Annotated in this window: 98 protein-coding genes, 2 tRNA genes and 3 riboswitches (2 of these 103 cut by a window edge); of the genes, 67 read left to right on the top strand and 33 right to left on the bottom strand. The window is 60.4% G+C overall.

Annotated elements, in window-relative coordinates:
• Both F6V30_RS10010 and F6V30_RS10005 read left to right on the top strand, forming a co-directional pair.
• A protein-coding gene (locus F6V30_RS10010) for a diguanylate cyclase (RefSeq protein WP_151156829.1) crosses the window boundary here: on the top strand, positions 1-1133 show its 3' portion. The gene continues 541 nt to the left of window position 1, outside the view; only the last 1133 of its 1674 coding nucleotides appear in the window; its start codon lies off the left edge, out of view; its stop codon occupies positions 1131-1133.
• A 162-nt stretch (positions 1134-1295) separates the two neighbouring features.
• Positions 1296-1393 (top strand) — tRNA-Sec (locus tag F6V30_RS10005).
• A gap of 226 nt (positions 1394-1619) precedes the next feature.
• Here the strand turns inward: F6V30_RS10005 and F6V30_RS10000 are convergent.
• Complete coding sequence (locus F6V30_RS10000; RefSeq protein ID WP_151156828.1) at positions 1620-2006, bottom strand: RidA family protein; 387 nt, start codon at positions 2004-2006, stop codon at positions 1620-1622.
• A 105-nt stretch (positions 2007-2111) separates the two neighbouring features.
• On the opposite strand from F6V30_RS10000, the gene F6V30_RS09995 reads away from it, so the two are divergent.
• Positions 2112-2495, top strand: coding sequence for a winged helix-turn-helix transcriptional regulator (locus F6V30_RS09995; RefSeq protein WP_151156827.1), 384 nt, complete (start codon positions 2112-2114; stop codon positions 2493-2495).
• A 158-nt stretch (positions 2496-2653) separates the two neighbouring features.
• On the opposite strand, the gene F6V30_RS09990 is transcribed toward F6V30_RS09995, so the two are convergent.
• Positions 2654-3538: an SDR family oxidoreductase gene (locus F6V30_RS09990; RefSeq protein ID WP_151156826.1), complete on the bottom strand. Its 885-nt coding sequence runs from the start codon at positions 3536-3538 to the stop codon at positions 2654-2656.
• 103 nt (positions 3539-3641) lie between these two features.
• On the opposite strand from F6V30_RS09990, the gene F6V30_RS09985 reads away from it, so the two are divergent.
• Positions 3642-4493, top strand: a complete 852-nt coding sequence (locus F6V30_RS09985; protein WP_151156825.1) for a helix-turn-helix transcriptional regulator — start codon at positions 3642-3644, stop codon at positions 4491-4493.
• A 97-nt stretch (positions 4494-4590) separates the two neighbouring features.
• Here F6V30_RS09985 and F6V30_RS09980 read toward each other — a convergent pair whose 3' ends face one another.
• Complete coding sequence (locus F6V30_RS09980; RefSeq protein ID WP_151156824.1) at positions 4591-5292, bottom strand: XDD4 family exosortase-dependent surface protein; 702 nt, start codon at positions 5290-5292, stop codon at positions 4591-4593.
• A gap of 491 nt (positions 5293-5783) precedes the next feature.
• On the opposite strand from F6V30_RS09980, the gene wrbA reads away from it, so the two are divergent.
• Positions 5784-6395: an NAD(P)H:quinone oxidoreductase gene (wrbA, locus tag F6V30_RS09975; RefSeq protein ID WP_151156823.1), complete on the top strand. Its 612-nt coding sequence runs from the start codon at positions 5784-5786 to the stop codon at positions 6393-6395.
• A gap of 88 nt (positions 6396-6483) precedes the next feature.
• On the opposite strand, the gene F6V30_RS09970 is transcribed toward wrbA, so the two are convergent.
• Positions 6484-7038 carry a Slp family lipoprotein gene (locus F6V30_RS09970; protein ID WP_151156822.1) on the bottom strand — a complete coding sequence of 185 codons (555 nt, stop codon included), beginning with the start codon at positions 7036-7038 and terminating at the stop codon, positions 6484-6486.
• A gap of 227 nt (positions 7039-7265) precedes the next feature.
• Between F6V30_RS09970 and F6V30_RS09965 the strand changes: the two genes are divergently transcribed.
• The 14 genes from F6V30_RS09965 (at position 7266) to F6V30_RS09905 (ending at position 20418) form a co-directional block, all read left to right on the top strand.
• A complete protein-coding gene (locus tag F6V30_RS09965) occupies positions 7266-7538 on the top strand; it encodes a cytochrome c3 family protein (protein WP_151156821.1) in 273 nt (90 codons plus the stop codon).
• A gap of 78 nt (positions 7539-7616) precedes the next feature.
• On the top strand, positions 7617-7856 hold the full coding sequence (locus F6V30_RS09960; RefSeq protein ID WP_151156820.1) for a hypothetical protein: 240 nt from the start codon (positions 7617-7619) through the stop codon (positions 7854-7856).
• 267 nt (positions 7857-8123) lie between these two features.
• On the top strand, positions 8124-8801 hold the full coding sequence (locus F6V30_RS09955; RefSeq protein WP_151156819.1) for an outer membrane protein: 678 nt from the start codon (positions 8124-8126) through the stop codon (positions 8799-8801).
• Between the two features lie 210 nt (positions 8802-9011).
• Positions 9012-11624, top strand: a complete 2613-nt coding sequence (gene mutS, locus F6V30_RS09950; RefSeq protein ID WP_151156818.1) for a DNA mismatch repair protein MutS — start codon at positions 9012-9014, stop codon at positions 11622-11624.
• 293 nt (positions 11625-11917) lie between these two features.
• Entirely contained in the window at positions 11918-12499 is a 582-nt protein-coding gene (locus F6V30_RS09945) for an LOG family protein (RefSeq protein ID WP_151156817.1), read from the top strand.
• 129 nt (positions 12500-12628) lie between these two features.
• A complete protein-coding gene (locus F6V30_RS09940; RefSeq protein ID WP_151156816.1) occupies positions 12629-13900 on the top strand; it encodes an N-acetylmuramoyl-L-alanine amidase in 1272 nt (423 codons plus the stop codon).
• The gene (gene rsmI, locus F6V30_RS09935) at positions 13901-14743 is read left to right on the top strand and encodes a 16S rRNA (cytidine(1402)-2'-O)-methyltransferase (RefSeq protein WP_151156815.1); all 843 of its coding nucleotides are present in this window, start codon (positions 13901-13903) and stop codon (positions 14741-14743) included.
• Positions 14744-14810: 67 nt separating this feature from the next.
• Positions 14811-16169 (top strand): UDP-glucose dehydrogenase family protein, encoded by a 1359-nt coding sequence (locus F6V30_RS09930; RefSeq protein WP_151156814.1) that lies wholly within the window; start codon positions 14811-14813, stop codon positions 16167-16169.
• On the top strand, positions 16169-17116 hold the full coding sequence (locus F6V30_RS09925; protein ID WP_151156813.1) for a UDP-glucuronic acid decarboxylase family protein: 948 nt from the start codon (positions 16169-16171) through the stop codon (positions 17114-17116). The genes F6V30_RS09930 and F6V30_RS09925 overlap by 1 nt, the downstream gene beginning before the upstream one ends.
• A gap of 175 nt (positions 17117-17291) precedes the next feature.
• Positions 17292-17585, top strand: coding sequence for an FtsB family cell division protein (locus F6V30_RS09920; RefSeq protein WP_151156812.1), 294 nt, complete (start codon positions 17292-17294; stop codon positions 17583-17585).
• A gap of 30 nt (positions 17586-17615) precedes the next feature.
• Positions 17616-17744 (top strand): hypothetical protein, encoded by a 129-nt coding sequence (locus F6V30_RS17450; protein ID WP_275938138.1) that lies wholly within the window; start codon positions 17616-17618, stop codon positions 17742-17744.
• 40 nt (positions 17745-17784) lie between these two features.
• Positions 17785-19473, top strand: a complete 1689-nt coding sequence (gene argS / locus F6V30_RS09915; protein WP_191965660.1) for an arginine--tRNA ligase — start codon at positions 17785-17787, stop codon at positions 19471-19473.
• Positions 19474-19484: 11 nt separating this feature from the next.
• Complete coding sequence (locus F6V30_RS09910; protein WP_151156810.1) at positions 19485-20258, top strand: SPOR domain-containing protein; 774 nt, start codon at positions 19485-19487, stop codon at positions 20256-20258.
• Positions 20259-20341: 83 nt separating this feature from the next.
• Positions 20342-20418, top strand: a tRNA-Met gene (locus F6V30_RS09905).
• A 259-nt stretch (positions 20419-20677) separates the two neighbouring features.
• Here the strand turns inward: F6V30_RS09905 and F6V30_RS09900 are convergent.
• Genes F6V30_RS09900 through F6V30_RS09890 form a run of 3 tightly spaced genes read right to left on the bottom strand, consistent with a single transcriptional unit; the run spans position 20678 to position 25110 of the window.
• Positions 20678-21073, bottom strand: coding sequence for a response regulator transcription factor (locus F6V30_RS09900; protein WP_151156809.1), 396 nt, complete (start codon positions 21071-21073; stop codon positions 20678-20680).
• 1 nt (position 21074) lies between these two features.
• Positions 21075-22457 (bottom strand): PAS domain-containing sensor histidine kinase, encoded by a 1383-nt coding sequence (locus F6V30_RS09895; protein ID WP_151156808.1) that lies wholly within the window; start codon positions 22455-22457, stop codon positions 21075-21077.
• Entirely contained in the window at positions 22450-25110 is a 2661-nt protein-coding gene (locus tag F6V30_RS09890) for a chemotaxis protein CheB (protein ID WP_151156807.1), read from the bottom strand. Before F6V30_RS09890 ends, F6V30_RS09895 begins: the two co-directional genes overlap by 8 nt.
• A gap of 499 nt (positions 25111-25609) precedes the next feature.
• On the opposite strand from F6V30_RS09890, the gene F6V30_RS09885 reads away from it, so the two are divergent.
• The 3 genes from F6V30_RS09885 (at position 25610) to F6V30_RS09875 (ending at position 29685) form a co-directional block, all read left to right on the top strand.
• Positions 25610-27850, top strand: a complete 2241-nt coding sequence (locus F6V30_RS09885) for a TolC family protein (RefSeq protein ID WP_151156806.1) — start codon at positions 25610-25612, stop codon at positions 27848-27850.
• A gap of 83 nt (positions 27851-27933) precedes the next feature.
• A complete protein-coding gene (locus F6V30_RS09880) occupies positions 27934-28329 on the top strand; it encodes a GtrA family protein (protein WP_151156805.1) in 396 nt (131 codons plus the stop codon).
• A gap of 12 nt (positions 28330-28341) precedes the next feature.
• The gene (locus F6V30_RS09875) at positions 28342-29685 is read left to right on the top strand and encodes a hypothetical protein (RefSeq protein WP_151156804.1); all 1344 of its coding nucleotides are present in this window, start codon (positions 28342-28344) and stop codon (positions 29683-29685) included.
• Here F6V30_RS09875 and F6V30_RS09870 read toward each other — a convergent pair.
• From F6V30_RS09870 to F6V30_RS09850, 4 genes are all read right to left on the bottom strand, one after another.
• The gene (locus tag F6V30_RS09870; RefSeq protein ID WP_191965650.1) at positions 29667-30671 is read right to left on the bottom strand and encodes a glycosyltransferase family 2 protein; all 1005 of its coding nucleotides are present in this window, start codon (positions 30669-30671) and stop codon (positions 29667-29669) included. The genes F6V30_RS09875 and F6V30_RS09870 overlap by 19 nt on opposite strands.
• Positions 30672-30752: 81 nt before the next feature.
• A complete protein-coding gene (locus F6V30_RS09865; RefSeq protein ID WP_191965649.1) occupies positions 30753-33188 on the bottom strand; it encodes a phospholipid carrier-dependent glycosyltransferase in 2436 nt (811 codons plus the stop codon).
• Positions 33189-33255: 67 nt separating this feature from the next.
• Positions 33256-33332, bottom strand: a riboswitch (cyclic di-GMP riboswitch).
• 1056 nt (positions 33333-34388) lie between these two features.
• A riboswitch (cyclic di-GMP riboswitch) is annotated at positions 34389-34465 on the bottom strand.
• 68 nt (positions 34466-34533) lie between these two features.
• Positions 34534-34610: riboswitch (cyclic di-GMP riboswitch) on the bottom strand.
• 217 nt (positions 34611-34827) lie between these two features.
• Positions 34828-35460 carry a response regulator gene (locus F6V30_RS09855; protein ID WP_151156802.1) on the bottom strand — a complete coding sequence of 211 codons (633 nt, stop codon included), beginning with the start codon at positions 35458-35460 and terminating at the stop codon, positions 34828-34830.
• Complete coding sequence (locus tag F6V30_RS09850) at positions 35432-36691, bottom strand: sensor histidine kinase (RefSeq protein ID WP_151156801.1); 1260 nt, start codon at positions 36689-36691, stop codon at positions 35432-35434. Before F6V30_RS09850 ends, F6V30_RS09855 begins: the two co-directional genes overlap by 29 nt.
• Before the next feature lie 604 nt (positions 36692-37295).
• Between F6V30_RS09850 and F6V30_RS09845 the strand changes: the two genes are divergently transcribed.
• The 26 genes from F6V30_RS09845 to F6V30_RS09725 all read left to right on the top strand — a co-directional run bounded on the left by F6V30_RS09845 (position 37296) and on the right by F6V30_RS09725 (position 71094).
• Positions 37296-39716 (top strand): DUF5011 domain-containing protein, encoded by a 2421-nt coding sequence (locus F6V30_RS09845; protein WP_151156800.1) that lies wholly within the window; start codon positions 37296-37298, stop codon positions 39714-39716.
• Between the two features lie 508 nt (positions 39717-40224).
• The gene (locus F6V30_RS09840; RefSeq protein WP_151156799.1) at positions 40225-42243 is read left to right on the top strand and encodes an FKBP-type peptidyl-prolyl cis-trans isomerase; all 2019 of its coding nucleotides are present in this window, start codon (positions 40225-40227) and stop codon (positions 42241-42243) included.
• A gap of 17 nt (positions 42244-42260) precedes the next feature.
• Positions 42261-42560, top strand: coding sequence for a hypothetical protein (locus F6V30_RS09835; protein WP_151156798.1), 300 nt, complete (start codon positions 42261-42263; stop codon positions 42558-42560).
• A gap of 113 nt (positions 42561-42673) precedes the next feature.
• Entirely contained in the window at positions 42674-42997 is a 324-nt protein-coding gene (locus F6V30_RS09830; protein WP_151156797.1) for a hypothetical protein, read from the top strand.
• On the top strand, positions 42994-47787 hold the full coding sequence (locus tag F6V30_RS09825) for an Ig-like domain-containing protein (RefSeq protein ID WP_151156796.1): 4794 nt from the start codon (positions 42994-42996) through the stop codon (positions 47785-47787). The genes F6V30_RS09830 and F6V30_RS09825 overlap by 4 nt, the downstream gene beginning before the upstream one ends.
• A gap of 306 nt (positions 47788-48093) precedes the next feature.
• Complete coding sequence (locus F6V30_RS09820; protein WP_151156795.1) at positions 48094-49659, top strand: hypothetical protein; 1566 nt, start codon at positions 48094-48096, stop codon at positions 49657-49659.
• A 28-nt stretch (positions 49660-49687) separates the two neighbouring features.
• Positions 49688-50659, top strand: a complete 972-nt coding sequence (locus F6V30_RS17090; protein WP_191965648.1) for a transporter family protein — start codon at positions 49688-49690, stop codon at positions 50657-50659.
• Positions 50646-51182 carry a peroxiredoxin family protein gene (locus F6V30_RS09815; RefSeq protein WP_191965647.1) on the top strand — a complete coding sequence of 179 codons (537 nt, stop codon included), beginning with the start codon at positions 50646-50648 and terminating at the stop codon, positions 51180-51182. Before F6V30_RS17090 ends, F6V30_RS09815 begins: the two co-directional genes overlap by 14 nt.
• Before the next feature lie 30 nt (positions 51183-51212).
• The gene (locus F6V30_RS09810) at positions 51213-51680 is read left to right on the top strand and encodes a nitrous oxide reductase accessory protein NosL (protein WP_151156793.1); all 468 of its coding nucleotides are present in this window, start codon (positions 51213-51215) and stop codon (positions 51678-51680) included.
• A gap of 17 nt (positions 51681-51697) precedes the next feature.
• A complete protein-coding gene (locus tag F6V30_RS09805; protein ID WP_151156792.1) occupies positions 51698-52138 on the top strand; it encodes a hypothetical protein in 441 nt (146 codons plus the stop codon).
• An 84-nt stretch (positions 52139-52222) separates the two neighbouring features.
• On the top strand, positions 52223-53998 hold the full coding sequence (locus F6V30_RS09800) for an ABC transporter substrate-binding protein (RefSeq protein WP_191965646.1): 1776 nt from the start codon (positions 52223-52225) through the stop codon (positions 53996-53998).
• A 109-nt stretch (positions 53999-54107) separates the two neighbouring features.
• A complete protein-coding gene (locus F6V30_RS09795) occupies positions 54108-54698 on the top strand; it encodes a hypothetical protein (RefSeq protein ID WP_151156790.1) in 591 nt (196 codons plus the stop codon).
• A 4-nt stretch (positions 54699-54702) separates the two neighbouring features.
• Entirely contained in the window at positions 54703-55887 is a 1185-nt protein-coding gene (locus tag F6V30_RS09790; protein ID WP_151156789.1) for an ABC transporter permease, read from the top strand.
• On the top strand, positions 55884-56579 hold the full coding sequence (locus F6V30_RS09785; protein ID WP_246163411.1) for an ABC transporter ATP-binding protein: 696 nt from the start codon (positions 55884-55886) through the stop codon (positions 56577-56579). Before F6V30_RS09790 ends, F6V30_RS09785 begins: the two co-directional genes overlap by 4 nt.
• A gap of 64 nt (positions 56580-56643) precedes the next feature.
• On the top strand, positions 56644-57144 hold the full coding sequence (locus F6V30_RS09780) for a nitrous oxide reductase accessory protein NosL (RefSeq protein WP_151156788.1): 501 nt from the start codon (positions 56644-56646) through the stop codon (positions 57142-57144).
• A gap of 157 nt (positions 57145-57301) precedes the next feature.
• Positions 57302-59455: an SLBB domain-containing protein gene (locus tag F6V30_RS09775; protein ID WP_191965645.1), complete on the top strand. Its 2154-nt coding sequence runs from the start codon at positions 57302-57304 to the stop codon at positions 59453-59455.
• Positions 59456-59466: 11 nt separating this feature from the next.
• Positions 59467-60717, top strand: a complete 1251-nt coding sequence (locus F6V30_RS09770) for a GumC family protein (protein WP_151156786.1) — start codon at positions 59467-59469, stop codon at positions 60715-60717.
• Positions 60710-62236 carry a flippase gene (locus F6V30_RS09765; protein ID WP_151156785.1) on the top strand — a complete coding sequence of 509 codons (1527 nt, stop codon included), beginning with the start codon at positions 60710-60712 and terminating at the stop codon, positions 62234-62236. The genes F6V30_RS09770 and F6V30_RS09765 overlap by 8 nt, the downstream gene beginning before the upstream one ends.
• Positions 62237-62263: 27 nt before the next feature.
• On the top strand, positions 62264-63265 hold the full coding sequence (locus F6V30_RS09760) for a class I SAM-dependent methyltransferase (RefSeq protein ID WP_151156784.1): 1002 nt from the start codon (positions 62264-62266) through the stop codon (positions 63263-63265).
• Positions 63266-63297: 32 nt separating this feature from the next.
• Positions 63298-64473: a hypothetical protein gene (locus F6V30_RS09755; RefSeq protein WP_191965644.1), complete on the top strand. Its 1176-nt coding sequence runs from the start codon at positions 63298-63300 to the stop codon at positions 64471-64473.
• Between the two features lie 4 nt (positions 64474-64477).
• Positions 64478-65371: a glycosyltransferase family 2 protein gene (locus tag F6V30_RS09750; RefSeq protein WP_151156782.1), complete on the top strand. Its 894-nt coding sequence runs from the start codon at positions 64478-64480 to the stop codon at positions 65369-65371.
• A 109-nt stretch (positions 65372-65480) separates the two neighbouring features.
• Positions 65481-66626 (top strand): glycosyltransferase family protein, encoded by a 1146-nt coding sequence (locus F6V30_RS09745; RefSeq protein WP_151156781.1) that lies wholly within the window; start codon positions 65481-65483, stop codon positions 66624-66626.
• Positions 66523-67752, top strand: a complete 1230-nt coding sequence (locus tag F6V30_RS09740; RefSeq protein ID WP_218043322.1) for a glycosyltransferase family 4 protein — start codon at positions 66523-66525, stop codon at positions 67750-67752. Before F6V30_RS09745 ends, F6V30_RS09740 begins: the two co-directional genes overlap by 104 nt.
• Positions 67749-68636, top strand: a complete 888-nt coding sequence (locus tag F6V30_RS09735) for an FkbM family methyltransferase (protein WP_151156780.1) — start codon at positions 67749-67751, stop codon at positions 68634-68636. Before F6V30_RS09740 ends, F6V30_RS09735 begins: the two co-directional genes overlap by 4 nt.
• A 24-nt stretch (positions 68637-68660) precedes the next feature.
• Positions 68661-69746: a glycoside hydrolase family 99-like domain-containing protein gene (locus F6V30_RS09730; protein ID WP_151156779.1), complete on the top strand. Its 1086-nt coding sequence runs from the start codon at positions 68661-68663 to the stop codon at positions 69744-69746.
• A 364-nt stretch (positions 69747-70110) separates the two neighbouring features.
• Positions 70111-71094 (top strand): WD40/YVTN/BNR-like repeat-containing protein, encoded by a 984-nt coding sequence (locus F6V30_RS09725; protein ID WP_191965643.1) that lies wholly within the window; start codon positions 70111-70113, stop codon positions 71092-71094.
• 196 nt (positions 71095-71290) lie between these two features.
• Here the strand turns inward: F6V30_RS09725 and F6V30_RS09720 are convergent, their stop codons facing one another.
• The 5 genes from F6V30_RS09720 to F6V30_RS09700 all read right to left on the bottom strand — a co-directional run bounded on the left by F6V30_RS09720 (position 71291) and on the right by F6V30_RS09700 (position 79310).
• Positions 71291-71644 (bottom strand): PilZ domain-containing protein, encoded by a 354-nt coding sequence (locus F6V30_RS09720; RefSeq protein ID WP_191965642.1) that lies wholly within the window; start codon positions 71642-71644, stop codon positions 71291-71293.
• A gap of 75 nt (positions 71645-71719) precedes the next feature.
• On the bottom strand, positions 71720-72865 hold the full coding sequence (locus tag F6V30_RS09715; protein ID WP_151156776.1) for a DUF1972 domain-containing protein: 1146 nt from the start codon (positions 72863-72865) through the stop codon (positions 71720-71722).
• 220 nt (positions 72866-73085) lie between these two features.
• Positions 73086-74231, bottom strand: coding sequence for a response regulator (locus F6V30_RS09710; protein WP_191965641.1), 1146 nt, complete (start codon positions 74229-74231; stop codon positions 73086-73088).
• Positions 74232-74895: 664 nt separating this feature from the next.
• Positions 74896-77139, bottom strand: coding sequence for a two-component system response regulator (locus tag F6V30_RS09705; RefSeq protein WP_151156774.1), 2244 nt, complete (start codon positions 77137-77139; stop codon positions 74896-74898).
• Positions 77136-79310: an HDOD domain-containing protein gene (locus F6V30_RS09700; RefSeq protein ID WP_151156773.1), complete on the bottom strand. Its 2175-nt coding sequence runs from the start codon at positions 79308-79310 to the stop codon at positions 77136-77138. Before F6V30_RS09700 ends, F6V30_RS09705 begins: the two co-directional genes overlap by 4 nt.
• A gap of 351 nt (positions 79311-79661) precedes the next feature.
• On the opposite strand from F6V30_RS09700, the gene F6V30_RS09695 reads away from it, so the two are divergent.
• On the top strand, positions 79662-81053 hold the full coding sequence (locus F6V30_RS09695; protein WP_151156772.1) for an MptA/MptB family glycosyltransferase: 1392 nt from the start codon (positions 79662-79664) through the stop codon (positions 81051-81053).
• Between the two features lie 13 nt (positions 81054-81066).
• On the opposite strand, the gene F6V30_RS09690 is transcribed toward F6V30_RS09695, so the two are convergent.
• From F6V30_RS09690 to F6V30_RS09625, 14 genes are all read right to left on the bottom strand, one after another.
• On the bottom strand, positions 81067-82542 hold the full coding sequence (locus F6V30_RS09690; protein ID WP_246163408.1) for a glycosyltransferase: 1476 nt from the start codon (positions 82540-82542) through the stop codon (positions 81067-81069).
• A 45-nt stretch (positions 82543-82587) separates the two neighbouring features.
• Positions 82588-83118, bottom strand: a complete 531-nt coding sequence (locus F6V30_RS09685) for a hypothetical protein (protein WP_151156771.1) — start codon at positions 83116-83118, stop codon at positions 82588-82590.
• Between the two features lie 16 nt (positions 83119-83134).
• On the bottom strand, positions 83135-83950 hold the full coding sequence (locus F6V30_RS09680; protein ID WP_246163406.1) for a sulfurtransferase: 816 nt from the start codon (positions 83948-83950) through the stop codon (positions 83135-83137).
• A 97-nt stretch (positions 83951-84047) separates the two neighbouring features.
• A complete protein-coding gene (locus F6V30_RS09675) occupies positions 84048-84800 on the bottom strand; it encodes a glycosyltransferase family 2 protein (protein ID WP_151156769.1) in 753 nt (250 codons plus the stop codon).
• A 13-nt stretch (positions 84801-84813) separates the two neighbouring features.
• Positions 84814-85383, bottom strand: a complete 570-nt coding sequence (locus tag F6V30_RS09670) for a class I SAM-dependent methyltransferase (RefSeq protein WP_151156768.1) — start codon at positions 85381-85383, stop codon at positions 84814-84816.
• A 25-nt stretch (positions 85384-85408) separates the two neighbouring features.
• Positions 85409-86128, bottom strand: a complete 720-nt coding sequence (locus F6V30_RS09665) for a TVP38/TMEM64 family protein (RefSeq protein ID WP_246163405.1) — start codon at positions 86126-86128, stop codon at positions 85409-85411.
• Positions 86129-86178: 50 nt separating this feature from the next.
• The gene (locus F6V30_RS09660; protein ID WP_151156767.1) at positions 86179-87012 is read right to left on the bottom strand and encodes a hypothetical protein; all 834 of its coding nucleotides are present in this window, start codon (positions 87010-87012) and stop codon (positions 86179-86181) included.
• A gap of 65 nt (positions 87013-87077) precedes the next feature.
• Positions 87078-88070, bottom strand: a complete 993-nt coding sequence (locus F6V30_RS09655) for a sulfurtransferase (protein ID WP_191965640.1) — start codon at positions 88068-88070, stop codon at positions 87078-87080.
• 363 nt (positions 88071-88433) lie between these two features.
• The gene (locus F6V30_RS09650) at positions 88434-88853 is read right to left on the bottom strand and encodes a c-type cytochrome (RefSeq protein ID WP_191965639.1); all 420 of its coding nucleotides are present in this window, start codon (positions 88851-88853) and stop codon (positions 88434-88436) included.
• A 238-nt stretch (positions 88854-89091) separates the two neighbouring features.
• On the bottom strand, positions 89092-90795 hold the full coding sequence (locus F6V30_RS09645; RefSeq protein ID WP_151156764.1) for a beta-propeller fold lactonase family protein: 1704 nt from the start codon (positions 90793-90795) through the stop codon (positions 89092-89094).
• Positions 90796-91012: 217 nt separating this feature from the next.
• Complete coding sequence (locus tag F6V30_RS09640; RefSeq protein ID WP_151156763.1) at positions 91013-91591, bottom strand: fibronectin type III domain-containing protein; 579 nt, start codon at positions 91589-91591, stop codon at positions 91013-91015.
• A gap of 358 nt (positions 91592-91949) precedes the next feature.
• Positions 91950-92420 (bottom strand): hypothetical protein, encoded by a 471-nt coding sequence (locus tag F6V30_RS09635; RefSeq protein ID WP_151156762.1) that lies wholly within the window; start codon positions 92418-92420, stop codon positions 91950-91952.
• Positions 92410-93381 carry a DUF2950 domain-containing protein gene (locus tag F6V30_RS09630; RefSeq protein ID WP_246163403.1) on the bottom strand — a complete coding sequence of 324 codons (972 nt, stop codon included), beginning with the start codon at positions 93379-93381 and terminating at the stop codon, positions 92410-92412. The genes F6V30_RS09635 and F6V30_RS09630 overlap by 11 nt, the downstream gene beginning before the upstream one ends.
• Before the next feature lie 69 nt (positions 93382-93450).
• Positions 93451-94629 carry a DUF3300 domain-containing protein gene (locus F6V30_RS09625; RefSeq protein ID WP_151156761.1) on the bottom strand — a complete coding sequence of 393 codons (1179 nt, stop codon included), beginning with the start codon at positions 94627-94629 and terminating at the stop codon, positions 93451-93453.
• A 358-nt stretch (positions 94630-94987) separates the two neighbouring features.
• On the opposite strand from F6V30_RS09625, the gene F6V30_RS09620 reads away from it, so the two are divergent.
• The 9 genes from F6V30_RS09620 to F6V30_RS09580 all read left to right on the top strand — a co-directional run bounded on the left by F6V30_RS09620 (position 94988) and on the right by F6V30_RS09580 (position 105316).
• Positions 94988-95362, top strand: a complete 375-nt coding sequence (locus tag F6V30_RS09620; protein WP_151156760.1) for a hypothetical protein — start codon at positions 94988-94990, stop codon at positions 95360-95362.
• Between the two features lie 628 nt (positions 95363-95990).
• Positions 95991-97688 (top strand): methyl-accepting chemotaxis protein, encoded by a 1698-nt coding sequence (locus tag F6V30_RS09615; protein ID WP_151156759.1) that lies wholly within the window; start codon positions 95991-95993, stop codon positions 97686-97688.
• Positions 97689-98039: 351 nt separating this feature from the next.
• A complete protein-coding gene (locus F6V30_RS09610; protein WP_246163402.1) occupies positions 98040-98468 on the top strand; it encodes a DUF1499 domain-containing protein in 429 nt (142 codons plus the stop codon).
• Between the two features lie 14 nt (positions 98469-98482).
• Positions 98483-98959, top strand: coding sequence for a hypothetical protein (locus F6V30_RS09605; RefSeq protein WP_191965638.1), 477 nt, complete (start codon positions 98483-98485; stop codon positions 98957-98959).
• A 281-nt stretch (positions 98960-99240) separates the two neighbouring features.
• A complete protein-coding gene (locus tag F6V30_RS09600) occupies positions 99241-99891 on the top strand; it encodes a hydrolase (protein WP_151156756.1) in 651 nt (216 codons plus the stop codon).
• Positions 99892-99935: 44 nt separating this feature from the next.
• Positions 99936-101762 carry an amidohydrolase gene (locus F6V30_RS09595; protein ID WP_151156755.1) on the top strand — a complete coding sequence of 609 codons (1827 nt, stop codon included), beginning with the start codon at positions 99936-99938 and terminating at the stop codon, positions 101760-101762.
• A gap of 78 nt (positions 101763-101840) precedes the next feature.
• Positions 101841-102749 (top strand): pirin family protein, encoded by a 909-nt coding sequence (locus tag F6V30_RS09590; RefSeq protein WP_151156754.1) that lies wholly within the window; start codon positions 101841-101843, stop codon positions 102747-102749.
• A gap of 1 nt (position 102750) precedes the next feature.
• Positions 102751-103887 (top strand): potassium channel family protein, encoded by a 1137-nt coding sequence (locus F6V30_RS09585; protein ID WP_151156753.1) that lies wholly within the window; start codon positions 102751-102753, stop codon positions 103885-103887.
• 13 nt (positions 103888-103900) lie between these two features.
• Positions 103901-105316, top strand: a complete 1416-nt coding sequence (locus F6V30_RS09580) for an alginate export family protein (protein ID WP_151156752.1) — start codon at positions 103901-103903, stop codon at positions 105314-105316.
• 65 nt (positions 105317-105381) lie between these two features.
• Here the strand turns inward: F6V30_RS09580 and F6V30_RS09575 are convergent, their stop codons facing one another.
• A complete protein-coding gene (locus F6V30_RS09575; protein WP_151156751.1) occupies positions 105382-105702 on the bottom strand; it encodes a hypothetical protein in 321 nt (106 codons plus the stop codon).
• Between the two features lie 10 nt (positions 105703-105712).
• Positions 105713-105904: a GSU3473 family protein gene (locus F6V30_RS09570; RefSeq protein ID WP_151156750.1), complete on the bottom strand. Its 192-nt coding sequence runs from the start codon at positions 105902-105904 to the stop codon at positions 105713-105715.
• 280 nt (positions 105905-106184) lie between these two features.
• Here F6V30_RS09570 and F6V30_RS09565 point away from each other — a divergent pair, with 280 nt between their 5' ends.
• The 3 genes from F6V30_RS09565 (at position 106185) to F6V30_RS09555 (ending at position 109194) form a co-directional block, all read left to right on the top strand.
• Positions 106185-106934, top strand: coding sequence for a DNA-binding protein (locus F6V30_RS09565; protein ID WP_151156749.1), 750 nt, complete (start codon positions 106185-106187; stop codon positions 106932-106934).
• A complete protein-coding gene (locus F6V30_RS09560; RefSeq protein WP_151156748.1) occupies positions 106915-107481 on the top strand; it encodes a 2-thiouracil desulfurase family protein in 567 nt (188 codons plus the stop codon). The genes F6V30_RS09565 and F6V30_RS09560 overlap by 20 nt, the downstream gene beginning before the upstream one ends.
• Before the next feature lie 123 nt (positions 107482-107604).
• The gene (locus F6V30_RS09555; RefSeq protein WP_151156747.1) at positions 107605-109194 is read left to right on the top strand and encodes a sensor histidine kinase; all 1590 of its coding nucleotides are present in this window, start codon (positions 107605-107607) and stop codon (positions 109192-109194) included.
• Between the two features lie 39 nt (positions 109195-109233).
• On the opposite strand, the gene F6V30_RS09550 is transcribed toward F6V30_RS09555, so the two are convergent.
• Complete coding sequence (locus tag F6V30_RS09550) at positions 109234-110661, bottom strand: sigma-54-dependent transcriptional regulator (RefSeq protein ID WP_151156746.1); 1428 nt, start codon at positions 110659-110661, stop codon at positions 109234-109236.
• Positions 110662-111085: 424 nt separating this feature from the next.
• On the opposite strand from F6V30_RS09550, the gene F6V30_RS09545 reads away from it, so the two are divergent.
• The 6 genes from F6V30_RS09545 to F6V30_RS09520 all read left to right on the top strand — a co-directional run.
• Complete coding sequence (locus F6V30_RS09545; protein WP_151156745.1) at positions 111086-111322, top strand: hypothetical protein; 237 nt, start codon at positions 111086-111088, stop codon at positions 111320-111322.
• A 74-nt stretch (positions 111323-111396) separates the two neighbouring features.
• Positions 111397-111633 (top strand): hypothetical protein, encoded by a 237-nt coding sequence (locus tag F6V30_RS09540; RefSeq protein ID WP_151156744.1) that lies wholly within the window; start codon positions 111397-111399, stop codon positions 111631-111633.
• Between the two features lie 139 nt (positions 111634-111772).
• Entirely contained in the window at positions 111773-112828 is a 1056-nt protein-coding gene (locus tag F6V30_RS09535; RefSeq protein ID WP_246163401.1) for a cytochrome c3 family protein, read from the top strand.
• 3 nt (positions 112829-112831) lie between these two features.
• Positions 112832-113557 carry a cytochrome b/b6 domain-containing protein gene (locus F6V30_RS09530; protein WP_151156743.1) on the top strand — a complete coding sequence of 242 codons (726 nt, stop codon included), beginning with the start codon at positions 112832-112834 and terminating at the stop codon, positions 113555-113557.
• Between the two features lie 105 nt (positions 113558-113662).
• Entirely contained in the window at positions 113663-114667 is a 1005-nt protein-coding gene (locus tag F6V30_RS09525; protein ID WP_151156742.1) for a cytochrome c3 family protein, read from the top strand.
• 87 nt (positions 114668-114754) lie between these two features.
• Positions 114755-115343 carry the 5' portion of a HAMP domain-containing protein gene (locus tag F6V30_RS09520; protein ID WP_151156741.1) on the top strand. It continues 254 nt past the right edge of the window, so only the first 589 of its 843 coding nucleotides appear in the window; the start codon lies at positions 114755-114757; its stop codon lies off the right edge, out of view.

The following is a 115343-nucleotide window of genomic DNA, read 5'->3' as shown; positions in this document are numbered from 1 at the left end:
ACCCGGACGTCATCGTCATGGACCTGGTCTACCCCGGCCAGCCGACCGGCGGGGCGGATGTGATGAAGGAGATTCGCCCCGAGCTGGAACGGACTATCCCCACGGTCTTCATCTCCTCCCTGGGCGACCTCTCTTCCCGTCTCGCGGCGCTCCGGGCCGGGTCCGACGCCTATTTCGTCAAGCCGGTCAACATCACCGGCCTCTGCACGACCCTTCACGCCCTTACCACCCGGGAGGCCCCCGAACCGTACCGCATCATGATCGTGGACGACGACCCGCTCCTGACGGAGATGACCGCCCTCATTCTCCAGGACGCGGGCATGGAGACCCGGAGCCTGAACGACCCCTTGCAGGCGCTGCCGCTGCTCTTGGAATTCAAGCCGGACCTGATCCTCATGGATATGTACATGCCCGGCTGCAACGGCACGGAGTTGGCCAGGACGATCCGGCAGATCGAGGCCTACTTCAGCATCCCGATCATCTTCCTCTCCAGCGAAACCAATGCGGACGCCCAGTTCGAGGCGCGGCGCATGGGTGGGGACGAATTTCTGCTCAAGCCGATCACGCCGGATCACCTGATCTCCACCGTGACCGTTCTGGCCGAGCGGATGAAGGTCATACGCTCCTCCATGACCACGGACGCCATGACCGGGCTATTCAACCACACCGCCACCAGGAAGCATCTCGACCTGGCCATCGAAGACGCCCTCAGGGGGGAGGAGGCGCTCTGCTTCGCCATGATCGACCTGGACCGTTTCAAGGAGATCAACGACCAGTACGGCCATGACGCGGGGGACCGGGTCCTCATGGCCCTGGCCCGGCTGCTTCGGCAGCGGCTCCGCACGTGCGACGTGGTCGGCCGCACCGGGGGCGAGGAGTTTGCCGTCATCCTTCCCGCCTGCGACATCATGGAGGCCGGGCACCTGTTGGAGCAGATCCTGGAGAGCTTCGCCGCCATCGGCTTTCCCGCCGGCGAGGAGTATTTCAACTCCACCTTCAGTTGCGGCGTCGCCTCCCTCGACAAGTTCGGCACGGCGGAAAAGCTCTACAAGGCCGCCGACGAGGCGCTCTACATCTCCAAGGAAGAGGGTCGCAACCGGGTCATAGCCGTCGGCTGCGAGGATGTGGCGTAAACCATCCCCCCTCCCGTCAAGGCCGGGAATAAGTTCCCTGCCCTCCTACGCACCACCGGGTCCGTTTGCAACACCGCTTGCAAAAGTGCCGCGACTGAGTGTATAAGAGAGCCCTTCCCAAATCCTGCGGGCCGGTTGCAGCCGGCTCGTCACAACCTCTTCGGAAGCACGTCGGTCGCTGGTGGGCCGCCCGGTCTTCAAAACCGGTGGGGGGGATGAGAAATCTCCCCGGTGGGTTCGATTCCCATGTGCTTCCGCCAATTATCTCTTCAAATAGTTTCGATTGTTTTGTAACGATGGCCGGTTGCGGGGGCGTGGATGGCTCGGCAGAGTGGCTTGAGGCGAGTTATGGGAGGGGTGCAATATACGTGATGTCAATGTGCTGGCTTGACACCCAAATTATTCCTAAAAAAGCCGCCCCATTGATCTTAGTGGGGTCGGCTTTTTTTGTATCTTGTTCGACGGTTGCTGTGAGCTGAATAGTTATTAATAGTCGGTATATGCGACAGCACTTATTTCAATTAATTGTGCCGGAAAAGCAAAAGACGGCACTCCTACAAGAGTTCCCGCTGGCCGGTGCTTCCCTAAGTATCCCTTGAACAGCTTAATAACGGAATCCGAATACTCCCCAGCATCTGCCAGATAAATTTCCACATACGCGAGGTTGGATTTCGTGACACCAAACTCCGCTAATACATGGTCAAGATTTTCAAGTGTCTGACGAGTTTGCGTTTCAATGTCACCTTCGCCAATAAATGCGCCCTCTGAATCATGGGAAAATTGCCCGGAAACATAAATTGTGCCATTCACTCCGTATGCTTGGGAAATGCCGTGATCCCAAAGATTGTGATTATAAGTCTTAATGTTAATCATTTTATCTCTCCTTTACTTTAAAGTAAATTTAGTATAACAAGACAGCAAATGAAAAAGTAGTACGCACTTTATTGATAGCTACTATTAGAAAGGATAGTGTCAATTATGGGAATGGCTGCATATAAGGGTCAAGTAAAAAATATCCAAGATACACCTTTTGGATATACCTTGTCGGTGATTGGCGGTAAATGGAAGATGGTTATCATTTACCTTTTGGCAGAAAATCAACCTATCCGCTTTAATGACCTAAAAAGACAAATTGGCTCGATTACCTTTAAGATATTGAGTTCGCAATTGAAAGAACTGGAATCAGATGGTTTGATAGAACGAAAAGAGTATCCTCAAATTCCGCCTAAAGTTGAGTACCGTTTGACAGCTAAAGCAGAAACGCTCTTACCTGTCTTGGAAGGATTATGCGAATGGGGAGCAAGGAATCAAAATAAACAAGCTGCCCTGTCAGGCGGATTTATCTACTCCGAGCCAAGTTGACCCGCAGTACCGCTATCCGCGTAAAAACGCCACCCATAGTCCTACTAAGGCGGCGTTTTTACGCGGATAGCCCTATTTTCGATTTTATTTATGTTGTATGCAACTCCAAATTAAGTTTTTACGCCGTAAAAAACGACCTGTTTAAAGTCAACGCCACCTTATTGCGCATTTATTCGCTCAATATCAGCAATCAGCCCCGGCCCAGTCGGAATCCATCCCAGTTTTTCCCTTGTAATGGCGCTCGAAGCCGGTAGATCTCGCTCTACGAACATACCCAGCCATCCAAAATGCTCCCTGACTTCTTCCGGAGAGATGGATACCGCCGACATTCCCAAGCTTCGCCCAATGGCTTCGGCAATATCACGCATTCGTATACCTTCTTCGGCTACTGCATGATAAATGGCACCTGATTTATGTTTTTCTATTGCAAGCCTGTAAAGACGCGCGACATCAGTAACATGTGCCGCCGCCCACCGGGATTGTCCGTCACCCACGTATGCAGATATTCTTTTCTCTCGCGCTATCTCTATGGCATAGGTGACCAAACCTTGTTTGATGGTATTGTGGACCTGGGGCAATCGTACAACCGCTGAGCTAACCTTTTTAGCCTGAAGCGCAAGAGCAGTCTGTTCCGAAACCCGGGGGGTAGGAAAGTCCGGCGGTACAATGTTGGCTTCGGTAGAAAGTTGCCCGGGTGCTTCCGCTGGCACCAACCCAGAGGTAATGATCAGTGGGCGGCCGGTTCCAGCTAACACAGATCCAAGAGCCTCAATGGCTTGTCTGTCGATTTCACAGTTCTCTTGAAACTTTGAGAAGTCATGAACAAAGCCCAAGTGAATGACTGCGTCCGCATCGGCTGCTCCGCTTCGCAGACAATCAAGATCTTCAAGAGAGCCACGATGGACATTTACGCCGATATCAGTCAGTCGCCGAGCCCCCGCATCTGAACGAGCAAGACCGATAACTTTATGTCCGGCATTAAACATTTCTTTGGCAACGTGAGTTCCGATAAATCCAGTTGCACCTGTTACGAAAATATTCACTCAGATTGTCCTCCCTAGAAATGATTTGAAACAATCGTAGCTTCGTGCAATATAATGGTAAAGTAGTGACCTTATACTAGTATAATTAGTAACAGGATGGCTTATGGACGGAAGAGAAAATCCTCTAGGCGAATATTTAAAGGATCGTCGTACAAAACTTGACCCTGTAGCTCTGGGCTTTTCCATGGTACGCCGTCGCACTCCTGGTCTGCGGCGTGAGGAGGTCGCTCAACGTGCAAATGTCAGTGCAACATGGTACACGTGGCTGGAACAAGGCCGAGGTGGTGCGCCTTCTGCCGATGTGCTGGACCGGCTAGCTCGTGCGTTGCTGCTAACCGATGCTGAGCGTGAACATATGTTTCTTCTAGCTTTGGGAAGACTTCCTGAGGTCAGTTATAAGCCTGTCGATGGCATCACACCACGCTTGCAGCGCATACTTGATTCACTCTGTTACAGTCCGGCATTCGTTAGAACGTCAACATGGGACATAGTTGGTTGGAACAAAGCCGCATCTGTCGTTTTTGGCGACTTTGGTGAGTTAGATAGTTCTCAACGCAATATTTTGAGAAGGTTCTTTATGAACCCTCAAATCCAGTCTATCCAAGCCGATTGGGAGCACGTTGCACATTCAATAGTCGCAGCGTTCCGAGCCGACATTGCTCGAACTGGAGCAACGAATGAGGTTAAACAACTGATCAACGAGCTATGTCGCTCTAGCTCAGAATTCAACTCTCTGTGGCAGAAACATGACATTTTGGCAAATGGCGACTGTATTAAACGACTACACCATCCGGTTGTTGGATCGTTAACTCTTGATTATTCATCCTTTTCAGTGGATGGCCGCCCCGACCTTGCTCTCGTCATTTACAATCCGGCAACTCGGGAAGATGAGGGACTTATTCACTCACTCTTTGAGAAAAAATCAAAGGGTCGCGGCTCCAAATCCAAAATTTGAAGAGTGGAGACCTACCCCTCATTTTTTTCCCAAACGAGCCCCACAAAAAAGGGCTCCCATGTGGAAGCCCTTTTGAGTTGCATCGGTGTCGGCCAATCTAAACTCCCCTGCCCGCTCGGCGCCGAGCCAGGGCGGCCACACCGAAACCGCCGCCCAGGAGAAGAAGGGTGCACGGTTCCGGCACCGGATTCGCGGGATACCCCCCCAGACTCGTACCATACTGGAATTCGACATTTGAGATGTCCGCCAGGGTGAAATCGTTGCCGGTTGTGAAGGTGAACTGCACCGCATTCCGAATCAACTGGGCATTGCCCAGGTCGCCGTTGTTGAAGTTGATGGCGCCGGTTCCGACGATGCCGTAGGGAAGGCCGGCCGGCGGCTTGCCGGGAGCGGAGATCAGACCAGGACCGCCAATTATGTCGTGTGGGCCGAAGATACCGAGGCCGGCGCTTGAAACGCCGTTGGCGTTATAAGCCCATTGGCTGCCCACGTTCGTGCCGGCAGGGTACAAGGTCCCGTTTTTAGTAATGACGGTGCTGCCGCTCGGCACTATCGCGGACAGCGCCGTCAAGGGACTGCTGGTGCCGAACAGCAGCGCGGTCAGGATAGAGGTCGGATCGGGAACGGCCGAGGTCGAAGCGTTGGTGAGCAGCAATGTGAGGCTTGTCCCGTCCAGGGTAAAGTCTGCGGTTGCCGCACGGCCGGACGCATCGGAATACGTATAATCGCTGTACGTCGTTGCCCACCCGCTTGTTGCCATGCCCAAGACGATCATCATGCCGATTAGCAATTTTCCCATTTGATATTCACCACCTTTTATATGAGTGTACAAATATGTCCTTAATGGCAATTTTTATTAGCACATATCGTACCAAAGCAAAAAAATCAGCAATAACAGTCACCTTACAAGAACGGTCCAGATATATGTAAAATATTCCGACAACCATGTTTTGCTAACGCTTGACCGGTTATTTCAACAATATCAATCGGTTAAATTATACCGATGCACGAACTGCACAACAGGTGTAAAGTCCTGAATATTTGTCGCGTATTCAGATGAGAGCATATCAGGCTCGGCTGCATTCGCGCGGAGCGGCGCGCCCGGGCGGTTGCGCAGCCCCGATTATCTGCTATCCTTTCATCATACGATGCCAGTCAGGCCGTAGGGCCACGAAGGCGCAGAGAACATCACCGTCGTTGGGGCGGGACACCCGCCCTCGACATGATGCGCCATGTGTCACCCCGGCGGCTCCGTGGCAAATATTCTTGATTTGAAAGGAGATTAAAGGGATGTGCAAGGTACTCATCGTCTATTACAGCATGTATGGGCATATCTACAAGATGGCCGAAGCGGTTGCCGAGGGGGTTCGCGAGGTGGCTGGCTGCGAGGCGATCATCAAGCGCGTGCCGGAGACCCTCTCCGATGAGGTGTTGGGGATGATGGGGGCGCTGGAGGCCCAGAAAGGCATGGCCCATATTCCGGTGGCTACGGTGGACGACCTGGCAGGTGCCGATGCCATCATCTTCGGCACCCCGACCCGTTTCGGCAACATGTGCGGCCAGATGCGCCAGTTTCTGGACGCCACGGGCCAGCTCTGGGTGAAGGGAACGCTGGTAGGCAAGCCGGGCAGCGTCTTCGCCAGCTCCGCCACCCAGCACGGCGGGCAGGAATCCACCATCTTGAGCTTCCACACGACCCTGCTCCATCAGGGGATGGTGGTGGTCGGCCTCCCCTACGCCTTTGCCGGGCAGATGGGCATCTCCGAGATCACCGGGGGGAGCCCCTACGGCGCGTCGACCATCGCCGGGGGCAAGGGCGAACGTCTGCCCAGCGCCAACGAACTGGCCGGCGCCCGCTACCAGGGCGCCCACGTGGCGCGCATCGCCCTCAAACTGAAGTAGGGCCGTCCCGCGCAAACAACAGCCGGAGACGTTCACCCCACGGTGCGCCTCCGGCGTCCGTTTCTCCCTGCTTCATCCCCGGGAAAAACTATCGCCAGTGACGCGGACCGTACCAGTAGGGGCCGCCCCACCCGTAGGGATAGGCGGGGCCGTAACCGTAATAAAAGTACGGGGAGTCGTAGTACCCCGGCGGGTACGGATACAGGTCGGAGCGGTTCCAGACATGAATCTCCACAATCGAGACGACCGGGTAGGTATAACTGATCTCGCCCAGGGGCAGGACCTTTTCGCCCTTCACCTCTCCGATGACCGCAACCGGCCGCCCCGCCTTGAAGACCAGGGCATCCAGATAGCCGGGGCTGGTGGCCAGGAAACGCCCGCCCGAGACATGCTCCTCATAGGGCATGTCGTCGCTTCCCAGGTTAAATTGCACCACCTCGATCCGGGCCCCTTCCTTGGTATTCTTGGTGGACGCTATGATTCCGCCGAACTTCACAAACTTGCCCACATAGGCCTTGGGATTCAACTTGAACTGTTCGTAGTCGATGGTGCGGTCCACCATCAGGTCGGCCCGTTCGCTGAAGACATGGGCGCATCCGGTCAGGAGCACCAGGGAACACACCGATACCAGTAATGCTTTCATGGGGTATTCGCCTCCTCTGTTTTAGTATACCCCCTTTTGCGCAGGCGGGACAAGGGGGGCGCCGCCCGCTCCGGGCGGCAAAAATAGTGCGCAACCAGGGATATGCCCTTGCAGACGGATAAAAAATAGTATATGTGGAAAAGGCGGGGGAGCACACCGAACTTCCCGCCGACGCCGACAGCCGCGTCCGCAGAGCACCCCAAACACAGCCAGGAGGAGATTCGCCCATGAAACAGACCGCTGCTGTCCTGCTTGCCCTGCTTGCCTTCTCGGGATCGGCCCTTGCCGCGCCCGAGGTGATCAATTTCAAGAACAAGGTGACCTTTCCCCACAAAGACCACATGGCCATCACCGGCACGTGCATCACATGCCACGCGGAGGGTGTCGGCAAGATCAAAGGGTTCGGCAAGGAATGGGCGCACAAGAACTGCAAGGGGTGCCACGCGGAGATGGCGAAAGGCCCCGTCAGATGCTCCGGATGCCATAAATGGAAGGATTAGCGCTCTATTTTTAAAATTATATTATTATAATTTCTAACCGCTTGACGCTGCGATTTAATTAATGGCAAAATTCAGTTCATGCCGACGATACGGACACATTGCAGCCATTGCGGAGCAGCCTTCGATGCCGGCAGCACCGCCGGTATTTATTCCGTCCGCGTGGACCGCAACGGTTATCTGCTGGAGGTCACGGACGGGGTGATCATCCCCGGCGCCCTTCACTACTGTTCGCCGAATTGCATGTTCAAGCGCGAGCAGGGCGTGGCCCCGGAAAACAATATCTTCGATTTCATGGGTCTCGCATGTGACATGCTGTAACCCACTCCCCCCTGTTTCGCTCCCCGGCAAGCCCCTGCTTTCCCCCATCGCCCCCCTCCTGCCGCAGTTTCGCAACACGCCGCAACCATTAAACAAAATCTTCGAACCGGGAGATTGACGACGCGGATTGTCTGTCAACCCATGACAATGCCGCGTATATGTAGTATAGTATCATCTACTGTTTTGGCCTTGCACCGCCACATCGGCCAGCCAGGCTGTCGAGATCGATGCCTGTCGAATCCAGAATGCACAAAGGAGAGACAAACCATGAAAAAAACATTGACCACCCTTGCACTCCTCATAGCCGTTGCCATCCCCGCCGCAAGCCAGGCGACCCCCATGCGGCCGGGTCCCTATGTCACCGGCTTCCTCGGCATAACTGTGCCCCGGAGTACGGACTCGTCAACGACTGACTTCGTCAGCAACACAACCTCCGACGAACGGATAGAATTCGACCCGGGCATCTATGTCGGCGGCGCGGGCGGATACGATTTCGGTTTCATGCGCCTGGAGGGCGAACTTTCGTACAAACAGTCCGACATCAAGTCGATTACCGACAATGCCGGCGGCGGTCAGTTCCGGAATATCGACGGCAGCCTGGGGGCGCTCGCCTTCATGGCCAACGCCTTTTTCGACATCCACAACGACACCCCCGTCACCCCGTACCTGGGTGGCGGCATCGGCTTTGCGTCGCTGTACATGACCGATACCTTTGCCACCAGCGGCACGACCCGGTTTCACATGTACCCCCAAGATAACGACACCGTCTTTGCCTATCAGGTGGGCGCCGGCCTCGGCATCGCCCTCAACCGCAGATACTCGCTGGATCTGGGCTACCGCTACTTCAACACCGACCGGGCCAGCTTCAACGGGGACCTGCTGACAACCAGCGGCATCCGCTTCGAAAGCCACAACGCCATGGTCGGCTTCAGGGCAAAGTTTTAACCCCGGCCTTTCCCCGGTAACGGCACCAGCCGAACGCACAAAGCCCCGGATCAGTGGTCCGGGGTTTTTTCGTCAGCGCAATTCAGCACCCACGTTCTACCGGCCGCAGTTCCGCAGCAGCGCCCGCCCTCCCCCCTTGGCCTTGAAAAGCCGCAGGCCGTGTGCTACAACCACCAACACCCATTCTACGAAACGGAAGGTTCACAACGCATGGCAGACCAGACCCCCATGATGCGGCAATATCTGGAGATCAAGTCGGGATACCCGGACGCGATCCTCTTCTTCCGCATGGGGGACTTTTACGAGATGTTCCTGGACGACGCCTTGACCGCCTCCCGCATCCTGGACATCGCGCTGACCTCCCGCAACAAGGGGAGCGGCGACGAGATCCCCTTCTGCGGCGTCCCCTTCCACTCCGCCTCCCCCTACATCGCCAAGCTGATCGAATCGGGCCGCAAGGTGGCCATCTGCGAGCAGGTGGAAGACCCCAAGCAGGCCAAGGGGATCGTGCGGCGCGAGGTGGTCAAGGTGGTCACGCCGGGGCTTCTCATCGAGACCGAGAGCCTGTCGCCGGACGAGAACAACTACCTGCTCGCCCTCTCCCAGGGCGCGGGCACCACCTGGGGGTGCGCCTGGCTGGACCTGTCCACGGGCGAATTCCGGGTGACCGAGTTGGCGGGCGCCGCGGCGGCGGCCGGCGAGGCGGCCTGCATCGCCCCCCGGGAGGTGCTTTTGGCCGACACCCTGGAACTGGACGACCTGCCCGCCGACCTGCGGGCCTTTCTGGGAGAGCGGATCGTCTCCCGCGCTCCGGGCTGGGTCTTTGAACGGGACTATGCCACGTCGCTTCTCTGCGGCCAGTTCGGCGCCGCATCGGCCGAGGCCCTGGGCCTTGGCGCCATGCCGGCGGGCCTCGTGGCTGCCGGGGCGGCCCTGTACTACCTGCGGGAGAACCGCAAGTCCGCCATCCCCCATATCCGGGATATCAAGGTCTACGAACGCACCGAGCACCTGGCCCTGGACCCGGCCACCCGCCGCAACCTGGAAATCACCGCCACCATGGCCGAAGGAAAGAAGGCCGGATCGCTCCTGGGCTGCCTGGACCGGACCGCCACCGCCATGGGCGCCCGGCGGCTCAAGCAGTGGCTCAGCTACCCCCTGGTGGGGCTGGAGCCGATCCGCCGGCGCCTGGAGGCGGTGGAGGAGCTGCTGGAAGCCGCCGACCTGCGGGAGGAGTTGACGGCCCATCTGCGGGAGATCGCCGACCTGGAACGCCTCAACGGCCGCATCGGCATGGCCTCGGCATCGGGGCGCGACCTGCGGGCCCTGCACGATTCCCTGCGCCGCCTCCCGCAGCTCCTGGAGCGCCTCGCCCCGTTGCAGGCCGGGCTCCTCCACTCCCTGGCCGGCACCATCGACCCGCTGGACGACATCCGCGCCCTGGTGGAACGGGGCATCGTGGAGAGCCCCCCCTTCTCCCTGCGGGAGGGCGGCATCATCGCTACCGGCCACAACGCCGAACTGGACGAACTGCGGGCCATAAGCCACGAGGGCAAGGGGTTCATCGCCCGCCTGGAGGCCCAGGAGAAGGCGCGCACCGGCATCTCCACCCTCAAGATCCGCTACAACCGGGTCTTCGGCTATTCCATCGAGGTGACCAAAAGCAACCTGGGCTCCGTGCCGGCCGACTACATCCGCCGCCAGACCCTGGCCAACGCCGAGCGTTTCATCACCGAGGAGCTGAAAAACTACGAGGAAAAGGTGCTGGGGGCCGAGGAGCGCATCTGCGACCTGGAATACGCCCTGTTCCAGGAAATCCGCGAACAGGTGGCGGCCCAGGCCGAACGCATCTGCCGCACCGCCGACGGCCTGGCGGTGCTGGACGTGCTCATCTCCCTGGCCATCGTGGCGGGGGAACGGAACTACTGCAAGCCCCAGATGGACGATACGGACGTCATCGACATCAGGGACGGCCGCCATCCGGTCATCGAGGCCATGAAGCTGGGGGAGCGTTTCGTCCCCAACGACACCCGCCTGGACGCCGACGAGAACCAGATCCTCATGATCACCGGCCCCAACATGGCCGGCAAGTCCACCTACATGCGCCAGGTGGCCCTGATCTGCCTCATGGCCCAAGCCGGCAGCTTCGTCCCGGCCGCCGAGGCCCGCATCGGCATCGCCGACCGCATCTTCACCCGGGTCGGCGCCGGGGACAACTTGGCCCGCGGCCAGTCCACCTTCATGCTGGAGATGATGGAGGCGGCCACCATCCTGCGCAACGCCGGTCCCAGGAGCCTGATCGTCATGGACGAGATCGGCCGGGGCACCTCCACCTTCGACGGGGTCTCCATCGCTTGGGCCGTGGCCGAGTATATCCACGACACCCCCGGCTGCCGGGCCCGCACCCTCTTCGCCACCCATTACCACGAGCTGACCGAGCTGGCCGCCACCAGGGAGCGGATCAAGAATTTCACCGTGGCGGTGCGGGAGTGGAACGACCAGGTCATCTTCCTGCGCACCATCATCCCCGGCGGCGCCTCCCACTCCTACGGCATCCAGGTGGCCCGGCTGGCCGGCATGCCGGCGGACGTGATCGAGCGGGCCAAGGAGATCCTGCGCAACCTGGAGCACGGCGAGTTCGAGGAAGGCGCCCCGCGCCTGGCCAAGAGCAAGAAGAGCCAGCCCCAAGCGCCATCCCCCCAGTTTTCCCTGTTCGAGAGCACGGAGGACCAGTTGCGCCTGCGCCTGAAGAAGCTCAGCATCGCCACCCTCACCCCCCTGGAGGCGCTCAACCTGCTGGATGAGTTGAAGCGGATGGTGTAGCAAGGTCGAGGTTGGGGCTGAAATTAGTTTTGCAAGCAACATCAAAATCCCCCTCATCCGCCCCTTCGGGGCACCTTCTCCCCTAGGGAGAAGGGATGCTCATTATCCCCTCTCCCTAAGGGAGAGGGTGGCCGAAGGCCGGGTGAGGGGATAAAGCAGAGGCTTGTCACTAATTAATCAACCACCCCCTGCCCCCCTCCTTATCAAGGAGGGAGAAGAACGAGGCGTTTTCCTCCCCTCCTAGTTTAGGAGGGGCCGGGGGTGGTAGCCATCTTTACAGTTGGAGTTTCGTCATGAAAAGCATCTGCGTCTATTGCGGTTCCAATCCCGGCCGCCAGGAAGACTACGCCGGCGCCGCCCGTGACCTTGCAAAATCCCTGGTCGATCGTAACCTGCGGCTCGTCTACGGCGGCGCCAGTGTCGGCATCATGGGGATGGTGGCGGATACGGTGCTGGAACTGGGCGGGAAGGCGGTGGGGGTCATCCCCGATGCGCTCATGCGCAAGGAGATCGCCCACCCGAACCTGACCGAACTCCACGTCACCCGCTCCATGCACGAGCGCAAAACCATGATGGCCGAGCTTTCCGACGGGTTCATCGCCCTGCCGGGAGGGATCGGCACCCTGGAGGAGATCTTCGAGATCTGGACCTGGGCCCAACTGGGCTTTCACAGCAAACCGTGCGGTCTGCTCAACATCGCGGGGTACTACGACGCGCTGATTGCGTTCCTGGATCACACCGTGGCGGAACAGTTCGTGAGAGCACCGCACCGCTCCATGCTGCTCGTGGAGCAAAGCCCCAATGCGCTGCTGGACCGGTTCGCCGGTTACGCACCGCCGACCGTGCAAAAGTGGGTGGAGAAAGCCGATACCTGAGGGGGGCGGCTCTCACCAATTCATCCCATCGGAACAGATCTGCCCCAATAAGTTGAAACATTCAATTATTTCTGTTAAAAGAATACGTTACTTTTTCAATCCGATTCCGTTGCGGCACAAAGCGACCCAATGACCCGACTTCTTCACATAGTTGCAAACCTTCTCATCCTCGCGTTACTCCTCCCCTACCCCGCCCTGGCGGCCAAGAAAAAGACCAACAGCGACCAGACCGCCGGCAGCCGCCCCCTGGCCGTACTGAGCGAGATGAAGCACTGGTCGAACCCTGACTACACCCGCATCTCCCTGGAGTTCGACCGGGACGTCACCTGGGAGGCCCATGAACTGGGCAAGGGGAGCCGCGGCAAGCCGGGCCGGGTCTACATCGACATCAACCGGGCCAAGCTGGGGCCGGGGGCGAAGGACATCACCATCGGCGACGGCCTCCTGAAGGGGGTCCGGTTGGGCCAGCACAAGCCGGACGTGGTGCGGGTGGTGTTGGATACGGAGAATATCAAGGACTACAAGATCTTCCCGCTCTCCGAGCCTGCCCGGCTGGTCATCGACGTACGCGGGGAGCGGCGCGCCGAGATCTCCCGCCTGGAGAACACCATCGCCGCCAAACCGGCTCCGGCTCAATCTCCGGTTGCGCTGCCGGCCCCGGAGCCGAAGCCCGCAACCCCGCCGGTCGTGGAAAAGAAGGTCAAGCCCCATAAAAAACCGCTCATCGCCAAGATCCGCCGGATCGTCGTCGATCCGGGGCACGGCGGGCATGATTCCGGGGCCCTCGGCCCCAACGGGGTGAAGGAAAAGGACGTGGTCCTGGCCATCGGCCTGAAGCTGCGCGACCTGTTGCGGGATGAGCTGGGGCTGGACGTGGTCATGACCCGCGCCACCGACGTCTTCATTCCCTTGGAGGAGCGCACTGCCATCGCCAACAAGGTGAACGCCGACCTGTTCGTGTCGGTGCACGCCAATGCCGCCTTGAACCGCGGGGCCTCGGGCATCGAGACCTACTACCTCAACCTGGCCAAGACCGAAAAGGCCGCCCAACTGGCCGCCAAGGAGAACGGCACCACCCTGGAGAAGGTCAGCGTCCTGCAGGCGATCCTCTTCGACCTCATGGCCAATTACAAACTCAACGACTCGGCCCATCTGGCGGACGAAGTGCAGCGCTCCCTGCACGGCAAGATCAAAAGCCGCCACCCCGACGTGAGGAACCTGGGGGTCAAGCAGGGCCCCTTCTACGTCCTGGTGGGCGCCACCATGCCGAGCATCCTGGTGGAGACCGCCTTTGTCAGCAACGCGCAGGAAGAGTCCCGCCTCACGGACCCCGCCTACCAGGAACAGACCGCGGAAGGCATCATGGAAGGCATCCGCGGTTATATCACCAGCCTCAAATAGATGGCGGGCACCCTCTACATCATGGCCACGCCCATCGGCAACCTGGAGGACATGACCTACCGGGCGGTCCGCATCCTGGGCGAGGTGGACCTGATCGCCGCCGAGGACACCCGCCACTCCCTCAAGCTGCTCAACCACTTCGGCATCTCCAAGCCGCTCACCTCCTATTTCGACCACAACCAGCAGTTCAAGGGGGAACGGATCCTCCAGGCCCTGCGCCAGGAAAAGTCGGTGGCCCTGATCTCCGACGCCGGCACCCCCTGCATCTCCGACCCCGGCTTCAACCTGGTGCGCGCCGCCGTGGCCGAGGGCATCCGGGTCATCCCCGTCCCCGGCTCCTGCGCCGCCATCACCGCCCTCTCCGCCTCCGGGCTCCCCAGCGACACCTTCACCTTCGCCGGTTTCCCGCCGAACCGCCAGGGCAAGCGCCGGGCGTTCCTGAGCGCCCTGGCCTCCCAGCCGGGGACCCTGATCTTCTACGAGGCGCCCCACCGGCTGGAGGAAACCCTGCGGGATATGGGGGAGATGCTGGGCGAGCGCCAGATCGTGGTGGCCCGGGAACTGACCAAGATCTACGAGGAGTTCATCCGGGGCACGGTGGGCGAGGTGCTGGCAACGGTCGGCCAGGCCAAGGTGCGGGGCGAGGTGGTCATACTGGTGGCGCCGGGCGAAGCGGTGGAGCGGGAGGCCGAACCGTTGCCCGAACTGCTGCGCCGCCTGCTGCACGACGAGGGGCTGACGGTCAAGGACGCCGCCCGGAAAGCCGCTGAAATGACCGGCGTTTCCAAAAACACGGCCTATTCCGAGGCCCTGCGGGTGCAAAATGGCATGAATGAGCATTAGTTATGCTGGAATTACAAGTGGATATGTGTTATAGAAAACCAATTACCCTAACTTCCGGAGCGACTGCATGAAAATCTGTATCTTTGGTGCCGGCTATGTGGGCCTTGTGGCGGCGGCCTGTTTTGCCGAAAGCGGCAACAGCGTCATCGCCGTTGATGTTGACAAATCCAGGATTGACGGCCTCAAAGAAGGCATCGTCCCGATCTACGAACCGGGCCTGAAAGAAATGATACTGCGCAACCAGGCCGAGGGTCGCCTTTCCTTTACCACCGAGATGGCCGAGGCGGTCCAGGCGTCCCTGGTCTGCTTCATCGCCGTGGGGACCCCTCCCGGCGAGGACGGCTCCGCCGACCTGAAATACGTTCTGGGCGTTGCCCGCAATATTGGCCAAGCCATGAACGGCTACAAGATCATCGTGGACAAATCCACCGTCCCGGTCGGCACGGCCGACAAGGTCCGCGCGGCCGTCAAGGAAGAGCTGGCCGCCCGCAACGTCGCCTTTGAGTTCGACGTGGTCTCCAACCCCGAATTCCTCAAGGAGGGAGCGGCCATCGACGACTTCATGAAACCGGACCGGGTGGTGATCGGCACCGACAACGTGCGCACCGCCGAGATCATGAAGGAGCTGTACGACCCCTTCATGCGCAAGCAGAACCGCCTGATCGTCATGGACATCCGCAGCGCCGAGATGACCAAGTACGCCGCCAACGCCATGCTGGCCACCCGCATCTCCTTCATGAACCAGATCGCCAACCTGTGCGATTGCATGGGGGCCGACGTGAGCGCCGTGCGCGAGGGGATCGGCTCCGACTCGCGCATCGGCTACGACTTTCTCTTCCCCGGCCCCGGCTACGGCGGCTCCTGTTTCCCCAAGGACGTCAAGGCCCTGATCAAGACCGCCGAGGAGTGCAATTACGACTTCCTGCTGCTCAAGGCCGTGGAGGACGTGAACGAGCGCCAGAAAGAGGTCCTGGCGGACAAGCTCATCACGGCCTTGGGCTCCCCGGACGAGGAGCAGCCGCTCACCGGCCGCACCGTGGCCTGCTGGGGCCTTTCCTTCAAGCCGCGCACCGACGACATGCGGGAAGCACCCGCCATCACCATCATCGAGCGTCTGCTGGCGGCCGGCGCCACGGTCCGCGCCCATGACCCGGAAGCGCTCAAGGAGGCCAAGAAGCACTTCGGCGACCGCATCGAATACAGCACGAACCAGTATGCGATCCTGGAAAACGCCGATGCCCTGGCCATCATCACCGACTGGAGCGAGTACCGCAACCCGGACTTCGACCGCATCAAGAGCACGCTGAAGAGTCCGCTCGTCATCGACGGCCGCAACCTCTACAAGCCTGACCGCATGGCGGCCGCCGGATTCCGCTACCTCCCCCTGGGGCGCTGCGGCGTCGGGATCTGCGGAGAGGTGAAATAATGCGTATCCTGGTCACCGGCGGCGCCGGATTCCTCGGTTCGCACCTGTGCGAACGGCTCCTTAGCGAAGGACACGACGTCATCTGCCTGGACAACTTCTTCACCGGCAGCAAGGACAACATCATCCACCTGATGGACAACCATCGCTTCGAACTGGTCCGCCACGATATCGTGGAGCCGATCCTTCTCGAGGTGGACCGCATCTACAACCTGGCCTGCCCCGCCTCGCCGGTGCATTACCAGTACAACCCGGTCAAGACCTTGAAGACCAGCGTCATGGGCGCCATCAACATGCTGGGGATGGCCAAACGGGTCAAGGCCCGCATCCTCCAGGCATCCACCTCCGAGGTCTACGGCGACCCCCAGGTGCATCCCCAGACCGAGGCCTACTGGGGCAACGTCAACCCCATCGGCATCCGCAGTTGCTACGACGAGGGGAAACGGGTGGCGGAAACCCTGATGATGGACTACCATCGCCAGAACAAGGTGGATATCCGCCTCATCCGCATCTTCAACACCTACGGCCCCCGCATGGCCGAACACGACGGCCGCGTGGTGTCCAACTTCATCCTCCAGGCGCTGCGCAACGAAGACATCACGGTCTATGGCGACGGTTCCCAGACCCGCTCTTTCTGCTACGTTTCCGACCTGGTGGAGGGGATGTGCCGCATGATGGAGTGCGACGACTTCACCGGACCGGTCAACCTGGGCAACCCGGTTGAAAATACAATCCTTGAGTTTGCCGAAAAAATCATTACAATTACAGGATCAAAGTCCAAGGTGATCTTCAGCCCCCTCCCCCAGGACGATCCCAAACAGCGCCGGCCGGATATTTCGTTGGCCGGGGAGCGGCTGGGGTGGAAACCCCAGGTGGAACTGGACGCGGGGCTGGCCAGGACGGCCGAGTATTTTGCCGCGCGGATCGGCAAAGGAGCTGTTCAAAAATGACATGGACGAAATTGCGCTCGGATTCAGGCCGGATTCGGTTGAACCGCTTGAGGAAAACCGCAGGCGTAGCCTGAGCTACGCAGAGGATTTTACGATTGAGGTTCGGCCAAAGACGGCCGGAAGATGAGATGCAGGATAGTCATGTTATATGTGAACGGCGCCAAAGGATGACCACGTGAACCTGCCTTTCCAGAAAAGGATATACCTCTTTCCCGCCGGATGCCTCGCATTCATCCTTTTCTTTACCGTTTTCGGCGACAAGGGGCTCCTGCGCATCTACGAGATTCGCCAGGACATCGTCGGCGTCGAGGAACGGCTGAACGGCACCAGGCTCGAAAACGAAAAGCTGAAACGGGAGATCGTCGCCCTCAAGTCCGACCGCCGTTACCTGGAAAGCATCGCCCGCAAGGATTTCGGGTTTGTGCGTTCGAACGAAGTGATCTACCAGTTCCCCCAGGAAAAGAAATAACCGAAATCCACCGTTTTCAGGATAGGTGCCATGTCACGACAAAGCTGCGCCGTCTGTGCCTGGCGCGAAACATGCGCCAAAAGATTCAGCGTCTCCGACGGAGGAGCGCACTGCCCCGACTTCTCCCGCGACGTCAGTATCCGTGACAGCGGCGAATAAACATCAAACAAGCCGATCGTAAGGAACCACCCACACAATGATGCGAAACAGAATTGCCGCCCTTGTCGAAACCGCCCTGCAGACCGCTGCCGCCGCAGAAGAACTTCTCTCGTCCCCCTTCCCCGCCGTTATCATCGGTACGCCGGACAACCCGGATCACGGGGATTTTTCCTGCAATATCGCCATGCAGATGGCCAAGGGCGAGCGTAAAGCCCCCCGCCAGGTAGCCGAGATCGTCATCCGCCACCTGGGCGACGGCAAGGGCCTCCTGGCCAAAACCGAGATCGCCGGCCCCGGCTTCATCAACCTGTTCGTCGCCCCAGGGGCCTGGCAGTCCGCACTCCTGGAGATCGAGAGCCAGGGCGCGGCCTTCGGCCGTACCGCGACCGGCACCGGGAAAAAGGTGCAGATCGAATTCGTCAGCGCCAACCCCACCGGGCCGTTGCACATCGGCCACGGCCGCGGCGCCGCCATCGGCGACACCCTCTGCCGCATTATGGGGGCCGCCGGCTGGGCGGTGACCCGTGAGTTCTACTACAACGACGCCGGTCAACAGATCAGCAACCTGGCGCTCTCCGTCCAGGCCCGCTGCCTCGGCATCGAACCGGAGGACCCCCGCTGGCCGGCCGACGGCTACCGGGGCGAGTACATCAAGGACGTGGCCAACGCCTATCTGGGCCGGGAGACCGTGGAGGCCAGCGACCAGCACACCATCGCCAACGGCGACCCCCACAACCTGGATGCCATCCGCACCTTTGCCGTGGCCTACCTGCGCCGGGAGCAGGACCTGGACCTGGCCGCCTTCGACGTGGCCTTCGACGTCTACTCCCTGGAATCGGCCCTGTACGCCGACGGCAGCGTCGACGAGGTGGTGCAAAGGCTCATCGCCAACAAGCACACCTACGAGCAGGACGGCGCACTCTGGCTGCGCACCACCGATTTCGGCGACGACAAAGACCGGGTGATGCGCAAGAGCGACGGCGCCTACACCTACTTCATCCCGGACGTGGCCTATCACCTGGGAAAATGGAAACGGGGCTTCACCCGGGTCATCAACGAGCAGGGGGCCGATCACCACAGCACCATCACCAGGGTGCGGGCCGGCCTGCAGGCTTTGGATATGGGCATCCCCCAGGGGTGGCCCGAGTATGTGCTGCACCAGATGGTGACCGTCATGCGCGGCGGCGAAGAGGTCAAGATCTCCAAACGGGCCGGCAGCTACGTCACCCTGCGGGACCTGATCGACGAGGTGGGGCGCGATGCCACCCGCTTCTTCTTCCTGATGCGCAAAGTGGACGCCCAACTGGTGTTCGACATCGACCTGGCCAAGCAGCAGACCAACGAGAACCCGGTCTACTACGTCCAGTACGCCCATGCCCGCATCTGCAGCATCTTCGAAAACGCGGCCGAAAAAGGGTTTACCGCTCCAGAGCATCCGGCAGCGGCAGCGCTGGCCTGCCTTTCCACCCCGGAGGAGTTGCAGCTCATCAAGCTTTTGTGCGCCCTGCCGGACACCATCGACGACAGCGCCGTCCACTTCGAGCCGCACCGCCTCACCTACTACCTGACCGAACTGGCCGGCTGCTTCCACAGTTTCTACAACAAGAACCGGGTCATCACCGAAGACACCGCCCTGACCGCCGCGCGCCTCTACCTGCTCAAACGCACCGCCCAGGCCCTGAAAAACGCCCTCACGGTCCTGGGAATATCAGCACCTGAACGGATGTAGCGGAGTCTCCCATGAGGATCGATTACAGCGAACCAAAGAAGTCATTCGTCACCCCACCCACCGGCAACCGTCCCCGCAAGGAGCCGGTGGCGCGGCTCTCGGTCATCATCGTCGTCACCGGCCTGGCCACCTTCGCCGCCGGTTTCGGCAGCGGCTGGTTCCTCTCCCAGCGGGCAGCCAAGAAATCGTTCCAGGCCGCCATGGAGCAGACCAGCCTGGAAAGCTCGCCGCGCCAGGACGCCGGAGCGGCCAAACCGGTGCCGCCCCAACCGGCAGCACCGACGCCCACCCAGCCGCCCCAGGCGGGTGCAACCCCGCCTTCCAACGGCCAGACCATGCCCGAACCGCCCTTGAGTTTCTACAAGACCCTGCCCAGCGGCCAGAAGAGCAACGTCATGGGGAGCGGCGTCAATGCCAAGGAAGAAAAGGGCAAACAGCCGCTCCAGGCCGCCATGCCGGCGAACGTGAACAGGCAGCCCCAGCAGGACGGCGGCGACGCGGCCAAACCGGCTGGCGAGAAGGCGCAGGCTCCGGAAAAACCGGCGCGGCGCGATGCGGGCGGTTTCACGGTGCAGGTCGCATCCTACAGCCTGAAATCCGAGGCAGAGGCCATGCGGAGCAAACTGGCGGGCAAGGGGTACAACGTCTTCCTCAGCGAGTCCAACCAGGGGGACAAGGGGACCTGGTACCGGGTACGGGTCGGCAGAAGGCTGGATCAGGACGCGGCCAAGGAATTGTCCGGCAAGATCGGCAAAGGAGCCATCGTCATCCCGGACAAGGATTGACGTATACCGCTTTTTTCGCCATCAACCATTTTTTCCATTGACAGCGGATTCAGTTTGGACTATAAATGGGATTCTTCAATTGACGCGGGGTGGAGCAGTCTGGTAGCTCGTCGGGCTCATAACCCGAAGGTCACAGGTTCAAATCCTGTCCCCGCAACCAAAACATTACAGCCAGTTGGCCCACAAAGCCAACTGGCTTTTTTGTTGGCCCGACGCAGGGGATACGATACGCAGTATAGAATCATTTCTCTTCAGCCTTAACCATATTCATTCCGATACAATCCCCGTCATGGGCATCTATGACAAGCCGGCACCAAAGTAATCAGGGAATACCGTAAGCTTCCCTGCCCATAGTTGGCCGCAGCCTTTACTCCGGTTCACCGGGCACGCGAGACTTTCGAGTAGAATCCACCTCGCTTTCAGAGCGCATCGATGCACGCCTGAATCGCAGCGAACAACTGTTTCAGTTCGACCGGCTTGACAAGGAAGTCCTGAACGTCGATAGCGGCGAACTCCTGCAAGTGCATCGTGTCATTACAACCGGACAAAACAATGAACTTCGTATCCGGCTTCAGACGCTTGATTTCCCCGGCCATCAGGACGCCGCTGATTCCCGGCAGGTTGATGTCGGTCACCACAATGTCGGGGTGATGCTCCCGGCAGAAATCTATCCCGGCTTCGCCGTCTTCCGCAACGTAGACGGCCATACCGGGAAATTTCCTGGCAGCCATGTCGCGGAGAATCATGCCGGATATGTGGTCGTCCTCGACGATCAAGATAACCCGCGCGGGCAATGTGCTACTTCCGGCTTGCATGTCAGACCTCGATCCTGAACTCCGCCCCCTTCGCGACGTTGCGCACCGTGATACGCCCCCCCATGTTCTTCTCGATGATCATCTTCGACAAAAACAGGCCTATGCCGGTTCCCTTCCCGAGTTCCTTGGTGGTGAAATAGGCATCGAAAATCCTGTCCATAATCCGGTCGTCGATGCCGCCGGCGTTGTCGGCGACGGTGAGGACGGCTTTCCCCCCCTCGGCCCAGAGCTGGATGCGTATCCGTTTGCCGGCCTTGGCCGATTCGGGGAAAGCGTCCCGGGCATTCATCAGCAGGTTCAGCAGCACCTGGCCGTACTCATTCGGATAGCCGTTGACGGAGGGGGCGCCGGTGGCGCTCCGGTCGATCGCGATGCCCTGTGCTTTGAAGTTGTCCTCAACGAGGTGGAGCACCTTGGTGACGACCGTATCCACCAGGAACTCCTTCTTTGCCTTGTCCGGAGCGCTGAACCAGCGAAAATCGTCAATGGTCTCCGACATGTGCCGGAGGGTCTCCATCGCCCTGTCCAGGTTCTCGTCGAACTGCTCCTTGTTCAAGTCACCCAGTTCGAGAGAGAGTCCGATCTGCTGGAGCAGGAGCCCGAGATAGTTCATCGGCTGGCGCCACTGGTGGGCGATGTTGTCAAGCATCTCTCCCATGGCCGCCAACCGCCCTTGCTGGACCATCAGGAGCTCGTTCTGCCGCAACTCTTCCAACGCCCGCAACCGGCCGGTCATCTGCTCCCGTTCACGGTCGGCCGACACGGCGAGTTGGGCGGTCCGCTCGACGACCCGCTGCTCCAGTTCTTCCCGCGACTTGTGGAGTGCCGCTTCCGCCTCCTTGCGTGCGGTAATGTCCACCAGTGCGACGAGACATTCATTCCCCTGTCCGACGGCTGCGGCCTCGGCCTGCACCACAAGCTGCCGGCCTTTCCCCGCCTTGAGCGCCAGTTCGCACGACACCGTCCCCTGGTCCGAAAACGTCTTTGCCAGGAAATTGGCGCAGGTTGCGAGATATTCGTCGGCAACGAACTGGCAGAAGCGCCGTTTTATCAAGCGGGAGCGCTCCATCCCGAGCAGGACCGCTCCCGTCAGGTTGACGGACCGGATCGCCATGTCCCGGTCGAGGGTGCAGTAGCCGACCGGGGCGAAGTCGTACAGGAGGGCGTACCGGTCCCGGGAGACCCGCAGTTCTTCGTGGGAGTGTTGCAGTTCCTCGTTCTGCATCTCAAGCTCGACCTGGTGGACCTGCAGTTCGTGGAGGAGCTTCAGGGTATCGACCTCCGTCTCCGGGGGGGGCGCAGCCGGGACGGAACCGTTGAGGAACTTTTCGGCCCGGCGGCGGAGCCGGGGCGTCCCGGCCTTTCCGTCGGAGGAATCATCCATTCTTCTGCGCCCCCTCGTACCGCCGGATCTGCGCCCGCAGTTCCTCTTCCAACTGCTTGAAGGAGGAGATGTCGGTCATGGTGATCACGACCCCGTCGATCACGTCGCCCACGGTCCGGTACGGCAGGATCCGGGCCGAGAACCAGCGGCCGTCGGTGGTGGAAACCTGCTTTTCGGAAAAGACCAGGGTCCTAAGCACGTTCTCGGCGTCTGCGGTCAACTCCGGATAGGAGAGCTCGTTGACGATGTCGGAGAGGGGGCGCCCCACGTCGCTCGGGATCAGCTTGAACAGCTTGCTGGAGGCGTTGGCGAAGCGGCGGATGTTCAGCCGGCTGTCGAGGAAGATGGTGGCGACCTCGGTGCTGTTCAGGAAGTTCCGCATGTCGTCGTTTAAGTGGGAGAGCTCGTCCACCTTGGCCTGCTGCTCGGAGTTGACCGTCTGGAGCTCCTCGTTCATCGACTGCATCTCTTCCTTGGAGGTGGTCAGTTCCTCGTTGGTCGACTGGAGTTCCTCGTTGATCGACTGGAGTTCCTCGTTGGACGCCTTCAGCTCCTCCTGGGAGGTCTGCATCTCCTCCCGGGTGGTCTGGAGCTCCTCCCGGTTGACCCGCAGGCTTTCCTGGGCCTGCTGGAGCTCCGCCTCCAGTTCGGTGATCCGGGCGCTCACGGCGTCCTTGGCCTTGCCGGAGCGCTTCCGGGGGGGGGGCTGGCAGGTAAGGACATCCCGGAAGACGACCATCACCATCCCCCGCAACTCCGGCTCGTCCAGCTTCTGGACGACCAGGTCAATGGTCTGGCTGCCGCCCTGAGGGCCGACCCGAATGTTCTGCACGACCAGCGGATCGCTCTGGTGCTGGGCCTTCTGGAAGGTACTGAACAGCTCGGCGCGGAGCCCCTCCCGCGCCATGGCGAAGAGATTGAAGTTCGCCTTCCCGACCGGCGGTTCCAGGTATTTCCCGGTTCGGGCGCTGAGGTAGACGATGTCCCCCTCGTGCGTGGCCAGTACGGCGGGGGGGGAATACTTCTGCAGCAGGACCCGGTCGGCCAGGATCTGGAGGTTGATGTCCGGTTTCACGGCGGGCGGCTCTTTGAAGCTCCCCGGGGCGGGGGGAGGCATGGTCGAGGGGAACGAGACCACGTTCGGCCGGTTGATGCTGTAATCACGCCGGAAGAGCCGCATTTTGGCGTTGAGGGAGCTGAACATGTCCGAGCTGACGCCGAGCGTCTCGGCGCTGCCGAGGAACAGCACGCCCCCGGGGTTGAGGGCGTAGTGGAAGAGCGGCAGGAGCTTCTTCTGCATCTCCACGTCCAGGTAGATCAGGAGGTTCCGGCAGACGAGGAAGTCAAGCTTGGTGAAGGGGGGGTCGGTGATAACGTTCTGGGTGGCGAAGGTGACCATTTCCCGGATCTCCTTGTTGATCCGGTACCCTTCATCCTCCTTGGTGAAAAACCGGTTGAGCCGCTCCGGCGAGACGTCGCCGGCGATGTTCGGGAGGAACATTCCGAGCCGGGCCTTGTCGATGGCGTCCCGGTCGAGGTCGGTGGCGAAGACCTGCAGGGTGTAGTGGGACTGGGGCTTGAGCTCCTCCAACGCCTCCTTGAACACGATGGCCAGGGAATAGGCTTCCTCCCCGGTGGAACACCCCGCCGACCAGGCCCTGAACACCCCCCCGGACGGCTGTTCGGCCAGAAGCGCCGGGATGACGTCGCTCTTCAGGTGGTCCCAGGCGACCGGGTCCCGGAAGAAGCTGGTCACGCCGATCAGGAATTCCTTGAAGAGGAGATCCAGCTCCTGGCGGTTCGCCTGGAGGAAGCGGACATAGGAGGCGATGGCGTCGATCTGGTGGATGCCCATCCGCCGCTCGATCCTGCGGTAGAGGGTGCTCTTCTTGTAGAGGGAGAAATCGTTGCCGGTCTCCGACCTGAGGAGGATGACTATCTTATCGAGGGCGGAGAGGTCCCTCTCTTCGAGCTTCGCTTTCGGGACCGCCCCGTGCGGGGCGTGCTGGAGGACTTCGATGATTCTCCCGGCGAGAACCTCCGCGCGGGCCACGATGTCCGCAAGGCCGAAGCTGATGGCCGAGTTCGGCATGCCGCTGAACTTGGCCGATTCCGGGTCCTGCACCAGGGCCAGCCCCCCCTTCTCCTTGATCGCCCTGAGGCCGAGAGTACCGTCCGAGCCCATGCCGGAGAGGATGACGCCGATGCTCCGTTCCTTGCAGTCGTCGGCCAGGGAGCGGAAGAAGTGGTCGATCGGGAGGCGCAGGCCCCGGGGCTCGGCCGCCTCGAACAGGTGGAGGACGCCGTGGAGGATCGACATCTCCCGGTTGGGGGGGATGACATAGACGCAGTTCGGCCTGACCCGCATCCGGTCCCTGACCGGCACCACTTCCATCTTGGTGGTCCGCTGGAGCAGTTCGGGGAGCATCCCGACGTGGTCGGGGTCGAGGTGCTGGATGACGATGAAGGCGAGGCCGCTGTTCGGCGGCGTCGGCTCCAAAAACTGGGTCAGCGCCTCCAACCCTCCGGCCGACGCGCCGATAGCGACGATCGGGAAGGATACTTCGTCACGTTTCTGTTCCTGTTCGGGTGCCGCTGCGTGCTCGGCAGCGTCTGTTTTCCGGGTGCCGCCTTTATTCCCGACATTTTTCATATGCTGTTTCCTTGGAAGTTATTGTACCCAAATACTAAACGATGCAAACAATATGTCAACTTTTGCGATATGTTCGGATGATACACGCTTGAGACATCATGCCGGGCCGGCCACGGGGCCGAAGCGGCCGAACGGTACGGCAAGACCGGCAAACTCACGGTTGAGAACGATTTTTTGCCACTCCGCCGGACTGAAAATGTGTTCTGGGGGGCGTTTTCAGCCCCTGCCATTTTGGCATGTGCGAGTCTGTCCCCCCATCCCCGGACTCTCGCCCCACACGGTAGCACGCCCTTTGCCCGGTTTGTGGCGAAAAAAATGGGATATCGCCCGGCACGATATTTCAATCTGTATATTCTCAGTTATACTAGCAGAAAAGAGAGGCGGATCGGATCAGTAACGTGCCGAAACCGGCGCCGCATCTCCATGCCGGCAGGGAGATGCGGCATAACACCCGGGATTCCCCACCAATCATAATTTTGACATCATCAAGGAGCCGCCCATGATTGCTCCAGCCAAACAGATGTTGGCATGCTTGTCGCTGCTGGTCTTCAGCCCCATGTTACCCCATGCCCAGGCAGCCGATGTGCCCTCCCCCCCCCCGTCAACGGTCCCCTCTGCGCTAGCCGCCAGTCCTCAAAATGCAGAGAGGACAGGCCAGCCGCCCCCGCAACTTTTTCTTTCGCGGGGATACGCCGTTGCCCTGGCCGTCTACAGGAATATCGACCTGCGGATCGAGGCTCTTAACTTCAAAATGGCCGAAACCGACACCGCCAGGAGCTGGGGCATCTACAACCCGGTCTTGAGCGCCACCGGTACCGGCGGGGTTACGGCCATTCCGGGGGATCCCTTCTTTTCGGCCAGGACCTTGAATGCCACGGTCGGCGTGACCCAGAACCTCCCCACCGGAGGCAGCATTGGCGCCACAACCCAGACCGGTTACTTCAGCGTTGACAGCTCCGGGGCGGCCTCGAAGAACTGGCAATCCACGGCCGGCCTCACCCTTACCCTGCCGCTGTTGAAGAATGCCGGCCGGGAAGTCGTGGAGCTGAACATCACCCTGGCGGCCAGCACCCAGCAGGATTCCCTGGAACGGTTTCGCGCCACCACCATGGAAATGGTTTCCAATGTCATCACTGCCTACAATCACCTCTATGTCCTGCGGCAGACTATGGAAACGCGGGTGGCCGCCCTGACGTCGGCCCAGAAGCTTCTGGACGAGGTCAGGAAAAAATCGACGCCGGAACCTGTTCAGGGTATGGAGCTCGCCAACGCGGAATTTGCCGTTGCCCAACGCCGGAAAGATCTTGTCGAGGCTTCGCGCAGTGTCAAGGATCAGGAGATTAACTTCCGTTACCTGATCGGCCTGGACTCGCCGACCCAGATCATTCCCAGCGATCCCCCTTCCCGGGACGAACCGCAGGAAACGGACGAACAGGCGGTCAAGGCGGCTCTGGAATATCGCAGCGACCTGAAACAGCTGCATTTGAGCCTCAAAACAGCCCAACTGCAGGAGCGGGTCAACCGGCGCCAGTCGTGGCCGGATCTCTCGCTCACCGGCGGTGGCGGGCTCACCGGGTCAGGATTCCACTTCGGCGAAAGTTATCAGCAGATCGGGGGCCATCCGGGCAGCTACTGGAATGTCGGCATGCAATTCAGCGTACCGCTGGGCAACACGGCCGCGGCGAACGACTACCGCAAGAGCAGGATCAGGACCGAACAGGTCCAGGATCAGATCAGGGCCCTGTCGTGGAAGATCCGCAACGACGTCGGGTCCGACATGCGGGCGCTCATATCGGCACGCCTGCAGATGCAATTGTCCGACAGGTCGAGTCAGCTGGCCGAGCAACGCCTCGCGGAATACCGCAAGAACAACCAGGCCGGCAGCGCCACGCTCCAGGATGTCCTGAATGCCGAAAACGACTGGAATTCCGCCCGCAATGCGCAACTGGAAGCATCCGAAACCTTTTCCAATGCCGTAACCAAGCTCTGGAAGGATGCGGGGTTGCTCCTCGATCGCCACGGCATTCACATCGACACCTCCCATCCGGATAAACTGACAGGGGGCCAACAGCAGAATCCGGCCCTCCTGGTAGAGCCTCCCCCACCCGCCGCTCCGCCGGTATCGCCAGCATCGCCGGCAGTGCAGGGAGAGCCCCACCCCCCAAAGGTTGCGCCTTCCGCTACGCCGGCAGCGAGTATCACGGAGCAGAAACCGACAACGGGCGATAAGGTGAAGCCACCCGCCACCGCACCTGCGCCGGCCCCTGCCGCCCCCCACAGGTACACGCTCACCATCGGCGAATACGAGACAAAGTCCGCCATGGCCGATGCCGTAAGGAGGATAAAGCGCGCAGGGCTCACACCGCTCGTAAAACGCGGGCCGACGAAAACGGAAGCGTTCATTCGCCTCCATATCGCCGACCATGCGGATCGGAAAATGGCCCAGCGGGAGATTGGCAGGCTGCGCAGGTTCAAGGCGGAAGGGTTTGCCATAAAAGACAAGGAGGGGACATTCACCGTGTATGCCGGCTCATACCGCAATCAGAAACAGGCCAGTATTGAGCAGGAGCGACTCGCAGCTCTCGGCGTCACAACCGTTCTCAAAAATGATACCGTTCAGATTTCGACGTTTCTGCTTACGGTCGGCAATTTTGCATCCCCACGGGAGGCGGCCGCGGAGTATGGGGCAAGACTGGAAAAACAGGGTTTGAAGGCCGTCATTACGAAGAATACGGAATAACAACCGGCCATGGTTGCGCATGAGGGGAATTGCGGATTTTCCGCACCCGAGGCATTTTCCGACAGTACGCACAACGAGTACCCATGAGACAACTCATCGCGCGACATCATCACCAGATCGGTGAATTCATAAAATTTGTGCTCGTCGGCCTGTTGAATACGGGGGTCGACGTCGTGATCTTTTTCCTGCTGACACGGGCTGGCATCCCCTACGTGCCGGCGCAGGTGGTTTCCTACTCCTGTGGAGCCGCCAACAGCTATCTGCTCAACAAAGTCTGGACATTTCGCTCCTGCGGCCTCTCTTATGCCGAGGTCATCCGTTTCGCAACCGTAAACCTGGTCTCGCTGGGGATTTCGGTCATTGCACTCAGCCTGCTCCACGACGCGGCCGGCCTGGGGCTGGCTGCGGCCAAAGGAGGAGCGACCGTCACCGCCCTGGCGGCAAATTTTCTGGGCAACAAACTCTGGGTATTCAGATAGACGGGAGGTCACATGACAGGGGAATGGTGGGTTATAACGTCGCTCTGCTGCGGGATCTTCCTCTTGGGGGCCTGGATGGCGGCCGGGAGGGCGGATCGTCATAAAACGGAAGCGCCCGCGTCCCTTGGCAGCACCTTGACCCTGCTCCTGACCGGAGCCGCGCTGCTGCGGGTGGCATTGGCGGCAACGACCAGAGGCTACGCCGCCGACATCGGGACCTTCAGCGCCTGGGCGGCGCACGCAGCCGACGGCCTGACCTCCTTCTACTCCCCCGGCTACTTCGCCGACTACCCTCCCGGCTATATCTATCTGCTCTGGCTGGTCGGCAAACTGCGGCTTGCGCTGGGGATCGATTTCGACACCCCCGTTTTTCTGGTACTGCTCAAGCTTCCGGCAATCCTGGCGGACATCGCCACCGCAGGGCTGTTCTTTCGCCTCGGTCGCCGCTACGGGAACGCCACTGCCGCATGGTTTCCGGCGGCGCTCTACGCGTTCAATCCCGCCGTCATCCTCGACTCGGCGGTCTGGGGGCAGGTGGACAGCGTCCTGACGCTTCCGATCCTCTTGGGGGTGATGCTGCTGGAAACCAGCCCGGCCGGGGCCGGGGCCTCTTTTGCCGCGGCGCTCCTGATCAAACCTCAGGCTCTTATCTTCGCCCCCCTCCCGCTCCTCTGGTTCGGCACCCGGTTCCTGCGCCGCGAACGGCATGCCATGGCGGATTTCCTGGTGTTCAGCGGCACGGCGATCGCCGTTTTCTGCCTGGTCATCCTCCCCTTTGCCCTGAACGAAAGCCCTGGCTGGATCATCTCCAAATACGTCAGCACCCTGGCCTCCTATCCCTACGCCACCCTCAATGCCTTCAACCTGTTCGCCCTGACCGGCGGGAACATCGCACCCGTGGGACAGCGGTTCCTCTTCCTCTCCTACGGTGCCTGGGGCAACATCTTCATCGTCGGGACCGTACTCTTCACGACCGCGGTCATGCTGCGCGGCCAAGCGCCGTCCCGCCTCTGGTATGCGCCCCTGTTCCTCTCGGCATCGGTCTTCGTCATGTCGGCGAAGATGCACGAACGTTACCTCTTCCCCGCCCTGGCCCTGGCCCTGGGGTTCCATATCATGAGCCGCGACCGGCTGGCCCTGCTCCTCTTCGCCGGGTTCAGCACGACCCAGTTCCTCAACGCAGCCCAAGTTCTGGCGTTCAGCCACGACAACATCTATGCCGTCCCGCGGCTCGACCCGCTCTTGCTGACGGTATCCCTGGTCAACCTGATCCTCTGGCTGCTGCTCGTTCGGGCCGGATACCGACGCTACGTCGCCCAAACTCTCCCTGACCCGGATCAGGCCGCCAGGGGGTAATGCTCCTCATCCTTCTCGGGGATGACTACCGCTTTCGCCGGCGTCTCGGCCCGGGCAAAGTTCACTTCTTCCCGCACCACGTAGAGCGGACGCCCCTTGGCCTCGTCATAGATCCTGCCGATATACTCGCCGATGATCCCCAGCATCATCAGGACCACGCCGTTGAAGAAAAGGGTCACCGCCATCATGGATGCCCAGCCGGTCACCGTCGCGGTGGTGAAGAGCTTCAGGTAGAGCACCACCAGGAGGTAGGCGAACCCGCCGAGGGAGACGGTGCTCCCGATATACGTCGCCACCTTCAACGGTTTGTAGGAAAACGAGGTAATGGCGTCGAAGGCAAAACGGAGCATCTTCTTGAGCGGATACTTGGTCTCGCCCGCAAAGCGCTTTTCCCGGACGAACTCCACGCCGGTCTGCCTGAACCCGAGCCAGCTGATGATCCCGCGCACATAGCGGTTGCGTTCCTTGACGCGCTTCAGGGCGTCGCACACCTTGCGATCGATGAGGCGGAAATCCCCCGTATCCACCGGGATCTCCACATCGGTCAGCTTCTGGAGGATTCGGTAGAAGGCGGCCGAGGTGAAGCGTTTGAAGAGGGTCTCGCCCTTGCGCTGGGCGCGCTGGCCGTAGACGACATCAAAACCCTCGCGCCACGTGGCGATCATCTCCGGGATCACCTCGGGGGGGTCCTGGAGGTCGGCATCGATGACGACCACCGCGTCGCCCGAGGCGTAGTCCATGCCGGCCGTGATGGCGGTCTGGTGGCCGAAATTGCGGGCAAAATCGATCAGGCGGACCGTGGGGTCGCTTTTGCAGATGTCGCGAATGATGACCGGAGTGGCATCGCGGCTGCCGTCATTGACGAAGATCACCTCATAGGGTTCGTCCAGCCCCTCCATGACCCCCTTGAGCCGCGAATAGGATTCATGGATCACCGCTTCTTCGTTATATACCGGGACTACTACGGAAATTACGGTCTTTTTCATAATATCGCCTTTCTTCATGCGGGCCTGTCCCCGCAACAACGGTTGTTGATCAGGTCGCGTGCCGCTCACGCGGTGCAACGGTTAAAAGAGCCAGGTCGGAAGCCATCTGAGCGCGGCCACATAGGCCTGCGGAACCTGCAGTCCCGACAGGACCGGGTAAAAGATGATAAAGAGCCCGGCCGCGATACCCAGATATCCCCAGGTTGCGGCGCGGAAGCGCGGATGGCCTGCTTCCAGGCTCCTCACGGTCGCCACGATGCAGAGGATCATAAAGGGTATCGTGGAGAAAAAATGGTAGATGAACGCCAGCCGGTTTATGCCGACCCACGGCAGGTACTGGAAGAGCAGCGCCGCCAGCACGGCCCCCATCCTCGGGTCGCGTCTCTTCACGGCAAAAAAGGCGGCGGAGACGACGCAAGGCATGCCCAACCAGAAGATGGCGGGGTTGCCGAAGGAAGCGATGGTGGAGACGGTTCCGGCGGGGAGCCCCTCCCCGGTGTACATCCACATTGGCCGCAGGTCCAACGGCCACGACCACCAGGGCGAGGAAAAGGGATGGGTGGCCTGGAGCGTCCGGTGGTAGTTCAGCATGTGGGCCTGGAGGCGGAAGACATCAATCAAATCGTGCCCCGGACCGGGCAGGGCCAGGTACGGCACATAGGCCAGGAGATAGATCAGGGCCGGCACCACGCCGAATGCGACCAGGCAGACGGCAAACCGGCGCAGGAGGAATCCGGTCGCCCCCCAGACCGCGGGGAAATCCCGTTGCCGCAACTCCGTTGCCGTCCGAAGGACTACCAGCAGGGCCACACCGCAGCCGGCATAGAGCGCAATCCACTTGCAGGCCGCCCCGATACCGAAGGCGACTCCTGCCAGCAGCAGCGTCAGGTTCACATCCCGTCGGGGACGTTCCCCCCCTTCCGGGAACAGGTCGAGGATGACGTAGTACATCACCAGGATGAAGAAGACCCCGTAGACATCGATCACCGCGACACGGCTCTGGGCGAAGCGCATGAATTCGACCGTCAAGAGAAATGCGCTGCTGAAGGCATAAAAGCGGTTGCGGAAGAGCTTGAGGCCGAAGAGATACATCAGCGGCACCAACGCGACCCCGAAAAGCGTCCCCACGATCCGCCAGCCAAAAGGGTTCATCCCGAAGAGGGCGATGCCCGAGGCGATCAGGAGCTTGCCCAGCGGCGGGTGGGTCGTCTCGTAGGGTTCGATCCGGTGGAGCATCTCCCAGGCGCTCCGGGCGTGATAGATTTCGTCGAAGTAGAAACCGGTCGTAAAGGATGGCGCGTACTCGAAGGACGACTGCTCGTCGATGAGGTTTTCCACTTTGCCCTGGTCAGCGGCGGAGACATTTTTCCGGGCGATCCTGAGGCCCGCCAATGGGGCCCGGCTCCCCTTTTCGATAAGGGCGATCTCATTCAGCCGTCCGCCGGAGGTGTCTGCCGTGAGGCGGACGGCGCTGGTCCGTGCGGCAACCTCGCTGAATTTCCAGACTCCCGAGTTATCCTTGGTGAAGGTGGTTACATCGACAAAGACCCCGGCCGGGTTGCGCACGGCAAAGGTGAACCGGCTGCCGTCGCCGCTTCTGTCATTGATGCCGCAGTAATAATAGATACGGGAAAGCTCCACCTCGCGGCCGAGTTCGATGGTCGCGCTTTCGCCGGCTTTCGCGGCTTGCCAGCCTGTTTCCGGGGCGACATGGCCGCCGAGATTGATGAGGGAAACCGACAGGCAGACAAGCGTCAGCGCCGCCATCACGGCAACGTCGCGCCGCCCGAGCCTCTCCCGCGGTGCAGCGGATGTGGCAGGAATATCCGGCACCCTTTCGCCCGCATCCTGGCTGCGGCGCCCGAGGATGACGCCTGCCGCCACGAGCAGGACCCCGAAACAGCCCAGTGCGGCAATGACAGCCCCCCCTGTGCCGCCATGGCTCGCGGAAGACGCCGGTGGCTGCAACGAGGCGATCGTGATGCCTGCCGGCGGGTTGCCGACCTTTTCCACCGTTACGTCCCTGAACCGGGCCGTGCCGCTGTTCAGACTCCCGTATCCGCCGATACCGACCGTAACGAAGAGCTTATGCTGGTCCGGTCCCGTCCTTCCGTAAAACTCCAGCGTCTGCCATTCGGTGCTGCTGCCCTTGATGTCAGGGGAGCCCTCCAAGATACCCGAAACAGAGATTCCGGCCCCCCGGGCCCCTGATCCGATATGTTCGCCACGGGCCCGGCAGGCGAAGCGATAGAGCGTCTGCGGCTCCACAGCGACTTCATGTACGAAACGCGCATCGTTGGGGGCTGACGCAACGATCTGGAGCTGTACGCCATCCTGCCCCCGCTCGATCTCGAAACGGGCAGCGCCGTTCCTGCCGGAGCCGGCGTTCCAGTCGTACTTCGTCCACTGGTGCGCGCTCAGCGATCCGCCGGGGGATTGCGGCTCCCCGGCAAAAAGGAGTGGGGACGTCATCAGCAGCAGGAGCGTCGTCAAAAATGCTCGTAATAATCCGCTCATCTTTTCAACCCTTCGTGAGTAACAGCAGGCCCAATAAAAAAGCCGGGGCCCATATCGGTAAAGATATTTCGGCATCCCGGCTGTCTCGGTGAGACCCTGTAGGCTTTCCGCCCCACCCTTGCGGATGGTTGAGTAGTATCGTGTATCCTGCCAATATTATATTGTTTTTACAGTTTATTGTCCCATAAGCGGCACAATAAAACAATTCCCTTCCTGCCTCCCCAACTCTATCGTTGGCCTGCCCCGATGCAAACAATACATGATGAGAAAAGACCGGGAGAGCCGTACAGCTCTCCCGGTCGGAGTGATCCCGGCGTCAGCAGGTCTGAGAGGCCGAGTTGTCCGGCAGTTGGGCCATGGTCGGAAAACCGGCGGCGCAAAAACTGCGGGAACGGTTACTGACCACTGACAATCGCGGTAAGCTGGGCGACACTCAGGGTGGAGAGGAAGCCCATGCCACCGAGATTAGAAGCGATTGCCGCCTGGACCTGGGCGAGGGTCACGCCCTGCTTCGAGGAGCCGTGGCATCCAGCGCAGGTGGCATTATACTGAGTCCAACTGAGTGTCGGAGCCGGGGTCGGAGTGGGGACCGGAGTAGGAGTAGGCGTCGGCTTCGGTGTCGGAGTCGGAGTAGGAGCCGGAGTAGGAGTAGGAGTAGGAGCCGGGGTCGGAGTCGGAGTCGGCTTCGGAGTAGGAGTTGGAGTAGGAGCCGGGGTCGGAGTCGGAGTCGGCTTCGGAGTAGGTGTTGGAGTCGGTGCAGGGGTAGAAGTAGGCCTCGGAGTCGGGGTAGGAGTAGGCCTCGGAGTCGGGGTAGGAGTAGGCTTCGGAGTAGGAGCAGGTGTAGAAGTAGGCCTCGGTGTGGGGGTCGGATATGTCCTGTGTTCCCGCTCACCATAACCGTTGCGCGAGTCGTCCCTTCCACCATAATAATAGTCGGCTAAACCGGCAGAAGCGAGTCCCGCCACGAGAAGACTGCTGATGCTGCACACTGCAACGAACTTCCTGGACTTACAATACATAGGTCTTTCCTCCATCATCTTTGTTGTTTTGTACACGTTTGTACTCGGTGGTGGTCACTGCGTTTACTGTTGAAAAACGTCAACCATGCAATCTTAAACCGCTGCATCCCTCCTTGTGGCTGCCCTCGGTTGTTTCCGTGTCCGGACACAAAAACAGCCGGGGACCGAAGTGAGGTGACATTTCGGCAACCCGGCTGTCTCGGTGAGACCCTGTAGGCTTTCCGCCCCATTCTCGCAAATGGTTTAGTATTATCGGCTATCGCCTTGTTGAGTAGTCGACGAGAAGAAAATAAAAAAACAGCCGGGGCCAAATATCTTTGCGATATTTCGGCAACCCGGCTGTCTCGGTGAGACCCTGTAGGCTTTCCGCCCCACCCTTGCGGATGGTTAAGTATTGTCGTCTATCTACTACTCAACAAATTTTCTTTATATTTACACTTTTGCCGGCATCCTGTCAACAATTTTCTAAAGCAAAATAATCAACTATAAAACCAATGAATTATAAAGCAATCTGCTACAGTTTTTACCCCTGATCCGGCATAACCACTGACGGTTCACGAAAGCGCCCCGCTACCCGGACCGATATACCGTAGCCGTGATGGGTGCCGGTAGCGTTGCTATTACAGCATATCATTCTCGATGACAAACCGGGTAAGCTCGGCATTGTTTTTCATGTTCAGTTTGCGAAGGATGTGGGCGCGGTAGGTACTAACGGTTTTGACGCTTAGGGAAAGCTCGACGGCAATTTTGCCGACCGTCTTCCCGGAGGCGATCAGGTTCATCACCTGGTATTCCCGGTTGGAGAGGCTATGGAGGAGATCCTGTCCATTGGGGTCGCTGATAACGGTGACGAGTGATTCCGCCAGGGCGGCACTCACATATTTTTTCCCCATTGAAATCTTCTGTAACGCATCGAGGAGGTCCTTGGAGGGGCTTCCCTTGGTCAAGTAGCCGGATGCCCCTGACTTGTACGCGCGGAGCGCGTACTGTTCTTCGGGATGCATGCTGAGTACGAGAACCGGCAGCCTCGGCTTGATGTTCTTCATCTCCACCAGGGCATCGAGCCCGTTCCTGCCGGGCATGGAGATATCGAGAACCACCATGTCGTAGTCGTTGCTCTGCACCTTGCTCAGTAGTTCCTGCGTGTTGACCGCCTCATCGACAACGGTCATGTCAACCGTCGAAGCAACAACCATCTTGAGCCCTTCCCGGAATATTGCGTGATCATCCGCTACAAGAATCCTCGTGGGCATTACGTTCCTCCTTCCTTCCCAATGGGACGCGTGCAAAGAGTATGGTCCCACGGTGCAGGGAACCACAGATCCTCAGTTTGCCTCCGAACGCCTCGGCCCGTTCCCGCATCCCTGCTATACCGAGAGAGAAATGGGCCTTCTTTTCCTCTTCGGTAATGCCCCGGCCATCATCGCGCACCGCCAGGGTCAGCCACCCCTTCCGTACCGCCAGGTCCGCCTGGATGCGCGTCGCGCCGGAATGGCGAACGACATTGGTCAGCGCTTCCTGGAAGATCCGGAAAATCGCCGTTGACAGGTTCCGATCCAGCTTCTTTTCCATCGGTTGCATGTTGATCGTGCAAGGGATTCCGCTCATCTTCCGGAACTCCTGGGCCTGCCACTCCATGGCATCGGCAAGCCCCAGCAGATCAAGCATCACGGGCCGTAGCCCCGCAGAGATGCGTTGCACGGTCATGATCGACGAACTGACCAACTGCTCCATTTGCTTGGCCCTGGCCACAAGCTGTTTGTGGTCGCGGTATTCCAGCGCTATGAGCGACACGTTCAGTTGGAGGGACGCCAGCATCTGCCCCAGTTCGTCGTGGATCTCCCGCGCAACGCTCGCCCGCTCTTCTTCCCGGATGGTCACGAGATGGGACGCGAGTATCCGCTGCCGCATCAGTGAATCTTTCAGCGTCTCCTCCCATTTCTTATGCCGGGAGGCTTCTCTCGAACATTCCTGTTTTGTCCGGGCCAGTTCTTCGGCCAACGCCTGCATCCGCGACTCCGGATTACCCGTGGGCCTGCCCACCCACTCGTCGGGCGCCCTCTGGTCGGTAATGTCGATCATTGCGACAAGGCATTCATCACCCGACGTACTGCTTCCCCCCTCGAAACGGATAACAGAGCAGTTTCCCTCCTTCACGAGCTCCACCTCGCAGTCGGCTTGCCGTCTTTCCCCCAACAACTTACCGGCAAAGTCCAGGTAGAGTTGGCGTGCGGCATCCGGGACAAACTGCTCCAACCGCAGGCCGACCAGTTCGGAAGGTCCGCTCCCCAATATTTTGGCGCCCGCCCGGTTGACAGTGCGAATGCACCCGTCCGGCCCGAGGATGACGCCGCCGACCGGCGCAAGATCGAACAGTTCCTTGTATTCCTGCAAGACCTTTTCCGTCTCGTTCACGGACCGGAGAAGCTCGGCATTCCGCATCTCCAGTTCGTTCCTCTGCGCCTCAAGTTCAAGCCACCACATCTGTGTCCCACCCTTCGCTCGGGCCGGGGGCGCTATCGACACGGAGCCCGGCTGAGATGCCTCCCTGCGGGGCCTCATTTTTGAGGATGGGGTTGTCGAATTCCCATTATTGTTTGTTTCCACGGCAACCTCACATGCCCGCTGCAAGCAGTGGACATAGTGTTTACATTATGCCAGATAAACAATCGTTTGTCTCAAACCGGAACAATTTTTCCAGGCAGGCCGCCCCCGGAGCAAGGCGGGCGAATGACGCAAAAGGAGGAGGTTCACCGGTTCACGCGACTCGGCCGAAATTGTTTGCTTTTCCTATTAGATAACATGCCGTTTCCGAAGATTAAATGAGCAGATGTCCGTATTTGCACTAGGAGAACCGGATGAAATTCGTAGGTTGTTCTCCCGATTGCGTTAAGTGTTTGTCCTATCAGCTCCGTTTTTGGGCAAGCCCCGGCAATAAATAAGATAACGACCCAGCAACCGTGTTCCAAACACTGATGCAAAAATCGGACATCTTCCGCTACATGGAGCCCGGCGTGCTGGATTATACTTTGAACTCATGATTAGTTCGGCGAATGGCCGTAGAGGACACAACAGAAAGGAGAGAATTATGAAGATAGTCGCGGCGACTCTACTCAGTTTCTTCGCAATAGTAGTGATTATGGCACACCTGTGGGGTTCCGAGGCGTTGGCCCAATCCAGCTACTTCACCAGCCAGGGATGCTCCGGCTGCCATTCCTCGCCGGTCGTTGCCACCTGCAACGGGTGCCATGCCCACGGCACCCATCCGAGCAGCGCCAAGAGCTCCATCAATGTGGCGGGCACAACCAACAAGAGTTCCTACGCCCCGGGCGAGTTGGTAACGGTCACCATTACCGGCGGCTACCGCACCGGCTGGTTCCGGGCCGTGCTTTATGACCAGAACAGCGTCGAGTTGACGCGCTCCACCGGCAATGACAGCGGCATGGGCAACTCGGCCACCTACCCCGCGACCCTGAGCGCGCCTGCACCGGCAACGCCGGGCACCTACACCTGGAAGGTCGGCTGGTACGGCAACCAGTACGACGCCGGGGGAGCGGCCTTCGGTTCCGGCTGGACCCCAGACGCCAACAACCCTGACCATGGCTCCGAGATCGTGAATATCGCCGCCCCCTTTACCGTTGCCCCGGCCACCCTGCCGGCGCCCACGATCAGTTCGGTGGCTCCCAACAACCTCGTACAGGGGGCTGCCGGCCAGACCGTCACCATCGCCGGCACCAACCTGAGCGGCGCCGCGGTAAGCTTCAGTAACAACGGGATCACCGCCGGAACGGCTACCGGGACCGCCACGTCCATCAGCCTGCCGGTCAGCGTGGCAGCCACCGCCGCCATCGGCACCGGGACGGTCACCGTCACCACGGCCGGGGGCAGTGCCTCCAGCACCTTCAACGTCACCGCCAGCCCCGCCGTGACGCCGACGATCAGTTCGGTCTCCCCCAACAGCCTCGCCCAGGGAGCTACCGGTCAAACCATCGCCATAACCGGCACCAACCTGAGCGGCGCCACGGTGAGCTTCAGTAACGGCGGGATCACCGCCGGCACAGCCACCGGGACCGCCACCGCCATCAACGTACCGGTCAGTGTCGGGGCCGCCGCTGCTATCGGTGCCGGGACGGTCACCGTCACCACGGCCAACGGCAGCGCCTCCAAGGCCTTCAGCGTCACCGCCAGCGCCGTTCCGCTACCGGCAATCAGTTCGGTCTCCCCCAACAGCCTCGTGCAGGGGGCAGTCAATCAGGTCGTCACCATCGCGGGCGCCAACCTGGCCGGCGCAGCGGTAAGCTTCAGCAACAGCGGGGTTACCGGCGGTACGGCCACCGCCACCGCCACCGCCACCTCGGTCAGCCTGCCGGTCAACGTCGCCGCCAATGCCGCCGCCGGCGCCGGAACCGTCACCGTCACCACGGCCGGGGGGAGCGCCTCCAGCGCCTTCGGCATTACGATACGGTCAAGCGCCCCGACACTTACGGTCTCGGCTCTTTCCGACGGTTCATATACCAACAATGCCACGCTCAACATCAGCGGCAGCGTCAGTGCCGGCACCCAGTCCGTCACCGTCAACGGCCAGAACGTCACCATCATGTCCGACGGCTCCTTCTCCACCGCCATCACCCTGATTGCCGGGGCCAACACCATTACGGTCATCGCCACCGACAGCGCCGGCAACCAGAAAAGCGATACCCGCACCATCAACTATGATCCGGCTGCTCCGGTACTGACGGTTGCGGCCCCCATCGACAACAGCACCACGACATCGTCATTCGCCGCCGTGACCGGCAGCGTCAACGAAACCTCCACGGTGGCTATCACCACCAACGGCGGCAGCCCCCAATCCGCCACCATGAGCGGCAACAATTTCAGCGCCTCCGTCAATCTGGCGCCGGGCGTGAATACCATCACTATCGTGGCGACCGACCTGGCGGGCAACACCTCCAGCGTCAAGCGGACAGTGTCATACGATACATCCAAGTTCACACTGGCGGTCACCAATCCCGCCCAGGACATGACCACCAGCCGTTCCTACCTGATCCTCTTCGGTACGGTCACCAACAGTACCAAGGAGATCACCGTGGCTATCACCATGGCCGGCAAAACGTACACCCAGTTGGTGACAAACGGCATTTTCAGGCAGCGGCTTACCTTTACCAGCGCCAAACTGTACACCATTACCGTCACCGCGACGGATGCCTCCGGCAACAGCAGCACCGTAACCCGGAACGTGATTTACCGGCCCGCCAAAAGTGGTGAAAATGAGTATGAAAGTCGGAGCAGCGAAGGGAGTTCCACCGGTACGAGTACGGACACCGTGAACACGGGAGGTACGGCCACCGGCACCACGTCCCATCCCTTTGGCTGGACCAATCCGAAGAGCAGCCATCCCACGTATGTGGAGAAAAACGGCGTGAGCAGTTGCATCAGCTGCCACAGCATCGATTCCGCCTCCAAAGGCCAGCCACTGAGTTGCTACAATTGTCATGGCAAGAGGTGGTAGCGGCGGCTTTAGACCGCCATGGCGACGAATGAACCTGAGAGAACGGAATGAAATGAGTGGCAGATCCGCATGGTGATGTCCTCTGCCCAAGGTCTGACGAGGCCGTTTGCCGGTGCAAACGGCCTCGTTTTTATCCCCCTGGGGACCGGCATGGCTCAGGCAACACCGTTCACCTCTCCTGTTGCTGACGTCGTTGTGCCTCTCCTAGGACAGACGGCATTTCCCCACCATACAAACACCTAAGTAGTACGTTTGAAATACCTATAAATAATACGGACATCCACCGAATTTTCCGACTTACGAGATCGGATATAATTATTTCAAATGCCGATCCCTGCTAAGTACTGCTTGCTGCACTTTCCCCGGCCAACTCCGCCGTCTCTATATCGCGGTCAGGTTGGTACAGTGAACATTTGAGCAAGCGGCAAAGTCACAGACCACCCCGGTAGCTGATGTACAACAACCGGCCCCATAAGTGCCATCTCAGCCAGGCTCTGCGAGGACATCTATGAAACCCGTCATTCCTTGTCTCGTTTCGTTCCTGCTCACGGCCGCCGTCATGCCGTTTGTCATCCGCATTGCCACGGCATGCAGATGCCTGGATGCGCCGGGTGGACGACGACTGCATAGCAAGACAACCCCCCGGTGGGGTGGGGTGGCGTTCTTTGTCGGCGTACTGCCGTTTCTGTTCATGGAAAACGACACCGGCGCCCTGACGCCTTACATTGTCGCGTCGTTCCTTCTGGTCGGCATGGGAGCCATCGACGACCTCGCGTCCCTCGGGTGGAAAACCAAGTTTGCCGGGATGACGGCAGCGGCAACGATCGTCATATTCTGCGGTGATCTGACGATTCACCATGTCGGGACGTACGGCCCGCTGGGGCTGGTTGCGTTGGGCTGGTTAAGTACCCCTTTCACCTACCTGAGCGTCATCGGCATCACCAACGCCATCAACCTTCTGGACGGTCTCAACGGCCTTGCCGGAGGCGTATCGCTCCTGGGGTTCCTGTTCATGGGGATTACCGCCCTCCTCACGGGCAACATGCCGGTGGCGGTTGTCTGTTTTGCCTTTGCAGGGGCTCTGGGCGCATTCCTCCTGTACAACTTCCCCAATGCCAGAATCTTCATGGGAGACTCGGGGAGTCTCTTTCTCGGTTTCTCCCTGTCCTTCACCGCCGTGCTTTTGACACAGGATGCAAAATCTCCGGTGGATTGCCTGTTCCCGGTGCTTGTGCTGCTCATCCCTATCTTCGATACGCTCCGGGTGCTGTTCGTGAGGCTCATGAACGGCAGGAATCCGTTTCAGGCAGACACCCTTCACCTGCACTACCTGATGGTGCGGAAGAACATCTCTCCAGTGAACGTGACGCTCCTGTTCTGGACCTTGACCGCGCTGTTCGGCGGCATCGCGCTCTTCCTCACCAACAGGGCCTCCACATCGTATCTCGGCTTCGTGTTGTCAGCGTCCGCATTCCTGGGCCTGTTGAGCGCCAGCCTGGCACCGGTACAGCCGAGCAGGGTGGAAGGCCACCAAACCAGCATGGAAACAGATTCGGCTGGGTTCAGCCACTATACTAATCCCAACCCGGGCTTAGCCCACAAAGGAGAGACGACTATGACATTCAAATGGATTGTTGTTTTAGGGGTGGTGCTTCTGTCCGCCCAGATGGTTGCCGGCGAGGCACCGGCCCTCAAAACGCCCATAGAGAAACAGAGTTATGGCCTTGGGGTCGATATGGGCAGAAACCTCAGGCGGCAAGGGGCCGAGATGGACCCGGGTATGGTGCTTAAAGGCATGAAGGACGCGATGGGGGGCGAGAAGCTCCTCATGTCCGATGAGGAGCTGGTGGCAACCATGAAAAACTTTGCCGCCGAACGAAAGGCGAGACAGCAAAAAGACAAGCAGGCCACGGCACAGGAAGATCAGACCAGGATCGAGAACCTGGAGACGATCTATGCCATCGGCCTGGTTTTATACCGTGATCTTGCCGACTTCAACCTGACGCGCGGCGAACTGGAACTGGTCAAGCAGGGGCTCACCCACGCCGCAACCGGCAAGGGCCCTACGGGGGATCTCAGCGCCTACGCGGGGAAGATCAACGAGCTGGCCGTTGAGCGCCGCAAGGCCCTGGGGCAAAAGCTGGCCGGACAGAACAAGGAGTTCCTTGAAAAGTCAGCCGGGGAAAAGGGCGCGCTCAAGACCGATTCCGGACTGGTCTATCGCTCGATCAAGGATGGCAGCGGGCCCAGTCCGAGCCCGACCGCCACGGTAAAGGTCAACTACCGCGGCACACTCCCCGACGGGAAGGAATTCGACAGTTCCTACAAACGGGGGGAGCCGCTCGAGCTTAAGATGGACGGCGTCATCAAGTGCTGGAACGAGGGGCTGCAGAGGATGAAACCGGGAGGCAAGGCAGAGCTGGTCTGCCCCCCGGAGATCGCCTATGGGGAGAAGGGGGCGGGCAATCTCATCCTGCCGTATGCCACGCTGGTATTCGAAGTGGAGCTTCTCGAGGTCAAGCAGTAATCGAGAGGGCTGAAGCCATGAAAAAGATTATTTTGCCGGGGATAGTGTTGATGCCGTGCGTGGTCTTTGGGGCCACTGACTGCCGGGTCGTGGAATACCCGGATCATTATGAGGCGGTATGTATCGGAACAACCGAACAGGTGCCCGTCTCCAACCGCCCCGGACAGGCGGGGGAGGGAGCACAGGAACAGACGAGTGCCGCTGCCCGGGAATCCGAGCAGCAACAGACGGCGGATGTCCCTCCGGAGATGATCGTGAGGAACGATCTGGCCAAGTTGCATGGGGCCTCCTGGCTCAAAACCATGTCGCGCCAATGAACTCCCGGGATCGCTTCATCAAACACGAAAGGAGGATTTGTGCCGCAACGTGACCGTGCTGTTAATGAGGCCGATTTGTCGTGTTGGCAAATCAAAAAGGAAGGAGAGATATTATGAATAGATTCAAACTTTTTCTGCTGGCCATGAACCGATTCAGACTTTTAGTAGTAACGACGTGCATCGTGGTGGTAGCTGCATCCTCCCTGGGGATCGGCGCAACCTACGCGCAGCAGGATTCAGGCGCCGTCCCCCTGACGCCCGAGCAGAAAGCGGCGGCAGAACGACGGGACAAAGCCGCTGCCATACGCGCGCGTGAGCAGAGGGATGCCGCGATCAAGAAACGGCAGGATGCCAAAAAGTACATCAAAAAGGTCGTGGAAGGACAGGAATCCGGAACAGCGGCTCCTGACACAACAGGAAAGGGGGGCGGACAATGAATAAGCGATGCTGCTCATTACTATGGCAAAAGCTGGTCCTGGTGGTGACCATGCTGGCCGCTCCCATGGCCGTGGCCGCGGCTCCGCTGCCCGGGCCCATACCGAACGCTCCGGCCAACCCCCTCTACCCGCCGGGGATCGGATGGAACCCTGTCGTCGACTATACCAAGCCCAACTTCGCCTACAGCCCGAACATCAGGAAGTTCGTCGACTCGCTCCCCGGCCTGGGGGCCACGAACGCGAACAACCTGGGGCAGTACATCCCCCTGGCTGTTCCCGATACGACGACCTTCGCGGGCAACGGCACATCCGCCAACCCGGCCTCGGATTATTACGAAATCGAGGTGGGACAGTTCAACAAGCAGATGCACTCGGACCTGCCCGCAACCGGGGCCACCCTCAGGGGGTACGCGCAGATCAACGGCCCGGCCGGCGCCCCCAATGGTATTCAGCAGTACCTTGGTCCGGCGATCATTGCCAAGTCCTATGATCCGACCAAGCCGGCCGGCGTGAACGGCAACGGCAAGCCGGTGCGCCTCAAGTTCCACAACAATCTCCCGGCGGGAAGCCTCCTCCCCCTGCCGGTGGACACCACCATCATGGGGGCCGGGACGGGACCCAATGGCGGCATTGAGATGTACTCCCAGAACCGCGCGGACCTTCACCTCCACGGCGGCGCAACCCCGTGGATCAGCGACGGGACGCCTCACCAGTGGATTACCCCTGCCGGGGAAATCACCTCCTATCCCAAGGGGGCGAGTTTCCAGAACGTGCCCGACATGGTCAACGGCTCTGTCGTCAATGGCACCGCAGTTCCGTGCAAGGGCGGCACGACCTGCTTCTCGCCGATCGGAAACGACGGGATCGGGACCTACTACTATACCAATGAGCAGAGTGCCAGGCTGATGTTCTACCACGACCACGCCTACGGGATCACCCGCCTGAACGTCTATGCCGGCATGGCCGCGCCCTATCTACTGTATGACCAGTACGAGGAAGACATGATCTCGGGCACCAACGTCTACGGCATGAATCCGACCAATGCCAAGCTCCTGCCCGACCAGTCAGGCGTACTCCAGGGGCCTGCACCGGGGGCGCCCGTTGCCGGTGGGGGCGCGTACCACTATGGCATCCCCCTGGTCATCCAGGACAAGTTCTTCGTGAACGACGCCACAACCCTCTCGGCTGCGGCAACGGCGGCCTGGGCCACCCTGCCCGCCGGGAAATATGTCCACACCGATTACACCCTGAACACGGACCCGCTCTGGGCGTATTATGTCAACACCACGGGCGGAAACCTGTGGATGCCCCACGAGTATATGCCCATAGAGAACCCCTTCGACCCGACGGGGAACACCCCCAACGGCAGGTGGGATTATGCCCCGTTCATGATTCCGCCGGCGCTCCCCCTGAACCTCACCCTGCCGAGCCCGACCCTCATCCCGGAGACCTTTGCCGATACCATGGTCGTCAACGGCACCGCCTTCCCTTACGTCACGTTGCCGCCGGATGCCCTCCGTTTCCGCATCCTGAACGCCTGCAACGACCGCGCGCTCAACTTGCAGTTGTACTACGCGAAGGACCGGGTGACCGGCGCCATATGCAAGACAGGGAATACCTTCACTGCGGCCAACTGCACCGAGGTCTCCATGGTGCCGGCGGCGCCCAACGCAACCTATCCGACCTGGCCGATCGACGGCCGCGACGGCGGTGTCCCCGACCCGACGACCCAAGGACCTCCGTGGATCCAGATCGGCAACGAGGGAGGACTCCTGGCTCAGGTCGCGATGCTCCCGCAGCAACCGGTGGATTTCGAATATAACCGTCAGAGCATCCCCCTGGCCGGCGTCACCAGCAAAACGCTCTTCATTCTGCCGGCGGTGCGCGCGGACGTCATCGTGGACCTGTCAAAATTCAGCAACGGCGACGTGGTCATGCTGTACAACGACGCGCCGGCCCCCATGCCCAACTTCTGGCCGCTCAACGACTTCTACAGCGACGACCCGGACCAGAGGGGCGTCGGCGCCGCGCCCACGACCCCGCCCGGTTTCGGTCCCAACACCCGTACCGTCATGCAGATCAGGATCGCGGGGACGAAATCTTCAAGCATGGACTTCAGCTCCTCGGCTAAACCCGGTTTCAACCGCAACTCGCCCGTAACCGGCACCCTGCCCGCGATCGAAACCCCGGCCACCGACGGCCCCAGCCTGAAGGCGTTGAAAGCGGCCCTGCCCCAGGTATTTGCGGCATCCCAGCCGCCGCCCATCGTGCCCCAACTGGCCTATAACGCAGCCTTTCCCTCCGGCCCCCACTTCAAAACGGGGACGACCGACAACTATGTCATGGGTTACCAGACAACCCTGAATATTTCAGGCACGGCCAAGGCCCTTTCCAGGATCAAGACAACGGCACCAGGCGCCAATTACGCGACGGCCCCGAGCGTTGTCATCGTCGGCGGCGGCGGCACGGGCGCTACCGCCACGGCGGGCCTTAATCCCATCGGCGCCATCACGCTCCTGACGACCGGCAGCGGCTATACCACGGTGCCGACCGTCACCTTGGGCGCCCCGACCGCCGGCGGCGTGCAGGCGACTGCCGTGGCAACCATATCGGGCGGTGCGGTCAACGCCATCACCATCGACGAGCCGGGTTCCAACTACACCAACACCGTGACGGCCCCGACCTGCACCGTATCGGCGCCTCCCGCCCCTGGCGTGGCAGCCACCTGCTCGGTAATGATCCCGACCCTCAATACCGTCGGCTCCATCACCATCACCAACCCGGGCTCGGGTTACACGAGCCAACCGGAGGTCTTCCTGGTGCCGCCTGCGGGCAGCAACGCCTCGGGCGCCACGGCTGTCGCCCTGCTTACCGGGGACTTGGCAATGACCGGGAAAAATCTGACCGAAGGGTTCGACGTGGATTACGGGCGGATGGACATCAGGCTCGGCTCGACCCCCAACCCGCTTACGCCGAGCGTCGGCGCCGGCTTTGTCCTGGGCCTCGCCCGCTACATCGACCCGCCGACCGAGATCATGAACGATGGCGAGACCATCATCTGGCGCCTTTCCCACCTGGGCGTCGACTCCCATGCCATGCACTTCCACCTGTTCAACATGCAGGTGGTCAACCGGGTCGACTGGACCAACGTCCTGAAACCCCCGTACCCGGAAGAGATCGGCTGGAAGGAAACCATCAGGACGAACCCGATGGAAGACCTCATCGTGGCCATCAGGCCCACCTCCCAGATACTCCCCTTCCCGATCCCCAACAGCAGCCGGGTGCTGGATCCGACTACCCCGGCGAACTCCACGACCAACTTCTATCCTGTGCTTCCTCCGCCGGGTGTGGCGGCGGTGGCCCAGCAAAGCAACGTGGTGACCAACTTCGGTTGGGAATACGTATGGCACTGCCATCTGCTGGGACATGAAGAAAACGACATGATGCGCCCCTTGGTCCTGACGGTCGCCGGTGTCGCGCCCCTTGCCCCGGGCCGGCCCACCGCCGCGGCAACCATAGGACAGGTAGTCGTGACCTGGACAGCCAATGCCGCTTCGACCGCGACCAATGCGCCGACCGGTTACCTGGTCCAGCGGGCCACGGGCGCCACAAGCACCACGTACACCACCATAGCGACCATATACGACAAGACCGTGCTCACCTATACCGACACAACGGTCGCTTCGGCCACGACGTATCGTTATCGAATCCTTGCTTTCAACGATATAGGCAATTCGCCGGCATCGGCCGTCAGGAACGTAACAACCCCCACCTGGACCGCACCAACCGTGGCCATTGCCACACCGTTGGCCGGGGCGGCCTATGTCGCACCGGCAACCATTCCGCTGACGGCCACCGCCACGGCCGGCGGCACGGCGACGGTCCTCAGGGTGGAATACTACAACGGCCCCAGCCTGATAGGTTCGGCCACCGTCTCGCCGTACACGTTCAACTTTTCCGGTGTTAATGCGGGAACGTTGTCACTGACGGCCAAGGTTTATAACAGCTTGGGAGCCACGGCCGTTTCCGCGCCCGTGGCGGTTACGGTGACCCCGCCTGCGGCACCCATAGTGGCAACCAAGATCGGCGTCTTCCGTAGCACAACCGACGAGTGGTATCTGGACTCGAACGGCAACGGAGCATGGGACAGCGGCATTGATGCGACGCACTCCTTCGGTATCGCGGGGGATGTCCCGGTGTTCGGAGACTGGAACAACAATGGGAAGACCAAGATCGGCGTGTTCAGAGCCGGCCAATTTCTCCTGAACGTAAGCGGCACCGGGACCTGGACCCCGCCAACGGACGTCATCTACAATTTCGGGCTCCCAGGAGATATCCCGGTAGCCGGAGACTGGAACGGCAACGGGACAACCAAGGTCGGCGTGTTCAGAAACGGTCAATGGTTCCTGGACATGAACGGCAACGGCGTGTTTGATCCGGGCATAGATGCCGTCTACAATTTCGGCATGGCAGGGGATATTCCGGTAACCGGAGATTGGGACGGCACCGGTAAAACCAAGATCGGCGTGTTCAGAAACGGTCAGTTCTTCCTGAACGTGAGCGGCACCGGGACCTGGACCCCACCAACGGACGTCATCTATAATTTCGGATTGTCAGGGGACACTCCGGTAACGGGTGACTGGAACGGTACCGGTAAAACCAAGGTCGGCGTGTTCAGAGCCGGTCAGTTCTTCCTGAACGTGAGCGGCACTGGAACGTGGACACCGCCGACAGACGTCATCTACAATTTCGGCATTGCCGGAGATACTCCGGTAGCAGGCAAATGGTAACATCGGGTTGTAAGATGTAACAGCAGAACGGGTGCGTCGCCATCACGGGGCGCACCCTGTTTTTTGCATCTCGACGCCGGGGGAGGAACAGGAGTGACCATAGGACAAATTCCGAGTTCCCGGCAATCCCCCACCGATGCAAATATCGGACATACCCTGACGACACAAAGCGATGCAGACAGATATACTTATCATCATCCTCCCGGAGCAGAGAGCCTGCAAACGATTTTCCCGCAAGACAACCGATCAAAGGAGTGCGCAATGAGATCATTCCGGCGTTGTATGCAAACTCTGTTGTTACCGTGTATGGCCATCATCATGTCCGGCTGTGGCGGCGGTTCGGGTGGCGGCAGTTCCCCTGTGGCGACGACAACGGTCTCAGGCTCGGTCCTGGCCGGTCCGGCAAACGGCGCGAAGGTCAAGGTAACAACGGTTGCCGGGACGGTGGTGGCGGGCCCGGCAATCACGGCGGGCGACGGATCGTACACCATCGCCATCCCCACGGCGGCCCTTGCCAATGATCTGGTCTTTGAGGCCACGAGCGGCACCTTTGACGACGAGGCGGACCAGACGGCCAGCGGCAGGGCGGTAGTTCTGGGGACGCTCAGCGCTTATATCGCAGGCGGCAGCCTGGCCGGCGGCTCGAATGTGACCATAGACCCTTCCAGCACCATCATCCGGAAGATGGTGGCCGGCGGCACGAGCAAGGCCGCCGCCGAGGCCGAATTTAACGCCGCCTTCGGCTTTACCCCCGATTGTTCCGTGAAGCCGGCGTTCGTGAACATGTCCACCGCATCCTCCGACAAGCAGCGGCTGGCCGGGCTCCACGTCGCCGCTTTCAGCCAACTGACCAAGGACCTCATCAACGACCCGTCCAAACAGTTCGAGCTGATCGATGTCCTGGCCGACGACCTTGCCGATGGCACGCTCGACGGCAGGAAATTAGGTGCTGCGGTGTCCACGGCGTCGGGGACAGCCATCCCTGAGGACATAGCCAACCGTTACACCACAGCCCTGGTGGAATTCCAAAGCAGCAGCCTGAACAAGACCAGGCTGACCATCGACAAGCTCGGCCCCCTTCCCTTCAACAAGACCGCACTGACCACGAGCTACCGGGTCGAATACATTCCCGGCACGATGGCTCCCGTCCAGGGCAGGACAAGCTTCAGGATCAAGCTGACCAACCTGGGCGGCGGCACGCCGGCTGCCGGGAAACCCGTTTCCCTGCAACCGTTGATGCACATGTCGAGCGGGAACCATTCCACCCCCGCTGATCCGGTTATCGATAACGGAGACGGGACCTATACCTGCACGGTCTACTATGTCATGGCCAACATGATGAACGGCCTCTCCATGGGGGTCTGGGAACTGAAGGTGATGATCGGCAGCGAGACGGCCTCCTTCTATCCCACGGTTGCCATGCCCATGGGGAGCACCACCCTCGCCAAGCTCTCCGGCGTCAGTGACGCCATACCGGGCATGACCGGCGCAGAGAAACGGACCTACTACCTGTTCAACGACGGCCTTGCCAGCGGTGCCGGGGGAAGCTACACCTTCGGCTTGTTCCTCGCCACCAAGGAAACCATGATGAGCTTCCCTGCGGTGAAGGTGGGGAGCCAACTGAAGGACCAGACCGGCGCAACCTGGACGGTCAACGCCATAGCCGTCCAGGTATCCACCGACGCCGCGAACTGGGTCAGCGCCACGGACGGCGGCAACGGCCACTGGTCGGCCGCCGGGCTGACCGGGCTTTCGTCCGGGGTGCCCGGCAAGGTCTACGTCAAGGTCACGGTCAACGGCGAGCAGAAGACGACCGACGGCGCCGCCCCCTCCGCAACGAACGGCTACCAGAGCTTCACCGTCATCCCCTGACATGGGCGCGCCACGGCAGATCGGCCGTATGCCGGCACTCATGATTGCGGCAGCCCTCCTGGCAGGGGGCGCCGCAATCGTCCCGCGACCTTCCTGGGCAGGCTCCTGCTGCGGCGGCGGTTCCCCCACCTCCCTGCTCGTGCCGAAATACGCCCGGGCCGTGGCCGACCTTTCCCTTGACATGGAGATCTACGACGGCTTCTGGAACCAGGACGGCAGGCACACCCCCGATCCGCCCGGATCGGACCTGAAGCAGTACCGCGTGAACCTGGGATACGCCCAGAGGTTTTTCAGGGATTGGCAGGCGAGCGTCGTACTTCCCTACGTGTGGAACGACAACAACTATTCCGGGGTTTCCTCCCACTCGGACGGCCTCGGCGACGCCACGGTTTCCCTGTGGTACGAGCTGTTTGAGGACACGTCGGCCTGGCGGGTGCGCGAACCGGAGGACATGATCCCGTCCGTCAACCTGGGGCTGTCCCTCCTCCTCCCCACCGGCATCTCCCCCTACGACGACGAGAAGAGCAGTTTCGACATCACCGGCCGTGGATTCTACCGCCTCGACGGCAACCTGCTCATCGAAAAGACCATCCAGCCCTGGAGCGCCTCCGTTGCCCTGAGTTACGGCACCTATTTCGAACGTTCCGTCAACCGGGAGTACGGCAGATACGTGGAGCCGTACCGCAAACAGCTGGGAGACCGGTTGTCGGTAGGCGCGTCCCTGAGCTACAGCTATGTCCTGGGCACCGGCGGTGACCAGGTGATCGGCACCGTCTCCTATACGTACCTGACCGAGGGGGACGGCAGCTTCAACGGTATGCGGGACGGCACGACCGCCTTCACGAAACAGTCGGTTGGGGGAACCCTTGCCTATGCCAACACCGACAGCGACTGGACCGTGCGGGCCGGATGGAACCATGCCATCCAGGCGGACGGCTGGGGGAAGAATTTTCCCACCACCGATATCATCACCGTGGGGGTCCGCTATGCGTTTCGCTAGACACTGCTGCCTGCTGCTCGCGATGCTGGTCCTGGCCGGGTGCGGCGATAACCTGTTCCCCTCCGGGGAGGACAAGCGGCCCCCGGTCCAGCCGGGCTCCACAGGACCCTCCGTGGGCCAGCGGGCGCCCGATTTCTCGGTTAGCGACACCAGCGGCGCAACCGTTACCCTTGCGTCGGCACTCGCCGCCCGGAAGGGCATTGTCCTGTACTTCACCATGTGGTGCCCGGTCTGCGACAGTCACATGGACAGCATCCGCGGCACGATGCCCTCCTATCCCGCTGTCGGCTTCTATGCCGTTGATTACGTTTCCGGCTCCGTCGCGGACGCCGCCGGTTCGGCCGCGGCGAACGGTTTTGCCGGCAGCTTCCAGGTCCTGGCGGACACGGGGCATGTCCTGCTCAATAATTATCAGGCAACCATGGGGACCACCGTCGTCATCGACAGCACCGGCATCATCCGGATGAGTGAGGACTACCAGAACGGTTCCCGGTTCGACGCCGTTCTTGCCGCATTGCCGTAGCCGTTTCAATCCTGACGCAAGGGGCAAAAAATGATTTCCAGAATACTCGTGATACTCACCTTTGCCATCGGCGCATTCGCCTGCCTGGCCGCTCCCGCACCGGCCCAGGACGACATCCGGGAACACCGTTCCTGCACCACGTGCGGCATGGATCGCAAGGCCTATGGTTACAGCAGGATGCTGATCCACTATCGGGACGGCGGCCGGGCGGGGGTATGCAGCCTGCACTGCGCCGTTACCGAGTTGGATGCCAACAAGAGGCGTCCCGTAACCTCGATCCTGGTCGCCGACCGCGACACGCGGCTTTTGATCGATGCCGGGAAGGCGATCTGGGTGATCGGCGGCAGGAAGCGCGGGGTCATGACCCAACGTCCCAAATGGGCCTTCGGGACAGAAGCCGCGGCCCGCTCGTTCATTGCGGCCAATGGTGGAACGACCGCGAACTGGGCCGAGGCGCTGGCCGCCGCCCAAGGGGAGATCGCCCCTACGTCCCACTGATTCAGGAGGAGCATGGTATGAGGATTGTAATCCCTGCGCTGATGGTTGTGCTCATCACAGACGCCGTATTGTTGTCGGGAGCCCCTGCCGCGCCCCTATCCAGCATGCGAAGCGGCTTTCAGCCCCTTCCGAAACCGGGGGAGAAGATACCCCTTGGGGCGCAGAATTACTTCACCTACAGCTTCGTCAAACCGCCGAAACTGGGGACGGCCGTCATGCGGGTGGAGATATTCACCCTTGGCGGCGTGCGCGACACGTCGTTCGCCGTCAAGGGGGATGCGGACATGCCCTCCATGAGGGGAGCCCATGCCAGCGGCGACAAGGATTTCTCCCGTTCCGCAAAGGGGGCCTACCTCCTCCCCGTGAGGTTGGTCATGCCCGGCGACTGGGAGGTCAGCCTCACCTTCGTGAAGCAGGGGAAGACGGTGTTCCGCGGCGCCTACCTGTTTGATCTTTAGATGTCCGGGCACGGTTACGAACAGGTTCCCAAGCATACATCCCATGGGACCCGGTCAGGAGATAGTGATCATATGGAAAATCCGATGAAACAGGGTCACGCGCGGTGTCTCACGGTCGTAGCGGCCTTCCTTGCCGTCCTTTCCCTTTTGTTCAGGCCGGCACGCTCTTTCGCTGCGCCACCTGCCTCTTCCCCATCTTTCCAGGAGGCGTTTCGTCAGGGAGAGCGGATCTACCGCGAGGGGGTCCTGCCGTCGGGGAAACCGCTGCCGGCCACCCTCAAGGACGGCGCCGCAATCCCCGGCACGACCTATGCCTGCGTGAGCTGCCATCTGCGCAGCGGACTCGGCTCGACCGACAACGGCGTCGTCACCCCTTCCATAAACGGCGCCAAGCTCTTCAAACCCTTCCAGGCCTACTCGACCCCCACGAACAAGGCCGTCCCCCTCCCCCCCTCCCAGGTTATCGAGCAAACCCTGAAATCCCACCGGTCGGCCCAACGCCGCCCGGTCTATACGGATGCGACATTGGCCGCCGCAGTGCGCAACGGCGTCGATTCGGCCGGACGCGTCCTGAGCGACGTCATGCCGCGTTACATCCTGAGCGACGCGGACATGAAGTCCCTCATCTTCTACCTGAGATCGCTGTCCAGCGAGTATTCGCCGGGAGTGACGGACACGACCGTCCACTTTGCGACGATCGTCGCGGATGACGTCGGCCCCGGGGAGCGGAACGCGATGCTGGCCCCCCTGGAGAATTTCATCAGGAACAAGAACCAGACGAATTATCGCGACCCGCGGCAGGTCGGGCTCATGTCGAGGTCAGCGGGCTACCGGTCCCGCATCATGGCCGACATAGAGTTCATGCTGCGAGGGATCGGGATCAAGAAACTGGCCCTGTCCCGCTGGGTGCTCAAAGGGCCCCCCGGAACCTGGCGCGACCAGTTGGCGGAGTACTACCGCAAGGAGCCGGTATTCGCCATCCTGGGTGGGATTACGACCGGGGAGTGGCAGCCGGTGCACCAGTTCTGCGAGGAGAACCGCATCCCGTGCATCTTCCCGATTACCGACTATCCGGTCATATCCCCGACCGACTGGTATACCCTGTACCTGTCAAAGGGGTATTATCTGGAGGGAGAAGGTGCCGCCCGTTTCCTCGCCGCCAGGGAGGAGCTCAAGGGAAGGCCGGTAATCCAGGTTGTCCGCGATACCCCGGAAGGCCGGGCGCTTTCCCAGGGATTTCTGGAAAGCTGGCGCGATTTCGAACAAAAGCCTCCGGTGACGGTCACCCTCAAGCAGGGTGAGGCGCTGACCGGGGAATTCCTGCAACAGGAGCAGGCCCGGGAGAACCCGGCCGCCATTATCCTGTGGGACGGGCCGGAATCGCTCAAGGCGCTGGCGGCCGCGGCCGACGGGAAGGACAGGCCGGCCATGGTCCTGGCTTCATCGACCTACCTGGGCAGTGGCTTGTTTTCCCTGGATGAGAAGGCCCGGGGCTTCACCTACCTCACCTATCCCTACGGCATGTCCCGGTCGCCCCAGGACAAGGTCAATACCTCGCCGACCATGGGGGTGAAAAAGTTCAACCCCGAGGCGAACGCCGTGGCCACGACCAGGATATCGCAGCAGTCATACATACTCACCCTGGTCCTGGATACGGCGCTATGGGAGATGAAAGGGAATTATTACCGCGACAATCTCCTCGATGCGATCGGCACGATCATGGACCTGGATGTCCCCCTGTATGAACGCCTCAGCTTCGGCCCGGGGCAGCGGTATGTATCGAGGGAATGCTACATCGTCCGGCTCTCGAAGAGCGGGCTCGTGAAGAACAGTTGGGGGAGCGGCTGGACGACCCGGTGATCCCTGCCGGAAGGTCTGGTTGCCGACGAACTGCGATGGGGGAACGATGACATCTCATGCCGACAAAGGATCAAGGCGCCGGGCGGCGCTCGCGCCCGTCTGGTGGGCAGTGCTTTTGTGCCTTGTCCTGGCCGCTCCGGTCCCGGCGGCGGTCAACTGCGAACTGAACAATCCCGTCAACGATGTGACCAGGCTCTTCCCGGAATCCACGAGCTTCAAGACGGCCTACTTCTCGTTCGCCACCCGTGGAGGTGAGCCGCTGCTGCGGAAGGTCGAATCGCGACTCGGGGGTGCGCCGAGCCTCTATGCCCCCCTCAATGTCCCCTACACCCTCTACGAGATCTACAAGGGGAAGAAGCAGATCGGCTACATCCACGGCGTGAATCAGAAAGGGCAGTTCGGTGTCCTGGAGGTCTTCGTCTCCCTGGACATGGCCGGCACCATCAGGGCGTTCTATATCCAGAGGATGGCGGGGCAATGGGCGAGGAAGTTCACCTCTCCCCGGTTCGGGAGGCAGTTCGTGGGGCTTTCCATCAGGGATTTCGAGCGCTACGACACCGTCGGCGGCAGGGGCACGGGCAGGGTGGCCGCCATAGAGAATCCGGCGCCCGAGGCGGCGACCGATTTTTTCGGCCTGCTCCGGGCGGTGAAAAAAAACCTCGTCCTGATGGACGAGTTCTTCTATTCGGCTGAAAGGTAAAGATATGATCAGCAGATTCCAGATCGCCTACAAAAACCTTCTGCGAAAAAAGATGCGTACCCTTCTCACCCTGGTGGGCATCATGCTCTCCTCATGGGTCCTGGTGAGCCTGCTCGGTTTCAACCGCGGCTACGAGAACGCCTTGAACCGCGACATCGACAACATGGGATACCAGCTCATGGTCATGGCCAAGGGATGCCCCTACGAGGCTGCCACCATGATGCTGCAGGGGGGTACGGGGCTGCGCTACATAGCACGGTCCATGGTGGATTCCATAGTCGACAAACCGGAGGTGGACAGGGTCACCCCGATTTTGATGCAGGCGTTCTTCGACCCCAACAAGGGGGACGGGGGCGGGATCGCCGGTTATTACGGCGTTGATCCCGCCACGTTCCCGGCTATGAAGCCGTTCCTCCGCTTCCGCCAGGGGGGGTGGTTCCGCGACGCACAGGCTGCCGAGGCGGTCATGGGGTACGAGGCTGCCGAACTGGAGCAGCGTGAGGTGGGGGACATGATCCTCGTCCCGGAAAAGAACGTCCAGCTCAAGGTGGTGGGCATTCTGGAACGGAGCGGGACCCAGGACGACGGCACGATCTTTTGCCCTCTGAAGACCCTGCAGGGGATCGCCGCCACGGACAAGATCACCACCATCGGGATCAAGGTAAAAAAGGGCGCGGACAGCGCCAAGCTGGAGAATGCCCTGTACCAGCTCCCGGACGTACAGGTGGTGAGTTTCACCCAGGTGAAGCAGACGATCATGAAGCTCATCGCCACGGCCCGCGTTATGGTGCTGTCCATCGCGATCATCGCCCTCCTGATCGCCATGGTCGGCGTCGTGAACACCGTTCTCATGTCGGTGCTCGAACGGATGCAGGAGATCGGCATCATGAAGACCATGGGGGCGATGCCGGGGGACATCTTCCGCCTCGTCTGGACCGAAACATTGATCCTCTGCACCTGCGGCGGCATCGCGGGGATCGGCCTGGCCTTCGCCTTTGCCCGGCTCTCCGATCTCCTGGTCAGACGCGTCCTCCCCTATGCCCCCGGCGGGAATCTGGTGGCCATCGACATGCGTCTTGCCCTCCTGACCATGGCGGTCATCGTGGGGGTGGGGCTCATGAGCGGAATCTATCCGGCCTGGCGGGCCGGCAGGGTACGTCCCCTGGAATCCATACGGAGGGAAGGATGATGGCCGGAAATGGCGTAGCGATGGAGGCGCGCGGTCTGACGAGAATCTATTCGCGCGGCAACGAGGAGATCCGGGCCCTTGACGGGGTATCGCTCACGATCCGGCGCGGAGAGTTCGTCTCCTTCATGGGACCGTCCGGGTCGGGGAAGACCACCCTGGTCAACCTCCTGGGCTGCCTGGAGAACCCGTCCACCGGGGAACTGGAACTCGCCGGCAAAAAGATCTTCGGCACGGGACAGGCCCTGGGGGAGCGGGCCTTGACGCGGATACGCCGGGAGATGTTCGGCTATATCTTCCAGAACTTCTACCTCATCCCGACCCTCACGGTCCGCGAAAACGTGGCCCTGCCGCTCGCGTTCTACCGGAAGCCCCGGGTGGAGGGGGAGGCGGACCGGCTCCTCCAGATGCTCGGCATGGGGCACCGCATGAACCATCTGCCCGGGCAGATCTCGGGGGGGGAGATGCAGCGGGTGGCGATCGCCCGGGCCCTGGTGAACTGCCCCGAGATTCTTCTGGCGGATGAGCCGACGGGAAACCTGGACACGAAACGGTCGGGGGAAATCGGCGAGATCCTGCGGAATCTCAACAGAAACGCGGGGCTCACCATCGTCATGGTGACCCACAACCCCGACCTTGCCAGGCTCGGCGGCAGACTGATCGAGATGCGGGACGGCAAAGCGTTCGAGGGCTGACGGAACATACCTGCCACTCGGCGATAGATCAGATTGGCAAAGAATCCATTCGACAGGTGCCGCTATGAAACATTACATCGTGTTCCTTATGCTGATCTTGCTGTCAACCTTCGTCCTCGCAGGCGTTCCGGACACGGTTGAAGGGCCGAAGGCCTGTAAACGGTGCGGCATGGACAGGACCGCTTTTGCCCGAAGCCGGATGCTGGTCATGTATGCCGATGGAACCACCGTCGGCGTCTGTAGTCTCCACTGCGCAGTTGAGGAAATGCAGCGGAACAGGGGAAAACAGGTCAGGTCGCTCATGGTTGCCGATTACACGACCAAAAAGCTGGTGGATGTAACGACGGCCATCTGGGTCGTTGGCGGCAAGAAGCAGGGCGTGATGACCGCACTGCCCACGTGGGCCTTTGCCCGTATGGAAGGAGCCAGGAGTTTCATTGGTGAAAACGGTGGAACGACGAGTTCATTTGACGGCGTGTTGAACTCAGCCCTCAGGGAGGTGCAGGCACAGGCCGCCGAGGAGCGGGCAGTGGTACGCGAAATAGAGCACGAATTGAATCGGTAAATACCAGGCGTATTTCTGTCTTCCTTCAGAACCGCGCTGATGCAAATATCAGACAAACACCGATAAGACAAGGCGTTACGATCGGATATACTAATTTCAAATATTGACGTTAAAACCACCAACAACGATCGGAATTGATTCCATGCGACGCGCCTCCATGAAACGACGGAACAAGGTCCTTGTGCTTGCCTGCCGGTTTATTGTCCTCATGTTCTGCGCGCATCTGGCGCTTCCCGGTACAGGGGCGTCGGCAACAACACCTGCGTCTGCGGAGTCCTCACGACCGATGGACGTCCAGGGCAAATCCGTCCCTCAAGCCGCCCAGCAGGGGCAACCATTGTCTCCCCAGCCTTCCGGGCAAGCGCCGACACCCCTCGGCACCGTACCGAGAGCCCCCGGGGAAAAATCCGATTTTGAACGATATGTCTCCGGCAAAAGTCCGGCAGCCATATCCCTCGATATCGGCCAGTTCGGCTACGATCTTTTTGCCAAGCCGCCGTCCACATTTGCGCCGTCCCCAAATGTTCCGGTCGGTCCCGACTATGTCGTCGGCCCCGGCGACGCAATCAAGATCGACGTGTGGGGGCGGTTCGAAGGGAACTGGAGTGTCGTCGTCAACAACGACGGCACCATCAGCCTGCCGAAGATCGGCGTGTTTGGCGTCGCCGGGGTCTCCTTCAAGGAATTGAAAGAACTTCTGCACAAAAAATTTTCCAAATACTATGGCGGCTTTGACATGAACGTCAGCCTGGGCCCCCTGAGAACCATCCAGGTCTATGTGGTGGGGAATGCGCAACGGCCCGGAGCGTACACCATATCGTCGCTCTCCACCGTCATCAATGCCCTGTTCGAAAGCGGCGGACCGCTGAAAACCGGTTCGATGCGGAACATACAGGTCAAGAGGAACGGCAAGACCGTGGTTACCTTCGACCTCTATGATCTTTTGTTGCAGGGCGACAAGACCAGGGATCTCCGGCTCATGCCCGAGGACGTGATCTTCATCCCGCCCGTCGGCCCCCTTGCCGGGATTGCCGGGACGGTCAATACCCCCGCGATCTACGAGTTGAAGGGCGAAACCAGGCTGCTCGACCTCATCGCGATGGCAGGCGGCATCACCGGGACCGCCTACAAAGGCCGGGTGCAGATTCAGCGGACCGAAGATCATCATTCCAGGATCGTGTTCGAGGGCGACCTCCTCGACATCGAACATAATCCGGCAAAGAACCTCGTGCTCCAGGATAGCGACCTGGCAAAGATCTTCGCGGTTGCCGACAACTCCAAGACCGTCACGGTTACCGGTGCGGTTGCCAACCCCGGGGAATACGGCGTTACCCCCGGCGTGACAACGGTCAAGGACATCATCTCCCTGGCGGGCGGACTGCTTTACTACACGTCCGACCAGGCCGAAATGACGCGGGTAACGGCGACTCAGTCAGGGCCGAAGACCGACATATTCAGTATCGATCTTGCCAAGGCCCTGGCAGGCGCCCCCCAGCACAATGTGCCGCTGCAGACGAACGACTACCTGCTGGTGCGGACCATTCCCGAATGGAGCATCTACCGGACCGCGGCCATCAAGGGCGAAGTCAGATTTCCCGGAACCTATACCTTCAAGCAGGGGGAGCCCCTGTCATCCCTGATTGAGCGGGCCGGCGGCTTCACCCCGCGGGCGTACCTGCGCGGCGCCATGTTTACCAGGGAACGGGTCCGGGAGCAGCAGCAGCGGCAGATCAACGAGATGGCGGAACGGCTTGAGCGGGAACTGAGCGGTGCCGGAGCCGCCCAGGTCGCCACCGCTTCGTCCCCGGACGATGCCCGGATGGTCCAGTTCGAACTGGAGCAGAAAAGGCAATTCATTGCACAGCTCAAGGCGGCCAGGGCCAAGGGGCGGATCGCCCTGAACATCACCGAAATGACCACCTTCCGGGGGTCGGCCTACGATATCGAGCTGGAGCAGGGCGATACCATCACCGTGCCTTCGGACCCCAAGACCGTCCAGGTGATCGGTTCGGTCTACAATCAAAGCGCCTTTGTCTACGAACAGAGCAAGGAATACGGCTACTACGTGGACTTGGCCGGGGGCTACACCTCCAATGCGGACAAGGGCAACGTCTTTATCCTGCAGGCGAACGGCACCGCTCTCAAGGCGGGCGGGAGTTTCCTCGGCTTCGGCCAGCGCCTGGGTTCCGGAGACACCGTCGTCGTCCCCGAGCAGCTCGACCGGATCGCCTGGATGCGCAACATCAAGGACATAACCCAGATCATGTACCAGATCGCCGTGGCCGCCGGCGTATTGATCGTCGTATTTTGAAGGAGACCGCGTTGCAAACCGAAAAGACCCACCATGCAGAGGATGAGATAAATCTCCTCGATTATGTGATCGTCATCATGAAATGGAAACGGCTCATTGTGGGGATAACCCTCGCCTGCATGGCCGTCACGGCGATAGCGGGTCTTATGTTGCCAAAGATATACCGGGCCGAAACCAGGATCCTGCCGCCCCAGCAGAACAACGCGGGGACGGCCTCCCAGCTGTTGAGCCAGGTCGGCGGCGGTCTGTCGGGGCTGAGCGGCATGCTCGGCACCAGCCAGACCGATCTCTATGTGGGCATGCTCCAGAGCAGGACCGTGCTTGACAACATCATCAGGAGGTTCGACCTCAGGAAGCTTTATGACGTCAAAACGTCCGAAGACGCGAGGAAACACCTCACTAACAATATCAATGTGCAGGGTGATGCTAAGAGCAATGTCGTTGTGATCTCGGTGGAGGACAGGGTCCCCCAGAGGGCCGCCGATATGGCGAATGCCTTTGTGGAGGAGCTGAAGGGCATGACGAAGGGCCTTGCGGTCACCGAGGCCGCCCAAAGGAGATTCTTCTTTGAAGAACAGTTGAAGGAGACAAAGGAAGCGCTCATCAAGGCCGAGGAAAGGGTGAAAGGGTTCCAGGAAAAAACCGGGGCGCTGCACGTGGAAGAGCAGGTGAAAGCGGTCATCAAGAATATTTCCGAGCTGCGCGCGGGGATAGCCGCCAAGGAAGTGGAAATAAAGGTGTTGAAGACCTATTCGAAGGCGAACAACCCTGACCTGCAAAAGGCTGAAGCGACCCTAAGCGGGATGAAAGCCGAGTTGTCAAAGCTTGAGTCGAAACATGGCACCGGAAACGACCCGATGATGTCCACCGGCCGCATGCCTTCGGTTGGCACGGAATACGTCAGAAGATTGAGGGACCTGAAGTTCAATGAGTCCTTGCACGATCTGCTGCTCAAACAGTACGAAGCAGCAAAGCTGGACGAGGCCCGGGACGCGGCGGTAATTCAGGTCATCGACAGGGCGGTGCAGCCGGAGAAAAGGGCAAAGCCGAAACGGACCGCCATGGTTGCGATTGCCGGAGCGGTGAGCTTCCTGCTGTCCATCGTCCTGGCCCTGCTCCTGGATTACCGGGAGAGGGTTCTGAGGGACCCGGGCAACAGCGAACGGATCGTGCAACTGAAAAAATTCTCCGGTATCGATGCCTTTCGGGTACTGGCAATGAAAAGGCTCCCCGGCAAACTGGACGGTTACGACCATGACTGAGCGGAACACGATAGGCCAGGCCGCCTTGCCGGGGAGGCGCCTTGCGCGGAATACGCTTTTTAACCTGATCGGCTTTGCCGCGCCGATTGTGGTTGCCCTGTTTTCCATACCGGCCCTGGTCAAGGGGTTGGGAACCGAGCGGTTCGGAGTGCTCACACTCTCCTGGATGGTGGTCGGCTATTTCGGTTTCCTGGATATGGGCACCGGCCGTGCCACCACGAAATTCGCTGCCGATTACGCGGCTCGCGGAGACACGGCGGCCTTGGCCAGGCTGGTATGGTCATCCACCATACTGCTGTTCTGCCTCGGCACAGTGGGAGGCATCCTGCTGGCAATCCTGAACCCGTTGCTGGTGACCTGCGTCCTCAAGGTCCCAGCGTTCCTGACAGGGGAAACAATCTCTTCATTCTTTGTGCTGGCCGTTGCTATCCCGTTCGTTCTCGGCACCGCCGGGATGCGGGGTGTCCTCGAGGCGCAGCAACGTTTCGGCCTGATCAACGCCGTGAAGATCCCCGTCAGCTCTGCCTCATTTTGCGCACCGCTCCTCGTGCTCCCTTTTTCACACAGTCTGTTCCCCATTACGACGCTCCTGCTCTTGGTACGTATCCTGGAATTCAGCGCCTATTCCTTTTTCTGCCTTCAGGCCATTCCCGGGATGACCCGCCCCCAATGGCCCAATAGGGCGGATGCAAAGAAATTGCTCGGTTTCGGCAAGTGGCTGACGGTCTCAAACATTATCGGCCCCTTCATGAGCTACATGGACCGGTTCCTGGTCGGCATGCTTATGACCATAAGTGCCGTAGCGTATTATGCAACTCCGTACGACATGGTCATGAAGCTGGGGATCATCTCAAGCAGCGTGCTGGGGGTAATTTTTCCGGAATTGAGCGCCATGCTGGTCAGCGGTCCCGGCCGGTTTGTCTTTTTGTACGAACAGTCGCTGAAATACATCATGTTTATATCGGCCCCGGTTACGCTCGCCATCATCGTCCTGGCCGGACCGCTCATGGAACTGTGGCTTGGCCGCGACTTTGCCATGCACAGCACCCTGGTCCTTCAGATCCTTGCGGTGGGAATCTTCGTCAACTCTGCTGCGCAGGTGCCGTACACGGCGATTCAGGCCCTGGGGCGGCCCGACATGACTGCCAAGCTGCACCTGCTGGAACTCCCCTTCTACCTGGTGGTCGCCGCGGCGCTGATCATCAGGATGGGAATCGTGGGCGCAGCGGTGGCCTGGCTTCTCCGCGTGGCGGTCGATGCGGTCCTGCTGTTCCGGTTCGCCCATCATGCCATGCCGTCAACAGATCGCCGGATCGGCAGATCGATCGTCACCACGGTGGGAGTTGCCGCCCTGTTGATCCTTTCCCTCTGCCTTGCGACAATCCTGCATGATTTGATGCTCAAGCTGCTCCTTGCGGTCGTATTTATTTCAGCGCTTTTAGCCTTTTTCTGGTGTGTTTCATTGGATGCTGAAGAAAAACGGAAAATCATGTTCGTGAGTACCTACCATGCACGGTAGGCCCACGGCAAGGCACTGGGGTCATGTATGTTTTTTACCTGCAGGGTATGCGGAAAAACAGGCGACGGGCAGGGATACCGGATTCGGGAAATGTTCTACGGCTCCCATGAAGAGTTCGACTATGTCCAGTGCCCGTCCTGCCGTTGCCTTCAGATCGCAACGATTCCGACAGACATGGGCAGGTTCTATCCCTCGGGATACTACGCCCATTCAATTATAGACGAACGTTCGCTCCTGCATGGGTGCAAGGCCTTCCTGCGACGTCAAAGGAACAGATATCTGCTGTTCAACAAGGGCATGATGGGGAGGATTTTGTGCCGGTGCTTTCCTGCGGATTTTCCCTTATGGCTCTTCGCCGGGTTGGACGGGTTGGAACACATGGCAATACTCGACGTCGGGTGCGGCAGCGGCAGGCTTCCGTACCAACTGAAGGAGGCAGGCATCAAGGGAGTGCTCGGCATTGACCTCTATATCGAAAAGGACATCGTCTACGGGAACGGGCTCTCGATTAAAAAACAGTCGCTCCCCGACATACGGAACACTGAAACAAGATTTGACCTCATTATGTTCAACCATTCGTTCGAACATATGCCCGAACCGGAGGACATTCTCAAAACTGCGGCATCGGTTCTCACCGATTCCGGGACGGTCTTGATCAGAATCCCGACAGTAGATTCGCTTGCATGGGAGCATTACCGCGAGAACTGGGTGCAAATCGACGCACCGCGTCACTTGTACCTCCATTCCCGCGCATCACTGGATATAGTCGCGGCAAAGGCGGGGCTTCGAGTTGCCGAGGTGGTGTATGATTCGGATTCGTTTCAATTCTGGGGGAGCGAGCAGTACCTGAGAAACATACCGCTCGAATCAGAGCGGTCATACCACTGTGCGCCAAGCAAATCAATCTTCACTAAAAGGCAAATTTGCGAATTCCAGCGAAGAGCCGTTGACCTGAATAGAGCAAACCGCGGGGATATGGCGGCATTTCATCTCAGGAAGCTCCTGCCGGATGAGCGCCCCTCGTCATAACGAAACCAACTGGATGCACATGGATGTGTTGCGTGAACGTATTGATTGTTTACATGATGTTTTGGACGGGACTGGTCAGCTTCGCTGCAACGGCATTGGGCCAGGGTAACGCGTACCTCCGCTATGGGCACTACGTGCTTTTGCTCATGAGCTCTGCCTACTGCTTATATTTGCTGTTACAGCGGAAGATGATCATTACCGCCTTGTCTCTTTTGATAGCCGCCTACATTGCCCTGAGGATCCTTGCGGTGTCATCATTTGCCCTGTCCCACGAGTACACGCTCCCCGGCTATCTCTATCCCCTCAGGAATTGGGTTCTCCTATTGAATTTTTTCGTGATAGGCCAATCGACGGTACTGCCGAGAGAAACCGTGAACCGCCTGATCGTAAGGATGCTGATCATCACCGTTTTGGTTCTGTTCGCTTTCGAGGTCTCCGGTTTCTTCTCCACACATTTCAAACCGTTATTCCCCCTGCCGTCGCGAATTCCTTTTGTTACCTACCGCATCGGCATTGATGAATTCATCATCGTTTACGCCTATCTCCTCTTGAGCCTCAAGCTGATTAGAAACGAGCTGCCGGTGCCGAAGTATCTCATGGGAACAGTGCTCATCCTGTTCGCCTTCTTTATTTGCCAGACAAAGCAGATACTGCCGGCCATCATTATCGTCTCGTTGTTCCTGATCGGCACAAGGTGTGAGCCCTATTTGACGAGGAGAAAAGTAGTCTTTACCGTCTCGTTTCTCGCGGTCGCCGGGGCAATCGTGTCCGGGTTGTATTGGGTCATGACCAATGTCCCTCACGATACCTATCTCTCCCTGTGGCGGAGGTCGTTGGCGCTTCACTATGTCTGGGAAAAGGTCAACGCGTACCCCATATTCGGCTACCCCATACCTTCCAACCTGTTCGGGGGGACAATACCGAAGGACATCATCCATCATTTTTATGGTTTTGATTTCTACGCTACCATATTCCCGAGCGACATCCCCCTTATGTTCGTTCTGGCGGAGGAAGGGATCGTCGGGGTGTCGTTCGTTGCCGCGTTGTTGTACCTCTGCTACAGAAAGGCGCCGGACAAGGCATCTTATCTGATTATCGTACTGCTGTCGTTAGTCGGAACGTTCCGCATGTATTACCTGGTCCCGGTAGGGAGCTCATTCACCTTTTTCATGCTCGGTCTCATCACCAAAGACACGACAGAGGGTTAGCGGCATGGATGTGTCCGTCATTATCGTCAATTTCCGGACAAGAGAACTGCTGCAGCACTGCATTCGCTCAATACTGGACTGGAGTGCAGGCGTAGAGTACGAAGTGATCGTGGTGGACAACGCATCAAACGATGGCTCGGCCGAGATGGTAGAATCCGTTTATCCCGGGGTGAGGGTACTCGCCTCCGAGGAAAATATCGGCTTCGGTGGGGGAAATAATGCCGGGGTGGCGCTGGCACACGGCAAATACTGCCTCCTCCTGAACCCCGACACGCTGTTGCAGAATAACGCCCTGAAGATCCTGTTCGACTTCATGGAACGACCGGAGAGTAAGGCGATAGCAGCATGCGGGGCCTCGCTGCTCGATGAAGACCACAGGCCGGCGGTATCCTTCGGCAGGTTTCCGACTGTCGGATCGATGCTTTTCTACAGCCTCCCCGGCTCGTCCCCGTTCCGGGACAAGGAGGAGGGGATCGTCCTGAATCCTGTGGGGGTGCCGTTCCCCGTGGATTTCGTTTCCGGTGCCGATCTCTTCATCAGGCGGGAGGTTTTCGAACGAATCGGCGGATTCGACGAGAACTATTTTGCCTATTACGAAGAGGTCGACCTGGCGCAACGGATCTCCCGCCTCGGCCACCGATCGGCAATTGTCCCCCCGGCCCGCATCCAGCATCTGGAAGGCAAAAGCTTCAACAACTCATCCCTACGGAAAAAGTTTATGTTCGAGAGTTCCCTGTACTATCTGGCGAAGTTCGGGAAAAGGGACGCCCTGTTCAAACTTTTCTGCTCGGTCAATGAGGTAAAATACAGGCTGTACCAATGGTTCCACCCCAGGGCGGACACAACCGCGTGGGGCGAGATGATCACGGCGGCACGACAGTACCGGAGCAAGACGTGATCAGGAAAAGATCGTGGCCGGGCCATGCGGTAACGCAGCATCCGCCGGGTGGCTCGCCATCATTTCAAAGAGGGCATGAACCGGGTGGAATGGGGGAGTGACGGACGATATGAACGGAAAAGGCGACCTCCTGTATTTCAGCAATGTGGAATGGAACCTGTTCCAAAGGCCCCAGTCGCTTTCGGTGGAATTTGCGAACAGGGGCTATCGGGTATTTTATGTGGAGCCGATGCTGTCGCTCGGGAACATCGCTCACCATCTGCTCACCGGGAAATCGCTGCGGTTGCCGGAAATTCCCCACGACAACGTGATCCTGCTCCGGCCCCTGCTGGCGTTATCCACATTCCGGTTCGGCACGACCCAACGCCTCGACAGGATACTGTTTGCCCTCTGGTTTTCGAATATCAAGAGACGTTACGCCATCCGGAACGATGCCATTGTCATGCTCAATCTTCCCTACTGGTGGAAAAATATTATCGACCGCAGCCTGTTTCCGGAGAACAGCATCATCTATGACTGCATTGATGACACGCGCGTCCATTCCAGAAACAGAAAAATGCTGGATCGCATGGAACGGTCGGAACGTGTCCTGGCGTCCGAGGCGGATGTGTGTTTTGCAACGGCTGGCGAGTTGTTCAAAAAGATGAAAACGGCAAATCCCAGAACATATCTGCTCCCGAATGCAGTGAGCTGGGAACATTTTCTCTCGAAAAGCGCCACTGTCCCGGCCGACCTTGCTGCATTGCCAAGGCCCCTGGTTGGTTTCGTCGGGTCCCTGTATGACCATATCGATTTCGGGGTTTTTGAAAGAATCGCTGAAATTCTCAAAGAAGGGACCGTTGTCCTCGTCGGGTTTACTAACCGGGAGGAGGAACTGGGGCGGCTTTTGGCACGGTACAAGAACATGTATTATGCCGGGGCAAAAAGCTTCGATGAGGTTCCGGCGTATATGAAAGCTTTCGATGTCTGCCTGAGCCCGTTCAACATCGATACTGTCGGAAACAGCGTCAACCCGTTAAAGCTGTATGAGTATTCGATCTTCGGAATGCCGATCATTGGTGCGAGGACAAAGGAGATGGAAAACTACGCGGACCTCGTTTACCTCTATTCCACCCCTGAGGAGATAGAACCGGCGCTCTCACAGGCGCTCGATGAGCATCGGGATGATGCCAGGAAGCGGCAGCGCATCCAATTTGCCCAGCATAATTCATGGCAGGCAAGAGTCGATCAGATCGAACAGATACTTGGGCACTGATATGAACGTGCTTTTTCAATCACGGCAGACGCTTTTCACGGTTCCCGGGGGGGACACGATCCAACTCCTGAAGACAAAGGAATATCTGGAGAGGGCGGGGGTCCGTGTCGGCATTTCGACCGAACTCGAACCAGATGTGGCCCCCTACGATGTGGTGCATCTGTTTAATCTGACCCGTCCGCAGGAGATCTATCTCCAGGCGCTTAATGCGAAAAAACAGCATAAAAAAGTGGTCCTTTCCACGATATACATGTCCTACGCAGAATACGACAGGCATGCGCGACGTGGCATGCTTGGTCTCCTGGCCAACGCCCTGAGCTGGGGCCAGATGGAGTACCTCAAGATCATGGCGCGGGCCGTCAAAAACAGCGAGATTACCAAGGGAACAGGCCATATCTTGCTCAAGGGCTATCGGCCGCTGCTGGAGAGCATCCTGGATATGGTCGATGTCCTGCTGCCGAATTCGGAATCAGAGAGGAAAAGGCTGATGAAGGATTTCAGCAAAGCGGGCGCAAAAAACCATGTTATCGTGCCGAACTCAGTAGACATCGGCCTGTTCGATCCCGGCACGGCCACTGTCGCCCGTGAGATTGAACCATACCGTGGATGTATCCTGTGCGTCGCCAGGATAGAAGGGAGAAAATGCCAGCTCGACCTCGTCCGGGCGGCGAAGGAGTTGCCATGGCCGCTCGTCCTGGTCGGCAAGCCTGCGCCGAACCATGGCGCCTACTTCGAACAGATAAAAAGAGAAGCCGGCCCCAATGTGCATGTTATCGGCGAAGTCGACCATAACCTGCTGCCCCACTACTACAAGGCGGCCAAGGTTCATGCCCTGGTCAGTTGGATGGAGACGACGGGACTTTCTTCTCTGGAGGCAGGCGCCATGGGCTGCAATCTGGTCATTACCAATAAGGGTGATACCCGGGATTACTTCCGGGATTATGCTTTCTACTGCGCCCCGGATTCCGTCGGGTCGATCCGGCTAGCCCTTGCGAAAGCCTATGAGGCTCCGGTAGACCCGGCATTGCGAAAACATATTCTGGCAAATTTTACCTGGGAAAAAACCGCTGAAAAGACCCTGGAAGGGTATAAAATGGCGCTGGGGATCAAGGAAGGCCTCTCATGATTGCATCGGTGATGAAGCGCTTGCATATGATCAGGGCAAAACTGGTACACGATCCGTACCTTAAACATTCCCTATGGCGGGATGTGGCGCACGAAACCTTCAAATGTTACGGTTATCGCAAGGCAGGTATAAAAAATAGTATGAGGGTTGACCACATAGATGGTTTTTTCAAGGTCGGAATAGAAGGCAGGGTCATCTACTGGCCCGATACGGCGGATGTGGCGAGGGTCGTGGATATGTATTTCGAGGTGTTCAACCAAGGCAATAACCATTATTTCGATATCCCGGAGATGGTGGTCAAGACCGGGGACGTGGTCATGGACTGCGGGACGTGCGAGGGATATTTCACGCGCAAGGCATTGGAATCCGGGGCGGGCAAGGTTTACTGCATAGAGCCGGGAACGGCCATTGTCCGATGCTTGTATAAAACATTCGAATCCGAGATACAGGGAAACAGGGTTTCCATCCATCCCTGCCTGATCGGAGACGAGAATAAGTCTGTTGAATTTTACGATAACTTTTCAGACCCGACAATCGGGCAGATAAGCCGTAAGAGTGAGGCCGGCCGTCACAATGGCTATATAAAAAATGTTCAAATGGTTACTGTCGATGAATTTTGTCTAACCAACACAATAGATAAAGTGGATTTTATTAAGGTCGACATAGAGGGCGGTGAAGTCGGTCTTGTTGTTGGCGCTGAAAAGACCATAAAGAGGCACCGTCCCAATTTGGCAATTGCCGTTTATCATGCGGCTGAGAACGCGAACCTCATTGTGGATTTTATTGAAAAATTATCGGTGGGCTATGAAATACGCGTCAAAGGCATCGTTGATTTCGCTGGGGTGCCACGACCGGTGATGGTGCATTGTTATCACGCCAAATGACACTTAAATGACGGGAGGCTCTTTATGAAACGGATACAATTCGTCGCCTTATTGGTACTGTTATGTGGGACGAGTGCCGGATCATATGCCCAAAACTATTCCATAGGGGTCTACTATTACCCCGGCTGGCGGAGCGATTACATCAACTGGAAGGACATCAAGGGTCTGCCCGGATCGAGATCACCCGGCAAACCATGGCCTGAGCGGGTGCCATTGCTCGGCTATTATCCGGAGGAGCAGCAATGGGTTGCAGAGAGGCACATCGATCTGGCGACCAAGTACGGGATCAATTTTTTTGTCTATGACTGGTATTGGGACGGCAGCAGCCCCCAGTTCAACCATGCGATAAACAACTATCTACATGCCAAGAACAGAAGCAAGCTGCAATTCAGCATTCTCTGGGACAACGCCTTTGCGACACTGACAACCCTGACTCAGTATGACAACATGGTGTCATACTGGATCAACAACTATTTCAATCAGCCGACCTTTTATCAGATAGACGGCAAGCCGGCGGTGTTTATCTTTTCCAATCCCCAGTTGCTCCTATACGCGACTACGCTCGGCACCTCGGTTCAGTCGTTGCTGCAACGAGCTGATTCAATGGCGAAGAGCAGGGGATATAACGGTATCTATTTTGTGGCAACTATCAACGACATGCCAGCCACCAGCCTGGAAAATCAATTGTCCGGCCGGGGGTTCAGCGCCTATACCGGGTGGAATTACGCCATGGCCAGAGGCGCATTGGTCGACGACTACAGCACGATGGTGGATGGTTATCTGGCCTACTATACCGCTGCGGCGAATACGGCAAAGATCCTGCCGTACCTTGTCCCGGCCAGCCCCGGCTACGACGAAAGACCGTGGCACGGCGCCACGTCCATTGTCAGAAACAACCCTACCCCCGACAAATTCACACGGATGTTGACGGGGGCCAAAGCACTCCTGGACCAGCAGCAAAACACGGCAAAGATATTATTGATCGAAGCCTGGAACGAATTCGGGGAAGGCTCCGTCATCGAGCCGACAAACAAATGGGGTACGAGCTACCTGGAAACGATCAGGCATGTCTTTGTTCCCTCGGCGGCCGCGAAGAAAAGGCCCAAATGAGGCCCGCCCGGTCCTGGTACATGACATGACGGGCCGCGCTGCGAACAAGACCCGCCGGATAAACTACGGCGCAACAACCTGACAAAAGGCCCGGAGGAAGATTCCTCCGGGCCTTTTCTTATATGTCCCATTCCGGCACGCCACGGCCCCTGGCGCCACACGGCAGCGGGGCAAACAAACCCTCTCCAACGTGACAGTCGTCACACCCTTATCCCCTGTTTCAGTTATATATTGGCTCATAGCTTGTCCTATCCCTGCTGTCGCAAAACACCGTAGCGGAAATTCCTTTGCACCCCTAGGCCGCCTGAAAGCTATCTTTCCGATAGCCCGCCGACCGCAAGCACAACAACAACAAGGAAAGCAGATGAAAACAACCAGACTTTATGCTTTGTTCGCGATAATCGCGCTATTTTACCTGCTGCAGGCCTGCGGCGGTTCAGGGGGAGGCTCCGGCTCCAGCCAGCCCCTCACAACGAGCGCGGCCCCCGTGGCAACATCGCTGGCAATGTCCGTGAATGCGCATGATGCAAGCCGCAACTGGCGGTCGGTGGCCAGTTCCTCGGATGGCACCAGGCTGGTCGCCGTGGTGGAGGGGGGATATATCTACACCTCTGCGGATTCCGGGACGACCTGGACCCCGCGGGATGCCTCCCGCGTCTGGATCGCCGTAGCTTCGTCCGCAGACGGCGCCAGGCTGGTGGCAGCGGAATTGGGGGGGCAAATCTACACATCGACAGATGCGGGCGTAAGCTGGACCCCCCGCGCTGAGGAGCGGAGCTGGTCCGGCGTTGCCTCATCCGCAGACGGCGTCAAGCTGGTCGCAACGGAGATGGGGGGGCTGATCTACACATCCTCGGACGCGGGGATTACCTGGACCCCCCGCGACGAGGAGAGAAACTGGATGAGCGTGGCATCGAGCGCCGACGGCACCCGGCTCGTGGCTGCGGAGACGGCGACCGGGCAGCTGTACACCTCCACGGATTCCGGGGCGACCTGGACCCCGCGCAATTCAGCATCAGGATGGTATTCCGTGGCCCTGTCCTCGGGCGGCACCAAGCTGGTTGCAGCCGATAGCACCGGCCGGCTCTCCACATCCGACGATTTCGGCGCGACATGGAGGGACACGGGCGTTTCGAGCAATACGTGGGCCGCCGTCGTATCGGCCGCAAACGGGGCCAGGCTGTTCGCCCTGGCGGAGGATGGGGCTGTCTACACCTCTGCGGATTCCGGGGCGACCTGGACCGTGAGCCCGTCGGGCGTACTTTGGACGGCCGTTGCCGCATCCGCGGACGGGTCCCGGCTGGTTGCCGTGGCCCAGGGCGACCAGGTCTACACACTCACCAACTGAACCACCCCGCTGGTAGCGGCGGTGCAACTCCAGCCGCACCAACCAGTTGGTGCGGTCCCGGCGGCCCGCCAGGTCCACGTTGACGATCCGCTCCGCTCCATACATCATCAAGGCATCGAGATTGCCGTACACCGGCACGGTCCAGAAAATGCTCCCCCACGTTCTTTCTCTCCACTCGACAACGTACTGATGTGAATTAGTGAATGCAGTGGGCCATTTTGTAGGTCTCATGCATCAAGAGCATCTGATCGTGGCATTTGGAAAGAATAATATCCCGCAACAGGACAAAAGAACCGACATCTATTTTGCATATCTTCATGCCAAAGTATAACCCTAAAAAGTATATTGCCTGAGTATTCAAATATATAAACGTATTCGAAGAAAGTCGGATGGCAACCTTGAGAGGTGTATTCAATGGCAATGGGCCGGATGTTTCACTATTAAAGCCTTGCAGGCTCAGATTTTTTACAGTGCCTGAGATGACACAATCGTCATGCCTGATTGCGGCAACCCCGGAAAAATCCACCCTTGTAAAATTTCTATTTTCCACCTTGAAATCCCCTTGGGAAATTCCAAAACCGCCGCATGCGATCGATGCCGATCCTTTGCCATACAATTTCACGCCCTAAATATTGCGGGCGCTGTTAACCATTACCGGCTTGTATGAATGGCCCTTGGAAAGGGGGGCATCGACGAGCCCCTTGTAGGTATCCGTGACGTATTCCCAGCTATAATATGTTTGAATCCGCTCCTGTGCGAGGGTCTTCAACCGGTCTCTTTGTTCAGGGGAGCTGGATTCAAGCGCTCGAATGCGTTGAGCGATATCCTGGTGCCGGTGAAAATAGGTAGCCGCTTCTCCCGCAACCTCCCGATTGAATATATTGTCGTGGGCAATAATAAGGTTGCCGCAGCCGAGCGCCTCCAAAAGTGACGGGTTTGTCCCTCCCACGGTATGACCGTGAAAATAGCCCAATGCGTGATACCGGAGGGCCTGCAACATCCTTCGATCGTAAACTGGACCGATAAAGCGGACCCGCTCGTTCTTCAGCTGCAACAAAACTTTCACATGATCCGTAGCCGGGGCGATGTTACCGACCACTACCAGGGGGTGGGCACTGCCCGATTGCAAGTAGCCTTTCACGATCTCCCTGACCGAGTTTTCAGGCTCGAGTCGGCACACGACCAGATAATACCTGCCGGGCATCAATTGCCACTCTTGTAGCATACGGGCATCGGGAGCCTCCTTTACAACGGTCGCGCCGTAGGGGATGACGCTGGCGGGAGGGATGCGGGCATGGCGTGATTGCAGATGGCGGAGGATGCCTTGGGCATCGGTGATCACCCGGTCAGGCGTCCACATGGCCAACGCTTCCATCAACCTGAACCAAAGCTTCGCCATCGGGCCCCACTTGGACCGGGCCCATTCCACGCCATCCATATTGATCCAAACCGTGCTGCCCCATAAGCGGGGGAGGAAACAGAAGATACTCGCGCCATAGCCGAGCATGTAGACAACGTCGAAGGCCTTGCGCGCATGCCACAGACAGAGCACGTCGAAAATGATCGTGGTCAGCGGTCCAAGGCGCGGGGCCTTGATATGCACCAGGTGAACGCCCCGATAGGTTTCGGCCGCGCTGCCAGCCCCGGCTTCACAGTACACCGTGACCTCCCCTCCCTGCTGTACGAGCCTTACAGACAGTTCTTCGGCAAAGGTCTCAAATCCGCCATAACATGCGGGAATGCCGCGTGTGCCAAGGATAGCAAGCCTCATATCATCCTCCTTGCCCAAGAATGCCACAGCAACACCGCCACTTGGGCACGCAGATCAACTCTTTGGAAGCTCCTTGATAGATAATAACAGGTCGCTCGGGTGGTGGAGGTGGGACGATGTCTGAATTTATTGTCGGATGTACAGGCGGGAATTGCTAGGAATTGCAGGAAGCAGCGGTACGCTGTTGTCCTAGAGCAGGGGGGAAATCGGTGGAGCCGCGTCAGAGGGTAAAATAGAAGGTCGCTCCCTTGCCTATTTCACCATCGGCCCAGATCCTACCGCCGTGACGTAAGATGATCCTGTGTGCTGTTGCCAAGCCGATGCCCATCCCTGCGATCTCGTCGTTGCACTGAAGACGCTGGAAAGGGACAAAAAGCTTTTCCGCATCCCGCTGGTCAAAGCCTGCCCCATTGTCGTGAACAAAGTAGACCAAGTCGTCTTCCTTGTTGATCGCCCCGAACTCGATCCGGGCGTCGTCTGTCTTCGAGGAGTATTTCCACGCATTTCCGAGCAGATTTTCCAGCACGATCTGCAGCAGGTCCGGGTCGCCGTAACCGAATATCCCGTCGACTATGTGGAACGTGACGTTGCGACGGCGATCCTGGGCCAGCAGGCTGCCGCTAATCTCATCGGCGATCTTGCTGAGACAGGTCCAACTCTTGTTTACCGCGCCTTGCGAGTGCATGGAGAATTTGAGCAGTACCTCGATGAGGCTGTTCATGCGGGAGATCTCCCGATTGATAACCTCAAGATACTCCTTGCCCCGATCATCCAGCACAGGGGCATAGTTGTCGCAAAGTACCCGGAAAAAACCGCTGGCAACGACCAGGGGGGAGCGAAGGTCATGGGCCACCGTATAGTTGAAGGCCCCAAGCGCCTGGTTAGCCAATTCAAGCTCAGCGGCCTTTTGGGCAAGGCCCGCATTGAGGGCCATGATCGCGTCGTTTTGTTGCACCAATACCCGTTTCGACCTGATTATGTCTATTGCCTTGTCAACGACCTTGAAAACCTGCTTTATGTTGATTGGCTTCAGGATGTAATGACTGACGCCGACCTCGATGGCTTGCAGCAGGTGTTCCGTATTGGAGCACGCGGTCAGGACGATGATCTCAGTGGTGGAACTCAAGGTTTTGATTTCAGCGGCCATGCTGATGCCGTCGGAAATAGGCATATTCACATCAGTGATAACGATCTCTGGGCGATGCCGCTTGAACGACTTGACCCCCGCTTTCCCGTTGGCGGAAAATAACAGCCGCACATTCGGGTAACGATGGCAGATGAGCTTACCGAGTACTTCCCGCGATTTCTGCTCATCGTCGACATAAAGTATGGAAATGACGTGATCGTCTGAATTACTTGTGTCCATATGCGATACTACTCCCGAATCGTGATATGGGCTCATTCAGTATGCGCCACCCATTCTGCTCCCATGCGTTGCCGTCTATCCCTTGCAACAGGCAACTGAAGCAAGCAGGTAACTCGAACTCTCCTGCAATATCCGTAAATGATACTAGTTTAACAGTCGGATAAGGTATGTCAATCAGAGGCGGCCGGCTCCGACTTGACTCAACTAGTTGGTTCAGCAGAACATGGGCAATGTGAAGTAGTCAGTCAATAGTAGACATGATATTTGCGGTTCAAGCTGCAGCTTGGCGGAAGACTAGCTTTTCGGTGATGGTCCCGCACCGGGCGTCGATCATGGGGGATCCGCCGGAGGAATCCTTCGCCCTGAGGAAGGTGACTTCGGACAATTATCCAAGAGAACTACTGTGCAGTTCATGGTTGTTCTTAACTGGGTCTGTTTTGAAAATGCATCTAACCAGATAATATGACTGAAATTAAAATAAGAAGCGCATCATAACCCGAAGGTCACAGGTTGAAATCCTGTCCCCGCAACCAAACAAAACAAGGACTCAGGCTTAATCGCCCGAGTCCTTGTTTGTTACCCTGCCGCAGCTACGCCCCCTACCCGCGCGCACTCCGCACCGCCGGACACTATGCCGTGTCACGTGGTGAACCGGCCATTTGCTTCAATCGGGCAAGCCGACCGGCACAGCCATGCCGGAGGTCGATGATCGTGTGCCGTAGTGCCACTGGCTCGAGAACCCCGGGAGTGAATTCATCAGCATCAGTTTAACCTCGGCGGCAGGTATCGGCTTGCTGAAAAGATAGCCCTGCATCTCATCGCAGCCGAGCTCGTTCAGGGTTTCCAACTGGAACATGGTCTCGACGCCCTCCGCCACGAGATGCAGTCCAAATCCGCGCGCCATGCCGATAATGGCATGGAGAATAGGTGAGACCGTCGTTCCCGCCGCCAGGTCGCGGACAAACGACTGGTCGATCTTAATGGTGTTGATGGGGAACTTGCGCAGGTAATTGAGCGAAGAATAGCGGGTGCCGAAGTCATCGATGGAGATTCGCACCCCATGATTGCGCAGATAGCGCATCTTGTCGATGATACCCGGGGCATCGTGCAACAGGAGGTTTTCGGTAATTTCTATCTCCACGGCATCGGTTGGGAGACCGAACTTGGTAATGTTGCAGACGATCCGCTCGAGAAAGTCACTATGGGTGAACTCCGAAGGCGAGACGTTGACCGAAATACGCAGATTATCCAGCCCTATTTCACGCCAGCGGGCCATTTGGCTGCACGCCTCTGCCAACACCCAGTCGGTTATGTCGCAAATCAGTCCCGACTCCTCGGCCAGATCGATGAAGCTGGCCGGATTCAATAGCCCGTGCACCGGATGCCGCCACCTGATCAAGGCTTCCAGGCCGACGATCCGGTCCCCGCAAATACTGACCTTGGGTTGATAGTACAACTCGAACTCAGAGTTGCTGATGGCCTGCCGCAATTCGTTTTCAAGGCTGATGCGCTCGTGATAGCAGGCATTCATCTCAGGGGTAAAGAACAGGTAGTTGTTCTTGCCGGTCGCCTTGACCTTGTACATCGCGATATCGGCGTTCTTCAACAGCACATCGGCACTATCCCCGTCGCTGGGATACACGGCAATGCCGATGCTGGCCGTTGCCCGGAATTCCTGCCCTCTCACCAGGAATGGCGCCTTCAGCACATCGAGCACCTTCTCGGCGATGATACCCGCATCCTCGGGGCGATACAGATCCGGCAAAAGCACCGTGAATTCGTCCCCACCCTGGCGGGCCAGGGTGTCGCCGCCCCTGACGCAGTTGCGCAGGCGATGAGCCACGTTTACCAGGAGTTCATCCCCTTCGGCATGCCCATGGGTGTCATTCACGAGCTTGAAGCGGTCGAGATCGAGAAACATGACACCCACCAGCCGGCCATTCCGTTTCGCCTGGCTCATGGACAGTTCGAGCCGGTCCTTGAACAGTCTGCGGTTCGGCAGATGGGTAAGATGGTCGTGCATGGCCTGAAAGCTGATGGTCTCTTCGGCTTTCTTGCGCTCGGTGATATCGCGCGCCACGCCGTAGGTGCCGAGAAAACGGCTCGCCAGGGAGTCATCGCCATCACCGTTTTCCTCATAGACCCCCATGGCGCTTACCACCACGACGATCTGGCGGGACTCGAAGCGGTGGCTGCCGTTGCACTTCAGGCGCACTTCCATATTTGTCGTGGCACGGGTGTCGCGGCGGCGCTCGGTGAAGGCATATCTGGCGATATCGATGTCTTCGTCAGAAACGATTGCGGTGAAGTGGCACCCCACCAGTTCGTCACGGGAATAGCCGAGCAGCGACTCGGCCCGGCCATTGATGAACATGAAGCAGCCGTCCGTATCGAGCGTGTAGATGATATCCGGGGAGCTCTCCACCAGGAACCGGTGCATGCGCTCGGAAAGTTCGAGGCGCATGGTCATCAGCGCATTGATGCGCTCCAGACGGCTGCGCAGCAGGGCGTTGTCGACCTTCTGCTGCATCTCTTCCAGGTCATAGGGCTTGCGGATGAATTCCACGGCTCCGCCGCGAAGGGCACGTATGGCGGAGTCGATGTTGGCATCCGCACTGACCATGATGACTCGCGTCGTCGCATTGAAATTCACGAGCCATTCCATCACATCCAGGCCGGAAATGCCCGGCAGATGGATGTCCAGCAGGACCAGATCCATGTCGTTGTTCTTGAGTACGGCGATCGCATCTTCGCCGCTTCCGCACTCCGCGATGTCCCGGTTTGGGCCCTCCAGGAGCTGGTGCAGGCTGGAACGCATCCGCGGTTCATCGTCGACGATGAGTATGCGTTCCGGTTGCTCAACCACTTCGTGCGTATGGTTGAATTTCGATTGGACGAAAAAATTCATTCTTTGGGTTGTCCCTCGGATTGCGGCAGAAGAATAATGAAGCACGCTCCCTGCCCCGCCTGATTCTGGCATCCGATTCGACCGCCGAGACGCTCGACCAGTGACGCCACGATAGACAGGCCGATGCCGGAATGACCCGGGCGCCTGTTGGCGGCCAGCGGCTTGAAGAGCCCCTGCATGACCTCCGGGGGCAGGCCGGGGCCCGAGTCGCTGACATGAATTTCGATGGAGGGCTGCCCATCCAGCAGCATGTCCCCGCGCGTGGAGATGGTGATGCGGCCCCCTTCCGGCATCGCCTCTGACGCGTTTTTCCAGAGGTTGAACAGGATCTGTTTGAAACTGTCCCGCTCCCCGCTGACCGGGGGGAGGTTGGGCTCCAGCGATTTGAGGAGGGTTATGCCGCAACCGGCGAAAAACGTTTCGCCGTACAGCGCCAACATCTCCTCGATCACCGTATTGACGTCGAATAGACCCGTGGCCGTCGGAACGTCGCCGCCCTCGACCAGACTCCGCACGATCTGCGTCACGCGATCGATTTCCTCGCCGAGGATCGTCATCTCCTGATGCACGTTGAGTTCGTCGGGCAGCTTCCGGCTGACGATCTTCAGATAGTTTTTGATGATGGCGAGCGGGTTTCCGGCTTCATGCACGACCTTGCGTGCCCGCTGTTCGAAGCCGCTCTGCAGGGTTGTGGCAACCTCCTGCTCGTGATCGCGCGCTTCTCTCCAGGTTTCAATGCTCTCCGCAGCCAGGTTGGCGAAACGAGCCACCAAGCCGAGGCGGGGCCGTATCCTGGCATATTGGGCAGCGGTCACTCCATAGACCATGACGCCGATGTGATTCCCGCGGACACACAGGGGAGCGTACAGGACGCCCTGGCACCCCAGCGCGCGGGCGATCTGCACATCGACAAGCGAGGCCGCCGACGAGCGCTCATCATCAAAGGTGGAGGCGGGCTGTTGTTCCAGGAGAGCGGTAGCCGCAAGGCTCTGCCCGGAGCCGAGTTTAATCCGGAGCCGCTGAAGCAGGGCCGGCTGTCCGGCCAGGTCCGCCCCGGAGAGCACCTGCCTATCCTGCTGGACAAAGAGAAAGGCGATGCGCCCCACGCCAAACAGGATTCGGGCCGATTCGCGTACGGCCAGGACAATTTCGGCTTCGCCGCAGAGGCCGGAGAGGTTTTGCTGCAGGGAATTCATGGTGGCCATGTCACGCACCATCGTTTCCAGGCGGGAATAGGTCACGCTGGTATCGTTCAGCTTTGGTCTGAAGTGTTCGAACGGGGTGGCGAAATACGGAAGGGTCTTCGTGTGGCCGGCGCACTCGATGTCAAGCGCGGCAGCCAGTTCGGCGATGCGTTCGGTACATGCCTGCTGCATGGTCGCCACATCGGAGGCGGTGATGCCAAGGGCCGATTCGACAACGGCTAACGTGGGGGTTGCTTCGTCTTGTACGGGCCCCGAATCCCTGGTGTCATCGATGATATGCGCAGACCACACGATTTGACTGAGGAAATCGGCCTTTACAATCTCGCTGGCCGGCCGGTGATGAAAAAGAATCGCATCCGCCATGAAGGACGAGAGGTTCCATTGATCGACCAACCAGGCACCGACGGCGGTATGATCGGTACCGAGCTGGGAATTTTCAGCGCCGTGAAGAGCGGTTTCATCGGCGCTCCCGTCAAGCAGAACGCCGTAGCTGTCACCCATGCCCCCCAGCAGGAGCAACTGGCCGATATCATGCATCAGGCCGGCCAAATAGGCCTCACCCGCATCGGGGTAGTTGACGCGTGAGGCGATGACGGAGGACAGCTCGGCAACCCGGAGCGCATGGCCCCAAAATCCGGTCAGATCGTATCGCAAATCACCGGCAGTGCGGGCAAAAACGCTCTGAATGGCGAGGCAGGCGGCCAGAGTCCTCATCAGGCGCGTGCCCAGCACGACCAGCCCCTGATCAAGGCTTTTGATCTCCGTCCCACCGCGTAGCGCCGGCGAATTTGCGACCGTGAGAACCCGTGCGCTCAGTGCGGGGTCCTGCCCGACCACCTTTGCCAAGTCGGCCATCGATGCCAGATCGTCATGCGTCACGGTCAAAAACCGCAGCAATACCTGCGGCATGGACGGCAATTGGATCGACTCTATGGCTTCAAGGATCGTTCCCGGAATCTGTTGCAATCAAAATCCTCCTTGTAGTGCGTTGGCAAGGCACCAAGAACGGAATTTATTGACATGCGAGGGAATATAATAAAATTTCACCTATTAAGCCACAAATACTTACTTTTTAACAGGAAATAAATTAGATTACGATAATTTTTTTGTAAACGGGTTAGTTATCCATACCACCGCCGCCGGGGAGAACGACGGCATGCGCCCTATGCCCCGCCCCACTCCTTTGGCACGTGGTCACGGCGGTTATGGACGAGTGAAAGAGCGCCACGACGAATTTCACACTTTAAACTTGGATTTTCCGGAACGGGCAGATACTATTCACCAGCCTGTCACGTCGCGCCCGGACCGCCATTATCCATGAACATCTGCGAAAAACGCCAAAAACAGGGTGACGGCCGCGCCATCCCGGCCTTGTTGCCGGCAGCCATCATCCTTACCGCCGCTTTTCTCCTGGCCCTGCAACCGGAATTGCGCCTGGCGGTGCCGATGCTGGTGGGCGCCACGGCGGCCATGGCCATGGCGCTCGCCGCTACCCTCTATTACGGCGAGCGGGAAAAAATTTCCTGGTCCCCGGCCGTCATTCTCGCCGTGGCGCTCGTACTGCGCCTGCTGTTTCTGTTCGCCCCGCCCCAACTCTCCGACGACAGCTACCGCTACCTGTGGGACGGCAGCAGGGTGCTGCACGGGATCAATCCTTACGCAGCGGCACCCGCCGCCGTGAGGCCGCCGCCGGAACTGGCCGCCGTTCATGCCCGGATCAATCATCCCGGCTATGTCACCATCTATCCCCCCATGGCCCAGGTCATCTTCGCCGGGGGGGCCGCCCTCGGGGGCGCCATTACCGGCCTCAAGGCGCTTCTGGTGCTGCTCGACCTGGGGCTCTGCCTGCTGGTGGCACTGCTGCTGAAACGGCTGGAGCAGCCGGTGTGGCGGGCGGCGCTCTATGCGTGGAATCCGCTGCCGCTGCTGGAGATCGCCGGATCGGGGCATGTGGACGGCGCAGGCCTCACCATGCTGATCGGCTCCTTCTGCCTGCTTGCGGCGGACCGCCGGAACGCTCCCGCATCCGGTGGGCGGCCATGGCCGTTTCTGCTCTCCGGGGCGCTGTTGGCGGCTGCCGGCCTGGTGAAGCTGTTCCCGTTCATCCTCGCGCCGCTGCTCTTCCTCATGGTCCCGCCGGGGCGGCGGCGGTATTTTGCCGCCGGGTTCCTGGGCGGCCTGGCGGCCCTGCTGCTGCCGTTTCTCCCCCACCTGGCCAACATGGCCGCCACCCTGGACGCCTACGCCCGCAATTGGGAATTCGCCGGGTTCGCCTTCCACATCCTGCGCACCGCGACCGGCTCGGGGACGGCAGCCAGGATGCTCCTGTCCTCCTCTTTCCTGCTGGTCGCCGCCACGATCACGCTCCGTTGTATCGGCAGCATCGGTTGCGGCATCCCGACGGCCGCCGGGATGCGCCGGGCGCTGGGGGCGTCCTATGCCATCGCCATGGCGTTCCTGCTTTTCACCCCTACCCTGCAACCCTGGTATGCCCTCTGCCTGGCGGTCTTCCTCCCCTTTTGCGCCGGCCCGGCCGGCCTGGTGCTCTGCTGGGCGGTCTTTTTGGCCTATCGGGTGCAGCTACCCTACTTCATCCAGGGGCAATGGCTGGAGAGCATGCCGGTGACGGCGGCGATCTTTCTGGCGCCGGTAACGGCATACCTGGCGGGCAGATTGTTCGGGGGAAAGCGGCGGGCGGCGGCATGCTAGCGCCCGGCAGGATTCAGAGCGTCCGGCGGGACGGCAGCGCCTCGGTCAGGTCCTTGGCGATCACTAGGGCGAACCCGAAGGGGAAGAGCAGGAACAGCGGCACGGCGAACCAGGTTTCCCGCTGCCAGGCGAAGAAAAGCGGCAGCAGGCAGTAGATGAACAGTGCGCCGTTCATGGCGATGTAGGGGATACTTTTCTGGCGGTAGAGGAAGGCCAGCCCCGGCATCCGTTCCCGTCCCTGGACGCCGAACTTCGGCGTCCGCTCGAAGGTCCCGCCGGAGCGGCAGAGCCCCTGCAGCACCGAGATCGAGATGCTGGGGGCCAGCCCGATGGTGAGGGCGGGCAATAGCAGGAGATGCCGCAGCTTTCCGGTCCCGCTGCGGAGGGCGTAGAGCAGGAAGTAGCCCATGATCGCCCCGCTGGTGGCCAAAAAGATCGGCAGGTCGATGCGCAGCATCTGGTGCAGGCCGATGCCGACCCGCCAGGTGACCGCCGGGTAGAGGGTCAGCATGACGACCATCCCCAGGAGCCAGTAGATATTGGCCATGAGATGGGCCACCGCCTCGACCTTGACGGCCAGGGGAAGTCGCGCCCGCAGCAGGCGGGGCAGGATCTTGCGGGCGGTCTGGACGGACCCCTTGGCCCAGCGCTGCTGCTGGCTGCGCAGCGCCGCCATGGTCACCGGCAGCTCCGAGGGCACCCGGCACTCCTCCCGGTAGACGAAGCGCCACCCCGCCAGTTGGGCCCGGTAGCTCAGGTCCAGGTCCTCGGTCACCGTATCGGACTGCCACCCCCCGGCGGAGGCGATGGCGCTCCTGCGCCAGACCCCGGCGGTGCCGTTGAAGTTGAAGAACAGCCCTTCCTGGTAGCGCACCCGGTGCTCGATGCTGAAATGGGGGCCGAGCAGGAGGGACTGGATGCCGGTGAACCAGGAGTGGTCGGCGTTGCAGAAGCCCCAACGGGTCTGGACCATGCCGACGCCACCATCCGCGAACCAGGGGATGGTGGCGTGGAGGAAATCGGGGGCCGGTATGAAGTCGGCATCGAAGACGGCGATGAACTCGCCCCGCGCCGTCGCCAGGCCATGGGCCAGCGCCCCGGCCTTGTAGCCTGCGCGGCCGGTTCTGCGCACCACGTCTATGGCGATCTCCTCCCCGCGCCACCGGGCGGCCCGCTCGTCCACCAACTGGCGGGTATCGTCGTCCGAATCGTCCAGCACCTGGATCTGGAACCGGTCCCGGGGCCAGTCGAGGCGGGCGGCGGCGTCCAGCAACCGTTCCGCCACAAAGCGTTCGTTGTACAGCGGCAGTTGCACCGTGACCATGGGGAGGGCGGCAGGCAGGGGCGGCTGCGGCGTCCCGGGGCCTTTGGGGCGGTACAGGCAGCGGATCAGCCGGATCCGGTGCATGCCGTACAGGCAGAGGCCGAACAGGGCGCTGAAATGGACCGCGGTCAGGACCGGTATGAGTGCGTGCAGCAGGGGCCTCATGCCTGGATCATACCGGTGCGCCCTTCATGGTGATCAGTGCCGTCACTATGGTTCCTCCGGCTCGGGGCAATCGCAGGGGATGCCGAGCTGTTTTTCCTCGAACAGATAGTTGTCCGGCCGCCAGGCCCGCAACGATCCGGCCTCCCCGGCCTTGCCCAGCGCATCCTCGCCCGGCACCACCCAGAATTTCTTCAGCCAGGTGTGCCAGACGCCGTGGAGTTCCAGGTTGCCGCGCCGGTCGCTCTCCCCCCGGGCCAGGATATCCACATGCGGGGGAGCGTCCGCGTATCTGACCAGGGCGTAGGCCGAGCGGGGGCGCAGTCCGGCGGCATTCAGGGCGAAAGCGCCGCTCTTCTCGCGATAGACCAGCCTGCCGGTGGCGCCCCCCGTGACGATGGCCCAGGTGGCGGGGTTCTTGGCGAAGAGGAGCAGTTTCTTCTTGCCGCTCCCCTGGGTCGCCTTTGCGGGGGCCTGATCCGTACCGGCGCAGACAACCGCGGGTGCGGCGCACAGGAAAAGCGACAGCAGCACCAGAGCACACGCGGCGCGGTATGATGACGGTACGGGGCTCATCATGGATAACTACCCTTCCTTACTGGCCCGACCGCTTGTCCCAGGCGGCCCAGCCTCCCTTGTAGTTATGGGCCTCGGGCAGTCCCGCCAACTGGTGGGCCGTCCAGGCATAGCCGGAGCGGATGCCCCCCAGGCAGTAGTAGACCACCGGTTTCGAGGTATCCACGCCATGCTTGGCGAGCAGTTTCTTCAACTCCGCCGCCGGCAGCGGGCGGCGCTCCTTGCCGGTGTAGAATTCCTCCCACGGGATATGGACGGCGCCCGGTATCCTCCCCTTGAGCCACTCGAAGGTCGAGCGGACATCCACCAGCGCGTAGGCCCCTTTCCCGTTTTGCACCTCTTCCGTGGAGATCTGGTACTGGGGCTTGAGGCTCACGCGGTAGCGGGCCTTTCGGGCGGCGGGCTTTTCCGCCCCCCTGACCAGGGGCAGGTTCTGGCCGCGCCAGGCCTGAAGGCCGCCGTTCAAGAGCCGGATGGGGCCTTTGTGCCCGAGCCAGGAGAGGAGCCACACGTCATACCCCTCCCCGCCCCAGCTCTTGTCGGCATCGCCGTACACCACCACCGGCGTCTTTTCGTCGATCCCCAGCCAGGCCAGCGCCACGGCCACCTCCTGGGGCGGAAACGAGCTGTACTTCACCCCTTTGGCGTCGGTGCGGGTGTAGTTCTCCCAGGAGAAGGGGATGGCACCGGGGATGTGGCCCGCTTCCCAGTCGGCTTTGGGACGGGCGTCCAGGACGACCCATTTTGCATGGTTCCCTTTCAGGGCGGCCGCATCGATCAACCCCAGATCGGCCGCCATGGCAACCGGGGAGCAGCAGACGGCTGTCGCCGCCATAACCAACAAGACACCTATAACCCGAAACAAGCCGGCCCGCGTGGCGGGCCGAAGAGATGGTGCGCTAACCTGCATGACTTCTGCTCCTTATCTTTGTCTAGTGCGGCTCGGCAACAATAGCCGTTCCGGAAGGTAGTTCCCGCCGCTGTTTCTGCCGTAGCCCCTGGAACACTTCGCGGCCGATAACCCAGAGGATCGTGCTCCCGGCCTTGACCGTGCCGCCGATCGTCCGGCTGATCTTGGACGTTCCGGCGCTGCGGCGGTGATAGGGGACGTCGATTTCTTCGATCCGCAACCCTGCTTTGATCGCCCGGACCTGCATCTCCACCGTCCAGCCGAAGGCCCGGTCGGCCATGGCCAGGCGCTCCAGGTCCCCCCAGCGGATGACCCGCATGGGCCCCAGGTCCCGGTAGCGGTGCCGCCAGAAGAGCCGGATCAGTCCGGTGGCCAGCCAGTGCCCGAAGCGTTGCTGGAAACTGAGGGCCGCCCGTTCCACCGGCACCCGCCGCCCCAACATGAAATCCCGCTCTCCGGCGACCACCGGGGCGATCAGGCCCGGCAGGCCCGCCAGGTCGTCGCTGCCGTCGGCGTCGACGAACGCCACGATGGCCGGGGGCTTGTGCCGCAGGCAGGCCAGCCCGGCCAGGCAGGCCCGTCCGTACCCCGGCACCGGCTCGCCGACGACCTGGGCTCCCCAGTGGGCGGCGACCTGGGCCGTGCCGTCCGTGGAGCCGTTGTCCACCACTACGACCCGCGTGATCCCCAGGGGCACGCTGCCAAGCACCCCCGGCAGTGCGAGCTCTTCGTTCCGGGCCGGGATGATCAGGGCTATGTCGGGGGGGGCGATCATGTCAATTCCTTTTTCAACGCTGAAACAATAGCCCATAATGATAGGGCGGAAAATCAAAACGGTTACGTTCGTCGAATCCAAAGCCGGCGGCTTTACCCCACGCAATACATTCTTCGGGGCGTGGCCGGATCTCCAACACGGGCCCCCGCGGGGTGGACGGGTCATGATTCCAGTGGATGACGGCCAGCACGCCACCCGGCTTGAGGATGCGCCACGACTCCGCCATCAGTGCGATCGGCTGTTCATGGTGCAGTATGTTGAACTGGAGCGCCGCATCGATCGAGTTGTCCGCGAATCCCGTGCCCTGGCCAACGAAATCCCGCACTGACGCCCGTATGTTTTTTATTCGGGCATGCCTGCTTTTTTCCTGCACGGCAGCCACCATCTCCTGCTCGATATCCTGGGCGTAGACAGTACCAGCCACCAGCCGGGCTGCCGCAAGGGTGAAGGTTCCATAACCACAACCGAACTCTACCACATCCCCTATCCCCTGATCGAGCCCGAAAGCACGGAGGATGAAATCGGGATCGAAAAAACCGGACCACATACACTCGTCGGGCATGCCGCTGTCGCGCACTTTCATGAAAGAGACCTCCCGAAATCCGTTTTTAGTCGGCAACCAGCGTTTTTTGCCCCCCGCCCCTCTTGAAGCGCCGGTAGGCCACCGGCATGAGCGACACCAGCGCCACCAGGCCGATGCCCAGGAGCGCCGTCGCCGAAACCGCGCCTTTGACCAGCCCCAAAAGCGAACTGGAAAAGACGATGAAGGCGATGCAGGCCGGCAGCATGCAGACAAAGGAGGCCGCCGCGTAGTGGGTAAAGGGAACCGTGGTCAGGCCGAAGGCATAGTTCAGCAGGTTGAAGGGAAAGGCGGGGATCAGGCGGGTGAAGGCCACCACCTTCCAGCCATGCTGCGCCACCTCATTGTCCAGCCGCTGCCATTTGGGGCCGGTGAGCTGTCTGGCCACCCAGTCCCGCGCGCCGTAGCGGGCGACCAGAAAGGCCAGGGAGGCGCCGAGGGTGGCCCCGGTGATGGCGTAGACCACACCCCACACCGGGCCGAAGAGGATGCCGCCGATGACGGTGATCGGCAGGCCGGGGAGGAACAGCACCGGCGCCAGGCTATAGATCAGGATGTATATGGCCGGGGCCAGGATCCCGTAGGAGGCGATCAGCGCCTGCAACCGCTCCTGCTGGAGGTAGTGGCTGGCACCAGACAGGTGCACCCCGGCCACGGCCGCCGCCACCAGGGCCAGCACCAGCGGCGCTTTCCAGGAGCGATTTTTGTTGCACCCCTGTTCGGGGGGTAAGGTTCTTTCCCGTGTCACGGCATATCCTTTCCTTGGTTTGTAACATTCCTTGGGGTGCCGATGCAACCTCAGGGGGTCTTGTAGTACAGGGCAAACGAATAGTTCGCCCCGGCGGCCGTGTTCTGGCCGTAGATATCGGGGCGGTAGCTCACCTCCACCCCCCATGCGGGGGTCACCTTGTAGCCCACAGTCAGGTCCAGCTTCCCCAGGTCGAAATTATTGGTGGTCGTGGGGTTGCCGCTGCCGTCCTGCCTTTTTCCGTTATCCACGCTGTAGATGCCGTCGAGCTTGGCCCGGGTGAAGATGCTTTTGGTGATATCGACGCCGAACTCGATCAGGTAGCGGACCTCGTCGGACGGGCCATCCGCGCGCCAGCGGTAGCCGACCTCCACATTACCGTAACCGGGGATAAACGGGTAGAGGGAGCGGCCGTAGAGCAATCTGAGTTCCGTATCGAACTGGCCGTTGCCCAGGGGCAGGGGGTCTGCCTTGTCATAGGCGCCCGGAATCTTGACGAGCAGTTGCGTCGAGACGATGCCGGCATTACTGTCCAGCAGCTTGTAGCGCAGCCCCAGGTCCACATCCCCCAGGCTGCTGGCCGTGGAATGGACCGTATCGTCCTTGTTGTCCAGCCACTTGTAGGTCAGCGAGTTGATGACCGTCAGATCGTCCCGCAGACCGTACTCGAAATAGTTGCTGATATTGTTGTCCGTGAATTTCCCGTTATTGGCCGTGCCGCCCCGATTCCCCGACCGGTCGAAGTTCTCGTGGGCATAGTAGTAATTGTACGACAGCTTTTCATACAAGGCGTTCTTCGGGGCGGTCCAGGCACCGGCGAAAGCCGTGCCGGCGTATGCCGCCACCAGGGTGGTCATGAGTGTCGTGATTGCCGTGCGTTTCAAGGTACTGCCTCCTTATGTGCCGCAAGCGCCGGGGACATCGTGAGCCCCCGGCGGGATGGGTTCGGTTATGGGTTGGTGCCGGTGGAAATGGGATAGACATAGTTTCCCGACGTGTCCTTGGCGGCGCTCCACTCGCCCCAGGAACCGGTATAGTTCTTGACCCTCGTGAAGCCGAGCCCCAAAAGGGTATCCGAGGCATAGGCGGAGCGTACCCCGGCCTGGCAATGGACGATTATCTCCTTGTCGGGCGTGATGCCGTACTGGGCCAGCAGGGCCAGGATATCGGTGCTGCTCTTCAGCACATAGGCCCCGGTGCTGCCCTGCTGCTGGAGATTCGTCCAGTCGAGGTTGACCGCATAGGGGATGTGTCCCCCCCGCGGGTTGGTGCGGAGGTCATAGCCGATATACTCCAGCGGGGTCCGCGCGTCCCAGATGACCGTGCCCGGCACGTTGATGCGGGACAGGACATAGGAGGCGCTGACATCGATATCCGCCGTGCTGGTCACGGCATAGGAGATGGTGTTGGCCGTGGGCGTCGTGGAATTGGCCTTGGTCGCCTTGGCACGCCCTTCCGCGATCCACTTCTGGTAGCCGCCGTCAAGGATGGCGACGTTTTTGTGCCCGTAGCGGAGCAGGGTCCAGACGAAACGCCCCACCGAGGAACTGTTGTCGGTGTCGTAGGCCACCACCTTGGTGGAGGGGGTAATCCCCAGCTTGTCGGCCAGGGCGACGAATTCGGCCTGGGTCAGGCCGAGGGTGCCGGGCAAACCGGTCGCCGAGGCCGTGGCGGAATTCAGAGACACGGTGTTCCGAATGGCCCCGGGGATATGGCCGGTGCTATAGGCGCTGAAGGCCCGGACATCGACGACGAGGACATTCTGCTGCTCTGCGGCCAGGGCTGCCGTGGTGGTGAAATTCTCCACGGCCTTGGCCACGGTGGCGGCCGGCGTTGAGCTTGTGGAAGTGCTGCTGGTGCTGCTGCCGCAACCGGCGAGGACTCCCGAGAGTGCAAGGGTCAGGGCGAAACCTGCGGCGGTGAGCAAACGGTGTGATTTCATGGTGGTCATGCTCCTTTCGTTGTCTGTATTTGATCGCATCACTGCGCCACGCTTGCGAACCAGGTGCGAATGACAGCCGCCATTGATACGCTCTTTCTTTTTGCCGGATCGACCGCCGCCCAGGCGTACTGTTCGACAATAAAAAAAGGAGGTTAAGGCCATGAGTGTGACTCACTCTGCCTTAACCTCCAGTTTTTCTGGTCGGTCGCTGGTTATGGGTGTTCTTGAACGTTTCAACAGGCGCCGTTGTCGCACTGGCCATGGCGTATGTGACGGTCAAAATAGCAACGCATTTGCACGTTGTCAATATAAAAATACTTTATCTATAAATATTATATTTATTAATTGATTATTAGACCTCCCTCAATGACACGGCAGCAGTTGGGCGATGATATCTATCTGGTCCGTGGTCAGGGTGGTAAGTGTGCCCATGCCGCCCGTGTTGGCCGCAATAGCCGCCTTGATATGGTCGGGGGTGCCATCCATGATGGTGCTGGCCGCAAGCGGGCCGTGACATCCGGCACAGTATGCAGTGTACAGATTTGCGCCGCCGGTTGCAGAAACCGTTGCAACCTGTTCGCTGGCCGGGCTTTCCTCGCCGGAGCCGTTTACCGCCGTCACAACATAGAAATAGGTTTGGCTGACAAGCAGCCCATCATGGTGATACGGGCTGCTTACTCCTGATATTTTTATGCCTGTCGCCGTGGTCACCCCCGGATTTGCAGACCAGTAGATGTTGTAGGAGGTTGCGCCGGGAACCGGATTCCAGGCGAGTGTCACCATATTGACTCCACCAGTGGCGGTTACGCCCGCCGGGGAGTCCAATGCTGTTTTTGCGGTGGCGGACCGGGTAGTGGCGCCGTCTCCGCAGCCGGCAGTCAACAGGCTACAGCACAGGCCAACCAAGCAGAAAATTCTCGGGATGCTTTTCATACGTTCTCCATTACTGGATGAGTAGCGGCTTTGTCGCCGCCCCAGAGGGGCGGCGACAACATGAGTCAATTTTGAGAAAGCGGTGTCCCTAATCGCCGTTTATGCCGGGGAACAGAACGCCGTGCGGAGCCCAACCGATCTTTATGAAGCTGCCTATCTGGGCGACGCTGGGCGTGGCCGCCGACAGGCCGCTGGTGTTGAGCAGGATCAGCCATCCCTGATTCGTGGTGTCATACACCGAGTAGTAAAGGGTTCCCGTGGTCGGGTCCCATGACGCATGGCTGCCGCCGTAGCCGGGGGTATTGAAATGATAGATATCCGCTATTTTCGACGGATCGGGATTGGCGGTAAGCAGTGTCGAGATATCGATGAACTGCAGCCGGTTGCCCGGATCGCCGGGGAGAGACACCTCGCAGTCGGGCGAGGACAACTCGGTGACGAGGAGGTACTTGCCGTCCGGGGAAATGGCGTAGTTGTGCGGACGTCCCGGTATGGTGGCAATGATCTTTTGCGTGGCGATATCGATGACGTTGGTTCCGGAAGTGGGGGTTGTCACCCCGGCCGGCACCGGCCAGGTGTTGTTTCCGACAAAGAGATACTTGCCGTTGGGGTGGAGCCGCAGGGCGTGGAGGCTGCCGTAGCCCAGGTTGACATCCAGAATCTTGTTCGCATCCGTCGGCACCGAGGCGGGCAGGCCGGAGATGTCGTAGCCAACCGCGTGGTACGACCCGGCAGTGGTGGTGTAGTACTTTTTGCCGTCTGCCGAAACGGCGCCCACATGGGGCGCGGTGTTGCCGTTGGCGATATTGCCCAGATAGGCGTGGTTCTTTACGTCGAACACGTTGATGCCCTTGGGCGACTGGTCGGCGGAGATGAAAATGTACTTGCCGTCGGGAGATTGAACGTTTTGCACACCGCAACCGACGGCAAACGATTTCTTGATGAAGCTCCCCTTATTGCTGTCGTTGAGCGTACTGAAATTCCTGAAGGCAGCGGTATCGAACACATTCACGACCCCGGTCGCGCCCCCCTGGCCGCTGCATGACCACAATTCGCTTCCGTCGGCGGTCACGTTGGCGAAATGGCCGATCCTGGTGCCGGCCTGATTGGTGAAGCGCACGGTTTTCACTACGGTCTGGGAAACCCTGTCGATAAGCGAGATTCCCGGCACCGCCGGGCTGGAGCCCCCCGTATCCACCACATACCCGGTTTGCAGCTTGGGCAGGACGGAACTTGCCGCCGTGGTAACCGCGGCTGCGACATCGGCAAGCTTCGTGCCCGCCGGGACCTTTACGCCGCTATCGCCCAGCACGCCGCTGATGCCGAGGGAACTCGACACCGAGGTGACGACGGCATCGGAATTGGGGCCGATGGTGGCCGACAAGGGGCCGGTTTGCGTACTCAGATCGCTGGTGACAAGCGCGCGATAGATCGTGCCGTTGTTCAGGACCACCCGAAGGATGACGCCCGCTTGGCTCGACGGAGCGGTGATCGTGAGCCCGCTGAAGGTCCCGCCCGTGCCCGTGCTGTCCGGAATAACATTGACCGGTGCGACGCTGATGACGGCGCCCGTGGCGGCATCAAGAGCCGTAACGGTGCCGATGGAAGCCGTCGCGGCTCCCGCCGTCTTCAGGGTCGCCTTGGCGGCACCCGGCTCCAGCGCCCCGTTGATTGTCACGGTCTTTCCCGTTGATTGACCGGGAGCGGAACCGGAAGCGGAACTGCCGCAACCTGACAGGCCGAGGGACAAAACGGCCATGGCTGCAAGCAACAAACAGGTAAATCTTTTCATATGAACCTCCTGTGTGATGTTTCCTCCGGCAGAACCGGCGGTAGACTATGTAATCTCCCAAACATAAAGAGGCCGATGATCGTGCGCACCGCTTGTGCACGATCATCGGCCTCCAGTTTTCTGGTCAGCTGTTTGGTATAAATATTCTTACAACGGGCAAGCCATTGGCGGCAGGCCGCCTCGCCCCCTCCTTGGCCGCCCCCTCCCACGTAGCGGGTTAAAAGCCGAGGACATCCGCTATCGCCTGAAGCTGCGCAGACGTGAGGGCCGTCAAAGCGCCCATGCCACCTCTGTTGCCGGTAATTGCCGTCTGGATCTGGGCGGCGGTCCGCCCTTTTTTCTCGGATATCGCCAGCGGGTTGTGGCACCCGGAACAATTCGTTGCATAGAGGGCAAGGCCGTCAAGGGCCGTCGTCGTCGTTGCAGCGACATCCGACTCGGCGCTCTCGCCGGAAGCGTTCACCGCCGTCACAACATAGGCATACGTGGTGCCGACCGTCAGGTTCGTATGGCGGTACGGGCTGGTTACTCCGGCGATTTTCGTCGCGCCCATGTCCTTCATCACATGGGTGGGGTCGTTCGTCCAATAGATATTGTACGAAGTCGCACCGCTGACCGGACTCCACGAGACGGTCGCCTGATTGGTGCCGCTTGTCGCGGAGATGCCGGGCGGCGAGGCCGGCACGGCAAGGGTCGCGGTTGAGTTAGGAGACGCGCTGGAACCGCTGGTGCCGCAGGCGCTGAGCATAAAACCGACAAGGCACAGGCAAATCGTAATGAAGGTACCGTTCTTCATGGTTATTCCCTCTTTAGTATGGGTGGTGGTGCCGCAATTGAAATAAAAAAGGCCAAAATTAGCTTTCCCTATTTGGGAAAGGAAACCTTGGCCTCCAGTAGTTCTGGTCAGCAGTTTTGTTGGTCACATAGCGGCGGGATCAATATACCCACCTCATCCATCTATGTAAAAGATATTTCGTTATACTAAAATAGTCAAGCATTATTTACATATTTTTTACACAATCGTTTCAGCCGGAGAGGGGGGTAGCTATTCTGCGTCAACGGGGAAAGGTGGCATGATACCGCCGGCGATCTTGCTTCGACCGCCGAGGCGTGACTACGACACCGGGGCAGCGCTTTCCGAACCGCCGTGCCCTTCAGCCGGCATCGTCTGTTTTGTCCTCTGCCCGGCCATCGGATTCCTGGTCGAACGGCCACCGGTACGCGACAAGGAAAAGCCCGCAGGAGAGGAGAAGGGTAAGGCATGCCAGGGTAGAGGCGAGAGATTTCCCCTGCCACAGCCCGCCGAACCACTTCATGAATTCCACGGCAAGGACATTCGCCTTGCCGCCGTAGACCTCCAAATCGCGCAGGGATTGCTTCGACTCCTCAAATTCATAGGTTTGAGCGCTATCCGAAACATCTCCCGCGGCCAGATAGACCAGGGCGGAAATCCCCAAGCCAGCCAGCAGAATAACGGCGCTGCCGAGGTAGAGGCGCGTTTGCAGCCCGGTATGCCATGAATGTTTCTGCCTGCCTGTCCCCATACCCTCGGCCCATTCCTCCCAGCCGTACTCGGCACCATGTCTCGTTGCGTCGCGATGCCGCAGTTCCGGGCTACTGGTCAACCAGCTTCCAGGTCAGGTCCGGATTGTACCCCTTCAGCTTGCGCGCAATCTCCGCGGTCTTGGGCCCCAGGTTCTTCTCGTACACCCTGCCCCGCTGGTTCACGATGAACGTCATCACCCCCGAGACCCCCCACTTGGCGGGGTAGGCGACCAGGGCGTAGCCGGCCACCATGTTGTTGTTGATGACATAACTGAACCTGCCGCCCGGCGCGTTCTTGCCCTGGCGGGTGAGAATGCGGAAGTAGTAGCCGTGGTACGGCCGGGGGCCGTGGTCGCCGGCCGGATGCTTCCGCATGTACCCTTCTTCCTTCGCCTTGGCGACCAGGGGGCCGAGGGGGCTCTCTTTCTCGCCGGCCGCGGTCGGCCAATAGAGCCCGTCCTTTCTGCCCGGCCTGCTGATCATGCGTTGGGCGTATTTGGGCAACTGCTCGCCATCCGGTTCCGCCATGGCGTAATACTCCCGCTGGGCATCCACATAGGCCCGGCAGACGTTGATGGCCAGCAGTTCGTTGTGGCCGACGCGCCGGTTGACGATCTCCTCGCGCCCCTCTTCCATGTTGAACAGCCAGGTGTCGCCGCGCTTGACGATCGGCACGGGGAACGGCCATTTTTTCGCGCCGATGACCAGGATTGCCCTTGTCTCCCCCTCCCGGACCAACCCGATCCCCTCCTGCACGTGGCGGCTGAAGTGGTCGAACTCAGCGGCCTGTTCCACCGGATCGCCCGGCTCCAGCTCAACGGCAACCGGGCCGAAGATCCTGGCCAGCGCCCCGTGGTCCTTGTGCTGAACGGCATCCACCAGGGCCTGGCGGGCCGCCTCGGGCGATGCGAAGCTTTGCTGGAGCGGCACGGGCGGGGCGGCATCACCGACCGCCGGCCACACAGCCACCACCGCCAGCAGGGCGGCCAGGCACCACGCCCCCAAGCCGCGAAACAAGACTTTTCCCCTCTCCGTCATCATACGCGTCGTTCCTTTCCTGAGCGCAACCGGTCACCCGGCTGCGCAACCAATGACACCGACCACCCCTTACTAGCGTTGCCGCCGCAGGCCGCCGCCTCCGCCGCCTCCGCCGCCGGACGGCGCCGGGCGGGAGGCTGGCGCCGGACGCGAGACCGCCCTCTGGGCCGGTGCGCCCATGGAGGGTGTCCGGTTGACCGGCTGCATGGCTCCCCTGCTCGTCTGGCCGCGCTGACGGTAGGTAGCGGCGTCCCTGCTGCTGCCGTAACCGCCGTAGCCGGTTTGGGATGCCGGCTGCGACCTCTGGACGTCACGGCCCCGGTACACGTTGGCGGCAGCCGGCGGGCGGGTGCCGACCGCAGCCGGAGCGCCCTGCCCACCCCTGGCCGAAGGTGCCGGGCGGCCCGGGAGAGCGGGACGGAGTTGCACGGTGCGGCGAATCTCCCCGCGATAGCGCGTGGTATCGTGTTGCAGCGCCCCCCTGTTGACGCTGATCGTCCGGTAGCGGTTATTGATGTAGATGCTGTTCCCGCCCCGGACATGGAGCCGGGACCGGCCGATCCATCCCCCGCCCTGCCAGCCGTGGTAGTAGATGCGCCGGCCGTGCCAGTCGCAATCGCGGTTCAGCCAGGCGCCGATGATAAATCCGGTGCCGAACGTAAAGAACCCGTACCCCGGCTCCATATACACCATCTGGGGGTCGTACTGGGGAACATAGATCACATCGGGCGCGGCCGGGTCGATGCTGATGACCCCGCCCGAATCCACCACCTGCTGTTCCGGGGTGGAACCGAGATTGCCCCTGGCCTCCGCCTCGGCGCGCAGCCGCTGGATCGAGTCCATCACATCCTGCTGCTGGTTGATATAGGCTTGCCCCAGGGAGATGGTCCAGTCGAACTTCTGGTCCATCATGGCAAGCAGGCTGGGATAGTGGGCCACCGCCTTGACGCTCACGTCCCACGGCTGGTCGTCGATCCGGGCCGTTTGGCCGTACTGCCCGACGTAGCGGGCCGCCGCATCGATCTGGTCGCTGAACGTGGCCGCCGGGAGGATTTGGGCAAGCAGCGGGTCGGGATAGAGGGCGATGGGGGCGAGCAGGTCGTCCAGTTCCGCAGCCGTGAAGGGCGCGTCATACGCCTGCTCCCCCTCGTCGGCCGGGTCATACCGGTCGCCGTCGGCATACGCCGCGCTGCCTGCCAGGAGCCCCAGGGCGAGGAACGCCGCAGGTACCGTGATCAGAAATGTTTTCATGTCTCTCTCCATGGACGTGGGGTCCATCTACAGCGTACCGGAAACCAACGGAACGGTAAGCCCGTTTGGCCGGGGCCTGCCCGTACTCCGAATGAAAGTATATATCCATTGAACGCAGATGCCATGCCGTTGGTTACAAATTAATTTGCCCGCCGGCGCGGCAGTCAGTCCCGCCGGCCTTGCCGCCGTCCCCAGGCAAAAGCGTTCCAGAGCCTTGGGCCCCGCGGGGCGGATGCAATCGCCTCCCTTGAATTTATATTGAAAGTTGGGGGTCCATCGGGTAGAAAAGGAGGGAATGGTGCGACGGATCGGAACACGTCCGGCCTGTTGGAAAATCCATGATGATGGAGCGCCTGGATTGATACGACTTCTGCTCGGCACAATGCTCATTGCCATTGTGCTGCTCTTCATGTACCGCCCCGTTTTTCCCACGAAGCACCTCGGCCCTGCGGCGGCTGCGGCCATCCGCAAAGGCACCACGAACAAGGCCCAGGTACGGGCCCTTCTGGGCGAGCCCCAGTCTGCCGAACGGCAGGTCCCCCTGCGCCAGGTGCCCGGGAGCGAGCCGCTGCCGGCCAAGTATACCGCTTCCGAGATCTGGACCTACTGGACCGTCAGCAAGCACAGGTCGTCGGATGCCGCCCCCGGCACCGGGCCCGGGCACTTTTTCATCATCGTCTTCTTCGACGCCCGGGGGATGGTGCTCGACTGCGACACCAAACAGGATGAGTGACCCCCCTGCGCCGGGGCGGATGCGTGGGGGAACGGCACGCACGAGGGGCCGAATCCCCCGCAGAATCCCGGCGCGGCGGCAGCCCGGCACCCCGGCGGGAGGGGAAAAACACGCCCCCTGGAGGTTTTATTTGTATTGGTTACCCGACTAATGCTAATCTTATCCCATGCACACCTTGGCAAATACCATCATCCTGTGCGGACTGATCTTCGGTCTCATCCTCTTCTTCATCGCGCGTAGACGCTAGGCCCCGCCACGGCCGTCTTCCCGATGTCCGGCCGCCCGGAACAGGCAACAGCCGCTTCTCGTATTTCAGAATTCACTATTTTGCCGTTGACGCCGTGACGCTCTTTCGATACCCGTGTCCCGTGCCCCCCGATCGATGCGCTTTGACGGCGCTTCCGGTCACCATCAGCATCGACATTACGGAACTGCGGAGCATCCCTGCCGGAACGCGCCGGCGAGGCGCCGCGCCCGGCGGAGAGCAACGGCCGAAACCGCATTGAAGCTCCGTAGCCCCCACCAGAGATATCTTATATTTTTCTGATATACTTGCTCCGTCTTCAACGCCGTGGCGATGATTCCGGTGCCGCAGCTAAAATTTGTTCTTACGACAGGGGGAGGCGACATGGCTACGGGAAAACAGGGAGTAAGGTTCGGGAACAAGATTCTCTTCATGGTGCTGGCGTGCAGCATCGGGCTGGCATTGGCGACCACCTGCATCGCCTTGAAGGAGTACGTGGCCTCGTACCACAGATCCATCGAAATGTATAAGAAATCCCTGTTCAACGATTTCGACGTCCAGGCGCGAAACGAGGTGGAGACGGCCGTCAGCCTGTTGCAGGCGGTCTACGACCGCGCCCAGAAGGAGGGCGTATCGCCGGAAGTGGCCCGGAAACAGGGCGCCGACCTGCTGCGCGGTCTGAAGTACGGCAAGGACGGCTATTTCTGGGCCGATACGACCGAGGGGATCAACGTCGTCATTTTGGGCAAGCCGGTCGAAGGCAAGAGTCGCATTGATTCCCAGGACGCCAAGGGTAAATACCTCGTCCGGGAGATCATCCGGAACGGGAGACAGCCGGGTGGCGGCTTCACCGACTACTGGTTCCCCCGGGCGGGTGAAACGACCCCCGCTCCGAAACGGGGCTACTCGGTGGAATTCAAGCCCTTCGGCTGGGTGATCGGCACCGGCAACTACGTGGACGACCTGGACGCACTGGTCAAGAAGGCCGCCGACGAGAGCATGACAAGCCTCAGACAGGGAATCTATCTGATCATCGGCGTCACTCTGGTCCTGATCATCCTCATCTCCGTCATCTCGATCTTCGTCACCAGGCGCCTGCTGCTCCATATCGGCACCGAACCGGCCCATCTGGAGGAGATCACCCAGCAGGTGGCGGCCGGCGATCTGACCTACTGTTTCGAGCAGGGCAGTGGCGGAATCTATGAGGCCATGCGCCGGATGGTGGAGCAGTTGCGCCAGGTCATGGACAAGGTCAACAAGAGTTCCCAGGAGGTGGCCTCGGCATCGGTGCAGTTGAGCAGCAACGCCGATCAGATGGCCAGCGCCTCCCACCAGGTCGTCGGCCAGGCCAACACCGTGGCCACGGCCAGCGAAGAGATGTCGGCCACCAGCATGGATATCGCCAACAACTGCCACCGGGCGGCGGAGAGTTCCAACCAGGCCAGCAAGACGGCCCAGGCCGGCGCCGCCATCGTCAGGAGCACGGTGGACGGCATGAGCCGCATCGCCGGCAAGGTGCGCAGTTCCGCCACCGTGGTGGAACAGTTGGGCACCCGTTCCGACCAGATCGGCGCGATCGTGGCCACCATCGAGGATATTGCCGACCAGACCAACCTGCTGGCCCTGAACGCGGCCATCGAGGCGGCCCGCGCCGGAGAGCAGGGACGCGGGTTTGCGGTGGTCGCCGACGAGGTTCGGGCCCTGGCCGAACGCACCGCGCGGGCCACCCGCGAGATCGGCGAGATGATCAAGAATATCCAGGGAGAGACCCGCCAGGCGGTGGCCGCCATGGAGGAGGGGGTCCGGGAGGTGGAGCAGGGAACGAACGAAGCCGCCCGCTCCGGTCAGGCGCTGGAGGAGATTCTGGAAAAGATCAACGAGGTGACCACGCAGATCAGCCAGATCGCCACGGCTGCGGAGGAGCAGACCGCCACGACCCGGGAGATATCCAACAATATTCAGCAGATTTCCGATGTGGTGGAGATGAGCGCCAAGAGTTCCATGGACATCTCCCAATCGTCCTCGAGCCTGTCCCGGCTCTCCGTGGAGTTGCAGGATATGGTCAGGATGTTCCGGGTCTAGCCCGGTCATATACGAGAAGAGCCCACCAAGCAATTCGGTGGGCTCATTTTTCTCGTATTGGTTCCAGTCAGGAATGATCCGGGCTTTGGCCGCCCGGAACTGTTTCACATCCTATGTGTCATACCGGCCCGGTGGCGTGTCATCCATAGAAAATCACGCCTCCTTACACCTGGTTTGTACTTCCTTCTACCTGACTGAAGTATAACCGGCCCGGGCGGATAAAAACAGTCTGTTGAAATTATTTTTATGCGCGTATACTGAAAAATCGGTGGTCCGCCAAGGAACAAGCCGCCATGCGCGGTCCGGACAGCGAAGGGGCGTATGGGCCATATTTTGCGAGCGGACATCATCATGGGCATACTGTCAGGCCTTTTGGCCGCGTGCACCGGCGAACGCCCCACCAACCTGGGGGTGCGGGACGGCCGGCTGACCGCCTGCCCCCCCTCGCCCAACTGTGTGCTGAGCCAGTCTGGCGACGAGCGGCACCGGATTGCGCCCCTGTCGTTCACGGGCGAACCGGAGGCCGCCTTTGCCCGCCTGAAACAGCTTCTCTCCCGACGGGCCGATGCGACCATCATCGAAGAACGCCCCGGGTATCTGCGGGCCGAGCTACGGACAACCCTCTTTACGGATGATGCCGAATTTCTGCTGGACCGGGAACGGAGCAGCATCCAGGTACGCTCCGCCTCGCGGCTCGGGTATTCCGACCTGGGGAAAAACCGTCGCCGGATGGAGGAGATCCGTGAGGCGTTCCGGGTTATGCCTACGCCAGCTTTCTAAGGAGGTGGCCGGAGATGCGCAGTGCCGCAGCAGATCGGATGTTCCTTTGGGCAGTGATCTTCATGGCGCTGTCCGGCTGTACCGAAAAGCCGACAGGCCTCGGCGATCTCTACCTGGAATCCCGGACCGCCCTTGAGGCGTATAAATCCGGCAATCACAGCTATACCCCCGCCAACAGACAGGTCTCCGTCACCACAAAACAGGATGCAACCCAACTCAGGATTATCGCCATCGGCTTTGTCAACGGCAGGAAGATGGCGTTGCACCTTACCTTCCCCACCGAGTGCCTTTTGAAACACGCGGCATGTCTCCACAATGCCAACCAGGAGTTCGCAGCCTTGAAAAAATGCGTGGACACGGCGACGAGCGGCTCTCCTGCACCGGCTTCCTGCTCCGTCTCCTCGCTGATCATCAACGACGGGACCGGCGCCATCATCAGGGACCGCATCCATGCTTCCCATATGGACGTGTGGGTGTACGACGTGGATTAAACCGGTGTTCGCCCATTACGGGGCGTTGCACGACAGGACGCAAGCGCTGCGCCCCTACTCCCTTGAAACGGAGTGAGGAACGTCCCGCCGGACATGGCCGGGCCGCCGAAGGAGATACCCTTTCGTGCTGCCCGGCCTTTCTTATTGGGCGCGGAGGGAAGAGAGGGCTTGGACCGCTCCCCTCTCCCGGCCGCATTTTACTGTTGCAACTTTTTTTTGAAAGGACTTAAACTGACATTAAGGATAAAAATAGTCCTATATGGGGGGGGGGAGGGATTCCCATGAAAACAGAACTACTCAACCCGGCCAACAGCGCCGTCATCTTCATCGACTTTCAGCCCCAGATGACTTTCGGGGTTGCCAACATCGACCGCCAGACCCTTTTCAACAATGTCCTGCTGCTGGCCAAAGCGGCCCAGATCTTCAAGGTCCCCGTCATCCTCACCACCGTTGAGACGAAGAGCTTCTCGGGCAATATGTGGCCCCAACTCCTGGACATCTTTCCCGGCCAGGAACCGATCGAGCGCAGTTCCATGAACTCGTGGGAAAGCGAGGAGTTCGTCGCCGCGGTGAAGGCGACCGGGAGAAGCAAGCTGGTCATGGCCGCCCTCTGGACCGAGGTCTGCCTGACCTTCCCGGCCCTGGAGGCCATGAGGGCCGGGTTCGAGGTCTATGCCGTGGAGGACGCCTCGGGGGGCACTTCGGTAACGGCGCACAACGCGGCCATGCGGCGCATGGAACAGGCGGGCGCAATCCCGGTGACCGCGCTCCAGGTACTTCTCGAGTACCAACGTGACTGGGCGCACAAAGAGACCTACAACGACGTCATGGCGGTGGTCAAGGAACTGTGCGGAGCCTACGGCCAGGGCGTGGAGTACGCCTACACCATGGTGCACGGCGCACCTCCCAGCCGGGCCGGCGCCGGGCACTAGCCTCCACCCCTGGCTGGAACACCGCCCTCAAAGGGGGTAGCGCTATGAACGCACCTGACATGATTCTGTATAACGGCGCCATTGCCGCAGCGGATGGTGTCCCTTCCACGGTTTCCGCCCTTGCCCTGAGCGACGGCAAGATCACCGCCCTGGGCGGCGAAGAGCTGCTCAAGGATGCCCCCGCCGCGACCAGGCGGATCGACCTCAAAGGACACACCGTCATCCCCGGCCTGAACGATTCCCACATCCACGTCATCCGGGGCGGCCTCAACTTCAACATGGAACTGCGCTGGGACGGCGTTCCGTCCCTGACCCTGGCGCTGCGCATGCTGCGCGAGCAGGCCCGCCGCACCCCGCCGCCCCAGTGGGTGCGGGTCATCGGCGGCTGGACCGAGTTCCAGTTCGTCGAGCGGCGCATGCCGACTCTGGAGGAGATCAACGCCGCCGCGCCGGACACCCCGGTCTTTGTCCTGCACCTGTACGACCGGGCGTTCGTCAACCGGGCCGGACTCCGAGCCCTGGGGTACACGAAGGAGACCCCCAATCCAACCGGCGGGGAGATCCAGCGGGACAGGGGGGGCAATCCCACCGGCCTGTTGATCGCCAAGCCCAACGCCCTGATCCTCTACGCCAGCCTGGCCAAGGGGCCGAAGCTCGGCTTCGACGACCAGGTCAACTCCACCCGCCACTTCATGCGCGAGCTGAACCGGCTCGGAATCACCAGTTGCATCGACGCCGGCGGCGGCTTCCAGAACTACCCCGACGACTACCGGGTGGTGGAGGAGTTGGCGGGACGGGACGAACTGACCCTGCGCATCGCCTACAACCTGTTCACCCAGCGCCCCGGTCAGGAGTACGACGACTTTGCCCACTGGGCCGAGATCACCGAACCGGGAAAGGGGAACGATGTCTACAAGGTAAACGGCGCAGGCGAGATGCTGGTCTTTTCCGCCGCCGACTTCGAGGACTTCCTGGAGCCGCGCCCCGACCTGCAACCGGTCTTGGAGGCGGAGCTGAAAAAGGTGGTGGCCCTGCTGGTGGAGAAACGCTGGCCGTTTCGGCTGCACGCCACCTACGATGAATCCATCACCCGTTTTCTGGACGTGTTCGAGGCCATCGACCGGGAGATCCCCTTCGACGGGCTGCGCTGGTTCTTCGACCATGCCGAGACCATCTCGGAGCGGAACATGGAGCGGGTGCGCCGCCTGGGGGGCGGCATCGCCATCCAGGACCGCATGGCCTTCCAGGGCGAGTACTTCGTGGCGCGCTACGGGAAAAAAGCGGCCAGCATGTCCCCGCCCATCTCGACCATGCTCCGCATGGGGATTCCGGTGGGCGCCGGCACGGACGCCACCAGGGTGGCGAGCTACAACCCCTGGGTCTCGCTCTACTGGCTGGTGACCGGCAAGACCGTGGGCGGCCTCTCCCTGTACGGCGAGGAGAACCGCCTGGACCGGGCCACGGCCCTTGGCCTCTACACCGAGGGGAGTTCATGGTTTTCCGGGGACGCCGGCAAAAAGGGGCGGATCGCGGTGGGGCAACTCGCCGACCTGTCGGTGCTGTCGGCCGACTACTTCAGCGTGCCCGACGAGGAGATCAAGGGGATCGAGTCGCTGTTGACCATCATGGGGGGGCGCATCGTCCATGGGGCGGGCGACTTTGCCTCCCTGGCGCCGCCCCTGCCGCCGGTCTCTCCCGACTGGTCGCCCACGGGCGTCTACGGCGGGGCGTACCGGGATGGGCACGGCGCGCCCGAGGCGCCCGCCCTGGCAGCGGCCGTCTCATGCGACGACCCGCTCCACCGGCATACCCACCGGGTATTCGGCGAGGACGGTCCCTGGGGGGTCGGTTGTACATGCTTTGCATTCTGATATGATTGTGGGGTGTATGAGTCCCATAGGTCCTATGGGACTCATACACCCCAAATCTCCCTGAAAGGAAATTCCCCCATGACCACCCGCGCCATCGACAAACTGTACAAGAGCCGTCCCACCGTGGAGGGGGCCGGCGTCCACCTGAAACGCGCCTTTGGCAACTCCCAGGTGCCGCTGTTCGACCCGTTCCTGATGCTGGACGACTTCCACACCGCCAACCCGGCCGAGTATCTGCCCGGCTTTCCCTGGCACCCCCACCGGGGCATCGAGACCATCACCTATGTCCTGGAAGGCCTGGTGGAACATGGGGACAGCATGGGCAACAAGGGGGTCATCGGCCCCGGCGACGTGCAGTGGATGACCGCCGGCAGCGGCATCATCCACCAGGAGATGCCCCAGAAAAGCCCCACCGGCATGATGTGGGGCTTCCAGTTTTGGGCCAACCTGCCGGCCGGCCAGAAGATGATGGCGCCCCGCTACCGGGACGTGAGGGCGGCCGACATCCCGGAGGTCACCCTGGATACGGGGGTCAGGATCAAGGTCGTCAGCGGCCGGGTCAATGGGGTCCAGGGGCCGGTGCGGGACATCGTGATCGATCCGGAGATGCTGGATGTGAGCATCCCGGCCGGCGCCACCTTTCGCCACCCGGTCACGGCGGGACACACCGCCATCGCCTACGTGCTGGACGGCGAGGGGTATTTCGACGAGCAGCGTGACGCCTTTGCCTACGAGATGGCGGGCGCGGGGTGGATGGACCTGGACCGGCGCTGCATCTGCGGCCCCGAGACCGTGGTCCTCTACAAGCGGGAAGGGAGCGAGGTGCAGGTCGTGGCGGGAGAGCAGCCGGTCCGGTTCCTGTTCATCGCGGGGAAACCGCTCCATGAGCCGGTGGCCTGGTACGGCCCCATCGTCATGAACACCCAGGAAGAGTTGCGGGTCGCCTTCGAGGAATTCCAGAACGGCACCTTCATCAAGAGCAGATAACGTGACGGTCCTGGCGATCATATCCGGCATTGCCCTGGTCCTCCTGGTCCTGTGGGAGGGGTTCGAGACCATCGTCCTGCCGCGCCGGGTGACGCGCCGTTTCCGCCTCACCCGGTTTTTCTACCGGAGCAGCTGGCGTCCCTGGGTGCGGATGGTCATAGCCCTGATCCCCGCCCGGCGGCAGGAGACCTGGCTCAGCTATTTCGGTCCCCTGTCGCTCCTCTTGCTCCTGAGCTTCTGGGCCTTCGGCCTGATCTGCGGCTTTGCCCTCATCCACTGGGCCCTCGGCTCGGCGGTGCTGGCCCGGGACGGGGCCAGCGGCTTCCTCACCGACCTGTACCTGAGCGGCACCACCTTCTTCACCCTGGGGCTGGGGGACGTCGTTCCCCGCACCCCCCTGGCGCGCCTCCTGGTAGTGGTGGAATCGGGCATGGGATTCGCCTTTCTCGCCTTGGTGATCGGCTACCTGCCGGCCCTCAACCAGTCCTTCGCCCGCCGGGAGGTGAGCATCTCCCTCCTGGACGCCCGGGCCGGCTCGCCTCCCACCGCCTCGGAGATGCTCCGCCGCCACGGCTACGAACACGGCAAGGAGGCGCTGCGCCAGCTCCTGCACGAATGGGAGCGCTGGTCGGCGGAGTTCCTGGAGGGGCACCTCTCCTATCCGGTCCTGGCCTATTTCCGCTCCCAGCACGACAACCAGTCGTGGCTGGCGGCCCTGGCCGCGATCATGGACACCTGCGCACTGGTCATGGCCGGCCTGGAGGGGGCCTGCGAGCGCCAGGCGGAGTTGACCTTCGCCATGGCCCGCCACGCGGTCATCGACCTCTCCCTGGTCTTCAGGACCGCCCCGCGGGAGTCGATCCCGGACCGGCTGCCCCCGGGGCGGCTGGAGGAACTGCGCCTCCTTCTGGCCGAAAGCGGGCAGCACCTGCGGCAGGGCGAGGCCTTCGACCGGAAGCTGCGTGAATTGCGCCTTTTGTACGAGCCGTACGTCCACGAGCTTGCCGCCCACTTCCAGATCGCCCTTCCTCCCTGGATCGCTGCCGAGGATTCGGTGGACAACTGGCGGGGCAGCTTCTGGGAGCGGTCGGCCAAGGACAGGATATCGGTGCGGAAAGGCAGGGGTGAACACTTTTAGGGGAGGCGGTGCGATGAAGCTTTTTCAGGCGGTTTGGGTGGCTACTATCGGGGTATCGTTGCTCGCTCTTCCGGCGCCTTCCTCTGCCGGCTTCGGGGAGCCACCGGACAGCTTCCGGGGTTACTTACTGAATCGCGCCGACGAGGATTACGGCTACCTGCGCGATCCGGCCCTGAATACCGACATCTGGGACCCGGTCAAATACCTCCCGTTCAACCGGACTGGCTCCTGGTATCTCTCCCTGGGCGGTGAGGCGCGGGAACGCTACGAATACTTCAACCACCCAAACTGGGGCAAGGACCCGCAAGACTCCGGCTACCTCCTCCAGAGATACTTCCTGCACGGCGACCTCAGGATGGGCGAGAACCTGCGCATCTTCAGCCAGTTCCAGAGCAGCCTGGAAAATGGTCGCAGAGGCGGACCGCGACCGACCGACCGGGACGAATTGGACCTGCACCAAGCCTTTTTGGACCTGAAGCTCGATCTATCCGACGCAGCCTCCCTGACCCTGCGCTCCGGGCGGCAGGAACTGGCCTACGGCTCCCAGCGGCTCGTCTCGGTGCGGGAAGGACCAAACGTACGCCAGAGCTTCGACGGTTTCCGGCTCATGTACCGCACGGGAGAATTCAGGATCGATGGGTTTGCCGCCAAGCCGGTCCAGACCAACCGGTATGCCTTCGACGACGGGACGGACAACGCCAAGGCCCTCTGGGGGGCCTATGGGGTGCTGCCGTTCCCGCTTCTTCCCCAGGGGAACCTGGATGTCTACTATATGGGGGTCTATCGGGGCAAGGCCGGCTTCGACCAGGGGACTGCACGGGAAACGCGGCATTCCCTGGGGGCACGGCTCTGGCGCACAGCGGCGCCCCTCGATTACAACTTCGAAGCCATCTACCAGTGGGGGAGTTTCGGCACCGGCGCTATTCAAGCCTGGACGGTCGCTTCGGACACCGGCTACACCCTCTCGTCGCTTCCGCTCCGTCCACGATTCGGCCTGCGGGCGGATATCGCCAGCGGTGACGACGCCCCGGCCACCCATGACTTGGAAACCTTCAACCCGCTCTTCCCCAAAGGAGCCTATTTCAGCGAGGCGGGACTGATCGGGCCGGCCAACTTCATAGACCTGAACCCCTGCATCGACCTCCACCTTGCCGACCATCTCGCCTTGATCTTCGACTGGGATTTTTTCTGGCGGGAGAGCACCCACGACGGACTGTACAACAACGCCGTGGCTCTCGTCCGCTCCGGCAAGACGAGCGCTGCCCGCTACATCGGCAGCATGTCCCAGGGGCAACTGCTCTGGGACATCGACCGGCACCTGTCCTTTGTCGCCATATATGGACATTTTTTTGCCGGCAGCTTTTTGAAGGAATCGGGACCGGGAGAGGATGTGGATTACCTGACCACGTGGCTTACGTACAAATTTTGAGGATCATGCCGGTGCGCACGGGGATGCCCCATGGTAGGCGATGGTGAGCCGGTTCCTGCTCATTCCTATTTATCCCCGGCCGGGGCCCCCTCGGGCGGTGCGGGTGGCGGATCGGCCGGCGCGGGGGGCGGTTCGGGAGCTGTAGCGGGCGGCGGTTCCGGGGCCGGGGAACAGGCCTTGGCGCACTCGCCGTAGGCGGCGGCGTTCTTCTCCAAGCACTGCCGGTGGTCTTCGTCCGAGTAGCCGCCGGCCGGAGGACAGTACATATCGCTCGACCGCTTGTCGCTTGTGCAACTGTTGAGGCAGTCGGACCTGTCGTCGGCAAGGGCCGCCCCTGCCAGGGGGGACAGAATAAGGAACAGCATGGTGGTGAAAAGGATGCGCATCGTGAGCCCCTTACGCCTTTCTTCGTTCTTTCCCGTCATAGGCCTTCTTGCCGGACGAGCCCCGCAGGGGGTCCTTGGCAACCCTGACCCACTCCCCGGAACGGCGGAAGGAGAGGATGCGCCTTTTCTGGATGAACGATTCGAGTTCATCATCCCCCACAACGCCGGGGGTGCCGTCGATAAATACTACCGGAATCTTCATGGGTCGTTTTAACAAACTTTCTCGGCGGCAACAATCCCCCAAAGTAGGGAAAGATTGTGTCCGGATGTGATTGGGCGCAGGATGCCTGGCCGCTTTCCCGCGGCTAGGCACCGATTCGCCCATAATGGGTCACGTTTTAGCAGATTTCCCCACGAGTAACAATACCCCAATGTGTAAAAACGCCGTGCAGGCCGGGACGGGGCGGGTACGAAATAAGGCTTGTGCATCACACCGGAAAACAATATGATTTCCCGCAAACACCCTCCCAAAGGAGCCGTACATGACACGAAGCGCACCGTTGTTGAGCATCATTTTCACCATCTCTTTCATCGCGGCGGGCCAGGTTGCCCACGGGTTTCCCAAAGGGACCTTCAGCAACCGTTCCGCGGCCCGGACCGGTTCGCAGCAAGCACCGCTCCCCCTTTCCGGCACCGTGGTGGAAACCATGGACGCGGGGGGATATACCTATGTCGGCCTGGAGAACAACGGAGTGAAGAGTTGGGTGGCCGTCCCCGAGATGAGCGTGACCGTGGGGCAGAAGATGTCGTTCAGCCCCGGGGGCGAGATCCCCAACTTCACCAGCAAAACCCTCAAGCGCACCTTCGACCGGATCGTCTTTTCGAACGGGCCGGTGGCACAGCAGAAGGCCGCCCCGACGAGCGCACCCAAGGCGGCACCGGTGAAAGCCGCCGCCAAAAGCGACAAGGCCAAGGTGGAAAAGGCCACCGGCCCCAATGCCTATACGGTGGCGGAACTCTACAAGAACAAGAATACCCTGAACAAACACAAGGTCGTGGTCAGGGGCAAGGTCGTCAAGGTCGCAACGGGGATCATGGGGAAAAACTGGGTCCACCTGCGGGACGGCAGCGGCAGCGCCAAGAAGAAGACCAACGACCTCACCGTCACCACCCAAACGGTGCCCAACGAGGGGGATGTGGTCACGGCCGCGGGGAAACTCAGCAAGGACCGGGATTTCGGCGCCGGCTACAAGTATGAGCTGATCATCGAAGATGGCACCCTGCAACCCTGAACCTGAGCCGGCAGCCGTCCCCGGCGTCATTGGCGTCAGTTCCTGCCTGCTGGGGGAGTTGGTCCGCTACGACGGCGGCCACAAACACGACCGCGACCTCACCGACCGCCTGGGCCCCCTTTTCCGGTTCGTACCGGTCTGTCCCGAGGTGGGGTGCGGCCTGTCCATCCCCCGGGAGGCCATGCGCCTGGAGGGGGACCCGGCCGCCCCGCGCCTGGTGACCACCCAAAGCCGCATCGACCTGACCGACCGGATGCAGGCCTGGTGCCGGATGAAGGTCAGGGAGTTGGAGGGCGAGGACCTGTGCGGCTTCATCTTCAAAAGGAATTCGCCCAGTTGCGGTGTGGCGCAGGTCCCGGTCTACGGCGATAACGGAACGGCCGGGAGCGGCAGCGGCCTGTTCGCCGCAGCCCTGACGGCCCGCTTCCCGCTTTTGCCGGTGGCAGAGGAGGGGCGGCTGGACGACCAGGGGTTCCGGGAGGAGTTCATCGAGCGGGTCTTCACCTACCGGTGTTTGAAGCCCTCCCTTCCTCCGGCATATGAGTGAAATGCCAGCGGCCCGCGTGACAGCACCATCCCGCTATCCGCACCAACCCCTTGACTTGCAACGGCAAACGCAGTATGTAGCCAGACAGCCGTAACCGCATAATCCCGAACGCAAAGGTCATCCATGCGCCTGCGTCTCTCCCTCATCGTCAAGCTCACCCTCGCCACCTCCCTGATCCTGGTCGGCTTCATGGGCATTCTGGACTACATCAACCTGAAAAACTTCCGCAAAGCCACCATCGAGTACGCCATCTCCAATGCCGACCAGTTGACGGAGATCATCAACCAGAGCACCTACGACGCCATGATGAAGAACGACAAGGCCAGCCTGTACCTGATGGCGGACCGGATCGCCCAGAGCAGAAGCATCGAGCATATCAGCATCATCGACCGGAGCGGCAAGGTGGTCTTCTCCAGCCACAAAAGCGAGATCGGCACCATCATCGACCAGAAGAACGCGGCCTGCATCTTCTGCCACCAACCGAACAACACCCGGCTCTTTTCCCCGACCAACAACAGCAGCCGCCTGTACCGCACCGCCAGCGGCGCGGAGGTGCTGGGCTACACCAAGGCCATCTACAACCAGCCGGAATGCTCCACCGGGGCCTGCCATTTCCACGACAAGGATCATCATATCCTGGGCGTGCTGGACATCACCCTCTCCCTGGAAAGCCTGCGCCAGCAGTCCCACGAGTACCGCATGCAGTTCATCGTCATGACCTGCATGCTCCTGCTGTTCATCGGGGTGTTGATCACCTTCCTGACCCAGCGCCTCGTGGACCGCCCGGTGCAGCGGCTGGTGCAGCACACCGCACGGGTGTCGGCAGGGGACATGGACGCCCGCATACCGATCACCAGCGACGACGAGCTGGGGGATCTGTCCGAGGCGGTCAACGACATGACCGCGGGCCTCGCCAAGGCCAACGAGGAGTTGAAGGAATGGGCCGGCAATCTGGAACAGAAGGTCGAGGAGCGCAGCCAGGAGATCAAGCAGATGCAGGCCCAGCTCCACCGTTCCGAAAAACTGGCCTCCCTGGGCAACCTGGTGGCGGGCATCGCCCATGAGATCAACAACCCCCTGAGCGGCATCCTGCTCTACGCCTCCATCGTGGACAACGACAAGCGCCTCGACCCGTCCCTCAAGCCGGACCTGGAACGGATCATCGCCGAGTGCCGCCGCTGCGCCGATATCGTCAAGCAGCTCCTGGAGTTTTCCCGCGAGGCCCTGCCCCACAAGGAGGCCATCTCCCTCAACAACCTCCTGGACCGGGTCGTCGGCCTGCTCCAGCATCAGCCCAGCTTCCAGAACATCAGCATCAAGCGCTCCTACGACCCGGACCTGGGGGATGTCTTCGTGGATTCCAACCAAATGCAGCAGGTCTTCGTCAACCTGTTCATCAACGCCAGCCATGCCATGCCCAAGGGGGGGCTGATCAGCATCACCACCTCGCAACCGGACGGCGGCGGCTTCGCCTGCGTGGAGATCGGGGACAACGGCTGCGGCATCTCCGAAGAGAACCTGCAACGCATCTTCGACCCCTTCTTCACCACCAAGGCCGAGGGGACCGGGTTGGGGCTCTCCATTTCCTACGGGTTTGTGGAAAACAATGCGGGGAAGATCGAGGTGGCAAGCAAGGTGGGGGTGGGGACGACCTTTACCATCCTGCTGCCGCTTCAGGGAAGCGGAGGGGAAGAGCAGGGAGGACCTATGTGACTTATAGGTCCTATGGGTCCTATAAAGTCCTATTGTTTTTCACTTCTCCAACTGCGCCTTCACCGAGATCCCCAGCCGCTTGAGCATCCCTTGAAAATTGGGACGCAGGATGCCGGTCTCCTCGGCGGCCCGGGTGATGTTCCAGTTGTTCCGCTCCAGGGCCCCCATGACAAAGGCCTTTTCGATCCCCTCCACCGCCTGATCCCGGATATGGCGCTTCATCTCCTTCAGTTCGTCCGACGTATGGGGAACATACCCTTCCTCCATGCCGTGCAGATCCGACCCACCGGTGCTATCCGGGGAGAGCTCCAGATCGTCCTTGTGGATGACCTCCCCCCCCGCCAGCACCACCGCGCGCTCGATGGTGTTCTCCAACTCCCGCACGTTGCCCGGATAGTCGTAGGTTTCCAACAGCGCCATGGCGTCCGGCGCGATCCCCCGGATATTCTTGCCCACGGCGGCGGTGAACTTCTTCAGGAAATGGCTGATGAGCAGGGGGATGTCCCCCTTGCGCTCCCGCAGGGGCGGCAGTTCGATGGGGATGATGTTGAGGCGGAAGAACAGGTCCTCGCGGAAAGCCCCCTCCCCCACCATGGTGCGCAGGTTCCGGTTGGTGGCGGCCACCAGGTGGATATTGATGGGGACCGGCTGGGTCCCGCCGATGGGGGTCACCAGGCGTTCCTGGAGCACCCGCAGCAGCTTGGCCTGGGTGGAGAGGCTGATGTTGGAGACTTCGTCCAGAAACAGGGTGCCGCCGTCGGCCACCTTGAAGAGCCCGGTCTTGGCCAGGACCGCCCCGGTGAACGCCCCCTTGACGTGGCCGAACAGCTCGCTCTCCAGGAGATTTTCCGCCAGGGAGCTGCAGTCAACAGCCACGAAGGGCTTGCCGTTTCTCGGGCTGTTCTGGTGGATGGCCCGGGCGACCAGCTCCTTGCCGGTGCCGCTTTCGCCGGTCACCAGCACCGTGCTGTCGGTGGCGGCCACCTGCATGATCCGGTGGTAGACCTTCTGCATCTCCTTGCTCTGCCCTACGAACAGGCCGAATCCGTGCTGGGAGGAGATGGCATCCTTTGTCCTGTTGAGCTCCTCCATGAGGAGGACCCGCTGCTCCAGGGCCCGGTCGATCTTCTGGAGAAGCTGCTCGGGGGTGAAGGGCTTGGCGATATAGTCCACCGCCCCGTTCTTCATGGCCTCCACGGCGGTATCCACGGTGGCGTAGCCGGTGATGATGATGACCGGCGCTTCCGGCTGGAGGGCCTTTACCGCCTTGAGGACCTCGATGCCGTTCATGCCCGGCATCTTCAGGTCGGTGACGATCAGGTCGAATTCCCGCGCGTGCAGGGATTCGATGGCGCTGTGGCCGCTCACGCACGTTTCCACGAAGAAGCCTTCTCCTTCGAGAATACGCCTCAGGCCGTCCCTGATCACCGCCTCGTCGTCGACTACCAGCATCCGGAACTGTCCCATTCCCGCCTCCTTCCCCGTCAGCGTCACATTGCAATAGTTTCAAAAGCATGTCAACTACTCAAAACACAGTCTGTTTTTCCTATTTTAGCAAGACGATACCGCAAGTCAACACGACTGCCCAGATGTATAATTTCGCTATACGGTTACGCCTCCCGCCGCTTTTTCATTAAAAACCAAATAATCCCGGCCTCCTGGCGGCCGGTTTGCGCCTGGCCCTTTTTTTCGACTGTATGGGATTGCTATACAGCCGGCCGCGCCGCTTCCCAGGCCCCGAACGACCCGTTCGCGGGGCGTCCGGGCACTCCTCCAATAATTCAAGCCACTTATCTTTATCTGTTCAACAATTGCGCCATTATGGCACGGTCGATGCTCTGGCAATGGGCAAGGAACCACCATGACACGCTCAGCAAGAAAGGGGAGAGCCATGAGAACCATATCAGCAACGCTATTGTCCCTGATGATCACCGCCGGTACGGCGCTGGCGGCGGGAGGGGGAGCAGAGGGAGAAGGTCTGAGCCTGTTGGCCACATTCTTCATCGCATTCGGCATCCTGATCGTCCTCTTCCAGTTCATTCCCGGCATCATGCTGCTGGTCGGCATGCTCAAGGGGGTATTCTCGGCAAGCGAGAAGAAGGCGCACGAAACCGGCGGCGACAAATAACGCACCGCTCCGTGAAAAAGGCGGGGCAACTTTTCAAACACACTTTGAATGCTATACTACCGAGGGAGGACGCCATGAAAACCACACCATTGATCAATGCTCTCATGCTTACCATCGGTTCCGCATCCAGCGCCTTTGCGGCAAGCGGCGCGCGGGAGGACAACAGCGGGCTCTTCGTATGGATATTCCTGGGCTTCTGCGCCCTGATCGTCGTTGCCCAACTCATGCCGGCGCTCCTGATGATGCTCGGGTTCGCCAAGGCCATGGGCAAGAACAAGGTGGCCGAACCCCATACCGTGACCAACAAATAACGCGGCACAGCACGAGCACTTGCCGCCGACTTCACGCTGATGCGGAATCGGCGGCACATCTACGAAACAATGCGCACCAGGCGGCACCACTACCCATCGCCCCGCACGAGACGGGGCTCCAGGGAAAAGGAGAGCTCACGTGAAGACGGATGTTTGCAGAGTGATACTGTGCCTGGCTGTTCTCATGCTGCCCACGGCCGCCGCTTCGGCGGCCGCCGCGGACAATGACGCCTGCCTCGCCTGCCACGGCAATCGGGATGTTGCCAGAAACGGCGGCGAGCGGCTGTACCTGGATGCGAGCAAATTCGCCTCCACAACCCATGCCCTGATCGGGTGCACCTCGTGCCACGACTCGGTGACGGCGGCCCATCCCAAGGACGGCTCCCGCCCCACCAAGGCCAGGTGCAAGGAATGCCATGCCCCCATCCAGGCGGAATACGCCAAAAGCCTTCATGGCGCCAAGGCGACCTGCAACGACTGCCACAACCCCCATGAAGTCAAGCCGGGCATCGCGGCATCCGGCGATTACCTGAACAGCAAATGCGCCAAGTGCCACGACAAGGGCAAGACCATCAAGAGCCATTCCAAATGGCTCACCCAGGCCGACCTGCACCTGGATTCGCTCCCCTGCATCACCTGCCATACCGGCTCCAAAAGCTACGTCATCACCATGGCCATCGAAAACAAGAAACCTGACGATCCCCACGGCGACTTCAAGACCGCCACATACGGCGAGCTCGGCGCGCTGCACCCCATAAACGGGGATATCAGCCGGTTGGTGGACAAAAACGGCGACGGCTTCATCTCCCTGGCCGAACTGAGGGAGTTCAACCACGAGGCGCGCAACAAGGGGATGCGCCTCTGGGGGATGATGACCCCCGAGACGGTCACCCATACCTACCAGATCAACGAGAAGTGCTGGGATTGCTCCTTCTGCCACGCCTCGGGGCCTCAGGCGATGCAGACCAGCTATGTGGCGTTCCCCGACAAAAACGGCAACGTGACCCGCGTGGCGGTTGAGAAAGGCGCAATTCTTGATATTCTCTATGGGACGCCCGATTTTTACATGCTCGGCACCACCAGAAGCAGTGCCCTCAACATCGTCGGGGCACTGATCATCGTGGGCGGGATGATGATGCCGATCGGACACGGCACCCTGCGGTTCCTCACCAGAAAAAACCGGAAGGAGCACTGAGCCATGAAACACACGGAACAGATCTATCTCACCCCCATGCCGGTCAGGATCTGGCACTGGCTGAACGCCTTCGGCATCGTGACCCTCTGCGTGACGGCCCTGCAAATCAGGTTTCCCGAATACGTGAACATCTTCGGCACCTACAAGGCGGCCATCCGCCTCCATAACACCGCCGGCGTCGTGGTGTCCATATCCTACGCCCTCTGGCTCATCTACTACATGTTCGTGGCCCGCACCATGCTCAAACTGTATGTCCCAACCCTTGAGGACATAAAATCCGGCCTCTTCCGCCAGGCGTTCTTTTACTTCTTCTATTATTTCAAAGGTGGGCCCAACCCGCACCACAGCACCCCGGACAGCAAGTTCAACCCGTTGCAGAAGGCCTCGTACCTGGTGATCATGTTCGTGCTGCTGCCGCTGGTCGTCTTTTCCGGCTACGTCCTGATGTACGTCGCACCGCTGCGGGAGATCTTCATCGTGATCGGGGGCATCAAGACCCTGGTGAGCGTCCACTACCTGATCGCCTGCTGTTTCTGCGCCTTCCTCTTCGTACACATCTACCTGGCGACCCTGGGGCACACGCCCTTCGCCCACTTCAAACCGATGTGGAACGGCTGGGAGGAAGAGGAGGTGGAGGACGAACAGGGGGCCATCCCCGGAGCGGGGCCGGTGCCGGTGACCCAGCCCCATGGGGTGGCGCGCCATTCCGGCACGACCGAGACGGCGTAGACACGAGTACCTTGTGACAATGCAGGTCCCCCTCCCCCGCACGGGGGGAGGGAGTTGTTATAACCGAGGTACGAGAGCAGAAACATCATCCACAGGAGGAGCTCCATGCGTCGTAATCTCATGCTTTTGATCACCCTGGCGATTCTGTTATGCAGCATGATTGCACAAGCCGTGGATATCAGGGATATCACCTTCACGACGAACAATGCCGGCAAAGTGGTCTTCAGCCACAAGAAGCATATCCAGCAGAAACGGATGGCCAACAACTGCAAGTCCTGCCACGACACCCTCTACCCGTTCAAGAAAAAGGCCACCTACACCATGGCCGACATGGAGAAAGGCAAGTCGTGCGGCGCCTGCCATGACGGCAAAAGCGCCTTTGCCCTGAAGGAGTGCGCCCGCTGCCACCAGGTGAAGGAGATCACCTATGCGGTGAAGGCCACGGGCACCACCCGTTTCAGCCATCAGAAGCACCTGGTCGCCACCCCCGACTGCGGCGCCTGCCACCCGGCCCTGTTCGCCGCGGGCCACAACAAACGGACCACCATGGCGGAGATGGAGAAGGGCAAGTCGTGCGGGGCGTGCCATAACGGCAAAACGGCCTTCAGCCTCGACAAATGCGCCTCGTGCCACCCGACCAGGGATCAGAAGTTCGCCGTCAAGAGCGTCGGCAACGTCATCTTCAGCCACGCCGACCACGCAAGCCATTTCCAGTGCGGCAGTTGCCACACCAAGATTTACACCACCACCCGCAGCAAGGCGCGGGTCACCATGCATGCCATGGAAAAGGGGAAATCCTGCGGGGCCTGCCACAACAGCGCCAAGGTCTTTACCGTGGCCGGCAACTGCGATCGCTGCCACAAAGGGTTGAAACCGAAGGACATCGGCTTTGCGGTCAAGGATACCGCGCCGGTCACCTTCAGCCACTCGTTCCATAGCCAGGCCTACAAATGCGTCGACTGCCACACCAAGATCTTCCCCTACCGGGCCGTGACCGGCAAGGCGACCATGACCGACATGGAGAAAGGCAAATCCTGCGGGGCATGCCACAACGGCAAGGAGGCGTTCAGCGTCAAGGCCAACTGCGCCAGTTGCCACAAGACGAAATAAGAACTACTCTGGGGCCTATAGGACTCATACGACCTATAGGCCCCAGAGAGAAGGTTGAATCAACTACCACCACGGAGAGATGAAACCATGTTCAAAACCCTCGCAGGACGAGCCCTCATTCCGGTCGGCATAGCCGTCACCGGATTCGTCGTCGTCTGTTTCCTCCTCCTCTACTCGGTCATCAAGAACGTGGTCAACCGGGACACGGTCGGCTATGCCACCAACCTGGCCGATACGATCCTCAAATCCACCCGGTACGCCATGCTCAAGTCCGACCGGGAGATGCTCACCACGATCATCGGCAACATCGGCCAGCAGAAGGGGGTCGAACATATCCGCATCTTCAACAAGAAGGGGATCGTCAACATCTCCACCCGCTCCGACGAACTGGACCGCCAGGTGGACAAGAAGACCGAGGGGTGCATCGGCTGCCACGCCGGGGCCACGCCGTCCGCCTCCCTGGGCAAGATGGAACAGGCGCGCATCTTCACCAACGGCGACGGCCGGGATGTGCTGGCCATCACCGCCCCCATCTACAACGAGCCGGAATGCGCCAATGCCGCCTGCCATGTCCATCCCCCGGAACAAAAGGTGCTGGGCATCCTGGACATCGGGCTCTCCCGGGAGATGCTGCTCAACTCCCTGGCCTCCATCCGCAACCAGATGATCGTCTTCA

Origin of the sequence: Oryzomonas sagensis (genome assembly GCF_008802355.1) — a bacterium.
Taxonomy (GTDB): Bacteria; Desulfobacterota; Desulfuromonadia; order Geobacterales; family Pseudopelobacteraceae; genus Oryzomonas; species Oryzomonas sagensis.
Note: the sequence above shows the minus strand (reverse complement) of the source record. Positions and strands in the feature narration are given on the sequence as shown.

Coding starts and splice junctions, on each gene's coding strand:
- F6V30_RS09955 (WP_151156819.1), top strand. CDS start 8,124: ATGAAAAAAACATTGACCACCCTTGCACTCCTCATAGCCGTTGCCATC.
- F6V30_RS09800 (WP_191965646.1), top strand. CDS start 52,223: ATGAAACAGGGTCACGCGCGGTGTCTCACGGTCGTAGCGGCCTTCCTT.
- F6V30_RS09730 (WP_151156779.1), top strand. CDS start 68,661: ATGAAACGGATACAATTCGTCGCCTTATTGGTACTGTTATGTGGGACG.
- F6V30_RS09820 (WP_151156795.1), top strand. CDS start 48,094: ATGGCCATCATCATGTCCGGCTGTGGCGGCGGTTCGGGTGGCGGCAGT.
- F6V30_RS09735 (WP_151156780.1), top strand. CDS start 67,749: ATGATTGCATCGGTGATGAAGCGCTTGCATATGATCAGGGCAAAACTG.
- F6V30_RS09900 (WP_151156809.1), bottom strand. CDS start 21,073: ATGCAAGCCGGAAGTAGCACATTGCCCGCGCGGGTTATCTTGATCGTC.
- F6V30_RS09980 (WP_151156824.1), bottom strand. CDS start 5,292: ATGGGAAAATTGCTAATCGGCATGATGATCGTCTTGGGCATGGCAACA.
- F6V30_RS09910 (WP_151156810.1), top strand. CDS start 19,485: ATGAGGATCGATTACAGCGAACCAAAGAAGTCATTCGTCACCCCACCC.
- F6V30_RS09780 (WP_151156788.1), top strand. CDS start 56,644: ATGAAACATTACATCGTGTTCCTTATGCTGATCTTGCTGTCAACCTTC.
- F6V30_RS09575 (WP_151156751.1), bottom strand. CDS start 105,702: ATGCGCATCCTTTTCACCACCATGCTGTTCCTTATTCTGTCCCCCCTG.
- F6V30_RS09790 (WP_151156789.1), top strand. CDS start 54,703: ATGATCAGCAGATTCCAGATCGCCTACAAAAACCTTCTGCGAAAAAAG.
- F6V30_RS09760 (WP_151156784.1), top strand. CDS start 62,264: ATGTTTTTTACCTGCAGGGTATGCGGAAAAACAGGCGACGGGCAGGGA.
- F6V30_RS10000 (WP_151156828.1), bottom strand. CDS start 2,006: ATGATTAACATTAAGACTTATAATCACAATCTTTGGGATCACGGCATT.
- F6V30_RS09890 (WP_151156807.1), bottom strand. CDS start 25,110: ATGAAAAATGTCGGGAATAAAGGCGGCACCCGGAAAACAGACGCTGCC.
- F6V30_RS09840 (WP_151156799.1), top strand. CDS start 40,225: ATGAAACCCGTCATTCCTTGTCTCGTTTCGTTCCTGCTCACGGCCGCC.
- F6V30_RS09895 (WP_151156808.1), bottom strand. CDS start 22,457: ATGGATGATTCCTCCGACGGAAAGGCCGGGACGCCCCGGCTCCGCCGC.
- F6V30_RS09710 (WP_191965641.1), bottom strand. CDS start 74,231: ATGGACACAAGTAATTCAGACGATCACGTCATTTCCATACTTTATGTC.
- F6V30_RS09925 (WP_151156813.1), top strand. CDS start 16,169: ATGCGTATCCTGGTCACCGGCGGCGCCGGATTCCTCGGTTCGCACCTG.
- F6V30_RS09855 (WP_151156802.1), bottom strand. CDS start 35,460: ATGCCCACGAGGATTCTTGTAGCGGATGATCACGCAATATTCCGGGAA.
- F6V30_RS09550 (WP_151156746.1), bottom strand. CDS start 110,661: ATGGGACAGTTCCGGATGCTGGTAGTCGACGACGAGGCGGTGATCAGG.
- mutS (WP_151156818.1), top strand. CDS start 9,012: ATGGCAGACCAGACCCCCATGATGCGGCAATATCTGGAGATCAAGTCG.
- F6V30_RS17450 (WP_275938138.1), top strand. CDS start 17,616: ATGTCACGACAAAGCTGCGCCGTCTGTGCCTGGCGCGAAACATGCGCC.
- F6V30_RS09675 (WP_151156769.1), bottom strand. CDS start 84,800: ATGATCGCCCCCCCCGACATAGCCCTGATCATCCCGGCCCGGAACGAA.
- F6V30_RS09930 (WP_151156814.1), top strand. CDS start 14,811: ATGAAAATCTGTATCTTTGGTGCCGGCTATGTGGGCCTTGTGGCGGCG.
- F6V30_RS17090 (WP_191965648.1), top strand. CDS start 49,688: ATGCCGGCACTCATGATTGCGGCAGCCCTCCTGGCAGGGGGCGCCGCA.
- F6V30_RS09595 (WP_151156755.1), top strand. CDS start 99,936: ATGAACGCACCTGACATGATTCTGTATAACGGCGCCATTGCCGCAGCG.
- F6V30_RS09870 (WP_191965650.1), bottom strand. CDS start 30,671: ATGAAAAAGACCGTAATTTCCGTAGTAGTCCCGGTATATAACGAAGAA.
- F6V30_RS09865 (WP_191965649.1), bottom strand. CDS start 33,188: ATGAGCGGATTATTACGAGCATTTTTGACGACGCTCCTGCTGCTGATG.
- F6V30_RS09565 (WP_151156749.1), top strand. CDS start 106,185: ATGACACGAAGCGCACCGTTGTTGAGCATCATTTTCACCATCTCTTTC.
- F6V30_RS09845 (WP_151156800.1), top strand. CDS start 37,296: ATGAAGATAGTCGCGGCGACTCTACTCAGTTTCTTCGCAATAGTAGTG.
- wrbA (WP_151156823.1), top strand. CDS start 5,784: ATGTGCAAGGTACTCATCGTCTATTACAGCATGTATGGGCATATCTAC.
- F6V30_RS09705 (WP_151156774.1), bottom strand. CDS start 77,139: ATGAATTTTTTCGTCCAATCGAAATTCAACCATACGCACGAAGTGGTT.
- F6V30_RS09740 (WP_218043322.1), top strand. CDS start 66,523: ATGAGCATCGGGATGATGCCAGGAAGCGGCAGCGCATCCAATTTGCCC.
- F6V30_RS09590 (WP_151156754.1), top strand. CDS start 101,841: ATGACCACCCGCGCCATCGACAAACTGTACAAGAGCCGTCCCACCGTG.
- F6V30_RS09745 (WP_151156781.1), top strand. CDS start 65,481: ATGAACGGAAAAGGCGACCTCCTGTATTTCAGCAATGTGGAATGGAAC.
- F6V30_RS09725 (WP_191965643.1), top strand. CDS start 70,111: ATGAAAACAACCAGACTTTATGCTTTGTTCGCGATAATCGCGCTATTT.
- F6V30_RS09815 (WP_191965647.1), top strand. CDS start 50,646: ATGCGTTTCGCTAGACACTGCTGCCTGCTGCTCGCGATGCTGGTCCTG.
- F6V30_RS09680 (WP_246163406.1), bottom strand. CDS start 83,950: ATGGCGGCGACAGCCGTCTGCTGCTCCCCGGTTGCCATGGCGGCCGAT.
- F6V30_RS09615 (WP_151156759.1), top strand. CDS start 95,991: ATGGCTACGGGAAAACAGGGAGTAAGGTTCGGGAACAAGATTCTCTTC.
- F6V30_RS09805 (WP_151156792.1), top strand. CDS start 51,698: ATGAGGATTGTAATCCCTGCGCTGATGGTTGTGCTCATCACAGACGCC.
- F6V30_RS09885 (WP_151156806.1), top strand. CDS start 25,610: ATGATTGCTCCAGCCAAACAGATGTTGGCATGCTTGTCGCTGCTGGTC.
- F6V30_RS09580 (WP_151156752.1), top strand. CDS start 103,901: ATGAAGCTTTTTCAGGCGGTTTGGGTGGCTACTATCGGGGTATCGTTG.
- F6V30_RS09600 (WP_151156756.1), top strand. CDS start 99,241: ATGAAAACAGAACTACTCAACCCGGCCAACAGCGCCGTCATCTTCATC.
- F6V30_RS09630 (WP_246163403.1), bottom strand. CDS start 93,381: ATGATGACGGAGAGGGGAAAAGTCTTGTTTCGCGGCTTGGGGGCGTGG.
- F6V30_RS09640 (WP_151156763.1), bottom strand. CDS start 91,591: ATGAAGAACGGTACCTTCATTACGATTTGCCTGTGCCTTGTCGGTTTT.
- F6V30_RS09695 (WP_151156772.1), top strand. CDS start 79,662: ATGAACATCTGCGAAAAACGCCAAAAACAGGGTGACGGCCGCGCCATC.
- F6V30_RS09810 (WP_151156793.1), top strand. CDS start 51,213: ATGATTTCCAGAATACTCGTGATACTCACCTTTGCCATCGGCGCATTC.
- F6V30_RS09960 (WP_151156820.1), top strand. CDS start 7,617: ATGCCGACGATACGGACACATTGCAGCCATTGCGGAGCAGCCTTCGAT.
- F6V30_RS09940 (WP_151156816.1), top strand. CDS start 12,629: ATGACCCGACTTCTTCACATAGTTGCAAACCTTCTCATCCTCGCGTTA.
- F6V30_RS09690 (WP_246163408.1), bottom strand. CDS start 82,542: ATGAGGCCCCTGCTGCACGCACTCATACCGGTCCTGACCGCGGTCCAT.
- F6V30_RS09540 (WP_151156744.1), top strand. CDS start 111,397: ATGAAAACCACACCATTGATCAATGCTCTCATGCTTACCATCGGTTCC.
- F6V30_RS09560 (WP_151156748.1), top strand. CDS start 106,915: ATGGCACCCTGCAACCCTGAACCTGAGCCGGCAGCCGTCCCCGGCGTC.
- F6V30_RS09945 (WP_151156817.1), top strand. CDS start 11,918: ATGAAAAGCATCTGCGTCTATTGCGGTTCCAATCCCGGCCGCCAGGAA.
- F6V30_RS09825 (WP_151156796.1), top strand. CDS start 42,994: ATGAATAAGCGATGCTGCTCATTACTATGGCAAAAGCTGGTCCTGGTG.
- F6V30_RS09965 (WP_151156821.1), top strand. CDS start 7,266: ATGAAACAGACCGCTGCTGTCCTGCTTGCCCTGCTTGCCTTCTCGGGA.
- F6V30_RS09995 (WP_151156827.1), top strand. CDS start 2,112: ATGGGAATGGCTGCATATAAGGGTCAAGTAAAAAATATCCAAGATACA.
- F6V30_RS09775 (WP_191965645.1), top strand. CDS start 57,302: ATGAAACGACGGAACAAGGTCCTTGTGCTTGCCTGCCGGTTTATTGTC.
- F6V30_RS09610 (WP_246163402.1), top strand. CDS start 98,040: ATGGGCATACTGTCAGGCCTTTTGGCCGCGTGCACCGGCGAACGCCCC.
- F6V30_RS09605 (WP_191965638.1), top strand. CDS start 98,483: ATGCGCAGTGCCGCAGCAGATCGGATGTTCCTTTGGGCAGTGATCTTC.
- F6V30_RS09555 (WP_151156747.1), top strand. CDS start 107,605: ATGCGCCTGCGTCTCTCCCTCATCGTCAAGCTCACCCTCGCCACCTCC.
- F6V30_RS09880 (WP_151156805.1), top strand. CDS start 27,934: ATGAGACAACTCATCGCGCGACATCATCACCAGATCGGTGAATTCATA.
- F6V30_RS09785 (WP_246163411.1), top strand. CDS start 55,884: ATGATGGCCGGAAATGGCGTAGCGATGGAGGCGCGCGGTCTGACGAGA.
- F6V30_RS09985 (WP_151156825.1), top strand. CDS start 3,642: ATGGACGGAAGAGAAAATCCTCTAGGCGAATATTTAAAGGATCGTCGT.
- F6V30_RS09685 (WP_151156771.1), bottom strand. CDS start 83,118: ATGATGAGCCCCGTACCGTCATCATACCGCGCCGCGTGTGCTCTGGTG.
- F6V30_RS09525 (WP_151156742.1), top strand. CDS start 113,663: ATGCGTCGTAATCTCATGCTTTTGATCACCCTGGCGATTCTGTTATGC.
- F6V30_RS09570 (WP_151156750.1), bottom strand. CDS start 105,904: ATGAAGATTCCGGTAGTATTTATCGACGGCACCCCCGGCGTTGTGGGG.
- F6V30_RS09750 (WP_151156782.1), top strand. CDS start 64,478: ATGGATGTGTCCGTCATTATCGTCAATTTCCGGACAAGAGAACTGCTG.
- F6V30_RS09530 (WP_151156743.1), top strand. CDS start 112,832: ATGAAACACACGGAACAGATCTATCTCACCCCCATGCCGGTCAGGATC.
- F6V30_RS09625 (WP_151156761.1), bottom strand. CDS start 94,629: ATGAAAACATTTCTGATCACGGTACCTGCGGCGTTCCTCGCCCTGGGG.
- F6V30_RS09650 (WP_191965639.1), bottom strand. CDS start 88,853: ATGGTGACACTCGCCTGGAATCCGGTTCCCGGCGCAACCTCCTACAAC.
- F6V30_RS09645 (WP_151156764.1), bottom strand. CDS start 90,795: ATGAAAAGATTTACCTGTTTGTTGCTTGCAGCCATGGCCGTTTTGTCC.
- F6V30_RS09850 (WP_151156801.1), bottom strand. CDS start 36,691: ATGTGGTGGCTTGAACTTGAGGCGCAGAGGAACGAACTGGAGATGCGG.
- argS (WP_191965660.1), top strand. CDS start 17,785: ATGCGAAACAGAATTGCCGCCCTTGTCGAAACCGCCCTGCAGACCGCT.
- F6V30_RS09670 (WP_151156768.1), bottom strand. CDS start 85,383: ATGAAAGTGCGCGACAGCGGCATGCCCGACGAGTGTATGTGGTCCGGT.
- F6V30_RS09545 (WP_151156745.1), top strand. CDS start 111,086: ATGAGAACCATATCAGCAACGCTATTGTCCCTGATGATCACCGCCGGT.
- F6V30_RS09970 (WP_151156822.1), bottom strand. CDS start 7,038: ATGAAAGCATTACTGGTATCGGTGTGTTCCCTGGTGCTCCTGACCGGA.
- F6V30_RS09765 (WP_151156785.1), top strand. CDS start 60,710: ATGACTGAGCGGAACACGATAGGCCAGGCCGCCTTGCCGGGGAGGCGC.
- F6V30_RS09875 (WP_151156804.1), top strand. CDS start 28,342: ATGACAGGGGAATGGTGGGTTATAACGTCGCTCTGCTGCGGGATCTTC.
- F6V30_RS09655 (WP_191965640.1), bottom strand. CDS start 88,070: ATGAAATCACACCGTTTGCTCACCGCCGCAGGTTTCGCCCTGACCCTT.
- F6V30_RS09715 (WP_151156776.1), bottom strand. CDS start 72,865: ATGAGGCTTGCTATCCTTGGCACACGCGGCATTCCCGCATGTTATGGC.
- F6V30_RS09835 (WP_151156798.1), top strand. CDS start 42,261: ATGAAAAAGATTATTTTGCCGGGGATAGTGTTGATGCCGTGCGTGGTC.
- rsmI (WP_151156815.1), top strand. CDS start 13,901: ATGGCGGGCACCCTCTACATCATGGCCACGCCCATCGGCAACCTGGAG.
- F6V30_RS09830 (WP_151156797.1), top strand. CDS start 42,674: ATGAATAGATTCAAACTTTTTCTGCTGGCCATGAACCGATTCAGACTT.